Below are 112,596 nucleotides of genomic sequence, written 5' to 3' on the forward strand. Positions count from 1 at the left end.
TTCGTGCAACGATTTGACTGAGCATTTTTGAAACGTGCCGGTGATTTGCTTTCCCTGCACGATCAAGCCGCCTGCGTGGAGATCAGCATCCCGCTTGAACGCAAGCTTGTTGTTCTCCTTGGTGAATATCTCATTGCAGGCCGCGGCGTCCATGGTCCAGGCTCCGTCCAAACTCCCAGCCTGTGTCGATGTCGATTGCGCAACTACAAGTACGAATAGCACCCCAATGAAGATTTTCATGAATCTCTCCAGTTAAAGGGGCGATGGGCCTCTGCCAACCGGACGTGGAATTGTCGCCACATCATCTATTTGAAGGGAGCGGGATAACACCCCCGACGCGGGCCCTCGCTTTGAACATCATAGAAAGGTATGAGACCGCGGCTCTTTCGTTGATCCAAATCAATAGTCCTGCGGGGCACCAGGTGTCTCCGCCGCAGCGCTAAGCTTCGGCCTTGAGCCGGTAGTCGTTCTGATCGATCCCGTATGATCCACATGCACAACTAGCTCATCGCGCTTCCAAAACAAAAAGACCGGGCGATAGCCCGGCCTTCTCGTTCTGGATGGATGCCCGGGTCAAGCCCGGGCATGACGCTCGGTGAGGGCGAATGCGGGTCACAACACCCGATTGCTCTCCTTCACCTTGTCCGCGTCGAGATAGAGGTTCTCGCCCATCTCCTTGAACTTGGCGCTCATCGTCGCCATGCCGTCTTCGATGGTGCCTGACATCGACGCCCCGACGCCGGTCGGGTCGTTGAGTGTCGCGGCGTAGTCGCGGACGTCCTGGGTGATCTTCATCGAGCAGAATTTCGGGCCGCACATCGAGCAGAAATGTGCGACCTTGTGGGCTTCCTTCGGCAGGGTCTCGTCGTGGAAGTTCTTCGCGGTCTCGGGGTCGAGGCCGAGGTTGAACTGGTCCTGCCAGCGGAAGTCGAAGCGGGCGCGGGACAGCGCGTCGTCGCGGAGCTGCGCGGCGGGATGGCCCTTGGCGAGGTCGGAGGCGTGGGCGGCGATCTTGTAGGTGATGACGCCGACCTTGACGTCGTTGCGGTCGGGCAGGCCGAGATGCTCCTTCGGCGTGACGTAGCAGAGCATCGCGCAGCCGAACCAGCCGATCATCGCCGCACCAATGCCCGAGGTGATGTGGTCATAGCCCGGCGCGATGTCGGTGGTCAGCGGCCCGAGGGTGTAGAACGGCGCCTCGCCGCATTCCTTGAGCTGCTTGTCCATGTTGATCTTGATCTTGTGCATCGGCACGTGGCCGGGGCCCTCGATCATGACCTGGCAGCCCTTGTCCCACGCGATCTTGGTCAGCTCGCCGAGCGTCTCCAGCTCCGCGAACTGCGCGCGGTCGTTGGCGTCCGCGATCGAGCCCGGGCGCAGGCCGTCGCCGAGCGAGAACGAGACGTCATACTTGCGCATGAGGTCGCAGATCTCGTCGAAATGGGTGTAGAGGAAGCTCTCCTTGTGATGCGCCAGGCACCACTTCGCCATGATCGAGCCGCCGCGCGAGACGATGCCGGTGACACGGTTGGCGGTGAGGTGGATGTAGGACAGCCGCACGCCGGCGTGGATCGTGAAATAGTCGACGCCCTGTTCGCACTGCTCGATCAGGGTGTCCTTGTAGAGCTCCCAGGTCAGCTTGACGGGATCGCCTTCGCATTTCTCCAGCGCCTGGTAGATCGGCACGGTGCCGATCGGCACCGGCGAGTTGCGCAGGATCCATTCGCGGGTGGTGTGGATGTTGCGGCCCGTGGAGAGGTCCATCACGGTGTCGGCGCCCCAGCGGATCGCCCACACCATCTTGTCGACCTCTTCCTCGACCGACGAGGTCACCGCCGAGTTGCCGATATTGGCGTTGATCTTGGTCAGGAAGTTGCGGCCGATGATCATCGGCTCGAGCTCGGCATGGTTGATGTTGGAGGGGATGATGGCGCGGCCGCGCGCGATCTCGCTGCGGACGAACTCCGGGGTGATGAAGGCCGGCACCGCGGCGCCGAAGCTCTCGCCGTCGGCAAGTGCTGCCTCGGCGCGCGCGAGCTGCTGCTTGCGGCCGAGATTCTCGCGCTCGGCGACGTAGATCATCTCCTTGGTGATGATGCCGGCGCGGGCGAATTCGAGCTGGGTGATCTTGTGGCCGTCGAGGCCGCGCAGCGGCGTGTGGTGCGCGGTGAACGCCTTGGCGGCATGGGATGCGCCGACATTGCCGTTGTCCTCCGGCTTGATGTCGCGGCCCTGATATTCCTCGACGCCGCCGCGTTCTTTGACCCAGGCGAGGCGATTGCGCGGCAGGCCGTTGTTGACGTCGATCGTGACGTCGGGATCGGTGTAGGGACCGGAGGTGTCATAGACCGGCAGGTTGGGCTCGCCGGCGCCTTCCGACAGGATGATCTCGCGCAGCGGCACGCGGAGATCGGGCGCGCTCGCGGGCGTCGCGAAGATCTTGCGCGAGGCGGGCAACGAGCCGGTGGTGACGGCGGGACGGGTGGTGTCGGGGTTGGAGCGGATGTTCATGAGGATTCCTCCGTTTTAATCTCTTGCGAAAGCGTTGTTCTCGTCACCCTGAGGTGCGCGCACTTGCGCGCCTCGAAGGGTCGACGAGCCGGGCCGTCGCCCTTCGAGGGCCGCTGCAGAAGCGGCCACCTCCAGCGACAAAGGCGAAGCCTTTGCGCGGGGGTGACGGGATGGATAATTTGCGTTGTCTGCCATCACGCGGCCTCCGCGCTGAGGCCGAGCCATTGCCGCACCCGCGCGTCGGGGTCGGCGTTTTGGGTGACGTCACTGACGACGGCAATCGAATCGGCGCCGGCGGCGAAGATCTCGGCGGCGTGCTCGAACTTGATGCCGCCGATCGCGACAAGCGGGATCTTGCCGACCCGCTTCTTCCATTCGGTGATCTTCGGAACGCCCTGCGGCTCGAACCGCATCGATTTGAGCGTGGTGAAGAAGATCGGGCCGAGCGCGACATAGTCCGGCTTGGCGGCGAGCGCGGTGGCGAGCTCGGCATCGTCATGGGTGGAGACGCCGAGCGTGAGTTTCGCTTTGCGGATTTCAGCAAGATCCGCGTCCGCGAGGTCTTCCTGGCCGAGATGCAGGTGCTCGGCGCCGGCGACGATCGCCGCGCGCCAGTAATCGTTGACGACGAGTTTTGTCGGCGTGCCCTTGGTGATCGCCAGCGCGTCGGTGACGATCTGCAACGCCCCGGAATCGTCGAGCTCCTTCGCGCGCAGCTGGATGGTGCCGACGCCGAGCTTTGTCAGGCGCTCGACCCACTGGACGCTGTCGACGACGGGATAGAACGGATCAGGATACGGCATGCCAGAACGGGGTCCCAACGACAGGGGTGGAGGGGGAGGCGAAGTCGCGGGCTTGCATCAGCCCGGCTTCGTAAGCAGTGCGGCCGGCCTCGACGCCGAGGCGGAAGGCGTTGGCCATCGCCACGGGATCGTCGGCCTTGGCGATCGCGGTGTTGAGCAGCACGGCGTCATAGCCGAGCTCGAGCGCTTCGGCGGCATGCGACGGCGCGCCAAGGCCGGCGTCGACCACCAGCGTGATGTCGGGCAGCCGGTCGCGCAGCAGTTTCAGCGCATCGCGGTTGGTGATGCCCTTGGCGCTGCCGATCGGCGCGGCCCACGGCATCACCACCTTGCAGCCGGCGTCGACGAGGCGCGAGGCGACCGAGAAATCCTCGGTGCAATAGGGGAACACCTCAAAACCGTCCTTGATCAGGATGGTGGCGGCTTCGACCAGACCGACCACATCGGGTTGCAGCGTGTCGTTGTCGGCGATCACTTCCAGCTTGATCCAGGGTGTGCCGAACAATTCACGCGCGAGCTTTGCGGTGGTCACCGCCTCCTTGACGCTGCGGCAGCCTGCGGTGTTCGGCAGCACGGTGACGCCGAGCTCGCGGATCAGCGCCCAGAACGCATCGCCGGTCTTGCCGCCCGCCGCCTCACGCCGCAGCGACACCGTGACGATGCTGGCGCCGGAGGCGCGGATCGCGTTCTGCATGATCGCAGGCGACGGATACAGCGCGGTGCCGATCAGCAGGCGGGAGGGGAAGGATTTGCCGTAGAAGGTGACCATGGTCTGTGCTGTCTCCCTGCTCTCAGCCCACACTCAACTCGTCGTCCCGGCGAAAGCCGGGACCCATACGCCGCGGCCCTTCAATGGGGCGCGCGGGGCGTTGTTCATTTCGCCAATAACCGGTCGTGGTTATGGGTCCCGGCTTTCGCCGGGACGACGTGGAGAGAGTGGGGGCACGCATCACATCACCCTCCCTGCCGCGGCGTGATGATCTCGATCTCGTCGCCGGCTTGAAGCCGCGTCTCGGCCCAGCGGCTCTTCGGCACCACGTCGAAGTTCAGCGCGATCGCGAAATGGCTGCCCTCGTAGTCGAGCTCGGCCAAGAGCGCGTCGACGCTGGCTGCGTTGATCTCCCGCTGCTCGCCGTTGACAATTACACGCATTGCACGATCACACGCATTGCATCACCTCATTGTCGATTTCGCCGCGCGCGAGATAGGCGAGCGTCAGCTCGGCCAGCGCGGGCGCCAGCAGGAAGCCGTGACGGTAGAGTCCATTCACCGTGATGCGTTCCTGCTCGATCCTGATTTTCGGCAGATTGTCGGGAAATGCGGGCCTGAGCCCGGCGCCGAATTCGACGATGCGCGCCTCGCCGAAGGCCGGATGCACCACATAGGCCGCGCCCAGCAGCTCCAGCGCCGAGCGTACGCTGACGCCGGTGTCCTCGGCCTCGATCGTGGTCGCGCCCAGCATGAAGCGGCCGTCGCCGCGCGGGATCACATAGAGCGGCCAGCGCGGATGGATCAGCCGCACCGGGCGCAACAGCTCGACCTCAGTGGTCTCGATGATGATCATCTCACCCTTGACGCCGCGCAGGCTCGGCTCGCGGTCGCGCGCCGCAAGCCCGCGGCAGTCGATCACGACGCCGTCGAGATCATCGGCCTCGACGGCGCTGCCGAACTTGATGGTGCCGCCGGCTTTGGCGATCGCGGCATGGAGCTGCGGCAGCACCCGGCGCGGCTCGACATGACCCTCGTCGGGATAGAACAGTCCCTCACGGAAGCGGCCCTCGAGCGACGGCTCGAGCGCATTCACGGCCTGCGCATCCAGCCTGCGGTAGCCGGTGGTGAGCCGGGCGAAGCGCTCGAAATCGGTGCGATCGCGCGGATGCGCCACCACCAGCGAGCCGTTGAACGCGGTTTGCGGAAAATGATCGCGCCACAGCGAGAGCGAGCGGCCGCCGAGCCTGAAGATCACCGGCTCGGCGGACTCGTCCTCGCACCATGGCGCCAGCATGCCGCCGGCCCAATGGCTTGTGGATTCCGTCATCCCGGCGTCACCGCGCTCATGCAGGGTGACCGCACGTCCGGCCTCTGCGAGCAACAACGCATGCCAGGCGCCGGCTATGCCTGCGCCGATGATGGAGACGGGGGAATCCCCCCGCGGTCTTGACGTCTGATACATCCCTGTCCCTTCGCCGGCATGACCCGGATCAGGTTCAAAGGGTCACCGCGGTCCCGAACTGATCGCCAAGATGGCGAAGTCCAAGCTTGCGGTATCTCAGCTCCTCCTTCGGAGCACCCCTCGGAACGGCTCTAATGTAGGCGGATGGGCCTGTGTGTCAACTTGTATGCCAGCAGCGGGCGCGCCGTGGTGCCGCAGCTCCTCACACGAGGTTACAGCCGTAGGAACGCGTGATCTGCAGTGAAGGGTTGCCGCGGGGACGGCCAGAGCCGCGCCAAGCGCTTCGCGCGGCGATAGGCTCTATTTTTCGGCCTGTTCCGGCTTCGGCTCGGTGGTCTCGACCGGCATCTGGTCAGACTTCGCGAGCTCCTTCGGCGGCGCACCGGCGGTGCCATGGATCGCCTCCTTGAGGTGACCGCCGCGCTGCCGCTTTGCGACGTAGTAATACCCGCCCGCGAAATAACGCACGGCTCGGTCGAAATCGCCGTTGGCGGCGCGATAGGCGCCGGCGAGGTATCTGACGCCGTATCGGAGGTTGGTCGCGGCGTCGCGCAGGCCTTCGGCGGTACCGGTGTAGCCGACCCCGCGGGCGGTCGCGAGCTTGATCTGCATCATGCCGATGGCGCCGCCGCGCCCGATCAAATGCGGCTGGTACTTGCTCTCGCGGACGATGACGCGATGCACCAGCTCTTCCGGCACCAGATTGGCCTGCGCCTCGGCCGCCACCATCGCCTCATATTGCGCGCGCGATTGCGCCTGCGCGCCGGCGCAGGACGCAAGCCACGCAACGGCGGCGAGGCAGCTAAGGGTCTGAACGGTCTTCATCTCGGGTCGCTCGGGTGATCAACGCGCGTCGGTTCTGCGGTCTCAATGGTACGGCGAGCAGGCAGGAATGTGGCAAAACCTTCGCATCAGCGAACGATCCGTGCCCGTGATTGTCCGGATGTTGGCGATGCTGACGACGCGATTGCGAGATGCTTCAAATTGTCTGCTTCGATTCTCTCAGCCGAGAATTGTTTTGGTCTCCAGTTTTGCCTTCAGTTTTCTTGGTCGCGTTTTGACGCACGCTATCCACAGCGGTTTGTCGTGCAAACGACTCGATGAAGGTTTACACTTGACTGCAAGGCAGAGCGCGCGTGTTGAGTCAGCACGTCTGTCCATTCCAAAGCACGCAAGAAAAAAGCACGCAAAACAACATTCGGGAGATGCGCCATGAATCGTCAAGATTCAGTCCGTCAGGACGTTGGCTATATGCCTCGCGAAAATCCCTGCGCGCAGTGTGGCAAGCCGATCGCCCGCCCCGATTGGGTCGAGCATAGCGAAGGCCGCACGTCTTATCTGTGGAATTGCCGCGCCTGCAATTACCGCTTCGAGGCGATCGCGATCTATGACGTAGCTCAGCTCACGCCGCTCGCCGCCTGACGCATCGTTGTCTGTCGGTGTGATCTGATCAGGCCGCGGTTCGCTGCCGCGGCTGCAACGGCTGCTGACGCGCCGGCAATTCGATCCGGACCACCAGCCCGTGCGGCGTGCGATCGTGCAGCGACAGCGTACCGGCATGCGCGAGCACGATGGCGTTGGCGATCGACAGGCCAAGGCCGAAGCCTTCGGCTTCATCCATGTTGCGCGCCTGGTCGCCACGCACGAAAGGCTCCAGCACGGTCGACTTGTGCGCGTCCGAGATGCCGGGGCCGTCGTCCTCGATATCGATGACGAGACGCTCCGGCTTGACGTCGAGGCGGACCGTCACTTCGCCGCCGAAGCGCGCGGCATTGTCGACCAGATTGGTGATGCAGCGATGCAGGTCGGCGGGGCGCGCGGTCGCCATCGCGTGCTGCGGACCGTCGTAGTTGACCTTGTGTCCCATGTCGACGAACTGGTCGGTGACGAGGTGCAGCGTGCTCGCGATGTCAACCAGCGTCATCTCCTCGAGCTTGCGGTCGTTGCGCAGGAACGACAGCACCGATTCCAGCATCGAGCGCATCTGGTCGAGGTCGCGCAGCATGCGGTGGCGATTGGTCTCGTCCTCGATGAACTCGGCGCGCAGCCGCATCCGCGTGATCGGCGTGCGCAGATCGTGGCTGATCGCGGCCAGCATCTTGGTGCGGTCGTCGATCAATGCGGTGATCCGCTCGCGCATCCGGTTGAGCGCCTTGGCCAGCGAACGGATCTCCTCCGGGCCGCGCTCGGGCAGGGGAGCCGCAGCGCCGTTCAGGCTGAAGGTCTCGGCGGCCTTGACGAAGGACGACAGCGGTGCGGTCAGCGCCCATGCCGCCCACAGGCCGAGCAGCGTGACGCTGATGACGGCGAACAGCACCGTCATCATCCAGGGGCCGCCCCAGAACGGCCGCATGTGCTGGTCCGGCATCAGGTTGGCGGCGAACATCGTGCCGTCGGGCAGGCGGATCGCGACGCGGCGGATCTCGCCCTCATGCGGTGCGCTGCCCGCCTCGCGCGGCAGCGAGAAGACGTGATAGCCCGCGCCGAGCCGGCGCAGCGCGTGCAGGCTCGGTGCTTCGGTGTCGGTGAGCGCGCCGGCATCGGCGGGCAGGTCGCTGATCGCAAGCTGCGGGAATGCCCTGGTGACATCGGCCTGGAGCCGCGGCCGCTCCGATGCCGGGGCATGCCCCAGCAGTTGCGCGGCGGCGGCGAGCTGGGTGTGCCAGCGATCCGACGGCTCCTGCCGGTCGGGGCGATGGATCAGGAAGGTGGTGGTGATGATCAGGTGCAGCGCGACGATCGAGACGACGACCAGCGCCGCCATCTGGGCGCCGATTCCCCGCAGACTCAGCACGCGCAGCAGCTTCATGGTCAGTTGCTCGTGGCGGCAACCGCCTCCACCCTCGGAGTGAACACATAGCCGCCGGAACGCACCGTCTTGATCATGGTGGCTTCCTGCGGATCGGGCTCGATCTTGCGCCTGATCCGGCTGACCAGCACGTCGATCGAACGCTCGAACGAGCCGGCGCTGCGGCCCTGGGTCAGGTCGAGCAGGCTGTCGCGCGACAGCACGCGGCCGGGCCGTTCGCAGAAGGTCCGCAGCAGGTCGAACTCGGCGCTGGTCATGGCGACCCGCGCGCCTTCGGGGTTGCGCAGCTCGCGCAGGCGGATGTCGATGCGCCAGCCGAGGAAGGTCAGCGTGGTTGCGCCCTCGATCGCGCTGGCGTTGCGCGCAGCGGCCTGCCGGCGCAGCACCGCGTTGATCCGCGCCAGCAGCTCGCGCGGGTTGAACGGTTTTGCCAAATAATCGTCGGCGCCCATCTCGAGGCCGAGGATGCGGTCGACGTCCTCGCCCCGCGCGGTCAGCATGATGATCGGCGTCTGCGACTCCGCACGCACCTTGCGGCACAGGCTGAGACCGTCCTCGCCGGGCAGCATGACGTCGAGCACCAGGAGATCGACGCGGTGGTCGGTCATCGCCTTGGCCATCTCGCGGCCGTCCGAGGCGGTCGTGACGTGGCAGGAATTGGTACGGAGATACTTTGCGATGAGGGACCGCGTCTCGCGGTCATCCTCGACGACTAGGATATTGGGCGCAGCCTGGGTCATACCGATCTTTTGTCCGTGATTCGGGGGAAGCGGCTCAGGAATTTTGTTTCAGTGTATGTCTGACGTCTTGCCCAGCCGATCGAGTTAAACAGGTCCCCGGCGGGGAGAAAAGTTAGCGTTCTGTCATCAAGCTAATGCGTTGAAATTCGGGCCGAACCCCTGCCTGCCGCGACCGGGGGCGGCGGCGGTCGGGGCAGCCGGAAAAGGCAAGGCTCGCTGTCATATCCGGGCCGGAACCCGTTCGCCCGGCGACGCGTTGTTTCTCTTTCAGGCCAAGGTTCAGGCGGGGCGAGGTCGAGGAGGGTGAAATGGCTGTCGAGGTCACGACAAGGCCGCATCAGCTGATTGCAAGCGATCGGGTCGAGGGGACGGCGGTGCGCCGGGCCAATGGCGACATGATCGGCCACATCGAGCGGCTGATGATCGACAAGATCTCGGGCAAGGTATCGTACGCGGTGTTGAGCTTCGGTGGCTTTCTCGGGATCGGTACCAACCTGATTCCGCTGCCCTGGGGCCGGCTGCACTACAGTACGAAGTTCGAGGCCTACGAGCTCGACATCGAGGATGACGAGCTGAAGCGCGCGCCGTCGTTCCGCGCCGACAAGGATTTCGACTGGGGCGATCGCTCGCAGGAAGTCGAGCTGCATCGCTTCTACGGCGTGCCGCCCTATTGGGGCGGTTTCTGATCGCGTGCGTGATCGACGCATGTCGATCGATGATGCGGCCCGCTCGGGCGCGCGCGTGCAGCGCGGTTCGCCGGGACGACTTAGTGAGCCAAACATCGTCACATCTGGGACTGCGCGTCCGGCGCAGTCGTGAGGCTCAACCGCGGCCCAGTTGAGAGGCGGCGATCGCGTTCGTCAAGCGCTGCAACGATTGATGCGTTCCTCAGCATTGGGGCGGCTTTTGAGCGCAGGTCCAATAGGAACGGTCGCGGATATCCCGGGTTTTCCCAGCATCGATTTTGCGAACTGAGGAGAGCGCAACAATGTTGGTCAAATCCATCATCGCCGGCGTCGCCGGCTCCGCCCTGCTTGCAACCTTAGCGATTGCGCAGACACCCACCGACAAGGGCGACAAGATGTCTCCCGCGGCATCGACCTCGGCCACGTCGCCGACCGAGTTCAAGGGCAACTGGCGGGCGTCCAAGGTCGTTGGCCTGAGCGTGTACAACGACAAGAGTGAGAGCGTCGGTTCGATCAATGATCTCCTGATGGACAAGGGCGGTGCCATCAAGGCCGTCGTGATCGGCGTCGGCGGCTTCCTTGGCGTCGGCGAGCATCTGGTCGCCGTGCCGCTCGACAAGGTGAAGTTCGTCAGCGAGCCGATCGCCTACACCGGTGCATCGAATACCGGCGCCGGCAGCACGACCAAGTCGACGACCACCACGGGCGCGGCGCCGGCTGCGGCGGCGTCGAAGCCGAATCCCTGGTATCCGGATCACGCCGTGTTCAGCGCGACCAAGGATGAGCTGAAGGCGATGCCCGAGTTCAAATACGCGACCGACTGACGCCTATCGCGTTACGTGAAAGACACGCGCGCCCGGTGATGCCGGGCGCGCTTTGTTGTGCCTTGCATGAACCCCGGTCTCGGCTGCCTTGCGAGACGACACCACGCTTCATGCGGGACGTTGCACAAACCTCGTCCTGGTTCATACTGTCGCCAATCCCTTCCTCGAGGGGACCTCGACGTGACGATCCAACGGTCGAGGATCAATTTTCTGACGCCTGCAAGAAGGTGACGACCATGGATGTCGACAAGGCCACCGCGGTGATTTCCGCAGCCGGTATTGAGCTGACCGATCGGCGCCGGAACGGCACCGATGATGGCTGGTCCCTCAGTTTCTCCAATGGCGCCGTGCTGGAGATCAGGGACAATGGGGAAGTCTCAGCCTCGGGCAAGGGGGCCGAGGCGGTCAGGGGCCTTCTCGGGTTGCCCAAATAATCTGCCTGAGGTGAAGCCCACGACCCGGCGCAGACGCCGAGTTCGGTGTGAGCCGTCACTTCGTCGGCTGATATCCGTCGGTCAGTGTCCCGAGAAAGGCGACGACATCGTCGATCTCGGCCGCCGTCAGGGCTGGCGCGTCACCAGCCTTGCGGTCAAACGGAGGATCCATGCAGACGTTGGCTCGTGCTCTGTCGGGCAGATCATCATATTTGTCGATGCTGCCGTCGGCCTTACGCGGGTACCAAAGCTCGGGCCGGGTTTCCCGCTCGACATAGAAGCGCACTGCGTCGCGCAGGGAGTGCACCGTGCCGTTGTGAAAGAAGGTCTGGCGTAGCGCGATATTGCGGAGTGTCGGGGTACGGAAGAGGCCGCAATAGTCCTCACGCTTCAGGAAATCCGTGCGCAGGGGTCCACAGAGGCCGAGGTCGAAATAGGCTGGGTCCTTGTTGGCGGGAATGTCAGGATTGCGCGGCACCCCGAGCGCAATCAGCCCGTAATCGGTGAACTGGGGCGGGGTGCCATCATTGCCCCGGCGGCTGATATGGCAGGAGGCGCAATTGCCCTTGTTCGGTGCATTGAACAGGTCGAGCCCCCGCGCTTCCGCGGGCGTGAGTTCGGCCTTGCCGGCCAGCACGGCGTCATATTTGCTCGAATAGGGATAAAAGGTCCGATAGTCCTGTTGGTACACTTCGAGCGCCATGAGGGCAGTCTTGTACACGGTGGCGGGATCGGCGGCTTTCCTGGGCCCGGTGATGGCAGCGATCTTCTTGCCATGGCCTGCGGCAAGCACCCGGCGGGCCACGCTGGCCTCGTCCCGATTGCCCATCTCGAAATCAGAGAGCAGCGGAATCTTAGCCTGGTCGACGCCACGGTCGACCCGCCCGTCCCAGGTGAGGCCCCCCGTCGGGCCGTTGTCGATGCTTTCGTCGGCCTCGTCCTCGGAGTCGTGGAAATGCTCCGTGAAGGGCGGCACCACCTGCAGATATTTCAGGGAGGGGACGGCGCGCACCCCCGGCTGGCGCAGGTCGCCACCTCCGAGTTGCACCGCCAAGGCATTGGCCGGGCCGAAACCGTGGGCGGGATCGTGGCAGGATGAACAGGCAAGCTTGCCGGACGGCGAGAGCGACGGATCGAAAAACAGGGCCTGGCCGAGCGCGCTGAGCCGTTCGGCCAGCCGCCGTGCCTCGGCGCGTGACATGTCCTGCCTCGCCTGGCTGGATCCAACGGTCAAAGCCAGCAGGACGATCGCGGACGCAGAAAGCAAATGCTTAATCCGCATGTTGCAGGCCGGGCCTATGGTAGGACGTCGTCATGTCGATCCGAAGGTGCCTTTGCTGAACGTCTGGGTTATGACGGAGACCGAACGGAACGGCAGCAACAGTCCGGTGAGTGCAGGGGGCTCGAATGCGAACGAAATCGGCGGTTGTCCTTTTTGCATCGGGTTTCTTCATCTGCGGTCCTGCGTTGGCAGCCGGAGACAGTCCAGGCCCCAGGAAGGATGCAGCCGGCGATCTGGCGCTGATCGAAACGGTCGTGGTGATCTATGCGGAGAACCGCAGCTTCGACAATCTCTACGGCAGCTTTCCGCGCGCCAACGGCGTGGCGAAGGCACCCGCCTCGACGCGGCTCCAGCGCGATCGTGACGGCAAGCCGTTCCGTGAGTTGCCGCCGATCTGGGAAGGCTTGACCGCCAAGGGCGTCACGCCGCCGATCACCCAGGCCGAGACCGAGCATCTGCCCAATCGCCCCTTCTATGCTGACGACCCGAAGGGCTTCAGGCTCAGCTACGGCACCATCACGCGCGACCTCTGGCACCGCTTCTACCAGAACCAGATGCAGATCAACGGCGGGCGCAACGACAAATTCGTCGCCCATGCCGACTCGGGCGCCCTGGTGATGAGCCTCTGGGACGGATCGAAATTGGCGATGTGGAAGCTGGCCGAGAAATACGTGCTGGCCGACAATTTCTTCATGGGAGCCTTCGGCGGCTCCTTCCTCAACCATCAATGGCTGGTCTGCGCCTGTGTGCCTTACTATCCAAATGCCGACACCAACCCCGCCAAGCCGTCGATCTCCGTTGTCGAGCGCGACGGCGTGACGTTGAAGGAAGCTGCCAACTCACCGAAATCGGCGATGGACGGCATTCCGAAATATGTCGGCGACGGCAATCTCACGCCGGATTTCTACGCCGTGAACACCATGCAGCCGCCCTATCAGCCGAGTGGCAACGATCCCGCGAAGGACGGCGACAAGGCCTATGCAAATCCGAACAATGCGACGACGCTGCCGCCGCAGATCGAACCGACCATCGGAGATTTGCTCAGCCTCAAGCACGTGACATGGGCCTGGTATAGCGGGGCATGGCAGGATGTGCTCGACCATGGCAACCGGTCGCCGGTGCCGAACTTCCAGTATCACCACCAGCCTCTCAACTACTATGCCAGCTTCGCGCCGGGCACCGCGGCCCGCGCCGAGCATCTGCGCGACGGCGGCCTGGCCGGCAAGGAGTTCATCAAGGCGATCGACGACGGCAAGCTGCCGCAGGTTTCATTCTACAAGCCGCAGGGCGACCTCAACGAACATTCGGGCTATGCCGATATCCAGGCCGGCGATAGCCATATCGCCGACGTGGTCGCGCATCTCGAGAAGAGCCCGCAATGGCCGCATATGCTGGTCGTCATCACCCATGACGAGAATGGCGGCCTGTGGGATCACGTGGCGCCTCCCAAGGGCGACCGTTGGGGCCCTGGCTCACGCATTCCGGCCATCATCGTTTCTCCCTATGCGCGTCGTGGCTATGTCGACCATACGCCGATGGACACGACCTCGATCCTGCGCTTCATCACGCGCCGGTTCGAGCTGCCGACGCTGCACGGCATCACCGTGCGCGATGCCGCGATCGCCGCCCATGGTCAGAAGCCGCTCGGCGACTTGACCAGCGCGCTGGTGCTCAAGGGGCAGTGAGGGGGCTGTGGACCCGAGTCCTTCGCGCTGCGGACGTCACCAGCCAAGTTCACGCAAGTAAACCGCGCGGGCGGCGACGCCGGTGTGGGTGAAATCCGTGAACACGCCGTCGACGCCGAGACGGAAGAACTTCAGGTATTCGAGAGCCGGATCGCCGCGATAGTCGGCGGCCAGATATTTCTTCTCGTTCCGGAACGTGAAGACATGGACGAACAGGCCGAGCTTGTGCGCGTCGGCGATCACGCTGGTTGCGTCCTGCGTCGTGGCGTCCGCCGTCGATCCCTTGTAGGGCTTGCCGTCGGCGCTCTCGTTCTTCCAGGGCGAGATCTTGTACGGCACGATATAGGCCTTCCACGGACCGATGCCGTCGGCATAGGTCTTGATCTCGGCGAGGCCTTCCGGCGTCAGCATCGCATCGAAGGTGCGGCTGTCGCCGGCGACCGTCCAGTCGTAGGGACGGGAATTGGCGATGTTGTTGAGCAGCACCTTGCCGGTCTTGAAGTCGACGCCGTTGCCGTCGATCAGCTGGACCTGCCGCGTTTGCAGTCCGTGGCTGCGCATGTATTTCAGGCTGCCGGGCTCGAAGCTCTGCACGATGATCGGCGCGTCCTTTGAATTGAGGCCGTTCTCCTTGATGGTCTTGATCAAGGCGTCCTCGAGCGGATGGCTGCCGGGCGCGCCGCAGCCATTGGCGATCGCCTGGGCATTGTTCCAGGTCGGGTTCTTGGTTTCCGGATAGACCGAGATCGAACGTCCCGTCGCCTTGCTCTTGGCCTTGGCGATGTCGATGATGTCCTGGAAGCTGATGATCGGAAACTTGCCGTTGAACAGCTTCGGCCGTTCGTTGGCCGCATCATAGGTGGTGCCGGCGATCCAGGTCCTCAGCTCGGCCATGGTGAAATCGGTGATCGACCAGTCGTTGGTATGGTCGTCGCCGTCGACGATCAGCGCCTTCAGCACCGACTTCGGATCGGCCGGATCGACGAGGTCGGTCGGATATTCCGCCGGCCCGCTGGTCGGTGTTTGCGCCCATTTCACCTTGACGGGAACGCCCGGCGTCGTGCGCTTGCGTTTGGCGACTTCCGCATTGGTCTTCGCCACTTCGGCGACGTTGGTGTTGTCGCCGAGCCATGGATTGTGGCGTGCCACCAGCACGCAATCCTTGGTCAGATGCAGATCCTCTTCGAGCGAGTCGGTGCCGAGGTCGGCGGCGAGCTCGTACGAAGCCTCGGTCTCCTCCGGCACCAGGCCCGGCACGCCGCGATGCCCGATCACCAGCGGCTGCTTGCCGTCGACGGTCAGGAAGGGTTTTGCGCCGGCCGGTGCCGGGCCGGTTTGCGCTGATGCCATCGACGGCAGCAGAACCGCCGCACCGAGCAGCATCGCTCCAACATGTATCTTCCGTCGTGAACGAATCTGCTTCACGGCCAAGCCTCCATCTTTCGTATAGCGCGCCAGGCCGAACGCCTTCAGGCCTGACACGACCGACGCTGTTGTGTTCTTGTCTCAATCTCCTGACAAGCGGATGACTGGGACAGGCCGGCAAACGCTGGCGTCGCAGACGAGGCTTGTGAGACGCGCCGCGGCGGCGAGTTCGTCGTTACCCGCGGTCGCCGCCCCGACGCTCGATCCAGACGGTGTTGCCGGAGACCTCCCGGGTCCGTGAGCACACAGACAATTGAAGCCCAGCGCCCGAATAAATCGCATCCGATTAAATCGGGATACTTGAAGACCGGTCGTGCCGCGCCTTTATCAGGCGCGAACGAATAAATCGTATGCGATGTAAATCGCGGGAGCGTGACCATGACTACCAGGAATTTCCACCTCGCAACGGCGTTCAAAACCATTGCGCTCGCGGCAGCGCTATCGGCCGTCGCGGCGACCGCGGCCTCGGCGCAGGCCGCGATCTCGGAGCCGGCCGCCTACCAGGCGCTCTATCCCTATCGCGACGTGCTCAACAACGGTGCGCCGACGCCGGCCGCCAAGCTCGTGCTGGAGCCGCCCGAGGTGTTGCAGAGGCTTCAGGCGCAGGAGAGCGGCATTGGCATCGTTCAGGCGCCGCGCCGCATTTCGCACCGTGCCGGGCGCTGAAGCTGGATGCCGTCGTTGAAATGAAAAGGGGATGCGGATCGATTGACCCGCATCCCCTAATTTCAGTCATCCGTGGTCGCCGCAGGTCAAATCGAGTGCGTCGACGCGCCTGTGGCTAGTTCGACTTCACCAGCGGGCAGCCGCCCTTGTCGAGCGGACGGAAGGCTTCGTCGCCCGGCACGGTGGCGATCAGCTTGTAGAGGTCCCACTCGCCCTTGGATTCTTCGGGCTTCTTGGTTTCGAACAGGTACATGTCGTGCACCATGCGGCCGTCGATCCGGATATGGCCGTTCTTGGCGAAGAAGTCGTTGATCGGCGTCTTGCGCATCTGCTCCATCACCTTTGGCGCCTCGTCGGTGCCGATCGCCTCGATCGCCTTCAGGTAATGCATGGTCGCCGAGTAGAGGCCGGCCTGGATCATGGTCGGCATGTGGCCGACCTTCTCGTTGAAGCGCTTCGAGAAGGCGCGGGTCTCGTCGTTCATGTCCCAGTAGAAGGCGTCGGTGACGATCAGGCCCTGCGTCGCCTTCAGGCCCAGTGCGTGGGTGTCGGTGATTTCCATCAGCAGCGCGATCAGCTTCTGGCCGCCCTGGGTCAGGCCGAACTCGGAGGCCTGCTTCAGCGCGGTAGTGGTGTCGCCGCCGGCATTCGCCAGGGCCACGACCTTGGCCTTGGAGGCCTGGGCCTGCAACAGGAAGGACGAGAAGTCCGACGAGTTGAGCGGATGGCGCACGTCCCCCAGTACCTTGCCGCCGCTCTCCTTGACGACGTTGGCGGCGTCGCGCTCCAGCGCCTGGCCGAAGGCGTAGTCGGCGGTGACGAAGAACCAGGTGTCCTCGCCGCGCTTGACCATCGCCTTGCCGGCGACGTTCGACAGCGCGTAGGTGTCGTAGGTCCAGTGCACGGTGTTGGGCGAGCAGGCGGTGCCGGTGATGTCGGAGGAGCCGCCGCCGGAGTTGATGTGGATCTTGTTCTTCTCGCGCGTCAGCGCCGAGATCGGCAACGCGACCGAGGAGGTCGGCACGTCGAGGATCGCATCGACCTTCTCGTTGTCGTACCAGTTGCGCGCGATGCTGACGCCGACGTCGGGCTTGTTCTGGTGGTCGGCTACCACGACCTGGATCGGCTTGCCCTTAACCTTGCCGCCGTAATCGGCGACCGCCATCTCGACGGCGGCGACCGAGCCCTTGCCGGTGGCGTCCGCATAGAGGCTCGACATGTCGGTGAGCACGCCGAGCTTGACGACGTCGTCGGAGATCTGGGCGTGAGCCGCGGTGCCGGAGGCCGCGAGCGCGAGGCCGGCCGCCGCTGCGGCCAAGAGCGATTTCATCGTGTTTCTCTCCCTGACTTTTCGTTGGTTGCTTCCACGGGGCACGTTCTATCCGGTGCGGCAAGCTGTCGCAAAGACGACTTTTTGGGCATATGGCGATCCGGATCGGACGCCGGGATGATGTCAAGTTGGATCGGTCGGAGCAGCAGACTTGTTGCACCTCTCCCGCTTGCGGGGGAGGTCGGCGCGACGAGCAACGCAAAGCGTTGTCCGGAGCGTGCCGGGTGGGGGCTCTATCCCCACCCTGACTCGTGGAGAGAGCCCCACCCCAGCCCTCCCTCGCAAGCGGGAGAGGGAGCCCAACCGCTTCGCGGCTGTTATTCAGCTGCTCTCATGAAGATCTGACTACAGCGCCGGCAGCGCTGACACGGCGGCCTTGATGGTGCCGTCGGTTTCCACGATCACCCGCAGCGTCTTCGAATCGAACGCGATGTCGGCCAGGCGGATGCTGTTGACGTCGGCGTCGACGCGGATGCCTTCCTCGTTCTTCTGAAGGTCGGCGATCGCGGCGGAGATCTTGCGCTGGGCGTTGGCCGCGAACGGCTTCAGGTCGACGACCAGCCGGTCGGCCAGCGCCTGCTGCATATGCGGCATCGCGGCGCGTGCGGCCGCGCCGAGCAGGCCGAACGCCGCCTCGGATTCCACCGCCAGCTCGACATCGGCGAGCCGCAGCGTCTGCGCCTGCTGGTCGAGCCGCGGCCGGCCCCAGATGTGCACGGTTGCCTCGGCGCCGAAGCCGAAGAAGCTCTTCTTCTCCTTGGCGTGCACCAGTAGCGAAATCAAAAGCCGGTCGCCGGAGGCGGCGATGCTCGCGCTCTTGACGGTGACGTCGACCGGGCCGGAACCGTCCTCGGGGAAGGTCTTGCCCTTGAGCTGCGCCTCGACCAGCTGTGTCAGCGTGGTGAAGGACATGTCGACCGGCAGGCCGATCGCGATCTGGCTCGACATCGGCGGCACGATCGAGAGCTTGTCGGGGAACGGGCAGTTCGGGGTGGTCTGCGTCTCGGTGATCCGCGTCTCGGCCTCGATTCCCATCGTCAGGATCACCGAGGACGCATCAACCTTGGGCTGCGCCGCGATCGCCCGGATCGGCCGTAGCTCGAGCCACATCGGCGGCATCGACGCGGTGCCGCCGGTGCCCTGCAGCGGGATCGAGCGGCAGGCCTTGGCCCATTGCGCGCGGGCATTGTTCTGGAACACCGGGTCGTTGCGCAACCGCGCCTCGACCGCGGAAATCTGGTCGGCCACCGCCTTGTCGATCACCGGCTTGACCTGGGCCGGCACGTTGATGCGGACGCCGGCGGCCGACAGGCTGGTGTCGCCGAGATTGACCTGCGCCTGCAGGTTCGGCTCGATCCGCCAGGACGCGCCGAGCTTCGGCCGTGCGGTCAGGGTGACGTTGCCCTTGATGTCGGCATTGGCGTCGATGTTCTTGATGTTCACCGCGCCGATCTGCTTGGCGACGTTGCCGCCGAGCAGGCTGCCGAGTGCGTTACTGACGGCGCCGGTCGCCTTCGCCGACAGCGAGCCGGTGACCTTGAGCGTACCGTTGATCGGGGTCGTCAGCGTCAGCACGTCCTGTGCGCCGGTGGCCGCGATCGGCCCGCGCGACGCGGTCCAGCCGATGTCGGCATTTTCCAGGATCTGTTGCACCGGGTTGTCGGCCTTGCCGCCGAAGGTCTTCGGCGCGCCGCGTTCGGCGGCGTCGCGGATCGCCGACAGCGCGACCGAGACCTGCGCCACGACCGTCGAGGACCGCGGCGCCTGCGGCAGCGGCGGCAGCTCGGCGAGCTTCGGCTTCTGCAACGTGGCGCTCGGCGAGAGCCAGTCCATAGCCTTAAGGCTGATTGCGAACGAGATCAGCACTACCGTGATGCCCAGTGCGATCGTTCTTGGATGCATCGGTAGACGCATCATTCCCCCGGATGAAAATCAACTTTGACGGGTTGTACAGGCCCCCCGACGAGGGCGCCAGTGTGGCGGGATCAAGCTGCTTCAGGGGCGGAAGCAGGCCGCATCTCCAAGGTCACCTGGACGTTAACGATTGTGAACGCGACAACGGCCCCGGTGGGGAGCCGGAGCCGTTGTCTGGGCCTTTATCTGAGCCTTGGAGGAGGCTTTGGGGTAGGCTTGGGGAAGTCGGTTTTGCTAGCGGACGGCCGAACCAAGGTCAGCGCGGCGGTCGGTCATCGGCAGCACGATCACCTTGGTGCCGACGCTGACCCGCGAATACAGGTCGCTGACGTCCTCATTGGTCAGACGCAGGCAACCGGAGGACACGTGGGTGCCGATCGTCTCCGGCGCGTTGGTGCCGTGGATGCGGTACACGGTGCCGCCGAGATACATGGCGCGGGCGCCGAGCGGGTTGCCGGGGCCGCCGGCCATGTGGCGCGGCAGATAGGGCTGGCGGGCGATCATTTCCGGCGGCGGGGTCCAATCCGGCCACTCCGCCTTCTTGGTGATGGTCTGGGTGCCCGACCAGGTGAAGCCGTCGCGGCCGACGCCGATGCCGTAGCGCATCGCCTGGCCATTGCCGAGCACGAGATAGAGATAGGTGTGCGGGGTATCGATGATGATGGTGCCGGGCGCCTCGCGCGTCGGATAGGCGACGACCTGGCGGCGGAGCCGGGCGGGCAGCTCGACGGAACGGTCTTCTTCCTGCGCCTGCGGCATCGACTGCACCGGCGGCTGCACGGCCTCGGTCGGCGGCGTCAGGATGAAGGGGAAGATCGGCAGCGGCGCGGCCGCGGCGGTGTTCGTGAAAGCGACTGATCCAATCGCCAGCGCACCGAAGGCGGCGGCAGCGAGACGTGCGTTCAGCTTGATGGAATTGAACATTGTCGACCCCTGTTGTTTGCGCCCTGCGCGCCAGTTCCGGCGCGTCGTTGGCTCAAACCAGTACAGGTGAGGCGTTTCAGGACGTTTGCACGAAATCGCCAAAATGGTTTCGTGCCGTTAGGGTTTTGTTTCGTCCGTGTTTCGTCGCAGGGTTAAGGGCTTCTTGCCGGGAGGTGTACCGCATCAGGACAATTATCCTGGCACGGCGCTTGCTGTCCGAAGGCGTGGTTCGGAATGGAGCGGAAATCATGCCAGCGCCTTCGATCGGGAGCATGCTGGATCGGCAGAAAGGCTTCGGTCCCGGGTTCGATTTTCTCCGTGTTGCGCTCGCGATCGCCGTGGTCGCGGGACACACGCCCTATGTTGCGACCGGTAACGGCACCTCCGATCAGGCGTGGATCATCTGGTTTCCGCAATTTGCGATCCTGGTGATGTTCTTCGCACTGAGCGGATTTCTGATCGCCGCGAGCGGGCTGCGGCTCAGCGTTAAGGAATTTCTGATCAATCGCGGCTTGCGGATCATTCCGGCGCTCGCGGTCGAGATCGTGCTGTCGGCGTTGATCCTCGGGCCGATCTTCACAACGCTGCCGCTTGCCGACTATTTCACCAGCGCCGGCACCTGGAAATACTTCACGAACGTCGTCGGCCTGGTGAATTACACACTGCCGGGCGTGTTCACCGGCAATCCCGCACCGGAGGTCAACAGCTCGCTGTGGACCGTGCCGTTCGAATATGGCTGCTACGCGGTGATGGCGGCCATCATGATCCTGGGTCTGCTGCGCAGGCCGGCGCTGATCGTGCTCGGCGTCGTCGTGCTGGTCGGTATCGGATTTGTCGCACAGTTCACCGGGCATACCGCCAATCCGTCGCAACTTCCGCCGGGCGTCGCGGGCACGTTGTACGACAAGATCTTCAGCACGGCGCTGTTTCTCGGACGTGGCGCGAAATTGCCGGTCGCCTGTCTGGTCGCAATCGCGATCTACCTCTACCGCGACCGCATTCCCTATGACGGGCGCATTCTCGCCGCCTGCTGTGCGCTCTGCCTCGGCGCCGCACTGCTTGGACCGGCGGCCTGGATCACCCAGCCCGTCCTCAATGCCTTCGTCGCGCCGGCGCTGGTCTATATCACCGTGTTCCTCGGCGTCTCCAATCTGCCGCGGCTGCCGCTGTTTTCGAAGGGCGACTATTCCTACGGCATCTATCTGTACGGCTTTCCGATGCAGCAGGTGGTGAAGGTGTGGCTACCGAATGCGTCGCTGATCGTTCAGTTCGCGATTGCGATCGTGCTGATCACGACGTTCGCGGCGCTCTCCTGGCACTGGATCGAGAAGCCGGTCCTGAAGCTGCGTCGCCATTTCTCCTTCGTGGCGCGCAAGCGGCTCGAGCCGGACGAGGTGGTCAAACCGCTCGATGGGATCGGGCCGCTTGCCGTCAGCGTGAGCGGCAGCCGGAGCGCGCGATCTTCCTGACGAGAAGCAACAACGCCGCCGCTCGGATGTGGATGTATCAGGCCAGTCCGTCCCACAGCAGCTTGGCCGCGGCGATGACGAGAATGGCGTAGCAGGCCGCAATCCAGACATTGCTCCCGGCGCAACCGGCGTGCGCGCCTAGCCGACGCGCATCCTCGGCAGGCCCGGCTTCTCGCTGTTGATTACCGCGCGGCGGTCGGAGACGGCGTGGTGGAATTGCTCGAGCGTCAGCCCGATTACCGAGAGGTCGCCTTCCTCGATCGCGCCGTCGTCGTAGCAATCGAGCGCCTCGCGCAACAGCGCGTCCGCAGCGCCCTGCATAGCCGCGAGCTCCTCCGCCGTCTCGGCGCGGCGCACCCGTGAGATCAGCTTCAGCAGATTGTCGCGATGGGCGATGTAGTGCTCGCGCTCGTTGCGCTTCATGTAGTGCCGCAGCCAGGCGCCGGCCGAACCGAAGCCGGAGATCAGCAGGATGCCGCCCCAGATGTAGTCCGAATATTTTTCCAGGAAGGTGCGCTCGGTGCCGTCGATATAGGCGGCCGCGCCCTGATGCGCCGGCAGTGCGGCGTCCTTGTCGGTGTCGGGCTTCTCGATCTTGGCCGCCGCCGGCAGGTCGCGCGCGACCTGGAGCCGCTGCGTGAACAATTGCCGGTCGAGCGCGCCGACGGTCGATTCTTCCAGCGCGTGTTGCGCAATGATCAGGTGATTGACGCCGACGGTCTCGACCTTGTCCTCGGGCCGCGCCGGCGACGACGAGAAGATGCTGCCGGCGATCTCCTCGGATTCATAGCGCGGATGTTTCTGCGCGATCGCTTCCGAGACGTCGATCGGGAGGAATACTGGTTCGCCGCGCGCGGCCGCCGTCGCCGCGATCGCTTCCGTCGTCACCTTGCTGCCGAGCGGGCCGACGGTCATGTAGGCGTCGAGCGAGGGATCGCGCGCGAGGTCGGCGACCTTGTTGACGGCGAACTGGCTGATCGTGACCTTGTCGGGATTGACGCCGGACTCGCTCAGGATCACGCGCAGCAGCGTGACGTTGGCCTGGGTGCTGCCGACCACGCCGACCTTGTGGCCGGCGAGATCGTCGATGCTCTTGATCTTGGCGGATCGCCGCTTGCCCTTCGCTCCCGAGGGCGCCCACAGCACGACGACATTCTTGCGCAGGATCGCAACCGACTCGGCGCTCGCCGGCAGATCGAGATCGCCGCGCACCACCGCGAGGTCGACCTTGTTCGCGGTGAACAGCGCGATGCTTTCGGCTGCGCCCTGCGTCGTCACCGGCTTCAGCCGCACCGAGCTGCCGCCATGCGCAAACGCCTGGGCGAAGCCCTGGATCAGCTTGACGTCCTCGCTGCCGGTCGGGCCGACCGCGATCAAGAGCGTCACGGGACGCAGCGCGTAGTACAGCGTGCCGGCGGCGATCGCGAACACGAGCATGCCGGTCGCGAGGATCAAGAGCGACGAGTTTCGCCGTCTGAGCCTGCGGCGCGCGGTGCCGGGATTTTCACTCTGCTCTGACATCTGATTGTCATCTTACACGAAAAACCGGCAGCTAGCCGTGAAAAACAACCTAACATTTCGATGACGTCATACGTTTGAAACATCCATGTCAGAACGTCGTGCGAGCAGAATCAAGATTAACGATTTGGATCTCGTGCAATGCGCATACTCGTTGCGACCGATGCCTGGCATCCGCAAGTCAACGGCGTGGTCCGGACGCTGACCTCGCTTGCGCGCAGCGCCGAGACGCTCGGCGCCGAGATCGAATTCCTAACTCCCGACGGCTTCCGCTCAGTCGGCGTGCCGACCTATCCCGGCCTGCGGATGGCGCTGCCGAACCGCCGCGAGATTGCGCGCCGGATCGAGGAGGCCGCTCCCGAGGCAATCCATATCGCGACCGAAGGACCGATCGGCTGGTCGGTGCGCGGCTATTGCCAGCGCAACAAGCTCGCTTTCACCACATCCTATACAACGCGATTTCCGGAATATGTTTCCGTGCGCACCGGCATTCCGGACAGCGTCGGCTACGCGGTGCTGCGGCACTTCCATGCCGCCGGCTCGATGACGATGGTCGCGACCGACTCGCTGCGGTCAGAGCTTTCCGAGCGCGGCTTTCGCAAGCTCGGCTACTGGACCCGCGGCGTCGACACCAGGATCTTCAATCCCGACCAGCCGGCGCTGCTCGACCTGCCGCGGCCGATCTTCATGACGATGGGCCGCGTCGCGGTGGAGAAGAATCTCGACGCCTTCCTGTCGCTTGACCTGCCGGGCTCCAAGGTCGTGGTCGGCGACGGCCCGCAACGGGCGGCCTTGCAGCAGAAATATCCCGACGCGATTTTCCTCGGAGAGAAGAAGGGCCAGGATCTGACCTCGCACCTCGCCGCCGCCGATGTCTTCGTGTTCCCGAGCCTGACCGACACGTTCGGCGTCGTGCAGCTCGAGGCGCTGGCTTGCGGCACGCCGGTCGCGGCGTTCCCAGTCACCGGCCCGAAGGACGTCATCGCAGATCATCCGATCGGCGCGATCGACAATGACCTGCGCGCCGCCTGCCTGCGCGCGCTCAACATGTCACGCGCCGACTGCCGCAATTTCGCGTTGGAGCGTTCCTGGGAGAACAGTGCGCGTCAGTTCATCGGCAATCTGGCTACGTTGCAGCCGAGCCGCGCGCCGCGGCCCGCACGCCGCGTTGCCGGCCGCAGTGCGGTTCCGAATTAACAGCTCAATCGAACGAAAGACGAGAGACTATCTATGGCTGAAATCATCAAGCTGGGCGCCGACCGTTCCATGGACTTCGACCGCGAGACGGTCGAGCAGGCCTATGACCGCTGGGCGCCGATTTACGACCTCGTGTTCGGCGGCGTGTTCAGCAAGGGCCGGCAGGCTGCGATCCAGGCCACCAACAAGATCGGCGGCCGCGTGCTCGAGGTCGGCGTCGGCACCGGCATCTCGCTGCCGCTCTACGGCCAAAATGTCCGCATCTTCGGTACCGACATCTCGGAAGCGATGCTCGAGAAGGCCAAGAAGCGGGTTGCCGAGCAGGGCCTGAAGAATGTTGAGGGTCTCGCGGTGATGGACGCCGAGAAGCTCGAATTCCCGGACAATTCGTTCGACGTGGTGATGGCGCAGTACGTGCTGTCGGCAGTGCCGAACCCGGAAGCCGCGATGGACGAGTTCGCGCGCGTGGTGAAGCCCGGCGGCGAAATGATCATCCTGACCCGCGTCAGCGCCGATGCCGGCGTCCGCCGCTTCATCGAGCAGACGCTGCAGCCGGTGGTGCGCCCGCTCGGGTTCCGGACCGCCGAATTCGCCTGGTCGCGCTACACCAAGTGGCTGGCCGGCGCTGGTGGCATGGAGCTCGCGGAACGCCGCCTGATCCCGCCGCTCGGTCACTTCTCGCTGGTCCGCTTCCGCAAGGCGGATGTCGCCAAGGCCGCCTGAGCGGCAGCCAAGGCCGGCGGCCCAGCCCGCCGGTCCTCCCCGGGTAACGTCGCGCACAGCGCGCCGCAAAACCGGGAGGCTACGATCCTCTCCGCCTTGTCCCCCGCAAGTTTCGCCGGGATGAGGCGAAACTCTGCTCCGGTTGCGTCAAGGCGTCGCTCCGCATTGTCATATGTCATTATGATGATGTCACACGCGATACATCGAATCCCTGTAAATCCTGTCCCGAAAGATGTTGGGGGAACCAATGATCAAGAACTTCCTGCAAGAGCTGCGTACCCAGCGTTGGGATGACCATCGCTTCTACCATCACAGCCGGATCAACCAGAGCCTGCACTTCGTCAGCGCGCTGAGCTTCGTGTTCGCCTATGTGATGCTGTTCTTCGATCCGGTCGTGTCGGCGCTGGTCGGCTGGCTGGTCTCGATGACCTCGCGCCAGGCCGGTCACTTCTTCTTCGAGCCGAAGGGGTATGACCACGTCAACCAGGCGACCCACGAGCACAAGGAAGACATCAAGGTCGGCTACAATCTGCAGCGCAAGGTCGTGCTGATGGCGATCTGGGCGCTGTCGCCGATGGTGCTGTACTTCGATCCGACGCTGTTCGGCCTGGTCAAGCCCTGGGTGACGATGACCGACTTCGCCCGTCAGGTTGCCAAGATCTGGCTCGTGGTCGGCATCGGCGGCCTGCTGTTCCGCACCATCCACCTGTTCTTCATCCGCGACATCGAGACCGGTCTCGTCTGGATGACCAAGATCATCACCGATCCGTTCAACGACCTGAAGCTCTACCACAAGGCGCCGCTGTTCCTGATGAAGGGCGAGCTGATCGATCCGGGTCTCGAGAAGCACGTCAAGCACGCCTGATCGTTGCTCCCAGCGTCTGCAAACTTGCGTCATGCCCGGGCTTGTCCCGGGCATCACCGTCTTAGGGCTCCTGTGAAGAGACTCGGCCGAGCTGTTCGCCACAACGGGACTGTGCTCCCTCTCCCGCTTGCGCGGGAGGGCCGGGGTGGGGGTGTCGCCGCTTGCGATGCTCTTTATGTGGAGAAAGCCTCCACCCGCGTCGCATCTGGCGATGCGATGCGACTTCTCCTGCACGCGGGAGAGGTGAAGGAAGGCCGTGGACGCGTCAGGGCCGATAAGGTCTCAGCGCCCGAACCTCACAGCGACCATCTCCTTCAGGATCTGCCGCTTGATGTTCTTGTTGGTGAGGCCTTCCTTGTGCCACCACCAGCCGTCGCGCTTCATCTTCTCGGACGCGGCGACGAAACGGTCGGCAACCTCGCTGAAGTCGGCGTCGGTGTAGTTCAGGGTGAAGATCAGGCGGCCGGTGCCGACCCAGCTCAGCGCCAGCCCCTCGGCGCGCAGATAGTATTGCAGCATCCAGTTGTAGCGGGACGGCTCGGTGTAATAGACGGTCCAGATCGACGAGATGTTGCCGACGCGAACCGGCAAGCCCGCAGCCGCGAGGCGGTCGTTGAGCGCCTTGGCGCGGCCGTTCCAGGTCTCGTCGAGGCCGTTGTAGATCGAGCGGAAGTTCGGGCTGGCGAGCCGGCTCAGAAACTCGTCCATCGCCGTCATCACATAGGGATGCGAGTTGAAGGTGCCGCGGGCGAAGCAGATGTCGGCCGGACGGTCGTCGCGGAAGCGCCGCATCAAATCCTTGCGGCCGCACACCACGCCGATCGGCAGTCCGCCGGCCAGGCTCTTGCCGTAGGTCGCCATGTCGGCCTTGACGCCGAAATATTCCTGGGCGCCGCCGGCGGCGAGGCGGAAGCCGACGAACACCTCGTCGAAGATCAGGACGATGCCGCGCTCGGTGCAGACCTCGCGCAGCTGCTTCAGCCATTCGGTGTAGGCGGCGCGGTCGTATTTCGACGAACGCGAGGAGTCGACCAGTGCGGAATCGCCGGGCGCGTTGGCGTTCGGATGCAGCGCCTGCAGCGGATTGACCAGCACGCAGGCGATGTCCTTGCGCGTGCGCAGCACGTGCAGCGTCTTCTCCGACATGTCGGCGAGCGTGTAGGTCTCGTGCGGCGACACCGGATTGCCGACGCCGGGCTGCACCTCGCCCCACCAGCCGTGATAGCTGCCGGCGAAGCGAACCAGATGCGTCCGCTTGGTGTGGTAGCGCGCGAGCCGCACCGCCTGCATCACGGCCTCGGTGCCGGACATGTGGAACGAGACCTCGTCGAGGCCGGAGAGCTCGCAGAGCCGCTTCACATTGTCGGCAATGATCGGGTGGTAAGGGCCGAGCACCGGGCCGAGCGCCTGCGCGCGCTTCTCACCCTCGGCGATGCACTCCTTGTAGAAGTCGTTGCCGAAGATGTTGACGCCATAGGAGCCGGTCAGGTCGTAGGACACATTGCCGTCGAGATCGGTGACGGTGACGCCGCTGGAGGCCTCGACGAAGGCCGAGGTGCCGAGATGCTCGCGCACCAGGCGGCTGTACTGGAACGGCACCCGATAGGTTTCGGTGAATTGCAGGTCCGAGATCCGCTCTGTCACCTCGGTGGTGAGCGCGCGGCCCTTGGGGTAGCGGTCCTGGTAGAGGCCGGCGAGGCGGAAGAAGCCATCCTGCCGCTGCATCGCGATGTCCTTCGGCGCTCCGTCGGAGCAGAAGAACGCGTCGATGTCGAATTCGTAGTGCGGCACCATGCGCGCGACCATCTTGGACATTTTGGAATGTCCGGTCAGCGAGCGGTGCTTGGCACGCGACAGCGCGAGGCGGGCCTGAATTTTGGGGAAAGCTGCGGCGGCGCCGGCAAGGGCGGCGGCGGACAGCGAGAGAATCGGAAGGGATGTTTCCATGACAGAAGCGCTAGCCTCGGCACCTAACAGATTCATGACAGTCAAGGGCCTGATCTCGGCATTCACCCAGCAGGAAGACCTCAATTTCCTGCTCACCAACCGGATTCCGCGGGCGGCGCTGACCCGCTTCATGGGCTGGTTCTCCAAGGTCGAGAACCCCCTGGTGCGCGACGCCTCGATCGCCTGCTGGAAGCTGTTCTCCGACCTCGATCTGTCGGAAGCGAAGAAGACCGAGTTCAGGAGCCTGCACGATTGCTTCACCCGCGAGCTCAAGCCCGGCCTGCGCCCGGCGGTGGCCGATCCCGCCATCATCGCGAGCCCGTCGGATGCGATCATCGGCGCGCATGGCCGGATCGAGGACGGGCAATTGTTCCAGGTCAAGGGCGCGCCGTATTCGCTGCTCGATCTGCTCGGCGATCCCGCGCTGGTGGAGCAGCACAGGAACGGGCGCTTCGTCACGCTGCGGCTGACCTCGAGCATGTATCATCGCTTCCACGCGCCGTATGACCTTGCGATCGACAAGGTGACGTTCATTCATGGCGACGTCTGGAACGTCAATCCGATCGCGCTGAAGCGGATCGAGCGGCTGTTCTGCAAGAATGAGCGCGCGGTGCTGCGCGCGAAACTGCCGACCGGCGAGGCGCTGACGCTAGTTCCGGTGGCGGCGATCCTGGTCGCCAGCCTCCGCCTGCACTTCCTCGACATCACGCTGAACGCGCAGTCGCGCGGTCCGGTGGATTTCCCCTGTGACGCGCATGTGAAGAAGGGCGACGAACTCGGCTGGTTCGAGCACGGTTCGACCATCATCGTGCTGGCGCCCGATCATTTCGAGTTCTGCGACAATGTTGCGGAGGGAACACGGATCAAATGCGGCGAAGCATTGTTGCGCAAGCCAGTCGGCACACGGGGTTAGGGCTATTTCGATCGGGTGGGCGGCGTTAGCGCCGTCACCGCCTTCGACAGGCGCCAGCGCAGCGGTAGCGTTACGGCGATGACCCCGAGTACGATCAAGGTCATTCCAGCGATCGTTGATCGGGTGAAGTCTTCACCAAGAAGGAGAATGCCGAGGGCAACGGCAAATCCCGCCCGCAGGTAGCTGCCGCTGGTGGTGCCGAGTGGTCCGAGGGTGCGTACCAGACGAAAATAAATCACCATCGCGATGGCGGTGCATAGGACCGCAAGGATGGCTACAGCCAGGACGGATTTGGGTGTTACGACCAGCGTCCAGGGCTGTTCGATGATGATCGCTGCCGGGAGTATGGTGATTGCAGCGCAGCTCATTGCTCCCGCTGCTGTCACGATCGCGGGCAGGGTTGAAAAGCGCTGTCCCCACATGGGAGCCAACGCGTAACAAAGGCTCGCAGCCAGCACGGCGATCTGCGCCATCGGAGCCGTATTGATATCATGGAGCGATTGGAAGCCGAGCGCGACCACCACGCCGGCTAAACCCATTCCGACGCCGATGATTTTTTGCACGGTGATCAGCTGGCCGCGATATCCCGTCGCCATCGTGATCAGCAGCACGAATATCGGTGGCGTTGCATTGAGCACGCCGGCAAGGCCGCTTGCGATATGCTTTTCGCCCCAGCTGATGAGCGTGAACGGTAGCGCGCTCTGCAGCTGGCCCTGGACGAGAAAGGCCGCCCAAATCCCGCGCTCGCGAGGGAGCGAAAGCCCTCGCGCTCTTGCGATCAAGACTAAAATGAGTGCCGCGATGGTCACCCGCGCAGCCGTCATAGTGAGGGGAGGGATTGCTTCGACCGCCACCCTGATCAAGGTGAACGAACTGCCCCAGATCAACGAGAGCAGAACCAGCAGGCCGACTTCCAACGCAAGATTGAGTTGGCCTCGGTCGCGTGGAGCGGCTTTGAAGCTGGTTGCGGGTATCTGCATTTTCACGGCGGCACCTCTCGAATCGACCTCAAGATCGCTCGGAACAAGGTGTCTTGCTCGCCGGATTCGGACGTCATCCCCCGATCGCGTCCGATTCCAGCTACTCAGTGCGGCGGCCTGAAGCTAGGCTTCCTGCATGGCCGCGGCTTCACTCCATCTGCAGACGCTTCCCCCACATCTCGACCGTGGGACCTGCGACCGCGCACGGCTTGCCCGTGACGGTCGTTTCGACGGGCTATTCTTTTCAGGCGTTCGCTCAACACGGATCTATTGCCGTCCGGTCTGTCCGGTGCGCCCCGCCCGGTCCGAGAATGTCACGTTCTACGCAACCGCTGCGGCAGCGGAACGGGCCGGTTTTCGTCCCTGCTTGCGCTGTCGGCCGGAAACTGCGCCGGGATCGCCGGCCTGGATGGGAACAGCAACGACCGTCGCGCGCGGGATGCGGATGATTGATGAGGGCTATCTGGATCGGGCCTCTGTCGCGGACCTGGCAAAAGCGCTTGGTGTGGGGCCACGCCATCTTCTTCGCCTGTTTATGCGGCATGCCGGAGCGAGTCCGAGCGAATTGGCCGCGACGAAGCGGGTGCAGAAGGCAAAACGGTTGATCGATGGTACCGATTTGCCACTGGCCGAGATCGCATTCTCAGCCGGTTTCACCAGTGTGCGCCGCTTCAATGACGAGTTTCGAGCGATCTACAAGCGCGCACCATCCTCATTTCGTCGATCGACCGGGAACGGAACGTCAAAGCGGCGTCAGCCTTCGCGGCTATAGGAACATGCTCGCGCGATCTCGCTTTTTCGGTCGCATGCCGCTACTATGGAGCGTCTCGTCACGAGACGATCCTAAATCGCAAACCTGATGGACACGAGATGGCGCGGACGCCTGTTCTGGCGGCGGGAGGCATTGTGCTGCGGCGGGAGACACCGCCGCGCTTTGCCGTCGTGCGCCTGCGCAAGCGCAATGAATGGGTGTTGCCGAAGGGCAAGCTCGACGACGGCGAAACCGCGCGCGCCGCGGCCGAACGCGAGGTGCTGGAGGAAATCGGCCACGCCGTCGACGTGCATGAATTTTTGGGCACGCTCGTCTACGAGTCCGGCGGGCGCTCCAAGGTGGTGCATTACTGGCGCATGGATGCCGGCGGCAAGCCGGTGCGCGCGTTGATGAGCGATATCAGGGAGGTCGATTGGCTCCCGCTCGACGCGGCGCTCGATCGCCTCTCGCGCGGCTATGAGCGCGTGTTCCTCGAAAATGTCGGCCCGATCGCCTTGCAGGCCGCGGCGAACGCCGAGCGCGATCGGCGCGCGCGGTTGCGGGTTGCGGCCGCGGAGCGACGGCGTGCGCGCCTTTCCGCTGACGAGCCGGTCGTTGACGCGCCCGAGGTCGTCGGGACGCCTGCGATCGCCGAAGTTGCCGCGGAAGTGCCCATAGACGCCGAAGCGCCAGCGCCTGCAGAGCTGCCGGTCATGGCGGATACCTCCGATCTCGTGGAGATGCCGGCGGAGGATGCCGCACCGGATCAGCCTGACATGGTGCCGGAGCACACCGCTGCCGAGGCCGGCAAGGCAGTCGAGGCCACGCCTGTCGTGGAGCCGACGGCATCGGAAGCGCCGCCATCCGCGCGCGCGATCGCAGCCGCCACCACGGTCCAACCGATCCCGCGCAAGAACTTGATCGAGCGCGTGCGCGACTGGCTGCGCCGCGCGGCGTGATCACCCGCACATCTGACGCCGTGCGGCTGGCCGCCACGCGTCAATGTCACGCTGCAAGGCCGCGCAGTCGGCAACGCGTTTGGGCGATCCCAATTCACCGGCCAGAAGCCGTGCCGCATGAACCTCGGCCATGGCGCCTCGCGTATCGCCACGCTCCAGCTGGAGCCTGGAAATCTGCAATCTCAGCCGTACGATCTGAACCCGCCCCTCGGTGCTGGACCACAATTGGCGGGCGAGATGCAGGTGCCGCATCGCCGCTTCATGATCCTGCCGGGACAGCGCGAGGATCGCCTGCGCTTCGTTGGTGAGCGCGCGGATCGAGGGCATCGGCCAGCGATCGGGATTTCCCGAAAGCTCGCAGATCAATGCCTTTGCCCGACCGCTCCGATTGGTGTGTGCCGCAACCAGCGCCAGGTGCGCGAGCAGGATTCCCCGCCGTTGCAATGTCCACCAGGTCTTGCCGATCAAACTCCGTTCGAGGCTTGCATAGGCGGCTTCTGCTTCGCCTCTTGCGAGCAGGAGCATGGCGCGGCCCGGCTCCGGACACCAGCCCAGCGTGTAGCTTCGGTCGTAGGCTTCAAGCGCCGCGTCGTCATCGCCGATCGCAGCCAGGATATCGCCCAGCACCCGATTGGCATCGCCCATCGACCACGGTGCATCGCTGGTCAGGCGCACGAGCGCGTCCTGGATGCGCGCCAGCGCTTCGTCGAGCGAGCCCCTGATGCCGAGCACCTCGGAGCGATGCAACTGGCACGACCCCGTCAATTCCATGCCGCTGCCCGAGCAGAAATTCTGATAGCTCCGCGTCCACTGGTCGGCCCGTGCCCAATCTCCGAACATCCGGGCGGCCCAGAGAATATTGCAGTACAGGCTGCCGCCCATGATCGGGTCCAGATTGGTGCTGGACAGCGCAACGGCCGCGGCATGATCCTGATCGGCCAGTCCGCCATGCGTGTCGCCGAGGCAGAGCCGATAGAAGCCGCGATAGGCCAGGCTCAGCGCCTCGATGTTGAGCGCATCCTTGTATTTGACGCAGGTGTAGGCAGCGTCGGCCAACGCGAGCGCCTGTTCCGGCTCGCCGTCGAACGCAGCCAGTTTCGACTTCATCCATAACAGCAGGGCCGTCGTCGAGGGATCATCGATCCGCGAGGCCCAATCTTCGGCGCGCGCGAGCCAGCCTTTTCCGATCGCGGCCTGACCGCTCTCGAAATGCAGGCCCGAGAGCGCGATCGCGTCAACCGCGGCGCCGGCCGCATCGCCGGCCTCGCTGCGCGCGGCGACCGCGCGAACCAGAATTGGAATGGCCGCCGTCGTCTTGCCCAGGCATTGCAAGGCAAGCGCCCAATTGTGCAAATCTTCAGCGTTCAGCTCGCCGTTTTCGTCTGCGCTCGCGAACAGGGTTGCTGCTTGTAGCCACAATTGTCCGGCGGCTGCGCGGCGGGCAAGGCCGATTGTACCGATTGCACCGACAGCGGCATCGACGCGCATGTGGTCGATGCGTTCCGGCTGCCTGATCTCGGACTCGAGAAAGAACCGATAGCCTTTGCCTGGCAGGTTCCGGATCGCGCCGTCCATGCCACCCCTGCGCAGCGCGGCGCGCAACGAACTCACTGCACGCTGCAGCGAGTTGTCGGTGACCGTCACATCGGGCCACACGGCTTCGAGGAGTTCGTCTTTGGAGATGACGCGGTCGCGGTGTCGAACGAGATAGACCAGCAGGTCGAACACACGTGGCTGCAAAGCGACTTCTTGGCGCGCGCACAGCAGCACGCGTCCAGCTTCATCAAGCTCGAACAGTCCAAATGAGAATGCCATGTGTATAGGTCCGGGGTTGCCGGAAAAGGTTCAGGCAAAGATCAGACAATGATCAGTCCGCGGTAAGGACAGTTGGCGCTGACGGCGCCTATAGCTGAGCATGGCCGCGATCACCGCTGCCTGCTGTTCAACCGTCCCAACCGAGGAGATTTCGATGGAACTCTATGTCATTCGCCGTCCGAGCGCGTGGGCGAACATGAGCGAGCTCGAGCGCGCCGGCGCAACGTCCGCCAGGATCGGCGACGAGCAGATGCCGGACCGCGTCCGCTGGATCCGCAGCTATGTGGTGCATGAGGCAGATGGTCGCATCGGCACATTCTGCATATACGAGGCGCGCGACGGCGACTCGATCCGGGACCATGCGCGCTGCGTCGGCATGCCGGGCGAGGAATTCTACAAGGTCGCGGCAACCGTCGTGGTGCGTGGTGATCCGGTCGAACCGCCCATTGCAGCCGAATGACGCCCGCGGGGGCGTCGCATGGTGCATCCCGGCCAAACCATGATCCGGGGCGCCATCACACTTCGATCAAGGAAACGATAATGTCGATTTCATTCATGGAGTCCGTTTCAAGTCCGGTGCGAAAGCATTTTTTCTTGCTGCTCTTGCGCATCCGCCGGTTCGTCAATCAATCGGTCGCAGGCATGCTCGAACATCGCGAGCGGCAAGCCAGCCGCTTGATGCCGCGCGAGCGCGGCGGCCGACGGTCGAAGGCCGCAGGCAACCGCTGTGCCCGGCCGATCATTCGAAGCGCGGTGCTCGGGCTGATGATCGCGGGTCTGTCATCACCCGTGTTCACACGAGCAGAGGAGCCTGTCGTTCGGAAGAGCAGTCCGACTCCGGCGCAGCAGGCTGTTTGGTCTGAGCGGCGCAAGCATGGCTGCAGGCATCGTTCGGATTGGACCATGGTCGCCGCATCCAAAATCCCGGTCCTGCTCGACCGTCGCACCTAGCTCGTAGCACTTTGAAGTCATTGCACTGACACGACGCTTTTCAACGCAACTCGCGGGCTTTCGGCGAAGCCGTGAGCCCCACGACATTTTCAAAGGAGATGCACAATGAACGTTCAAACCGAATTCCCCGTCGTCGATCTCGCCGCGGTCAAGGCGCGCCAGCAGGCCACCTGGAGTTCAGGGGACTACGCGATCGTCGGCACCACGCTTCAGATCGTGGGCGAGACGCTCTGCGAGGCCGTCGACCTGCGCAGCAATCAGATGGTGCTCGACGTCGCCGCCGGCAACGGCAATGCGACGCTGGCCGCGGCGCGGCGCTTTGCCGACGTGATCTCGACCGACTACGTCGGCGCGCTGCTCGAGCGCGGCCGAGAGCGGGCGGCTGCGGAGCGTCTGCCCGTTACGTTTCAGGAGGCGGATGCGGAGAAGCTGCCGTTTGCCGATGCAAGCTTCGACGTCGTGCTGTCGACCTTCGGCATCATGTTCACCGCCGATCAGCACCAGGCGGCGAATGAATTGCGTCGGGTCTGCCGCATCGGCGGCAAGATCGGCCTTGCGAGCTGGACGCCGGAGGGGTTCATCGGCCAGGTGTTCAGGACCATCGGCAAATATGTGCCGCCGGCGCCGGGCGTGAAATCTCCGGCGTTGTGGGGCACCGAGGCGCATCTCGGCGTGCTGTTCGGATCACAGGCGGCGGTCGATGCCAAGCGCAGGCATTTCAACTTCCGTTACAGGTCGCGCGAGCATTTCCTCGAGATCTTCCGCACCTATTACGGTCCGGTGCTGAAGGCTTTCGGCGCGATCGATGCGGTCAAGCAGCAGTTGCTCGCCACCGACATGTTCGCCCTGATGGATCAGTTCAATGTCGCCAAGGACGGGACGCTGGTCATCCCGGGCGAATATCTGGAGGCGGTGATCACCAAGCGGGGCTGACCTGCCGCTGTTCGTCGATCGGAGCGTGGCGCCGGCGTTCTCGCCGGCGCCACATTCGTTCGCTGATGCGATCGCTCAGTAATGTCGCTTGTCCTTGGGCGGCGGCTTCGCTGCGCGCGGCGGCGGTGCGCGCCGTTGCGTAAAGCTGGGGCGTGCCTGCACTGCGGGCCGCTGCATTCCCGGACGGGCGCCCGGTGCGGCCTGCTGGATGCGGGGCCGCACCTCACCGGGTGCCTGCGGCGCCGGCTGCGCTGCGCCCTGTCGCGGCACGCCCGGCTGCGCCGCAGGTTGTCCTGGCTGGCGCACGCCGCCCGGCACCTGCGTGCGTTCGGGCTGCAGACCGCCTTGACGTGCGGGCTGCTGCTGCCCGCCGGGCTGCGTCGCGCCGCCCTGTCGTGCAGGCTGCTGTTGCTGTCCCGCGGGCTGTTGTCCGGCCGGCGTCTGAACACCGGGTGCGTGCGGCAAGGTCGTGCCGCCGGGCTGGCCGGGCAGCGCGTGTTGTGCGCCGCCTTGCTGCTGCGGGCCCGGCTGTTGCGAGCCCTGCCGTCCGGGTGTGCCCGGTTGCTGCGGCTGGCCGGGACGGTTTTGCTGACCGGGTTGCTGCTGGCCCGGACGGTTCTGCTGGCCCGGCTGCTGCGGGGCATTGCGGTTCTGGCCTGGCAGGCCGTTCTGGCGCTGCGGGTTCGGTTGCACCGGCTGGCCGCGGTTCGGATAGGGCGCCGCCGGATTGGCCCTGCGGAAATCCGGATTGGCGCGGCGGAAGTCGCGCTGCTCGGTCACGACCTGGCGGCCCAGCGTCTGCGCTGAATGCACCGCGCGCACAAAACCCTGGTCGCGCGCCATCTGTTGCGGCGAGATCGTCAGCGGCACCGCGGCGAAGCGCGCGCCGCCGGTACCGGGGCGAATCGCAAAGCCGCTCGCGCCGCGCGTCAGCACGCCAAGCGAGGCGCCGCTGCGATCATTGACCTCGATGCGGCCGACATGTCCGTCGGCATCGGGATAGAGCTTGATGCCCACATTGTTGCTGGTCGCGGTGGCGCCTTCGGGCACTTCGACAAGGCCGGTGGTGCCGCGGATGCCGAGGGTTGCGGTCGGCGTCGAGATCTTCATGTTGCCGGTCTTGGCGACGGCGGCGGCGACGAACGCCGCCGTTCCCTTGGCGACGTTGAACAGCGCGCTGTTCTGCTGGCCGCCATCCTCGTAGACATAATTGTCGATCGTGATCCTGGCGTTGGCGCGCAGGTTGAAGGTGGTGCCGTCGTTGAAGGTGATGCCGAGCGAGGAGGTCGCTGACGTCGCGACGTCGTCATTGGCGAAGATGTCGTCGCGGATCTGTAGCGGCGTCGTGGTGTTGTTGCGCGTGACGGTCGCGGTTCCGGTCAGCGTTGCGACGTTGCCGATCGGTTCGGGTGCGCTGGCCTGTGGCGCGGCGGCCGGGGCTGCAGGCGCAGGCGTTGATGTTGCAGGCGGTGCCGGTGTCGCGCTCGGCGCCGGGGCGGGCGAGGGCGCAGTCTGCGCTTGCGCGAGCTGGGTCAGGCCCGGCGCGGCATTGGCCGTTGTATGCCAACCCATCGTGACGCCGGCACTCAGCAGGAGCGCAAAGAGGAAGGCGCGGCGCATCACCATCGATTCCCGGGAGACATTGGGGACCGGCAATTGAGCCGCGTCAGGCTGAATGCCGAATGAACGGTCCTGCCTTGTTGTCATGGCCGGCGGATACAAGCAAGCACCGCACCCCCGTTACCGGAAGCGCGGTGCTTGGTCGCTATCGGGGTTTTGTCAGCCGCGCTTGTGAGGGGTGATGTTGAGCGGTTTCGCCGGCTTGGCCGCGGGCGCATAGCTCGCCGGCTGCGGAGCCGTTGCCGGCGGCACGTAGTGGAACACTGCCTTGCAGCCGTCGCTGAGCAGGGCGCGCTGCCGGACCATGCAGGCGGTGACGCGATCGACGTCGGGGATTTCCGAGCTGCACAGCCGCATCGCATCGCCGGTGCACATCTGCTGCTGCTCGTCGGTGTAGGCATAGGATGCCGAGGTCAACAGACCGAGCGTCAACGCGGTGGCGGCCAGCAGTTTGCCATGACGAAATGCGGAAGCGGTGAAAGCCATGATGTCCCCCTTGCGATGATCGCGCCGAAGCAGCGCGTTGTCACAGGCATCACTAGGGGGGCTTGGTTTCGCCAATTCTTCGTCGGAACGGCAAAATGGTTTCGTCGCGCGCCGGTTTGTTTCATTAACCACTCGCGGACGATACCCCCTGCGTCGCGGCCAACGCCGCCGGACCGCCCTCCAGCGCGAGCACGGCGGCGCGCTGGGCCTCGGGCATGGCGCGGATGCGGCGCCTCGCGGTGAGGCGCATCGCAACAAAGCCGCCGACGAACACCAAGATCTTGCTGACGATGCCGAAGATCGGCATCACGACGGCCCATGTCGTGATCTCGCAGGTCAGCGCGACGAAGGCGTTGACGGCGGCGGAGATGAACATCAGCGCTGACCAGGCGTAGCCGACCTTGATGGCGACATCCGGCACCACGGTCTGCGCGATCTCGGGCAAATAGCGGTTCAGCCAGCCCGGCTTCAGCATCACGACGCCGACGATGGCGTAGATCACGCTCGGCTTGAACAGCACGAAGCGCGGGTCATTCGTGAGCAGCGTCGCGGTGCCGGCGGTGACGACCAAGAACAGGCTGAGCCATTCCATGGTGTCGATCCGCTTTCCCCGCACGATCTGGAGACCGATCTGCGCGACGCCGAACGCGATACCGAGGCCGACCGAGAGCGCGGTGTTGTGCGTCAGCAGGAACAGACCGAGAAAGACCAGGGTCGACGCCAGGTCGAGGGCCAATAGCCTTGCCGCGGTGAGGAAACTCTTCATCGGTCGTTGTGCTCCGCTTGCCATCTCAGGCGCGACCAGCGCCTGCATCGGCACAACTAGGCAGGTTGCACCGGCGCCGGCCTGTCGAATTTCGAAATCGAGGAGCAAATTCTCAGCTCGGATGGGTGATTTCCACATCGTTCGCCGCATTTTGCCCGGCCATCGCCCTGCGGCGAAATTCGCTCGGCGTCAATCCGGTGTCCGCCTTGAAGGCGCGGTTGAACGGCGCCAGCGACTGGAACCCGGCATCGAGCGCTATCGTCAGCACCGGCACCTCGGCCTGATCGGCATCGGCGAGTGCCGCCTTGGCCTCGTCGAGCCGATAGCGGTTGACGAAGGCATTGAAGTTGCGGTGGCCGAGCCCGTCATTGATCAGCGTGCGCAGGCGGTACTCCGGCATACCGAGCCTGACCGCCAGCACGCCGATGGTCAGCCCCTCCTGTCGGTAGGTCCGCTCGGTCGCCATCAGGTGCTTGAGGCGGTGGAGCACGGCGCGGTCCGGAGCCGAACGGTCGGCCGGGGCAAGCGAGGCGGACACCCGGCTGCCCGGGCCGGCTACGGCCGGCTGGCTCTCGGGCGGATCGAACAGCATCATCCAGGTCGACAGCAGCCCGAATGCGACAAGGGCGAGCGCGATGCTCAGGCTGATGGACCGGGCCGGAATCGCGGCAAGTCCCGCGGTCGCGGCAAGCATCATCTGCAAGCCGATGCCGATCACCAGCGCAATCAGGATCCGGCCGCGCGGCGTGGTCACGGCGCTGCGCCATCCCTTTGCAATTTGCGCAATCCCGAGCACAGCGAAGGTGATCGTCGTCAGCGCAAGCGCGCGGCCGCAGATCCCGGCGGCGTCAGGCCAGATCGCCCAGCAATTGTGGCTCACGACGCCAAGACCGGCGAGCAGCGTCCACACCGCCGCATGCCACGGCCGCAGGGCAAACCGCTCGTCGAACACCGCGCTCGCCCATAGCCAGAAAATCACCGGCGAGCCCATCGCGAAGGCGATGAATGGAGAACTCCAGCCGAAGGACGATGCGGGAAAGAACGGCGCGGTCGAAATCGCATAGGCCGCACCGGCGACGCCCATCGCGGCACCGAGATGCGCGGCGCGATGCACCGCCGCATAGCGCAGCAGCAGCACCGCGCAGACCACCAGGAATAGCGCGACCACCGCGCCGCGCAGACCGAGTTCAAGAGCCGTCATCGCCATCGCCAGCCGCCCGCAGGTTCGATTCAACCTCGACACGGCTGCCCTTATAGCGTGTCCGGCGATCCACATGAAGCGAGCGCCCGGATGGCAATCAACCGGACACCGCCCATACACAAACTCGGTGTCGTCCCTGCCTCGTGCGCAATTACGCACCAGGGACGACAGTTGTGATGAGGTACGCTAATCGGTTCATTCCCGGGGATCGATGGCCTAGCTGATCCGCTTCCAGGTCTGGCCGCCGCAGAACATGCCGCCGAAGGCGCAGCCCTGCACACGCATCGCATTCGGGCCCTTCATCGCGATCGTCGAGTCGTAGTTGCGGCCGGAGTCGGGATCGTGGATGCGGCCGCTCCATTTGCTGCCGTCGGGCTTCATGTTGATCAGGATGCGCTCGTTGCTCTTCTCCGAATAGCCGCAGAGATTGGTGCCGCAGGCTTCGACGCGGACATTGCCCTTGTTCTCCTCGGTGGCCCAGACGCCGATCGGTCCGGTCGCCGGCGCCGGTGCGGCGGCAATTGGCGCCGCTTGCGGCTGTGGCGCAGGCTGTGCGGCGACCGGAGCCGGTGCAGGCACAACGGGCGCGGCGTCAACCGGTGAGGGTGCCACGGTCGCAACACTCGTCGGGGGTGCAGGGGGCGGAGGAGGCGGCGGGACGGCGGCAGCGACCGGCGCGGCCGGCTGCGGCGCGGCGGCCTGAATCGGCGCGGGGACGGAAGCGGGCGGCGGGGGCGATGCAGTCGTTGAGGCGACATCGTCGTCATCGTCGGACTTCGGGCCGAGATTCTTGCTGATGCCGCCGATCGTGCCGCTATAGCCCGGCGCCGAGACGCGGATGCAGGACAGCGCGCTGCAGTTGCGCGGCGCCTCGACATGGATACGCTGGCCATCGATCTCGAAGGTGATGCCGGTGCCGCCCGCATGCGCCGATGTGGTGGCCATCAGCAGCGCGGCGATTGCAACAAGCTTCTTCATGTGAGGTCTCCCTGGCATTGAGCGGGGTGCAGCGATGGATCCGGACGGTACGCCGCTTGGAGGACCAGTTCGGTGACCTACGTCACGTTGACGGAGCGGGCGGATGGCCTGCCACGGTGACCGAGGTCACTGCGCTGTGAGCATCGCGGCCTTAAGCCTCATCTGATGTTTTGGAGGCTTCGATGAAGCGCTGCTGCTTGCTCGTCGCGCTGTTGCTGTTCACGTCGCTCGCCCACGCCGGCGAGGGCATCTCGTTTTCGATCGGCGGTCACCGCGTCCATCTGGATTCGGCGCGATGCCGCACGCTGTCCTGCGTCTCGGTGACCGGCACGTCGAGGCGCGACGATGGCACTGGCAGCGGCCGCGCGATGAAGCCGTTGCCGGCGCCAGCGACGACGGCAGCGATTCCCGCCGCAACACCTGCAATTGCGCCGCCGGCGCCGGTCGCTCCCACGCCGCCGCCGATCATTGCAGCCGCGCCGTCGCCAACTGCCGTACCAACACCGTCAGCACCGCCGCCGCGCGTGATGACGCCGCCGCCGGCGCCGGTCGTCGCAGCTCCGCCTCCGTCACCCGCGCCGTCGGCGGTGGTGCCCGCGCGCCCGAGGCCGCTGACGCAGGTCTCGCGCGAGCCCGACGAAGCCGACGACGGTCCGATTGGCGACTGGCAGACCGAAACCAGCAGCCTGGTCCGGGTTCGTCTCTGCGGCAACGCGCTGTGCGGCTATGCGCTCGACAGGACCACGCGCGATCTCGGCGAAGCCGTGCTGATCAACATGAAGCCGAACACGGATGCGCGCTGGAGTGGCAACGTCTACAGCGAGGACAGCGGCCGCATCCGTTACGGCACGATCGAATTGAAGGGCGCGGACAGCATGCGGGTCGAGGCCTGCGCGATCGGTCGTTTCTACTGCAGCGGTGTCGATTGGGTCCGCATCTCGCATTCGCGGGCGCGCGTCACACAGGGGCAGCGCCGGGACGGGCCGCGCTCATAGCACTCATGTCCAATTTGTAACCGAACGCCTTCGAACCCGACGCTTCGTGGCGCGCGACCGATGGAGGTTAACGCTGTTCGCAAGCGATGGAGGCCAACATGAAGCGCCTGAGCCTGGTCGCGCTGCTGCTCGCCGGCAGCGTCGCCGCTGCCCATGCCGACAACGATATCTACACTAACATGTTCAAGCAGAAGCGCGGCGACGACGCGCTGCATGTCGACGCCGCGTTCTGCGATGGGCAGTTCGGCGCGCCGCAGAACGGCACACCGACGTCGCGCCAATACAAGGCCTGCATGCGTGCCCGCGGCTGGCGCTTCAGCCATACCATCCGCGAGCCGCGCCGTCGCGACGACGGCTATCCCGATCCCGACAATCCCGGCCTCGTCTGCCACGACTTCACCATCGGCGGCATCACCGGGTCGAGCTGTTCGAATTTCTGAGTAGTCTCCGTCATTGCGAACGAAGCGAAGCAATCCACTGCTCCGCATACGCGGGCATATGGATTGCTTCGTCGCTCTCGCTCCTCGCAATGACGTGGATAAGAGTGGCGGCCCTTCCAACAGCAAAGCGCCCGGCGGGGGCGGTCGCCGGGCGCTGAACTCATTGCCTGTCGATTGGGCTAGAACACGCCGAGAATGATGGCGCCGACGAAGGCTAACGCGATGTACGCGGCCACAATGCTCAGCTTGCTCAGCAGAGGACTCGCGAAATCCATTGGGAAACTCCCTCGGTTCACAACGCTGCCCGCATTAACGGCAAAGCTAGCAACTGGTTCCCGGACGAAAAAGTCAGTCTTGCTGCCGGGCTCGAGGTTCCCATGTCATGCCGCGTTGCGGTGGGCGGCTCAAACCGGCGCCGAATCAAGGCTTTGAAGCGCTCGCAAATTTATTCGCCGGCGGCGCGCATGGGTATGCGCCGCTGGTCCGGCATTCCGTTCGATAAGCCACAACTACGATTGCGCCGTTCATTGGTACGATCTGAAGTTGATTGGTGTGTCGTATGCGAGATGTCGAAACACCAGGGCATTCTCAATCACGACGAGACCGATGCGATGATGGATCACCTCGCTCCGTTACGAGCGGTGGAGCATTCGCTCGTGTCGGTGACACATTAAGTGTTACCCGGAAGCGCGCGCGGCCCTTCCAGGTTCCAACGCATGGTAAAAAATACCTGAAACGAAACAGTCGAATTGCGTTGAAGAGTCTTTAATCAAATTCGCAGAACCTCCGCGCCATGACGCGTGGAGTTCGTTTGTATCTCGTCGGCTCCCTTGTCCTTGTGTCGCTTGCTGGTTGCGGTCGCGGTCTGTTTCAGACCGCCGAGCGCGAACCGTGGCGGGCCGAGGCCGAGGCCGCATGCCTGAAATCCGGCGCGGTCAAAGAAGGACCGGATCTGGTCCGCATCGATCCGATCACCGGCCCCGGTGTCTGCGGCGCCGAGTTCCCGCTCAAGGTCGCAGCCCTCGGCGAAGCCAGCTCGGCTTACGGATTTGCCGACGACAGCCTGCGTCCGCCGGCCTCGGTCGGCAACCAGCCGCGCTGGCCGATCAATCGTCAGCCGCAGCCCGCGCAAGCGCCGTATTCCGATCAAGCCGTCGGCCAGCCGAACTATGGCAGCCAGCCCAGTGGACCGGTGTCGCTGTCGGCGCCCGGCGTTCCGCCGCAGCAGGGCGAGATCGACCTGCCGCCGGAAGGCTCGCCTCAGGCGAGCGGCGAGCGACCTTATTATCCGGGCCTGTCCAACAATCCGCAGCGCGAGGGCGCGGCCGCGCCCTATTCACCGGCGCCGTATTCGCAGCAGCCGCCCGGCGCGCCACCGCCGCCGCGGCTCGGACCGTCGAGCGGCAATCCGGTGGGGACGGTCGGCCCGGTCGCGGTGAAGCCGGCGGCCACGCTGGCGTGCCCGATCGTCTCGGTGCTCGAGCGCTGGCTCGCGGATTCCGTGCAGCCGGCGGCGCAGCGCTGGTTCGGCGCGCGCGTGGTCGAGATCAAGCAGATCTCGGCCTATTCCTGCCGCGGCATGAACGGCAATTCGCACGCGCATATTTCCGAGCACGCTTTCGGCAATGCGCTCGATATCGCAGCCTTCACGCTCTCTGACGGCCGCCGCATCTCGGTGAAGGATGGCTGGAAGGGCCTGCCGGAAGAGCAGGGCTTCCTGCGCGATGTCCAGGCCGCCGCCTGCCAGCAGTTCACCACGGTGCTGGCACCGGGTTCCAACGTCTATCACTACGACCACATCCATGTGGACCTGATGCGCCGGGCCACCCGACGCCTGATCTGCCAGCCTGCCGCCGTCTCCGGCGAAGAGGTCGCGGCGCGTGCCGGCGGCCGTAACCCCTATGCAACGCGCGAACCTTATGTCACAGGATCGCTCGGCGGCAGAAAGCCGGCCCCGCGGGGTAAAGCGGGGGTCAACGAAGAAGACGAATTCGCCGACGAATAGGGACGCGTCTGATACCCGTATTATTACTGGGTGACACCGTGCAAATGGTGGCCACTTTTATGTTGCATATGCTTCGGAGCCGGGGGCGCACCCGGCTGATTTCTGGGGGATAGGTTTTGCAAGAAGCGCCGATCATTCTCGTCATCGAAGACGATCGTGATCTTCAGATGATGGTAGAGGACGCCCTGAGGGACGGCGGCTACGAGCCGGCGATCGCAGGCTCGGGCGAAGAAGCACTGACGCTGCTCAAGGCGTTCCGCACCAAATACTCGGCACTGGTCACCGATATCCGCCTGCTCGGCCGGCTCGACGGCTGGCGTGTGGCGCGCGGCGCGCGCGAGATCGATCCGTCGTTCCCGGTGCTCTACATCACCGGCGGTGGCGGTGATGAATGGCCGACCAGGGGCGTGCCCGACAGCGTGCTGCTGAACAAGCCGTTCTCGCCCGACGAGCTGGTTGCGGCGGTGGCGAAGCTACTCAAGAACGGCGCGCCGGCGTGAGCGTTTGATCGGCCCGCGCGCGGGTAGTCGACACGCGGCAGGTGCTTATTCCGCGCTTATAAGATCCCGCCTGAGTCCTTCTCGAATTCATACGCCCTCGCGCCCATCTTCACCGCAGCCATCCCTGCGAAAGCACTTCGCAGCAGCGGAGACCGAAGATGACGACCTATCGCGCATATATCGTCGGACCGCACAGCCGACCGATCGGCGTGGTCAACGTGGATTGCACCGACGACGATCAGGCCATCACATCGGCCAGCCGTCTGGTCGACCACCATGACATCGAGCTGTGGCAGATGGACCGGCCCGTTGCGAGGTTCGACGCCAGCTCGAAGCAGATGTTCAGGAAGTAGTGCGACATCGCGCTGCAGGCGGGGTGTCGCGCTGCGCGATCCCTGGTGATAGACCTTGCATCAGGTCAATCATCAACAGGGATATCAAGTCATGGCAGCAGCGAAGGTCGCACTCGTCACCGCCGGCGGCAGCGGCATGGGCGCAGCGGCGGCGCGCAAGCTTGCCGCCGATGGCTTTCACGTCGCGATCCTGTCGTCGTCGGGCAAGGGCGAAGCACTGGCTGCCGAGCTCGGCGGCCTCGGTTTCACCGGCTCGAACCGGTCGAACGAGGATCTGAAGCGCGCCGTCGACGGCGTGATGGCGCGCTGGGGCCGCATCGATGCGCTGGTCAACAGCGCCGGCCACGGCCCGCGTGCCGGCGTGCTCGAATTGACTGACGAGCAGTGGCACACCGGCCTCGACGTCTATCTGATGAACGTGATCCGCCCGACGCGGCTGGTCGCGCCTCACATGCAGGCGCAGAAGTCGGGCGCGATCGTCAACATCTCCACCGCCTGGGCGTTCGAGCCGAGCGCGATGTTTCCGACCTCGGCGGTGTTCCGCGCCGGGCTCGCCGCGTTCACCAAGCTTTTCACCGACAGCTACGCCGCCGACAATGTTCGCATGAACAACGTGCTGCCGGGTTGGATCGACAGCCTGCCGGCCACCGACGCGCGCCGCGACAGCGTACCGATGAAGCGCTACGGCAAGGCCGAGGAGATCGCAGCAACTATCGCCTTCCTGGTCTCCGACGGCGCGGGCTACATCACCGGCCAGAACATCCGCGTCGATGGCGGACTGATGCGGTCGGTTTGAGGCGTGGTGCCAAACCCGTCATCCTCAACGCAAGTGAGTTTGTGATTCATGAGGCAACCGAATACTCGGTGTCGTCCCGGCGAAAGCCGGGACCCATAACCACCGATGGTCATTGTTGCGCGTCGGTGGAACGACGAGTCCTGTCGATAACATCCGCTGCGGAGTATGGGTCCTGGCTCCCGTGCGCAATTGCGCACTAGGTCGGGACGACATTGAATATGTGGCGCCCTTCGTTGTGTCGCCGCAACTTGCATCGCCACTTGCGTCCACACGCTGCGCATCCTGCTCCAGCCCGCGCACGTCATAATTGCGGCGACCTCAGATTGCGTTTGTCGTGATGACAAACTGAAAGGGCAGGGCTAGCCTTCCGTCAAATCAAAACAACCGGGAGGATTGGCATGCCAGACGCAGCAGTTGCAGCACGCGCTTCGGACTCCACGCACAGCGGAACCACGCAGCAAGTCGACGTCGCGGTGGTCGGCGCCGGTTTCGCCGGTCTCTATCTGCTGCATCGGTTGCGCAAGGCGGGCTTCTCGGCGGTGGCGCTCGAAGAGGGCGGCGACGTCGGCGGCACCTGGTACTGGAACCGGTATCCCGGCGCGCGCTGCGACATCCAGACCATCGACTACAGCTACACCTTCGATCCCGAGCTCGACCAGGCGTGGACCTGGTCGGAGAAATACGCCACCCAGCCGGAGATCCTGCGCTATCTCGGCTTCGTCGCCGATCGCTACGACCTGCGCCGCGATATCCGCTTCGGCACCAAGGTCACGCAGGCGACCTGGGACGATGCGACCTCGCGCTGGCTGATCTCGACCAATAACGGCGCCAATGTCTCGTGCCGCTACTACATCATGGCGACCGGCTGCCTGTCGTCGCCGAAGCCGCCGGAGATCGACGGCGTCAAGGATTTCAAGGGCGACATCTATTTCACCGGCCGCTGGCCGCATCAGGGCGTCGATCTCAAGGGCAAGCGCGTTGCCGTGATCGGCACCGGATCGTCTGGCATCCAGTCGATCCCGTTGATCGCCGAGCAGGCCGCGCAGCTCACCGTGTTCCAGCGCACGCCGAACTTCGCCCTGCCGGCCGGCAACGGTCCGGCGCCGGAGGATCGCAAAACCTATTTCGAAACCGACCGCGCGGCCTATCGCGAGCAGGCGCGCTGGTCGATGGCCGGCGTGCCATATCCGCAGCAGACCGTGGTGAGCTGGCAGTTGAGCGACGCCGAACGCCGCGAGCGGTTCGAGAAGGCGTGGGCAGCGGGCGACCTCGTCCACATCCTGACCCAACTCTGGGCCGACCAGGCGGTCGATGTCGACGGCAACAAGGTGGTCGCCGATTTGATCCGCGAAAAAATCGGCGCCGTGGTCAAGGATCCGGAGATCGCGGCCGCCCTGGCGCCGCATGATCATCCGTTCGGCGCCAAGCGTCCCTGCCTCGATACCAATTACTACGCGACCTACAATCGTCCGAACGTGACGCTGGTCAATCTGCGGCAGGAGCCGATCAAGGCGATCACCGCCGGCGGCATCTCGACCGACACGCGCAGCTTCGATGTCGACGTCATCGTGTTCGCCACCGGCTTCGATGCGATGACCGGCGCGATCATGGCGGTGCATCCGATCTCCGGCCGCGGCGGCAAGTCGCTGTCGGATGTCTGGGCCCACGGACCGCAGACCTATCTCGGCGTCACCGTCGCGGGTTTCCCCAATCTGTTCATGATCACCGGTCCCGGCAGCCCGTCGGTGCTGTCGAACATGGCTGTTTCGATCGAGCAACATGTCGACTGGGTGGTCGAGCGCATCGCTGCGTTACGCGACGCCGGCTTCACCACGATGGAAGCAACCGAGAGCGCGCAGGCTGGCTGGGAACGCCACATGGCCGACTGCGCGACGCTGACGCTGCATCGGCTCGCCAACACATGGTACACGGGCGCCAACGTGCCCGGCAAGCCGCAGGGCGTGATGCCTTACACCGGCGGCGTCGGTCCGTATCGCAGCATCTGCAACGAGGTGGTCGGGCGCGGCATGCTCGGCTTCAAGCTCACGGGTCCCGGCGTTGCCGAGCAGTGCAATGACGGCGAGGTGGTGCGGCTGCAGCCGGATGTGCGGCTGGTGCTCGGCATGCTGGCGGAGATGAACCTGCCGCCGATCGAGACGATGGGCGCGCAGGGCGCGCGCGACTTCCTGAACGAGTTCAACAAGGGCCGTCCTTTCGGACGGCCGGTCGGCGAGGTCGGCACCGGCATGCTGCAAGGCGCGGATGGTCCGCTGCCCTACAAGCTGTATCGGCCGGCGACGCCGGGGCCGCATCCGATCGTGGTGTATTTCCACGGCGGCGGCTGGGTGCTCGGCGACGAACTGTCCGACGATCCGTTCTGCCGCGATCTGTGCCGGCGCACCGGCATGATCATCGTCAGCGTCGGCTATCGCCACGCGCCCGAGTATCGCTTCCCGGCAGCGGCCGAGGACGGCTATGCGGCGACGCGCTGGATCGCCGCCCATACCGCCGAGCTCGGCGGCAGGGCAGGGCCGGTGCTGGTCGCCGGCTGGAGCGCGGGCGGCAACATCGCAGCCGTCACCTGCCAGCTTGCGCGCGATCGCGGCGGGCCGGAGATCGCAGGCCAGCTGCTGATCTGCCCGGTCACCGACTCCTCGTTCGACCGGCAGTCCTATGTCGACAACGCGGCCGGCTACTTCCTGACCCGCGGGCTGATGTTCTGGTTCTGGGACCTGTACTGCTCGCCGGCCGATCGCACCGATCCGCGCGTCGCGCCGCTGCGCGGCAAGCTCGAAGGCCTGCCGCCGGCGTTCATCGCGACCGCGGAGTTCGATCCGCTGCGCGACGAGGGGAATGCCTATGGCGACGCGCTCGCCAAGGCCGGCGTCAAGGTCGAACAGCTCAAGGGCAACGGCCACTTCCACTCGTCGTTCGTGATGGTCGACGTCATCATCACCGGCGTTGCCGGCCGGGTGAAGATGGCGAAAGCGCTGCGTCGCTTTGCCGGGCTGCCCGAGGAGCTGGAGCAGGACAACGTCGCGGCGCCGCAGGTCAACGCCGCGGCGAACTAGGGGCGGGGGTTTGGCGGCGCTACGGTTCGATCAGAACCGCGGCGCTAGCCGAGCTCGAACGTCGTGACGCCGAACACGCGATCGGTCCGCAGCGGCGGGATCGCGCCGGTATACATCCGCGCGGTCTCGAACACCGGTGACAGCCCGAGGCCTTCCGCCAATGCGATGGCGTCGCGGTTGACCGCGGGGACATCGAGGAAGATGGCGCCGCTGCCGGTGCTCGCGATCAGTGCCGACAGGATGATCTCGGCGTCGGCGCGGTCGTCAGCGACAAGCGGACCGATCTTGCTGCCGCTGCGGCACGGGCGGACCACGCCCCAGCCGGCCAGCCTGCCGTCGCGCATGAGCGCGCGTCCGACATGTCCCGGCGTGTTGATCCACGCGCGCAGGAAAGCCGGGCGCGGTGCGGGAAACACCGTGGCGTCGTCAGCCTCGATCAGCGCCATGGGCAGATCGGTCAGCCCGACGATGCCGGGGCTCGCTGCGGACGGAGCCGTGACCGTGCCGCCGTAACGCACATTGGCGTAGGCCAGCGTGAAGCCTGACTTCCGGTAGTTGCCCTGCTGCGCCACCACGCCGTCGAGGCCGATTACGCGCGGGCGCGCATGCGCGATGGCGGCGTTCCATATCTTCAGGCCATGGCCGCGGCCGCGCAGATCAGGGCGCACGATGTAGAAGCCGAGGAAGGAAAACTGCGCGCCGTAATTGACGCAGGAGATCACCGCGGCCGGCTCGCCGTCGAGCTCGCCGATCAAGAAGCCCCGCGGGTCTTCGGCGGCAAAGCAGGTCGCATCGGCGAGACCGGGATTCCAGCCCTCCGCCGCGGCCCAGTCGACCGCCAGCGCGATCTCGTCAGGTCGCATATGCCGGATGGTGAGGTCGCTCATGGCGGATGATCTCGTCGCGCTGGAGCTTTCGATCGTGCACATCGACAGCGGGAGAACAAGAGCACTGCGAGGAAACCGTCAGCCGGGCCGCGCATGCTTCGAGGCTCGCTACGCGAGCACCTCAGCATGACAAGACTGAGTGCGGTGTTCCGCGAAAAAGCGTCGATCTCAACCAGCCTTCGGCCGATACGCCGCGAAGAACACCCGCGTCGCGCTGTCGACGACGGTTGCGATCCGCTCCGGCGAGGGCGACGGATTGGCCTGGAAGATGAAAGCCTGGAACAGCGTGGCCTGGCACATCTGCATGAATTGCCAGGCTGCGAGCTGAGTGTCGTCCATCACGAGTTCACCGAGCGCGGCGCGCGCCTCAAGGTAGGCGGCGAAGCGGTCGACGGTGTGGGCGATCACATGGGTGTAGAACCGGCTGCCGAGCTCGGGCATCCGCTCGGCGATCGCCATCACGGTGCGGATCGCCGAGCCGCCGCCGGGCCGGCACAGCAGCGCGACATAGGCGCGGCCGAATTCGGGGAGGGTGGTGTCGATGTCGCGCGCCGGATCGAAGTTGAAGGCGACCTTGCCCTGTTCGAGCTTCTCTTCCTCGACGATCGCCGCGAACAGACCGGCCTTGTCGGGGAAATACACGTAGAGCGTGCCCTTGGAGACGGCAGCGGCGCGGGCGATCTCGCCCATGCTGGCGCCGTCAAAGCCCAGTTCCATGAATACCTTGCGGGCGCCGTCCAGGATCTGGCGGCGTTTCGAGGATTCCTCCTCGCCGACGGACTGGAGGGCGGTACGGGGGGCTGCAACCATTGATTTAGCTTCTCGCGAAAGAACTCAACCCAAAATGCGCACGGGGAGAATTGAAGCCTTATAATCCACTCGGCGGGAATATAGATTGACCGAACCGTTCGGTCAATGGTATTGGTGGGAGTGACGATGCGCCGCACGGCCCTTATTCCGCCATTGCGGGCGTCGAGTTTTTTGGTGGGGAGCCTCGGCTATGGCCGCAGCACGAGATCAGGCTGCACGCATTGTTCGTTCCGAGCCTGAGATGGCTGAGGACGCGATGGCGCGCGACGCATCCGCCGATCTCGGCGAGCAGGGCCGCGGTGACGAAGTCAAGCGTCCCACCGAGGCGCCGCCCGCTGCTGCGCCCGCACAGCCGACAGCTCCGCCCGCCGCCGCGGCACCGAAATCCGGCAAGCGCAGATTCGTGATGATGGGCGTGGTCGGCCTGCTCGCGCTCGCCGCCGCAAGCTATGCCGCCTACTACCTGATGGTCGGGCGCTTCTACATCTCGACCGACGACGCCTATGTCCGCGCCAACAACACCATGCTCGGCGCGCGCGTCGCGGGCCATATCGCGGCGATCCTGCCCGGCGACAACGCGCTGGTGCGCGCCGGCGATGTGATCTTCCGGATCGATGACGGCGACTATCAGATCGCGGTCGACGCCGCCCGGACCCGGATCGCGACCCAGCAGGCGACCATCGAGCGCATCGGCCGCCAGGTTGCTGCCGCCGCCACCGCCGTCGAGCAGGCGCAGGCCCAGCTGGTCTCCGCCCAGGCCGGCCTGAAGCGCGCCGATCTCGATTACGATCGCCAGCAGGCGTTGAGCACCAAGGGCTTTGCCTCGCGCGCCACTTTTGAAGTCTCGGAAGCCGGTCGCGACCAGGGCGCCGCCAGCGTGCGGTCCGCGCAAGCGGCCTATGATGCCGCCAAGGACAATGTCGAGGTGACCAAGGCGCAGCAGGCCGAGGCCCGCGCCCAGCTCGCCGAATTGCAGACCCAGCTCGCCAAGGCCGAGCGCGATCTCGACTTCACCAAGGTGCGCGCGCCGGTCGACGGCACCTTCTCCAACCGCCTGGTCAACACCGGCGACTACATCAATGTCGGCCAGCGGCTCGGCAATGTGGTGCCGCTCGACGGCGTCTTCATCGACGCCAACTACAAAGAGACCCAGCTCAAGCGCATCCGCACCGGCCAGCGGGTGACGATCAAGGTCGACGCCTACGGCTTCCGCAAGTTCACCGGCATCGTCGACAGCATCTCGCCGGCGGCGGGCTCGGTGTTCACGCTGCTGCCGCCCGACAATGCCACCGGCAACTTCACCAAGATCGTGCAGCGCCTGCCGGTCCGCATCCGCGTGCCCGCCAGCGTCGCCAAGCAGGGCCTGCTGCGCGCCGGCATGTCGGTTTACACCACGGTCGATACCCGTGAAGGCGCGGCCGATGCCGACGCCGAGACCGACCTCGACGCGCCGATGATGATCCATCCGCAGTGATGCCTTGCAGCTTCGGACGCAGTCCGAAGCTCGGAGCCTGATGAGCCCATGGCCGACGCGACCACTGCTTCGCCCTCGACGATGACCGGCGCTTCCGAGTCCGAGCGACTCCAGCCCAAGCGGGTGGTTGCCTTCATCATCATGGTGTTCGGCATGTTCATGTCGATCCTGGACATCCAGATCGTCTCGGCGTCGCTCACCGAGATTCAGGCCGGCCTGTCGGCGTCGTCGACCGAAGTGTCGTGGGTGCAGACCGCCTATCTGATCGCCGAGGTGATCGCGATTCCGCTGTCCGGGTTCCTGTCGCGCGCGCTCGGCACCAGGCTGTTGTTTGCGATCTCGGCGTTCGGCTTTACCGTGTCGAGCCTGCTGTGCGGCTTCGCCTCCTCGATCGAGCAGATGATCCTGTGGCGCGCGCTGCAGGGCTTCCTCGGCGCCGGCATGATCCCGACGGTGTTCGCGTCGGCCTACACCATCTTCCCGCGCTCAAAGTTCTACATCGTGGCGCCGATCATCGGCCTCGTGGCTACGCTGGCACCGACCGTCGGGCCGACGGTCGGCGGCTACATCACCGATTTGATGTCGTGGCACTGGCTGTTCTTCATCAACATCGTGCCTGGCGTCATCATCACGACCGGCGTGCTGATCCTGGTCGATTTCGACCAGCCGAATTTCGCGCTGCTCGAGCGCTTCGACTGGTGGGGCCTGATCTTCATGGGCGGCTTCCTCGGCTCGCTTGAATATGTCCTGGAAGAAGGCCCCCAGTATGAGTGGCTGCAGGACACTTCGGTCGCGGTCTGCGCCGCGATCTGCTTCGTCTCGGCGATCGCCTTCTTCTGGCGGGTCTTGACCGCGGAGGAGCCGATCGTCGATCTCTACGCCTTTTCCAACCGCAACTTCGCGGTCGGTTGCGTGCTGCAGTTCTGCATCGGCATCGGTCTCTACGGCCTGACCTACGTCTATCCGCGCTACCTCGCCGAGATCCGCGGCTACAGCGCGCTGATGATCGGCGAGACCATGTTCATCTCCGGCATGACGATGTTCTTCATGGCGCCGGTGGTCGGTCGGCTGATGCAGAAGGTCGATCTGCGCTACATCATCGCCTTCGGCCTCGTCACCTTCGCGCTCGGCTCCTGGCAGATGACCTGGATCACCCGCGAGTACGATTTCTACGAGCTGCTGCTGCCTCAGGTGCTGCGCGGCATCGGCATGATGTGCGCGATGGTGCCGACCAACAATATCGCGCTCGCCACGCTGCCGCAGGATCGCGTCAAGAACGCCTCCGGCTTGTTCAACCTGATGCGCAATCTCGGCGGCGCGGTCGGGCTCGCCGTCATCAACGAGGTGCTCAACGATCGCACCGATCTGCACATCTCGCGACTGCAGGACCGCGTGACCTGGGGCAACGCGACGGCGGTCGAGACCCTCAACAACTTCGCCCAGCGCCTGCAGGGCATGGGCGACTCCACCCTGATGGCGATGAAGCAGCTCTCGCAGATCGTGCACCGCCAGGCCCAGGTGATGAGCTATGGCGACGCCTTCTTCATGCTGTCGCTGTTCTATGTCGCGCTCAGCCTGCTGGTGCTGTTCGTCAACAAGCCGCCCTCGATGACCGCCGGCGGTGGCGACGCGCATTGATGCGCATCGCCGTGTTGTGCGCCCGGTCGCGTGAACAGCGTTGCATGATCGACACATTGACGCACTCACGCGGATGTCATCTTGCCATTCGTGCGTGATGCATTTATAAGCAGCGCATCGTTTCACGAACCGGGGAGATGCACATGATGTCGTTTATTTCGCAGACCGTGCGCCCGCGTTCGTTGCTGCTGGGCGCCCTCGCGCACTAGGTCGCAGCGCTGATCGGGACTGATCCCCGATCAACCAAACTTCCCAACACCTTATCGACAATTTCAAGCGACGCCCGCGGCCGGATTCCGCCCGCACGTCGCCCCAGATGGAGCCGGCCGGCGCGACATTCGCGTGGCCGGGATGTGCCATGACCATGCAAACCACCAAGCGGCCGGCCGCGATCCGGATCGTCTTGCCATTCGTGTTCCGCCATTGGCTGGAGCAACCGTTGCGCGCTTCCGCCGTGACCGCCGGATTCCTCGGCGCGACCGCGGCCGACTTGTTCATGCCGGTGTTCTCCGGCCATCTCGTCGATGCGCTGACCGCGGGGCCGACCGACGCCGCCGCGCGCCAGGCGGCGATGCTGGCGTTCGGCGCCATTGTCGGGCTCGGCGCGCTGTCGCTGCTGCTGCGGTTGGTCGGCATTCAGACCATCGTGCCGTTCACGCTGAAGACGATGTCCGATGTCGGGCAGCAAGCCTTCATGCGCGTGCAGCGCTTCTCGACCGACTGGCACGCCAATTCGTTCGCCGGCTCCACCGTGCGTAAGATCACACGCGGCATGTGGGCGCTCGACCTGCTGAACGACACCATCCTGATGGCGCTGTTGCCGTCGGTCGTGGTGCTGCTCGGCTCGATGATCCTGCTCGGCGTGCATTGGCCGCAGCTCGGCGCGGTGATCGCGGTCGGCTCGGTGATCTATGTCGCGATGACCATGGTGTTCCAGGTGCGATACGTCGCGCCGGCCGCGCGGGTCTCCAATGCGTGGGACACCAAGGTCGGCGGCACGCTGGCCGATGCCTTGACCTGCAACGCGGTGGTGAAGTCGTTCGGTGCCGAGACGCGCGAAGACATGCGGCTCGACGGCGTCATCAGCCGCTGGCGCCGCCGGGTGCGCCGGACGTGGTTGCGCTACAACCACACCTCGACGGCGCAGCTCGTGGTGCTGCTGTGCTTCCGCGCCTCGGTGATCGGCGGCGCCATCCTGCTGTGGGCGGCCGGCCGCGCTACGCCGGGCGACGTCACCTATGTGCTGACCAGCTACTACATCATCCACGCCTATCTGCGGGATGTCGGCATGCACATCAACAACCTGCAGCGTTCGGTGAACGACATGGAAGAGCTGGTGCAGATCCATGGCGAGCCGCTCGGCATTGTCGATGCCGTCGATGCCGGGCCGATCGACATCCAGGGCGGTCGGATCGTGTTCGATGACGTCACCTTCCACTATGGCGGCCATCGCCGGCCGCTTTATGACGGGTTGTCGGTCGACATCGATGCGGGCGAGCGCGTCGGCCTGGTCGGGCGCTCTGGCTCCGGCAAGACGACCTTCGTCAAGCTGGTGCAGCGGCTCTACGACGTCACCAGTGGCAAAATCCTGATCGACGGTCAGGACATCGCCGAGGCGACGCAGCAATCGCTGCGCAGCCAGATCGCGATCGTGCAGCAGGAGCCGATCCTGTTCCACCGCACGCTGGCGGAAAACATCGCCTATGGCCGGCCCGGTGCCAGCATGGAGGCGATCGAGCAGGCGGCGCGGCTTGCCAATGCGCACGACTTCATCATGCGGCTGCCGAAGGATTACGGCACGCTGGTGGGCGAGCGCGGCGTCAAGCTGTCGGGTGGCGAACGGCAGCGCGTGGCGCTGGCGCGCGCCTTCCTGGCGGATGCGCCGATCCTGATCCTGGACGAGGCGACCTCGAGCCTTGACTCGGAGTCCGAGGCGCTGATCCAGCAGGCGATGGAGCGGCTGATGAAGGGCCGCACATCGATCGTGATCGCGCACCGGCTGTCGACCGTGCGCAGCATGGATCGCATCCTGGTGTTCGATCGCGGCGAGATCGTCGAGCAGGGCACGCACGAGGTGCTGGCCGCACGTGCCGGCGGCATTTACCGCGGCCTGTTCGAGCGTCAGGCGACCGAGTTCGGTCAGGCCGCAGCGGAGTGAACGATGGTGCGTGGTTGACGGGCGATGTCCCGCCAGCCACGCACCGGAATAGATACGACAATCGATTTCGAGAATGGAATTGAGATGAAAGACCTGACGCGCGGCTCCATCGTGAGCCATATATTGGTCATGGCTCCACCGATCGTGGTCGGCATGATCACGATCATGATCTGCCAGCTGGTCGACCTGTATTTTGTCGCCGGTCTCGGCGAGGCCGCCGTTGCGGGCGTGGCCGCGGCCGGCAACGCCGGTTTCCTCGTCAACGCGCTGATGCAGGTGCTGGGCGTCGGCACCGTCGCGCTGATCTCGCATGCCGCGGGACGTAAGGACCGCGATGATGCCAACCTTGTGTTCAATCAGTCGATCGTGCTGTCGGTGCTGTGCGGGCTGTTGACGCTGGGCGCGGGCGTCGTGCTGTCGCGTCTTTACATGCGTTCGGTCGCGGCCGACCCGGCCACCATCGACGCCGGCACCACCTATCTGTTGTGGTTCATGCCGGCGCTGGCGCTGCAATTCCTCATTCAGGTGATGGCGTCCGCGCTGCGGGCGACCGGCATCGTGCGGCCCAGCATGCTGGTGCAGGCGGTCGCGGTCATCATCAACATCGCACTGGCGCCGGTGCTAATCGCAGGCTGGGGCATCGGTCATGCGTTCGGCGTCGCCGGTGCAGGCCTGGCGAGCTCGATCGCCGTTCTGATCGGCGTGCTGATGCTGTTCGTGTATTTCCGCAAGCTGGAGCGCTATGTCGGGTTCGATCCCGCGCAATGGCGTCCACAACTGCGGCAATGGACGCGGATCCTCAATGTCGGCTTGCCCGCCGGCGGCGAGTTCGCGCTGATCTTCGCCTGGATGGGCGTGATCTACTACGTGCTGCGCGATTTCGGCCCGGCGGCCCAGGCCGGGTTCGGCATCGGCACGCGCGTGCTCGGCCTGATCCAGATGCCGGCATTGGCGGTCGCGCTCGCCGCCGGGCCGATCGCCGGTCAGAATTTCGGTGCAGGCAATGGCGCGCGGGTGCGGGAGACCTTCATCAAGGCGGTGTCGATCGGTACCGTCGTGATGATCGTCTTCACCGTTCTCGCGCATTGGAAGCCCGGGCTGTTGCTCGACGGCTTCTCGAATGATCGCGAGACCATGGCGGTCGCCGCCCAATTCCTGCACTTCGTCTCCATGAACCTCGTCGCGCAGGGGCTGGTCTTTACCTGCAACAGCATGTTCCAGGGCCTCGGCAACACCAGGCCGGTGCTGCTGAGTTCGATCGTGCGGCTCGTCACCTATGCGGTGCCGGTGATCTGGCTCTCGACGCGGCCCGGCTTCCGGATCGAGCATGTGTGGTATCTGTCGATCGCGACGACGACGCTGCAGGCCGGCTTGAGCCTGTGGCTGCTGCGTCGCGAGTTCAGGAAACGTCTCGCGCCATTGGCGCGCGACATCACGCCGGAACGCGTTGGTCTCGAGCCGGTCGGCTGACCGGCTCAGCCAATTGGCGGCCGTTCATCATTTCGGCGCCAGCCCGTTCCACACCAGCGCCACGCCGGACAGGAACAGCAGCACCAGCACGACGTCGGAAAAATTGCGGTCGCTGAGCGCGTGGTAGAGGCGCGAGCCGATCCAGGCGCCGAGCAGTGTCCCCGGAAACGCGCAGGCCACCAGCCAGATCAGTTTTGTTGTCACCAGCCCGCTTGCGATCTGGACCAGCAGTGCGGCCGCCAGGATGGTGAAGTTGAAGATCTGGAACACGCCGCGGCGCTGCTGCTTGCCCCAGCCGCGCACGCTCGCCCACAGGATCGGCAGCGGGCCGGACAGGCCGGCGAGGCCGCCGAGGATGCCACCGGCGAATCCGATCGCGCCGTCGGCCCATTTGCCACCGAACGAAATCGACATCGGCTTGCGCTGCAGGAACAGCAGGGTCGGAAACACCAGCAGGAAGACGCCGATCGTCAGCTTGAAGACCTCGGGGTCGGCACGGGCGATCAGCCGGATGCCGATCGGCACGCCGGCGAGACCGCAGATCACGAACGGCCAGACCAGGCGGAAATCGATGCTCTTCCAGATCGACGGCAGCGTCGAGACCTGCGCGATCACCGAGCAGACCAGCACCAGCGGCACCGCGAGCGTCGGCGGCAGCACATAGAGCCAGATGCCGAGCGCCATCAGCGCGGTACCGAAGCCGGCAAGGCCGGAGACGAAACCGCCGGCAAGCGCGCCGAAGAACAGGACCGCGTAGCTTGCCGGGGTCATCCTCATCTCGTTCTTATGATCGTTGCCGGGACGTTTACACGACGACGGCCATGGGTACACTTCAAAATCGCGGCTCATCAACGATAATCGAAATGGAAGCATCCTCATGACGGCGCATTCGCCCAAAACGTTTCTGGTCTGTCACGGCGCCTGGTCGGCGGGCTGGGCGTGGAAGAAGATGCATCCCTTGATGCAGGCTGCGGGACACCGGCTGATCACGCCGAGCTACACCGGGCTCGGCGAGCGCGCGCATCTCGCGCATCAGGGGCTCGACCTCGACGCGCATATCCAGGACATGCTCAACGTCATCTCCTACGAAGATCTGCGCGACATCGTGCTGGTCGGCCATTCCTATGGCGGCATGGTCGCGACCGGCGTCGCCGATCGCGTTCGCGAGCGCATCGCGCAGATGATCTATATTGATGCCTTCGTGCCGCGTGACGGCCAGTCGCTGTTCGATCTCAACGAGGTGGCGATCGCCAACATGCGGGAGGCGGCGCGCAACAACGACGGCTGGCGCATCCCGCCGATGCCGACGCCGCCGGATACATCCGCCGCGGACGTCGAATGGCTGACCGCGCGCCGTGTCGAGATGCCGATCAAATGCTTCGAGCAGAAACTGAAATTGAAGCACGGCGAGACCATCCTGCCTCGCAGCTACATCTACGCCACCCGCATCACGCCGGCGGATACGTTCGGGCAGTTCGCAAAACGCACGAAGGACGAAGCCGGCTGGCGCTATCTCGAAATCGACGCCAGCCACTCGCCGAACGTCACCGCGCCGCAGGCGCTGATGACGTTGTTGCAGGAGATCGTGGCTTAACGCGCCGTCGTTCGCCCGGCGTCATGCACCGCGTGCGTCGCGCACGGCCTGCGCGACTTTCGTCGCCTGCGATATTCGTCCGATCTTCGCGCCGGCGATGATCTTTCTTCGCCGTTCGCTTGGCTTCGATGCCATGCCGTCGCTGGCGGTCGGCCCCGCCGCGGGACGCGTCGCGAAGTCCGCGGCCCGGTGCAGCGCGAGGGCCTTTCGGGCGGCTTCGACATGCGCGGTCCGGGCCGCCAGATTGTGCTGACGCTTCAACTCCGTGTTCACCCGCTTCAGCGCCGCGGCGAACACCTGCTTGCGTTCCGAGGCGTGCGCGGCGGTCCCCGGAAAGCTTGCCCCGCGAGGCTCGGCCTTTCCGCGGCTCTCGCGCTGCTTGTGCCGGCTGACCGTGCGTTCCTTCGCGCGCATCTGGCGCAGGCGGGGGCGCATCGCCTCGAGCTCGGCCACCTCGACATCGTAGATCGCCGGGTGATGCGTCAGGCGGATCGTCTCATATTCTTCGTGGCTGAGAATGCTGCGTTCGAACTTGCAGGCCACCGACATGACCATTCCTCCTCTTTCAATCTCTGGCAGAGGGTTCAGCTCCTGATGATCATAGCGCGAATGCCGCCGAATGGCCAATCGGTCAGCTACGGCCCTGATGATCCGGATTCGTACTCGTGCACGGAAATCCAGGTTTCGCGGACGAGATTCACGAGCCCTGCGGTGAAAAATCCGAGGGCGACAATGAACAACACGGCGACGCCGTATTCGTGCCGCAGCTGGAAATATGCGCTGATGAACGCCACGATCACGAGCAGGCAGGTCAGGATGGCGCTTGTCGTGGAGTACAGGATAGAACGATTCAGCAATTCGGCACGGCGCCTCAATTGCGGCATGTCCCTCTTGAACCTTGCCTTGGCGTGATCGCCGTCCGGGACCGCTTCACCCGCTTGTATCCGGTCAGTCACCCGGTTCATGCGGGAGATCAGCAGGGACACGAACCCGGCAACTGCTCCGAGGAGGAACGACGGCGCGGTAACCTGAACGATCACCTGCGATATCTGTTCGACGGACGGAGTGTCGGGAACCTGCATCACACCTGCCTCTGTCCACGGACGCCGGGATAACGCAAAAATTCCCTAGCTGCTTGTCACCTTGCGAACGGGTGGAGGCTTCCAGGTCCCGTTGATGATCGACGGCGACTTCTCGTTCGGCCAGTACATGCGCAGCATCAGGACAAACTTGCCCGCCGGCGCGGGCAGCCAGTTGCTCTCCCTGTCGGGGCCTGGACTGTCCTTCTGGATGTAGAGATCGACCGAACCATCCGAATTGGATTTGAGGTTCTGGCGGGCGCTGATCGACTGGCGGTTAATCGGATTGGCGACGAAGAAGAAATTTTCGTCATACATCGTGATCGACCAGAATCCTGCGACCGGAGGAAGCTGCCCCTTCGGAAAGTGCAGGACGTATTTGTTGCTGCCGAGGTAGTCCTTGCCGTCGGCATCCTTCTGCGACGTCGGATAGCACGCATCCTGAATGCGATTGGCGCCAAGGCCGATTGCCGTGACAAGGGCGCGGTTGAAATAGTTGGTGCCGTAGATGCCAGCCTCGCTATCGAACGCCCAGCCGTTTACGTTCCGGATCGCCTTGTTGACCTTGAACTGCAGCATGATGCGGTCGAATGCCACTTGCGGGACCCGCTTGGCAAACGCGGCATCGAACTTGCTCGCATCGAACTCCTTGCCGGGGACGAGGCCGATCTTCGCGAACTTGGCAACTTCAGCCGCGTCGGCGGGCGCTGGCGGATTACGCTTCATCAGTTGCGCGAGAAGGGTGAAATACGCTGCTGCGTCCATCCGGTTGACCTGATCGCGAACCGGCGTCTTCATGTCGATTGACGCATCGACCTTGCCTGACGGAGGCGCATACGACTTGCCGTAGGCGCTGAGTGGCACGAGCTTGTACTCGTCCTGAGCGGCGTGCACCGCCGCGTAGTCTTCCGGCGTGCCGGTGCAGTAGATGCGGCCCAGGATCCAGACGAGGCTCGTGGGAGACTTGTACTCCTTGACTCCTGCGGGAAGCGTTCCCTTCCAGCCCGGTCCGGTGATCGCGTAGGTCTGGGCCTTGGTGCCGGTCGTGCGCTTGCCCGGGACCTGGAAGACATTGGTCCAGCCATCCAGCATCGGAAACAGGAAGTAGCGGTCTTTCATGTCCGGCATGCTCAGGACCCAGGGCTCGTCTCCCACGTCGATCCAGGCCGTGGTGTAGAGGGTGTCGGCATTGGGCGCCGTCACATCCTTGAAGCTGGCATCCGGGTACTTGCGGAGCTTGACGAATTGCCCCATCGGCCCACGGGTGCCTTCCACCTGGGCGACGTTTGTCATGACCCTGCGGGTCATCTCCATCGTCACCAGCGGATATCCATAGATATAGGCATCCTGGGCGAGCCAGAATTCTTCGCCGCCCTCCAGAGCCCGGACAACCGGGCCATCAAAATCGGCGCGTGCGGCGAGTGAAATTGCGAGCGGCGAAACCCCAGCGCACAGCGCTGCAAGTGCCTGACGACGCGTGATCGACATGGTGAGCCCTCCTGGTTTGATCCGGAGGGTCAGCGAAGCGAGTTCCAGGTACCTTGATTTGCGTCAATGTTGGTCGCGCGCACGTTGTCGCACCCGGAGCCCGACGCCGTGCTGCACGTGCGATTACGATTGCACTGCACCCACTCGGCGAGAGCCCTTGCTCAGGCAACCGCTTCTACGATTCTGCCTCGTCGTCCTTGAGTTGAATTCCCTCGGCGTTGAGAGCCCTGAAGAGAGCCGTGATGTCCTCGGACTCCATGTTGTTGGGGCACAAGCCGTTGAGTTGCTCGAAGGTGATCGTGCCGCTGTTCTTGGCGAGATCTCGTGCCTTCGCCATGATCTTCTGAAGGTCCATCTGCGATCCTCCGCGAGGAGCATTCTAGCAAACGGGACGCGGTCGTGGTGACGGATATGGCGAGGGGCCCGGCGTGTTGCGCCGAGCCCCTCATACTCCAAAATATCAGCCGGCCTGTAAGCCGGGTTCTGTAGGGCACCAATCTTGCGAATGGTACGCGACGGCCATTCCTCTGGGACAAGGCTTGCACCTTGCCTCGGGCAACCTACCCGGACAGCGGGCCTGACATCGCCCTGCGGTGTTATCGCGCGTGCGCGAACTAACCGCGTTGCCGTCCCTATTCGGTTTTGCTCCCGGTGTGGTTTGCCATGCCGTCTCCGTTGCCGGAAACGCGGTGCGCTCTTACCGCACCTTTTCACCCTTACTTCCTCCGGAGAGGGAGCGGTTTGTTCTCTGTGGCACTTTCCCTGGGGTCACCCCCGCCGGATGTTATCCGGCACCGCATGTCGATGGAGCCCGGACTTTCCTCCCCCGCGGCCTTTCGGCACTTGCGGGAGCGGCCGTCCGGCCGACTGACAGCCATGGCATGGGCGTTTAGGCCGGTCCCGTCAAGCGGATAACACCCGCCAAGGCGGCCAAAATAAATTATCCTGAAGATGTCGTTTGGCCTGTCGCCCGTTCGACTGGGTGTCGGCGATCCAGCCGATCAAGAGGAGAGATGAGATGCAATATTTGCTGCTGATCTACCGGAGCGACGCGGAATATGGCCGCATGAGCGCCGACGACCGCAAGGCCGTGACGACCGAATATGGGGCGTACACCCAGTCGATCATCCAGAGCGGCCACTTCAAGGCCGGCGACGGGCTGCAGCCGGTGTCGACCGCGACCACCGTGCGGGTCCGCGACGGCAAGACAATGACGACGGACGGGCCGTTCGCGGAAACCCGCGAGCAACTCGGCGGCTACTATCTGGTCGAGGCCAAGGATCTCGATACCGCGCTCGGTCTGGCGGCACGGATTCCCGGCGCCAAGACCGGCTCGATCGAAGTCCGGCCTGTTATGATCTACGATAACCCGCGCTAGCACCGTCATCTCCGATGAACACAGCGGTCGCGTCGCCGGGCGCGGCCGCTGAGCAACGATCGATGGTCATGACCCCGAGCCAAATCGAAAAGGTGTTTCGCGACGAGGCGGGCCGGGCGCTCGCGACGCTGATCCGCCTCGTCGGCGATTTCGATCTGGCCGAGGATGCGCTGCAGGATGCCTTCGCGGTGGCGCTGCAGCGCTGGCCGATCGGCGAATTCCCGACCAATCCGCGGGCCTGGCTGGTCAATGTCGGGCGCAACAAGGCGATCGACCGGGTCCGTCGCGCCGTCAGCTTTCGCGGCAAGCAGCAGGAACTGACGCATCAGCTGCTGCTCGATGCGGAGACCTCGCCCGAGCCGGTGGACGCGACGCTCGACGACGACATGCTGAGGCTGATCTTCACCTGCTGTCATCCGTCCTTTGCGCCCGAGGTGCAGGTCGCGCTGACCTTGCGCACGGTGTGCGGCCTGACCACCGTCGAGGTCGCGCGCGCATTCCTGGTCAGCGAGGACGCCATGGCGCAGCGCCTGTTGCGCGCCAAGCAGAAGATCAAGCTCGCCGGCATTCCCTATCAGGTGCCCGAGCGCGAGGCGCTGGAGCCGCGGCTGTCAGGCGTGCTCGCGGTGATCTACCTCGTCTTCACCGAAGGCTATGCCGCGACCGCGGGCGACGATCTGATGCGGCCCGATCTCGCGCGCGAGGCGATCCGGCTGGCGCGGCTGCTCGATGCGCTGATGCCGGCGCGCGGCGAGATCAAGGGCCTGCTGGCGCTGATGCTGCTGCATGATGCACGCCGCGCCGGCCGCCAGACCGCAGACGGCGACATCGTGCTGCTGGAGGAGCAGGACCGTTCGCTGTGGGATGTCAGGCAGATCGCCGAAGGCGTGCAGCTGGTCGAGGAGGCGTTGCGGATGCCGGGCCGGCCGCAATCCTATGCGGTGCAGGCCGCGATCGCCGCGCTGCATGCGCGGGCGCCGAGCTTTGCGGAGACCGACTGGCCGCAGATCGCCGGTCTCTACGAGGTGCTGCTGCGCATCAGCCCATCGCCGGTGATCGAGCTCAACCACGCCGCCGCGGTGTCGATGGTCGACGGCCCGGCGCGTGCGCTCGATCTGATCGACGCACTGGTCGCGCGCGGCACATTGAAGGGATACGACCAGCTGCCCGCGGTGCGCGCCGATCTGCTGCGCCGCCTCGGCCGCAAAGACGAAGCGCGGCAGGCGTATCTCGCTGCCACCGCCGCGACCCAGCTCGAGCCGTTGCGGCGGCTCTATGCGCGAAGGGTCGCGGAGCTGGGGTGAGATCACCTCATCTCGTGCGAGGTCGGTGAGGGCACGCAGCTTGGATCAGAGATCGTCAGCGTGCCCCGCAGCATTGCTCGTGCTCAGTACCCGGTCTTTGCCTTGGCGCCGCCGGTCGCTTGCCCGGTCGTCGTTCCGCTCGACATGCCGGTCGTGGTGCCGGGCGCCATCTTCTTCTGCGCATGCTGGACCTTGTGGGTCTTGTGCATGGTCGACGTGGTCTTGCCCTGGGTCGACATAGCGGCTGCCGGCGCGACGATGAGGCCGATGGCGGCAGCTCCCGCGATGAGTGCTTTGAACATGGACGAATCTCCACTCAGACCGCCCCAATGAAAAAGACGGCAGGTGGTGAAAGGTTCCAGTTTGCGCGTGCGCATTCAGGAAAAAGCGGCGCTACTTCGATGCGACCGCGGGAGCCTTCGCCGCATCCGGCGGCAGGCTCTCGAGCAGCGCGTACAGCGTCGCCATGGTGGAGCGGTCGGCGATCCCATCGACACGCTCGGGACGGAAGTGGCGCTGGAACGCGGTGACGACCTCCATGGTTGGGCCGTCGAATTTGCCGTTGGTCGGGATGTTGTAGCCGTAGCGGCGGAACGCGGCCTGCATATTGGAGACGGCATCGCTGATCGCGCCGAGCTGCAGCGCATCGCCGCGCACGATCGGTGCCGGCTGCACCCAGTGCCCGACGCCGGAATTGGCCAGCGAGTGCCAGGGGAATTTCTCGCCGGGATCCTTCTTGCGGCCCGGCGCGACGTCGGAATGGCCGAGCACGCGATGCGCGACCACCTTGCGGCGAAGCATGATGCCGCGGCACAGCGCGATCACGGCCGCGATCTGGCGCAGCGGAAAATCCGGATAGCCCCAATCGTGACCGCGATTGACGATCTCGACGCCGATCGAGCAGGAGTTGATGTCGTCTTCGTCGGCCCAGGCCGAGACGCCGGCGTGCCAGGCGCGCTTGCTCTCCGGCACGCATTGCACGATGCGGCCGTCCTCGAGCACGATGTAATGCGCCGAGACCTCGGTGCCGGCGGTGCAGAGCTGGGCGATCGCACCCTCGACGTCGGGCATGCCGGTGTAGTGCAGCACGATCATATCGGGTTGCCGGCCGTTGGCGCGATCGCCGAAATTCACCGACGGGATCACGTCGGAGGCGACAGAGGAATCCGGCGTGAACGTCTTCACGTCGGCCACGCCCTTCGGAACGGGAAGGACGCGCTGACGCTTCGAATCAGCGTTGCCGGATGAAGACGAACCAGAAGCCATACGAATCACTCAAACCCGAACCAGGAGAACGCATTTTGACATATGGATAAACAAATAGGCGTTTACTATTCCTTTACCGTGCGGGCGGCGCAATCGACCCCGCCGGTTCCACGGGCCGCAATGATGCCCGGAGTGAAGGCCGAGGGTATCACTCGAATGCGGACTAAAGTCGCGCGATTCCGCTAACCCTTCATCAACGTTTTCTTAACGTTAAGTGCCGTTACTGAGAGGTGAAGTGCCGAACCGGTTTCGGGGGACGGCCCACGGACGCTGAGCCCCGCTGTTGCGCGAAATCCCATGGAAACCCTCCCAATTCCGGTCGGATATCAGGATTTGCGGCCGAGGACGGGAGTTGGCGCTGGTATCGCGCAGCGGCTTCTTCATCGGAACGGTCGGGCAAGGCGCGAGGATTCGAGACGCAATGAGTCGGCGCGCAGCCAGCTTGCATGCCAGTTACGTGGCCCTGCCCGGGGACCGCGCATGAGCGAGCGTGCGCCGCGTCACATTTCGGTGCTGGGCCGCGAGGCGGTCGCCTATCTCGCGCCGCGCGCCGGCGGCGTCTATGTCGACGCGACGTTCGGCGCCGGCGGCTACAGCCGCATGATCCTCGACGTTGCCGACACGCGCGTCATCGGCATCGACCGCGACCGCACCGCGATTGCGGGCGGCTTCGACCTGGTCGACGGCGCAGGCGGCCGGCTGACGCTGGTCGAGAGCCGTTTCTCCGATCTCGCCGAGGTCTGCGCATCACAGGGCGTGGATCAGGTCGACGGCGTCGTGATGGATGTCGGCGTCTCCTCGATGCAGCTCGACCAGGCCGAGCGCGGCTTTTCGTTTCGCCTCGGCGGCCCGCTCGACATGCGGATGGCCCAGAGCGGGATGACTGCGGCCGATGTGGTCGCCACCGCCTCCGAGAAGCAGCTCGCCGACATCATCTATATCTTCGGCGAGGAGCGCCATTCGCGCGGCGTTGCGCGCGCCATCGTCGCCGCGCGCAAGGACGCACCAATCGAGACAACCGACGCGCTCGCCAACATCGTCGCGAAGGTCGTGCGCGCCAAGCCGAACGAGATTCATCCGGCGACGCGGACCTTTCAGGCGCTGCGCATCTTCGTCAATGAAGAGCTCGATGAGCTGCATCAGGCGCTGGCTGCGGCCGAGCGCGTGTTGAAGCCGGGCGGACGGCTTGCAGTGGTCTCGTTCCATTCGCTGGAAGACCGCATCGTCAAGAATTTCCTGAGCGAGCGGGGCAAGGTCTCCAGTGGCTCGCGGCATCTGCCCGAAGTGGCGCAGGCTGCGCCGAGCTTTCAGATCCTGACCAAGCGCCCGGTTGTGCCGTCCGATGCGGAGATCGCGGCGAATCCGCGCGCGCGTTCCGCAAAACTGCGTGCGGCCGAGCGTACCTCGGCGGCGGTGCACGCGGACGACGATCTGCCGTCCTGGCCGCGTCTTGCCGACCTGAAGCGGGGAGGCTGACGATGCGCCTTCTCCACCTCCTCGTCATCGGCATGCTGATCTTCGCGGCGTCCTATGTCTACCGCATCAAGATGGAATCGACCGCGCGCGTCGAACGCGTGCTGCAGCTCAACGCGGAGATCCGCGAGCAGCGCAACGCGATCGCCACCTTGCGCGCCGAATGGGCCAAGCTCGATGCGCCGCTCAGGCTGCAGGGGCTTGCCGAGCGGCATCTGCCGCTGAAGCCGATCAACGCCAACCAGTACGATTCCCTGAAGAACCTGCCGGAGCGGCCGCCGAGCTTCACGCGGCCCGGTTCGCGCGATCCGATCGGCGCGATGATCGACACCATCGAGGCGGCCGCTGCGCCCGACAGCACGACCGGATCGATCGACAAGCCGGTGACTGACCAGCCGACCGCCGACCAGCCCGCGCCCGCCGAGGACACTGAGCAGGGCGGGGGAAACCAGCAATGACGGGACCAGCCATGACCGATCCGGCACCCGCCAGCAATCCCGCCGCGAAATCCGCTGAGCCCTGGAGCCAGCGGCTGATCCGCACGCTGCTGTACGGCAAGAATGTCGACCGTGCCGCCAAGGCACGCGCGCGCGTCGGCCTTGCCATCGTCGCCTTTGCGGCTGTCTATTGCGTGCTGGCCGGGCGGCTCGTGCTGTTCGCCGTCGGCGCCGACAGCCATAGCGCGCGGCGCGCCGCCTCGCAGGACGCGATCGCGACCGCGCGGCCCGACATCACCGACCGCAACGGCGCCATTCTCGCAACCGACGTCAAGGCGCCGAGCCTGTTCGCTGAGCCGCGTCGCCTGATCGACAAGGATGAGGCGATCGAGCTTTTGACAGGGGCGCTGCCTGATCTCGACACCGGCGAAGTGCGCGACCGTCTGTCGTCGCGCAAGGGCTTCGTCTGGCTGAAGCGCGAGATCACGCCGAAGCAGCAGCTCGACATCCATCGCCTCGGCCTTCCCGGCGTCGGCTTCCTGCGCGAGAACAAGCGCGTCTATCCGACCGGCAACGAGGTCGCCCATCTGATCGGCCTGGTCAACATCGACAACCAGGGCATCGCCGGCATGGAGAAGTGGCTGGACAACAACGGTCTGGCCGATCTGCATCGCGCGGGCTTTGCCACCGACCGGCTGCAGAAGCCGGTTGAGCTGTCGGTCGATTTGCGGGTCGAGCACGCGCTGCGCGACGAATTGATCAAGGCGAAGGAGAAGTTCAAGGCCAAGGCTGCCTCCGGTCTGGTGTCGAACGTGCGCACCGGTGAGATCGTGGCGATGGTGTCGCTGCCGGATTTCGATCCGAACAATCCGAAGGAAGCGCACGATCCCGACCGCATCAACCGCCTGACCACGGGCGTCTACGAGATGGGCTCGACCTTCAAGGCGTTCACGCTGGCGATGGCGCTGGATAGTGGCCGGTTCGACCTCAATTCGATGTGGGATGCGCGCGGGCCGCTGCACTATGGCAAGTTCGCGATCCATGACGATCACAATCTGGGCCGCATGATCAACATGAAGGAGGTGTTCTATTATTCCTCCAACATCGGCGCCGGCCGCATTGCGCTGGCGATGGGCGTCGACGCGCACAAGGCCTTCCTGCGCAAGATGGGGCAGCTCGATCGGCTGCGCACCGAACTGCCGGAGAGCGCCTCGCCGATCGTGCCGAAGAAGTGGGGCGAACTGAACACCGTCACGATCTCGTTCGGTCACGGCATCGCGGTGGCGCCGCTGCAGGCGGTGATGGGCATCGATGCGCTGGTCAATGGCGGCTATCTGATCCCGCCGACGTTCCTGAAACGGACCGAGCAGGAGGCGATGGCGATGGCCAAGCGCGTCATCAAGCCCGAGACCTCGGACAAGATGCGCTATTTGATGCGGCTCAACGCCGAGGTCGGCACCGCCAAGAAGGCCGACGTCAAGGGCTACTATATCGGCGGCAAGACCGGCACCGCGGAGAAGGTGATCAACGGTCGCTACGCCAAGAAGCGCGTGCTCAACGCCTTCACCGCGATCCTGCCCGCCGACAATCCGAAATACCAGCTGCTGATCATGCTCGACGAGCCGCAGCCCCTGAAGGAGACCTACGGTTTCATCACCTCGGGCTGGAATGCGGTGCCGACCGGCGGCAACGTGATCGCCCGAATTGCGCCGCTTTTGGGCGTCGAACCGCGATTCGACCTGCCGCCGTCCGACCGCCTTATTCTTGCGGCATCCAGAGCAACCCAGTAAGGCGTATAGTCACAGCATGATCCGGACCGGAACGGCCGCGTTAGCGCAAAGTGCGAAGCGGTTTTCCGGATAGATCATGCTCAAGCGAAGGCGCCAGAACGGTGCCGGCCAGACTGGAAGATCATGAGACTTCGCGACCTCTTCAGCGCCGATGCCACGATCGATCCAAAGGGCGATCCAAGTGCCGATGCTGTTGTCGTCGGCGGGCTTGCGGTCGACAGCCGTGCGGTGAAGCCGGGCGACCTGTTCTTCGCGCTGGCCGGCAGCAAGACCGACGGCGCGCGCTTCGTCGATGCGGCGATTGTCGCGGGCGCAGTCGCGGTCGCCGGCGATCATCCGCCACAGATGGCGCTGCGCGTGCCGTTTGTGACGACGCCCAATCCGCGCCGTGCACTGGCGCTCGCCGCCGCCACATTCTATCCGCGCCAGCCCGCGACGATTGCGGCGGTGACCGGAACCAGCGGCAAGACCTCGGTCGCGGCGTTCACCCGCCAGATCTGGCAGCGGCTTGGCTATTCCTCCGCGAGCATCGGCACCATCGGCCTCGTCTCCGACAAGCGCACCGTCTACGGCTCGCTGACCACGCCGGATCCGATCGCGTTGCATCGCCAGCTCGATGAGATCACCGGCGACGGCGTCACGCATCTCGCCTTCGAGGCCTCCTCGCACGGCCTCGACCAGTATCGCCTCGACGGCGTGCGGATCGCCGCCGGCGGCTTCACCAATCTGTCGCGCGACCACATGGATTATCATCCCGATGTCGCGCACTACCTGAACGCTAAGCTCCGGCTGTTCCGCGATCTCGTCGCTCCCGGCGGCGCCGCCGTGATCTCGGCCGACCATGATTGCTCGCTAGAGGTGATCGATGCGGCGCGCGCGCGCGGCCTGCGCATCATCGCAGTCGGCCGCAATGCGGATGCAGGCGAAGGCATCAAGCTCACCGACGCCGCGATCGAGGGTTTTGCGCAGAAGCTCGTGATCGAGCATCGCGGCCGCAAGCACGCGATCCGGCTGCCGCTGGTCGGCGAATTCCAGATCGAGAACGCGCTGGTCGCGGCGGGCCTTGCGATCGGCACCGGCAGCGCGGCGGAAGACGTGTTCGGCTGCCTCGAACATCTTGAAGGCGCAAAAGGCCGACTGGAATTCGTCGGCGAGCACAATGGCGCGCCGATCTTTGTCGATTATGCCCACAAGCCCGATGCGCTGGCCAAGGCGCTGCAGGCGCTGCGGCCCTATGCCAAGCGCAGGCTGGTCGTGATCTTCGGCGCCGGCGGTGACCGCGACGCGGGCAAGCGCCCGATCATGGGCGCGATCGCGACCGAGAACGCCGATCACATCATCGTCACCGACGACAATCCGCGCAGCGAGAAGCCCGAGGCGATCCGCGCCGCGATCATGGCGACCGCAAAGGGCGCGCAAGAGATCGGCGACCGCGCTGCTGCGATCCGCACCGGCATTGCCGGCCTCGAGCCGGGCGATGCGCTGGTCGTCGCCGGCAAGGGCCATGAGGTCGGGCAGATCGTCGGCGGCACGACGCTGCCGTTCAGCGATCATGAGGCGGTGGCGAAAGCATTGGCCGAGGAGGGCGCATGAGCACGCTGTTGTGGACCTCGGATGCGATGGCGAAGGCGATGCGCGCCGCCACGCAAGGCACGCTTCCGAACGGCGTCAATGGCCTTTCGATCGACAGCCGCACCATCGCGCCGGGCGATGCGTATTTCGCGATCAAGGGCGATGTCCATGACGGCCATGCCTTCGTCGAGGCAGCGCTGAAGGCCGGTGCCGGGCTCGCCGTGGTCGAGACCGCGCAACGCGCAAAATTTCCGGCCGATGCGCCGCTGCTGGTGGTCGACGAGGTGCTCGCGGGCCTGGTCGAGCTTGCTCACGCGTCGCGTGCGCGGCTCAACGCGCAGATCATCGCGGTGACCGGTTCGGTCGGCAAGACCTCGACCAAGGAGGCGCTGCGGCGGGTACTGTCGGCGCAGGGCGAGACCCATGCATCGGTGGCGTCGTTCAACAATCATTGGGGCGTGCCGCTGTCGCTGGCGCGCTGCCCGGCGAGCACGCGCTTTGCGGTGTTCGAGATCGGCATGAACCATGCCGGCGAGATCACGCCGTTGGTGCAGATGGTGCGGCCGCATGTCGCAATCATCACCACGGTCGAGCCCGTGCATTTGGAGTTCTTCGCCGGCATCGAGGCGATCGCCGACGCCAAGGCAGAGATCTTTTCCGGCGTCGAGCCTGGCGGCGCCGTCGTGCTTAACCGCGACAACGGGCAGTTCGCGCGGTTGCAGAAGCAGGCCAAGAAGGCTGGTATCTCCCGCATCGTCTCGTTCGGCGCTGACAAGCGCGCCGAAGCCCGGCTGATCGATCTCTCGCTGCATGCGGCCTGCTCGGCGGTGCATGCCGATATCCTGGACCACGACATCACCTACAAGATCGGCATGCCCGGTCGCCACATGGCGATGAATTCGCTCGCGGTGCTGGCCGGGGCCTCGCTGCTCGGCGCCGACATCGCGCGCGCGGCGCTGTCGCTGTCGCAGCTCGAGGCGCCGACCGGCCGCGGCCTCCGCCGTACGCTCGAGGTAGGCCATGGCGAGGCGACGCTGATCGACGAGAGCTACAACGCCAACCCGGCCTCGATGGGCGCAGCCCTCAACGTGCTCGGCCAGGCCAAGGTCGGGCCGCACGGCCGCCGCATCGCCGTGCTCGGCGACATGCTCGAACTCGGGCCGACCGGGCCCGAATTGCACCGCGGCCTCAACGAGGCCGTGACCGCCAACCGCATCGACCTCGTATATTGTTGTGGTCCGCTGATGCGGAATCTGTGGGATGCCCTTTCCACAGGCAAGCGGGGAGGCTATGCCGAGAGCTCGGCGGCGCTCGAAGCGCAGGCGGTCGCCGCGGTCCGTGCCGGTGACGTGATCATGGTGAAGGGCTCGCTGGGATCGAAGATGAAGCTCATTGTCAGCGCGCTGGAAAAACGCTTCCCCGACAAGGCCGCACACGAAGAAGCGGTATAGGACCCTTTGAATGTTCTACTGGTTGATCGAACTGTCCAACACCGTTCCGGGGTTTGGGCCATTCCGCAGCGCACTGAACGTGTTCCGCTACATCACCTTCCGTACCGGCGGCGCGATGGTGACCGGTGCACTGTTCGTGTTTCTGTTCGGGCCGTGGATCATCGATCATCTGCGGTTGCGGCAGGGCAAGGGCCAGCCGATCCGCACCGACGGGCCGCAATCGCATCTGATCTCCAAGAAGGGCACGCCCACCATGGGCGGGCTGATGATCCTGTCCGGGCTGGTAGTGTCGACGCTGCTCTGGGCCAACCCGCTCAATCCCTATGTCTGGATCGTGCTCGCGGTGACGCTCGGCTTCGGCTTCGTCGGCTTCTATGACGATTATTTGAAGGTCACAAAGCAGTCACACTCAGGCTTCGCCGGCAAGCTCCGGCTCCTGATCGAGGCCGTGATCGGGATTGCCGCCACCTATGCGCTGGTCCGGCTCGGGCGAGACGTATCCTCGACCTCGCTGGTGATTCCGTTCTTCAAGGACCTCGTGATCAATTTCGGCTGGTTCTTCGTGATCTTCGGCGCCTTCGTGATGGTCGGTGCCGGCAATGCGGTCAACCTCACCGACGGCCTCGATGGCCTTGCCATCGTGCCGGTCATGATCGCCGCCGCGAGCTTCGGCATGATCTCGTACCTCACCGGCAACGCGGTGTTCTCGGATTACCTGCAAATCAATTACGTCGCCGGCACCGGCGAACTGGCGGTGCTGTGCGGCGCGGTGCTTGGCGCCGGCCTCGGCTTCCTCTGGTTCAACGCGCCGCCGGCTTCGATCTTCATGGGCGACACCGGCTCGCTCGCGCTTGGCGGCATGCTCGGCGCAACCGCGGTTGCGGTGAAGCACGAGATCGTGCTCGCCGTGATCGGCGGCCTGTTCGTGCTGGAAGCGGTCTCGGTCATCGTCCAGGTCACCTCGTTCAAGCTGACGGGCAAGCGCGTGTTCCGGATGGCGCCGCTGCACCATCATTTCGAGCAGAAGGGCTGGACCGAGCCGCAGATCGTGATCCGGTTCTGGATCATCTCGGTGATGCTGGCGCTCGCCGGCCTCTCCACCCTCAAGCTGCGCTGAGCGCCACACCATGATCCCGGTCACCTCCTTCTCGGGCAAGACGGTCGCAGTGTTCGGGCTCGGCGGCTCCGGCCTTGCGAGCTGCCAGGCGCTGAAGGCCGGCGGCGCGGAGGTGATCGCGGCCGACGACAACGCCGATAATGTCGCCAAGGCGGCGCAGGCCGGGTTCACCACCGCGGATCTGCGCACCGTGTCATGGGCGAATTTCGCCGCGTTGATCCTGACTCCCGGTGCACCGCTCACTCATCCGGCGCCGCACTGGAGCGTGCTGAAGGCGCGCGATGCCGGCATTGAGGTCATCGGCGACGTCGAACTGTTCTGCCGCGAGCGGCGCCGTCATGCGCCGAATGCGCCGTTCGTCGCCATCACCGGCACCAACGGCAAGTCGACCACGACGGCGCTGATCGCGCATCTGATGAAGGTTGCCGGCTACGACACCCAGATGGGCGGCAATATCGGCACCGCGATCCTGTCGCTGGAGCCGCCGCGGATGGGCCGCGTTCATGTGATCGAGATGTCATCCTACCAGATCGACCTCGCGCCGTCGCTCGATCCCTCGGTCGGCATCCTGATCAACATCAGCGAGGATCATATCGATCGGCACGGCACGCTGGAGCATTACGCGGCGGTCAAGGAGCGGCTGGTCGCCGGGGTGCAACAAGGCGGCACCGCGATCGTCGGTGTTGATGACGGATGGTGCCGAAACATCGCCGACCGGCTCGATCGCGCCGGCAAGCGCGTGGTGCGCATCTCGGTGAAGAACCCGCTGCCCGACGGTCTCTATGTCGAGCACGAGACCATCGTGCGCGCACAGGGCGCAGCGCGTACCGAGATCGCGCGTCTCGGCGGCATCGGCTCGTTGCGCGGCCTGCACAATGCGCAGAACGCGGCCTGCGCCTCGGCCTGCGCGCTGGCGATGGGCATCGCCACCGATGTGCTGCAGAACGGGCTGCGCAGCTTCCCGGGTCTGGCGCATCGCATGGAGCAGGTCGGCCGCCGCGGCCATGTGCTGTTCGTCAACGACTCCAAGGGCACGAATGCGGATGCTGCTGCGCATGCGCTGTCGTCATTCGCCGACATCTATTGGATCGCCGGCGGCAAGCCGAAGGCCGGTGGCATCACCAGCCTGACCGAATATTTCCCGCGCATCCGCAAGGCCTATCTGATCGGCGAGGCGGCAGCCGAATTCGCCGGCACGCTCAGTGACCGCGTCCCGCACGACATGTCCGGCACGCTCGACGTCGCCATCGCCAGCGCCGCGCGCGATGCTGAGGCGTCGGGGCTGAGCGAAGCCGTCGTGCTGTTGTCGCCGGCCTGCGCCTCTTTCGACCAGTACCGCAATTTCGAAATCCGCGGCACCGCGTTCCGCGACATTGTCCAGGCGTTGCCCGGTGTGAAGCCGGTGGTGTGACGACACGCGGCAGACCGTAGTAGGGTGGGTAGAGCGCAGCGAAACCGATCATGACGCGGTGGCCCAAGAGATGGGTTTCGCTGCGCTCTACCCTTCTATGAAGCTGGTCTTTCATTAACCGCGTTGCTGCCGGCGCTTGAACGCGGATGCGATGCCGCCCGACCTATCCTGTATGTTGGATGGCGCCTGCGACCACCCGCGCAACGAGGTCTGCCTTGGGCGATGCATCAGAGGTCACGACTGTTCTGATCCCCGGCGCGCTTCAGCTGAGCAACCCGGTACCGCCGCCGATCACCGTGTCGTTACCGATTGTGGCTTGGCCGAGCGGGGGCAAGAATGTCGCGTACGGTCTGCTAGCGCTTTTCGCCGGCTTGACGTTCCTGCCGGTCGGTCTGTTCAGCGGCTTTGCGCTGCTTTTTGCGCCGTGGAGGACGGTGTTTGAGCCATCGCTGTGGATGGGGATTTTCAGCGTCGCCGCGCTGGCCTTGGTCGCGGGCTGGGGCGTTTGGTTCGGTGGCAGCTGTTTTGGTGCGGCCTTCACTTGCTTCCGGGACGCGATCCGGGGCGATCCCGCTCTCGAGATCGGAGCCGATGGATTGCGTGACCGCCGCTCCGGATTGTCGATACCCTGGTCCTCGGTGCGATCAGTCAGGTTCCTCAATTCTACGCTGAGTCTTGACCTCGAGCTGCGGGAGGCTGTTGCCCGTTGGCAGAATCCGTTCCGGGTCGGCGTTGTCTTCCATCGCTATCGCCAGAGTCCAAATCACGTCGTCGTCTCCGTTGCCTTTCTCGATGTATCCGCCCACGTCGCGGCCTACACGATCCTTGCGCTGGTGCAGTCAAACGGCGGTGAGGTGATCACCAAATCGCAGCACGGTCCCGAAATGTACCCCCGACTGATTGCGCAAAACGTGTTGCGATAATGCGGATGTTTGACTGACCGCTAGAGCAACAAACTCGGCGTCGTCCCTGCGAAAGCAGGGATCCATAACCACGAACGGTTGTTGGTGAGCGATGCCGGAACGTCGAGTCCCTTCAACAATATCCGCCGCGGAGTATGGGTCCCTGCTTTCGCAGGGACGACAGCTGTGGGTGGGGTCCGCAGCAGTGAGCGGGCTCCCCCCAACCACTTCCCTCAAAAGTTACCCAACCCGTTAACCCCTTGGAAACCATCCTGCGCCACGAATGGACGTTATCTCTGCCATCTGGGGACATCCATGCTCGCCCGTGACCAACGCACCCCGTTCTCGGACTGGTGGTGGACCGTCGACAAGTTGCTGCTTGTGGCGATCGCCGCGTTGATGCTGGCCGGGGTCATCCTGTCGCTGGCGGCAAGCCCGCCGGTGGCGACCCGGATCGGGCTCGATCCGTTCCACTTCTTCAACCGTCACGTCATGTTCCTGGTGCCGTCGCTGATCGTGCTGATCGGGGTGTCGTTCATGACGCCGCGGCAGATCCGGCGCACCGCGCTGATCGTGTTCGCGGTCTCGATCGCGCTGATCGTGCTGACGCTGCTGGTCGGGCCCGAGGTTAAGGGCTCGCGGCGCTGGATCACGCTGCTGGGCGTCAACATCCAGGCCTCCGAAGCCGCAAAGCCCTCTTTCGTGATCGTCGCCGCCTGGCTGTTCGCGGAATCGACCAAGCGGCCGGAGATGCCGGCGACCTCGATGGCGCTGGTGCTCCTGATGATGCTGGTCACGCTCTTGGTCATGGAGCCCGACTTCGGCCAGACCATGCTGATCCTCACCGTGTGGGGCGCGCTGTTCTTCATCGCGGGCATGCGGATGATCTGGGTGTTCGGGCTCGCCGGCGCGGCGGGCGCGGGCCTGTTCGGCGCCTATCTGCTGGTGCCGCACGTCGCCGGCCGCATCAAGCGCTTCATGAATCCGGCCTCCGGCGACACCTTCCAGGTCGACACCGCGATGGAAGCATTCTGGAACGGCGGCTGGTTCGGGCTCGGGCCGGGTGAGGGAATCGCAAAACGCAGCCTGCCGGACAGTCACACCGACTTCGTGTTTGCGGTCGCGGCGGAGGAATTCGGCATCATCCTCTGCCTGATGCTGGTCGCGCTGTTCGGCTTCATCGTGATCCGCACGCTGACCCGCGCCTATGCCACCGAGGACATGTTCTCGCGCTTTGCGGCGTCGGGGCTTGCGATCCTGTTCGGTGTGCAGGCGACCATCAACATGGCGGTCAATCTGCAATTGATCCCGGCCAAGGGCATGACGCTGCCGTTCATCTCCTATGGCGGCTCCTCCTTTGTTTCACTCGCCTATGGCGTCGGCATGATGCTGGCGCTGACGCGGCAGCGGCCGCGCACCGAGATCGAATCGATGGAAGGCGCCAGCGCCCAGCGCGCCTACGCGTAGGTGACTGTGACGGCGGTGTCGGTTATCTGAATACCATGGACAACGCGCCCCTGATTCTGCTGGCGGCCGGCGGCACCGGCGGCCACCTGTTCCCGGCCGAAGCGCTCGCCGTGGAATTGATCCGGCGTGGCCTGCGGGTCCGGCTTGCCACCGACGGCCGCGCGCTGCGCTATTCCGGCCTGTTCGGCCGCGAGAGCATCGACCTGGTGCCGAGCGCCACCGTGCGCAGCCGCAATCCCATCTCGCTGGCGCAGACCGTGCTGATGCTCGGCTACGGTACTCTGGTTGCGGCCAATCTGGTGCGCCGGCTGAAGCCCGCGGCCGTGGTCGGCTTCGGCGGCTACCCGACCTTGCCGCCGCTGGTGGCGGCGCGGATGCTCGGCGTTCCCGGCATCATCCATGATGCCAATGCGGTGCTCGGCCGCGCCAACCGTTTCCTCTCCGGCCGCGTCAACGCGATCGCGACCTCGCTGCCCGGCGTGCTCGATCGCGATCCCGCGCTGGCCGGCAAGGCGACCACCGTCGGCACGCCGATGCGCCCGGCGATCCTTGCCGCCGCAGCCGTGAAATACACGCCGCTCGAAGTGAACGGGCCGCTGCGCCTGCTCGTCGTCGGCGGCAGCCAGGGCGCGCGGGTGATGAGCGATATCGTGCCGCCTGCGATCGAGAAGCTCGCGCCCGAACTGTGGAGCCGCCTGATCATCACCCAGCAGGTGCGCGACGAGGACATGACGCGGGTGCGCGCGGTCTATGACCGGCTCGAGATCAATGCCGAGCTGGCGCCGTTCTTCGCCGACCTGCCGGCACGCCTCGCCTCGAGCCAGCTGGTGATCTCGCGTTCCGGTGCCGGCACGGTCGCCGAGCTTGCCGCGATCGGGCGGCCCTCGATCCTGGTGCCGCTACCGGGCGCGATCGACCAGGACCAGTTCGCCAATGCCGGCGTGCTGTCGCAGGCGAACGGCGCGCTGCGCGTCGCGCAGAGCGATTTCACGCCGGAACGGCTCGCCGCCGAGATCTCGGCCTTCGCCGCCGAGCCCTCGAGGCTGACCGCGATGGCAGAGGCCGCGCGCGGCGTCGGCCGGCTCGATGCCGCCGAGCGGCTCGCCGATCTGGTTGCCAAAGTGGCCGGGATTTGATGCGGCAATCCGGCAGGACGCCGGGGGAGATTTAGATCATGACGGATCTGCTGATCCACTCCGTGTCGGAATTCTCGGACCTGATCCTCGAAGCGCTGCGCCTGGCGGATGCACGCAATATCGTCGAGATCGGCGCGGAGTATGGCGGCATGTCGGCACTGCTCGCCGATCATTGCAAGGCGCGCGGCGGTCAGCTCACCAGCATCGATCCGGCGCCGAAGCGCGAATTCCTCGATTGGGTGGCTGCCAATCCGGATGTGCGCCACGTGGCAAAGCCAAGCCTCGATGCGTTCGGCGAGATTGATGCGGCCGATGCCTGGATCGTCGATGGCGACCACAACTGGTACACCGTCTATCACGAGCTCCGGCTGATCGAGGCGATCAGCCGCCGCGCCGGCCGACCGGTGCTGGTCTTCCTGCACGATGTCGGCTGGCCCTGCGGACGGCGTGATATGTACTATGCGCCCGAGCAGATTCCGGCTGCGTATCGCCATCCGCACAGTTTCAATGCAGGTGCCACGCTGGATAGGCCTGTGCTGGTCGAGGGCCGTGGATTTCGCGGCGCGGGCCTCGCCGCCTTCGCAAACGTCTCAGGTGGCGCGCGCAACGGCGTGATGACCGCGATCGATGATTTCCTTGGCGAGGAGCTGGCGCAGGGCAGGGAGTTCGGCTTCGCCGAGATCCCCGCCGTGTTCGGCCTTGGCGTGCTGTTCGATATGAACGCCGCCTGGAGCGCACAGCTTGCCGAGTTCGTGCTGCCTTATCACCAGAACAAGCTGCTGCGCGTGCTCGAGACCAATCGCCTGCGCAATTATCTTCGCGTCATCGAGATGCAGGATGAATTCGCCGCGCGTGCTGTGCGGCCGGGAGCGGCGTAGCCGCCGGGATGACGATGTCCGTGATGCCAGATCTCAAGCACTGGCCGATGGCCGATAACAGCGGCATTTCCGCGGCCGCGGGGCGGAAAAAGCCCTTGTCACGCAGGGGAAAAGCGGGGCATCCAGTAGTCGGCGCCGTCGCCAAGACGCGCATAGAGAAGCCAAATCGTCCGCTCCGCAGCGAAGCCCGCACCGGGCGGATGATGATGTCAGGAACCGGATCATGAGACTGCCGCGCGAGATCGGACCCATTCACTTCGTCGGGATCGGCGGCATCGGCATGAGCGGCATCGCCGAGGTGCTGATCAATCTCGGCTACACCGTGCAGGGCTCCGACGCGTCGGACAATTACAATCTCGACCGGCTGCGCAAGAAGGGCGCCAAGGTCTCGGTCGGCCACACCGCCGAGAATGTCGACGGCGCCGACGTCGTCGTGGTCTCGACCGCGATCAAGCGCGACAATCCCGAGCTGATGGCGGCGCGCGAGCGGCGCATTCCGGTGGTGCGTCGCGCCGAAATGCTGGCGGAATTGATGCGGCTGAAGAGCTGCGTCGCGATCGCCGGCACCCATGGCAAGACCACGACGACCACGATGGTCGCGACCTTGCTCGATGCCGGCGGGCTCGATCCGACCGTGATCAATGGCGGCATCATCAATGCCTATGGTTCCAACGCGCGGCTCGGCGCCGGCGACTGGATGGTGGTCGAAGCCGACGAGAGCGACGGCACCTTCCTGAAGCTACCGTCCGACGTCGTCATCGTCACCAATATCGATCCCGAGCATCTCGATCACTTCAAGACCTTCGAAGCGATCCAGGACGCGTTCCGCAATTTCGTCGAGAACGTTCCGTTCTACGGCTTCGCCGTGATGTGCACCGATCATCCAGTGGTGCAAACCTTGGTCGGCAAGATCGAGGACCGCCGCATCATCACCTACGGACAGAATCCGCAGGCCGATGCGCAGCTCATGGATCTGACGCCGATGGGCGGCGGCTCGAAATTCACGGTCGCGATCCGCGATCGCAAATCGGGCGCGACGCACGAGATCAAGGACATCATGCTGCCGATGCCGGGACGCCACAATGCGTCGAATGCGACGGCGGCGATCGCGGTCGCGCATCAGCTCGGCGTGTCCGCCGACGTGATCCGCCAGGCGATGGCCGGCTTCGGCGGCGTCAAGCGGCGCTTCACCAAGACCGGCGAGACCAACGGCATCACCGTGATCGACGATTACGGTCATCATCCGGTGGAGATCGCAGCCGTCTTGAAGGCGGCGCGGGAATCCACCAATGGCAAGATCGTCGCCGTGGTGCAGCCGCATCGCTACACCCGCCTGCAGTCGCTGTTCGAGGAATTCTGCACCTGCTTCAACGACGCCGATGCGGTCGTGGTCGCTGAGGTCTATCCGGCGGGCGAGGCACCAATCGCAGGTATCGACCGCGATCACTTCGCCGCCGGCCTGCGCGCCCACGGTCATCGCAACGTGGTGCCGCTGCCGAACGCCGGCGAGCTCGCCAAGATCGTTCACGGCCTCGCCAAGTCCGGCGACCTCGTGGTCTGTCTCGGCGCCGGCAACATCACGCAATGGGCCTACGCACTGCCCGGCGAATTGAAGGCGCTGGGGTGATCGTGACCTTCTCCGACATTACGTCCGACCTGAAAGCCGCGATGCCGGAGCTGCGCGGGCGGCTGCTGGCCAACCAGTCGCTGGCCGAGCTGACCTGGTTTCGCGTCGGTGGCCCGGCGCAGGTGCTGTTCACGCCGGCGGATGAAGACGATCTCGCCTACTTCTTGAAGCGTCTGCCGCGGGAGCTGCCGGTCTATGTCGTCGGCGTCGGCTCCAATCTGATCGTGCGCGATGGCGGCATGCCCGGCGTCGTGATCCGGCTCGCGCCGCGGGCGTTCGGCGAAACCAGCGCGGCCGGCGATGTCGTCACCGCGGGCGCGGCCGCGCTCGACAAGCGCGTCGCCGAGACGGCTGCTGCTGCAAATATCGGCGGCATGGAATTCTTGTTCGGCATTCCCGGCACGGTCGGCGGCGCGCTGCGCATGAATGCCGGCGCCAATGGCGGCGAGACCAAGGACGTGCTGATCGAGGCAACCGGCATCGGCCGCGACGGCACGAAGCATGTGTTCGGCAATGCCGACATGAAGTTCGTCTATCGCAATTCGGGCGTCGATCCGTCCATCGTGTTCACCTCGGCGCGCTTTCGCGGCACGATCACCGATGCCGATGCGATCCGCGCCCGCATGAATGAGGTGCGGACCCATCGCGAGACCGCGCAGCCGATCCGCGAGAAGACTGGGGGCTCGACCTTCAAGAATCCACCCGGCAACAGCGCCTGGAAGCTGATCGACGCCGCCGGTTGCCGCGGCCTCAAGGTCGGCGGCGCGCAGGTGTCGGAAATGCACTGTAATTTCCTGATCAACACCGGTAACGCCACCGGGCAAGACATCGAGACGCTCGGCGAGACGGTGCGCGAGCGGGTCAGGCAAACCAGCGGGATTGAGCTGCACTGGGAAATCAAGCGGATCGGAAAAAGCTGATGCAGGTGACCATTCTGTTCGGCGGCACCAACAAGGAGCGGCTCGTCTCGGTGGCGAGCACGCAGGCGCTGCATCGCGCGCTGCCCGATGCGGAGCTCTGGTTCTGGGATGTCGACGACACCGTGCATGCGGTGACGTCCGAGAAGCTGCTTGGTCACACACGGCCCTTCGAAGTCGATTTCAAGCCCGACGGTCGCGGCATCGCGCTCGATCAGGCACTCGACAAGGCAAGCGCCGAGCGGCGTGTGCTGGTGTTCGGCCTGCACGGCGGCCGCGCCGAGAATGGCGAATTGCAGGCGATGTGCGAGATGCGCGGCGTCGCGTTCACAGGCTCCGGGTCGGCGTCGTCGCATCTGGCGTTCGACAAGCCGTCGGCGAAGCGCTTCGCTGCGATCGCGGGCATCAATGCGCCGCAGGGTATCGCCGTCGAGGAGATCGATGAGGCATTCGCGAAATACGGCAGACTGATCGCAAAGCCTGCGAAGGACGGATCGAGCTACGGGCTGATCTTCGTCAACGCGCAGCAGGATCTCGTGGCGGTCCGCAATGCGGCGAAACATGAAGACTATCTGATCGAGCCGTTCGTTTCGGGCGTCGAGGCGACCTGCGGCGTGCTCGAGCAGTCCGACGGCACGGTGTTCCCGCTGCCGCCGATCGAGATCGTGCCCGGGGAAGGGACCTTCGACTACACCGCCAAATACCTTCTGAAGTCGACCCAGGAGATCTGTCCCGGCCGCTTCGCGCCGGACGTGACCGCCGCGATCATGGACCACGCGCTGCGGGCGCACCGTGCATTGTCCTGCGCCGGCTACTCGCGCAGCGATTTCATCGTGTCGGCCAATGGCCCGGTCTACCTCGAGACCAACACGCTGCCTGGCCTCACCGCGGCATCGCTTTACCCTAAGGCCTTGAAAGCGCAGGGGATCGCGTTTGCCGACTTCCTCAACGACCAGATCGAGCTCGCCCGCCGCCGCGCCAGAAGTTAAGGCCGGCCGGGCGGGAACCCGCTCGACTCGACCGGATGGAACCCGGGTCCTGTTGCTAAAATGCTAACAGGTTCGCGCCAAACTACTCACAGCGTTGATCAAAATACGCTCCAGGCCGAACTCATTTACCGTTTGTTTACCAGGAAGCCCGAAGGTTAACGCTGGCGGCGCATCTAGCGCTTGGCTGCCGGGGCGTGAGCTGTCGCGGATTACCGCTTCGAGGATCGCAACCAGGGAACAGGGGGCCACTCTAATCCCACCGGTCTAGCCGAGACGTGATTTGTGCCGGGACCCGCGGGGTTTGCGGGCACAACACGTGACGAGTTCGTGCAATGGATGGTGCAGGACGCCTCACCCGATCGCTGCGATCGCTGGGGCCTCAAGCTGACCTGAGAGCAGCCGCTATTGGAGCGGCAGTGCTGCTGCGCGAGTATGTCGGCGCCCATCTCGCGCGCCGCCGTCGCGCACGGCCCGCCAAGCGGCCGCAGGTGATCGATCGCGAGCCGCCGAATCGCTACATCCAGATGGTCGAACGCTATCTGCCGCGCCGCATCGGTCTGGTCGCGACGCTCGCGATCCTGTTCGGCAGCCTGGGCTTCGGCATCGTCCGCGGCGGCCATCTCGAGGAATTCACCACCGCGCTCAGCGACACCCGCAACGCGCTGGCCAATTCAGCGGGCTTCCGCATCACCACCGTCGGCATCAACGGTCGCAAGCAGTTGAGTCAGGACGAGGTGCTTGCGATCGGCGGCGTCAACGGCCGCTCCTCGCTGCTGTTTCTCGACGCCGATACCGTGCGCGCCAAGCTGAAGGCCAATCCCTGGATCGCGGACGCCACGATCCTGAAACTCTATCCGGGTCGGCTGCAGATCGACATCGTCGAGCGCACCGCCTTCGCGCTGTGGCAGCAGAATGGCCGCCTGTCGGTGATCGCCTCCGACGGCGCGGTGCTGGAGCCCTACGTCACGCGCCGCTTCCTCAATCTGCCGCTGGTGGTGGGCAAGGGCGCCGACACCCGCGCCCAGGACTTCCTGGCGCTGCTCGACCGTTACCCGCAGGTGCGCGCGGTGACCAAGGCCGCGATCTTCGTCGGCGAACGGCGCTGGAACCTGCGGCTGAAGGACGGCCTCGACGTCCGCCTGCCGGAGAACGACGTCGGCAACGCGCTCGCCGCGCTGTCCAAGCTCGACAAGGACGAGAAGCTGTTCTCGCGCGACATCGTCGCCGTCGACATGCGGCTGCCCGATCGGCTGATCGTGCAATTGTCCGAGGAAGCCGGCAAGGCGCGCGACGAATTGTTCAAGGACAAGAAGTCCAAGAAGAAGGCCGGTGACTCCGCATGACCGGTCTCGATCGCAATCTGACCCCGAAGACCCGCCCGATGCAGAAGCGCACCGCGATGGTGGCTTCGCTCGACGTCGGCTCCAGCAAGATCGCCTGCATGATCGCGCGGCTCAAGCCGTCGCCGCCGAACGAAGCGCTGCGCGGCCGCACCCATGCGGTCGAGCTGATCGGCTACAGCCAGATCCAGTCGCGCGGCGTCAAGGCCGGCTCCGTGGTCGATCTCGCCGAATGCGAGAAGGCGGTGCGCCATGCCGTGGCGCTGGCCGAGCGCATGGCCAAGGTCCGTGTCGAATCCGTGCTGCTCTCGGTCTCCGGGGGCAGGCTGCATGGCCAGCTGGTCGAAGCCGCGGCCGATATCCGTGGCGGCTCGGTCACCTCCGACGATATCAGCCGCGTCACCTCGGCCGGCATGCGGCATGCCGCAGGCGCCGGCCGCACCGTGCTGCATGCGCTGCCGGTCGGCTACGCGCTCGACGGCGTCAAGGGTATCCGCGATCCCAGGGGCATGGTGGCGCGCCAGTTCGGCGTCGACATGAATGTGGTGACGTCGGACGCAACGGTCGCCAAGAACCTGATGCTGGTGGTCGAGCGCTGCCATCTCAACGTCGAGGCGATGGCCTCGAGCCCCTATGTCGCGGGCCTCTCGGTGCTGACCGACGACGAAGCCGATCTCGGCGCGGCCGTCGTCGAGATGGGCGCGGGCTCGACCACGATCGCGACCTATTCCGGCGGCCGTCTCGTGCATGCATCCGGATTTGCGCTCGGCGGGCAACACATCACGATGGATCTTGCGCGCGGCATCGGCGCGTGCATTGCGGATGCCGAGCGAATCAAGACTTTATACGGCACAGTGCTGACCGGCGGTTCGGACTCGCGCGAGCTGATGTCCGTGCCCACTGCAGGCGATGATCGGGAGACACCGCAAATCGTGTCCCGCGCCACGATCGCGAACATTGTCCGGCATCGCGCCGAGGAGATTTTCGAAATGATCCGTGACCGGCTCGCGGATTCCCCCTTTGCGGCAGAGCCGAGGGCGCGCGTCGTGCTGAGCGGCGGTGCGTCGCAGCTCACCGGCACGGTCGAGCTCGCCACCCGCATCCTGAACCGCCAGGTCCGCATCGGCCGCCCGCTCGGCTTCGGCCGGCTGCCGAACGAGGCGAAGGGCGCCTCGTTCTCGGTGCCGACGGGCCTCTTGGTCTATCCGCAATACGCACATCTTGAACATGTCGAACCGCGGCGCACGCGGCAGCTTCGGACAGGGACAGACGGTTACTTCGGAAAGGTCGGACGATGGCTTCGCGAGGGCTTCTGATGACCGCACCCCGGCTCATTGCATTTTCACCAGCTCCTGCGGCCAGCGGCCGGGGCGAACCAACGCGCGCATAATCGAGAGAGGCAACCATGGCACTCAATCTGACACCCCCTGACATCAGCGAGCTGAAACCGCGGATCACCGTCTTCGGCGTTGGCGGCGCGGGTGGTAATGCCGTCAACAACATGATCACTGCCGGGTTGCAGGGTGTCGACTTCGTCGTCGCCAACACCGACGCGCAGGCGCTGACCATGTCGAAGGCGCAGCGCATCGTGCAGATGGGCACCCAGGTCACCCAGGGCCTCGGCGCCGGCTCGCAGCCCGATGTCGGCGCTGCGGCCGCGCAGGAAGTCATGGACGAGCTGCGCGATCATCTCACCGGCGCCAACATGGTGTTCGTCACCGCCGGCATGGGCGGCGGCACCGGCACGGGCGCTGCGCCCGTGATCGCCAAGGCCGCTCGTGAGATGGGGATCCTCACCGTCGGCGTGGTGACGAAGCCGTTCCACTTCGAAGGCCAGCGCCGCATGCGCACCGCCGAGCACGGCATTTCCGAGCTCCACAAGGTGGTCGACACGCTGCTGATCATCCCGAACCAGAACCTGTTCCGGGTCGCCAACGAAAAGACCACCTTCGCCGACGCGTTCGCGATGGCCGACCAGGTGCTGTATTCGGGCGTTGCCTGCATCACCGACCTGATGGTCAAGGAAGGCCTGATCAACCTCGACTTCGCCGACGTCCGCGCCGTGATGCGTGAGATGGGCAAGGCGATGATGGGCACCGGCGAGGCCACCGGCGAGAAGCGCGCGCTGACCGCCGCGGAAGCCGCGATCGCCAACCCGCTGATCGACGACAGCTCGATGAAGGGCGCCCGCGGCCTGTTGATCTCGATCACGGGCGGCAAGGACCTCACGTTGTTCGAGGTCGACGAAGCCGCGACCCGCATCCGCGAAGAGGTCGATGCCGACGCCAACATCATTGTCGGCGCCACCTTCGACGAATCGCTCGACGGCATCATTCGCGTCTCGGTGGTTGCCACCGGCATCGAGCAGGCTGCGATCGCCTCCCGTGCCCAGGCTCCCGCCCAGCAGACGGGCGGCTCGCCCGAGAGCCGGCTGGCTGATCTGACTGCCCGCCTGCGTGCCGACAATCAGCGTATGGCTGAGCGCGCCCAGAAGCTGGAACCGCCAACCGGCGTGACCGTTGCGCCGATTGCAGCTCCGGCCGCTGCCCAGCAGCGTCCGGCCGTCGAGCGCGCCGCACTCGCGGCGATCGCCGCCGCGGTTGCCCCGGACAGCGGGGCTGCCCAGGCGCCGATGCAACCGGCGTCCTATGGTGACGTGACGGTGCGTCCGATTGCCCAGAAGCCCTCATTGTTCCCGGACCACGAGGCGGCCCGGGCCGAGCAGCACGAGCCGATGCCGCCCGAGACCTTCATTCCGCAGGCGGCGGAGCGGTCGCCGGTCCGTGCCCCGCGGATGCCGAAGTTCGAGGATCTGCCGATGCCGGCGCAGGCGGAAATCCGCCAGGCCAGCGCTGACGGCGAGGCGGAACACCCGCAGAAGACCCGGCTGTCGCTGCTGCAGCGGCTGGCCAATGTCGGCCTCGGCCGCCGCGACGAAGAGACCGAGCCGCCGATCGCGGCCCGTGCCTCCGGTCCGGCGATGCCTGCAATGCCGGCGCTGCCCGAGCGCAAGCCGGCCCGCAGCGTCGCCCAACAGATCTCGGCGAACGAATCACCGGTGTCTGAGTATGCTAAGCGGCCCGCGCCGCAGGGGCTGGATGCCCATGGCCGCCAGGCCCCTGTTGCCCCGACGCCACAGGGCGACGACCATCTTGATATCCCGGCCTTCCTGCGCCGGCAGGCCAACTGAAGTTTGTTACAATCTTGGCGACAAAGAAGGCCTCGGCGGGGAACCGCCGGGGCCTTTTCCTTGAGGCGGGCAGGTGGTTCGGCTCGATAAACAAGCAACTGATTTTAAATGATTAATTATTCTTTGGGTGATTGGATGGGGGCTCTCCGCCGGCCGCTTTCGCTGCCGCAATTTGGTTAAGCGTGGGCACGAATGCGGCAGAGATGGGGTAACAATCGGTAAACAAGCGTGAGTTGGCGCGGTTTAGGGCAATCACTATGGTCTGCCGGGACTTGGGGAGCTCAAGCGAGTCGGCCTGGGGAAGTTTGGCCACTTGTATTGAGTGAAGTCGGGTAGTGGGCATTATCGAATGAAGTTCAGCCGTCAAACAACGCTTCGGTCGCAAGCCACCGTGACTGGCGTAGGCGTTCATTCCGGTCTTCCTGTTAGTCTCACGTTGGGACCTGCACCTGTTGATGCAGGTTATATTTTTGTCCGCGCCGGTATCGACGGCGCCGACCGCGAAGTGACCGCCACCGCCGACGCTGTGATCGCAACCGAGTTTGCGACGGTGCTCGGTGACCGCGAGGGGCCGCTGGTCTCGACCGCTGAGCATGTGCTCGCGGCGCTGCGCGGCATGGGCGTCGACAACGCCACCATCGAAATCGACGGGTCGGAAGTTCCGATCATGGATGGCAGCGCTGCCGCGTTTGTCGCAGCCATCGATCAGGCCGGCATCGTGACCCAGGCCGGCGTCCGCCGCTTCATCCAGGTGCTGAAGCCGGTGCAGGTCAAGATCGGCGATGCGATGGGCGAGCTGCGTCCGTTCGCCGGCAGCTTCCGCGCCGAAGTCGAGATTGATTTCACCAACAAGGTGATCGGCCACCAGACCTTCTCCTTCGACCTTTCGCCGGAAGGCTTCCGCCGCGAGGTCGCGCGTGCCCGCACCTTCGGCTGCATGAACGACGTGGCGCGGCTGTGGGGCGCGGGCTTCGCGCTCGGCGCCTCCTTCGACAACACCGTGGTGTTCGACGAAGCCCGCCTGCTCAACACCGAGGGCCTGCGCTACGCCAACGAATGCGCCCGCCACAAGGTGCTCGACGTGATCGGCGATCTGGCGCTGGCCGGCCTGCCGCTGCTCGGCAGCTACCGTTCGGTCCGGGGCGGTCACAAGCTCAACAACGCGGTGCTGAAGGCGCTGCTCGCCGACCGCAGCGCGTGGCGCGTGGTCGAATCGGAGACCGCCCGGCGGCCGGTCCGTGGCCATGTCGAAGCCGGTGCAGGCACCGTGGGCGGCCTCGTTGCCCCGGCCTACGGCCCGGACGTGTCCTGATCGCCCAAGTCCTGATCGCCTAGCCGGTCGGGCCCGATTTCCGTAATAACCACAGCAGGGTGTGTGCTTTATCAGGCCGCCTTATTCCCGGCGGATTGGCTCCCTATTCGGTTGGTCCACGGTCATTTTTCGGTTAAGCAGGCCCGCGGTTGCCTGATACGGCGCCAACGGCACGAGAGATATTGCATCCATGACCGCGGTTCATGGGTGGAGTGGGGTCGCCGTTAACCGCATCACAGGCGTCAGGTTTTACAATTCATGTCGGCAATGCGTATGGCGCTCGAACCACGCTCCTCTTCTGACGTCTCCGGCCTGACAAGGGCCGCGCGCGCGCTGCGTTTTGCGGCGGGCCTGATCGTGCTGGCATTGCCGCTCTCAGGCTGCGGCACCGGCGCGCTGTGGGACAAGTTCATGGCCAAGGACGACACGTTCGTCGATGAGCCCGCGGACAAGCTCTACAATGAGGGCTTGTACATGATGAACGAGAAGAAGGACCTGAAGGCCGCGTCGAAGAAGTTCGAGGAAGTCGACCGTCAGCACCCCTATTCTGACTGGGCGCGCAAGTCGCTGCTGATGTCGGCCTATTCGTACTATCAGGCCGGCGATTACGACAGCTGCATCGGCTCCGCGACCCGCTACGTCACGCTGCATCCCGGCAGCCCGGACGCTTCCTACGCCCAGTACCTGATCGCGGCATCGCATTTCGATCAGATCCCGGACATCTCGCGCGACCAGGGCCGCACCGAGAAGGCGATCGCAGCGCTCGAAGAGGTGGTGCGCAAGTATCCGACCTCGGAATACGCCACCCAGGCCAAGAACAAGATCCAGGCCGCGCGCGACCAGCTCGCCGGCAAGGAAATGGCGGTCGGGCGCTACTACGTCGAGAAGCGCGACTACACGGCCGCGATCAACCGCTTCAAGACCGTGGTCACCCAGTACCAGACCACGCGCCATGTCGAAGAGGCACTCTACCGCCTCACCGAGGCCTACATGGCGATCGGCATCGTCGGCGAGGCGCAGACTGCCGCCGCCGTGCTCGGCCACAATTTTCCGGACAGCCGCTGGTACAAGGACGCCTATAATCTAGTAAAGTCCGGCGGTCTCGAGCCGAGCGAGAATCAGGGATCCTGGATCAGCAGGACCTTCAAAAAGATGGGTCTCGGCTAGGAATTGTCCTCGCATGCTGGCCCGTCTGTCGATCCGTGACATCGTCCTGATCGAACGGCTTGATATCGAATTTTCCCGTGGTCTGGCGGTGCTGACCGGCGAAACCGGCGCCGGCAAATCCATCCTGCTTGATGCCTTTGCGCTGGCGCTTGGCGGCCGCGGCGATGCCGGCCTGGTGCGCCATGGCGCCGAGCAGGGGCAGGTTACTGCCATGTTCGATGTCCCGAAGGGACATCCGGCGGCCAGGATCCTGGCCGAGAACGGCCTCGACGACACCGGTGAAATGATCCTGCGCCGCGTGCAGCTCGCCGACGGCCGCACCCGTGCCTTCATCAACGACCAGGCGATCAGCGTGCAGACCCTGAAGGCGGTCGGCGCGGTTCTGGTCGAGATCCACGGCCAGCACGACGAGCGCGCGCTGGTCGACGCCTCCACCCATCGCCAGCTGCTCGACGCCTTCGCCGGCCACGAGAAGGACGTCGCTGCGCTGGAAGCGCTGTGGGACATCAGGCGAACCGCCGGTAGCGCGCTCGACGAGCATCGCGCCGGCATGGAGCGTGCGGCGCGCGAGGCCGACTATCTGCGCCATGCCTCGCAGGAGCTGAAGACACTCGCTCCGAAGGACGGCGAGGAGACCGAGCTCGCCAACCGCCGCACCACCATGATGCAGGGCGAGAAGGTCGCGACCGATCTGCGCGAGGCGCAGGAGGCGATCGGCGGCTCGCATTCGCCGGTGTCGGCGCTGTCGGCCGCGGTGCGGCGGCTGGAGCGCCGTGCCGCCAATGCGCCGGCGCTGATCGAGCCGGCGGTGAAGGCGATCGACATCGCGATCAATGCGCTGGAGGAGGCCGACCAGCATCTCCATGCCGCGCTGGCGGCGACCGATTTCGATCCGGCCGAGCTCGAGCGCATCGAGGAACGGCTGTTCGCGCTGCGCGCCGCCTCGCGCAAATATTCGACGCCGGTCGATCTACTGGCCGCGCTCGCTGCGCAATACGCCAATGACGTCGCGCTGATCGATGCCGGCGCCGACCAGCTGAAGAAGCTGGAAGCCGCCGCCGCCGAGGCCGACAAGCGCTACGCGGCTGCGGCCGCGAAACTGTCGGCGGTGCGCAGCAAGGCGGCCGAGAAGCTCAACAAGGCCGTCAATGCCGAGCTCGCGCCGCTCAAGCTCGAGCGCGCGAAGTTCATGACCCAGGTCGAAAGCAATGCGGCCGCGCCGGGTCCGCAAGGCATCGACCGCGTCGAGTTCTGGGTCCAGACCAATCCGGGCACCAAGCCGGGCCCGATGATGAAGGTCGCCTCCGGCGGCGAGCTGTCGCGCTTCCTGCTGGCGCTGAAGGTGGTGCTGGCCGATCGCGGCTCGGCGCCGACCTTGGTGTTCGACGAAATCGATACCGGCGTCGGTGGCGCCGTGGCAGACGCCATCGGCTCGCGGTTGGCGCGTCTCGCCGGCAAGGTGCAGGTGATGGCGGTGACGCATGCGCCGCAGGTCGCGGCCCGCGCCAGCCAGCATCTTCTGATCTCCAAGGACGCGCTCGACAAGGGCAAGCGCGTCGCGACCCGCGTCAACGCGCTCGCCGCCGACCATCGCCGCGAGGAAATCGCACGCATGCTGGCCGGCGCCGAGATCACCGCGGAGGCGAGGGCGGCTGCGGAACGGCTGCTCCGGGCGGCGAGCTAGTTCGCCTATGGCCACCAAAGCGAAGAAAGCGCTGGTCGACGTCGACAAGCTCACCAAGGCCCAGGCCAAGGTCGAGCACATGCGGCTTTCGCTCGAGATCGAAGCGCACAACGAGCGCTACTACCAGAAGGACGCGCCGACCGTATCCGATGCGGCCTACGACGCCCTGCGGCACCGATTGGAAGCGATCGAGGCGAAGTTTCCCGATCTCGTCACCAAGGATTCGCCGACCCAGACGGTTGGCGCCGCGCCGGCCCGCGGCTTTGCCAAGGTGCAGCATGCCGTTCCGATGCTGTCACTCGGCAACGCATTCAGTGACGAGGATGTCACCGAGTTCGTCGAACGCATCAGGCGCTTTCTCAAGCTGGACGCCGACCACATTCCGGCGCTGGTCGCCGAGCCGAAGATCGACGGCCTGTCGCTCTCGCTGCGCTATGAAAACGGCGAGCTGGTCCGCGCCGCGACCCGTGGCGACGGCTTCACCGGCGAGGATGTCACCGCCAACGTCAGGACCATCAAGGACATTCCGCACGCCCTGAAGGGCCGCAACGTTCCCGCGGCCTGCGAAATGCGCGGCGAAGTCTACATGCTCAAGAAGGACTTCCTCGAGCTGAACAAGAAGCAGGCCGCGGCCGACGACACGATCTTCGCCAATCCGCGCAATTCGGCGGCGGGTTCGCTGCGCCAGAAGGATGTCTCGATCACCGCGTCACGGCCGCTGAAATTCTTCGCCTACACATGGGGCGAGATGAGCGAGCCGCCCGCCGACACCCAGCACGGCATGCTGGAGTGGATGGATAAAGCGGGCTTTGTGGTCAATCCGCTGATCACGCTCTGCAACAGCGTCGACGACGTCCTGAAATTCTACAACAAGATCGGCGAGGAGCGCGCGTCGCTCGGCTACGACATCGACGGCGTGGTCTACAAGGTCGACCGCCTCGACTGGCAGGAACGCCTCGGCTTCGTGTCGCGCAGTCCGCGCTGGGCCATCGCGCACAAATTCGCCGCCGAACAGGCCACGACGATACTCAAAGGTATCGATATCCAGGTGGGACGCACCGGCGCGATGACGCCGGTCGCGCGGCTCGAGCCGGTCACGGTCGGCGGCGTCGTGGTGTCGAATGCCACGCTGCATAACGAGGACTACATCAAGGGCATTGGCAACGACGGAAGTCCGATCCGCGATGGCGTCGATCTGCGCGTCGACGACACCGTCGTGGTGCAGCGCGCCGGCGACGTCATCCCGCAGGTCGTCAGCGTCGTGCTCGACAAGCGGCCGAGCAGCGCGAAACCCTACAAGTTTCCCGACACCTGCCCGGTGTGCGGCAGCCATGCGATCCGCGAGGAAGGCGAGGCGGTGCGCCGCTGCACCGGCGCGCTGATCTGCCCAGCGCAGGCGGTCGAGCGGCTGAAGCATTTCGTGTCGCGGCTCGCGTTCGATATCGACGGTCTGGGCGAGAAGCAGATCCAGGAGTTCTACGAGGACGGGCTGGTGAAGACGCCGGTCGATATCTTCACCCTGCGCGAGCGGGACGGGCGTTCGACCTCGAAATTGATGGAGCGCGAGGGCTACGGCGAAACCTCGGTGCGCAACCTGTTCGACGCGATCGACGCCCGCCGCAATATCGAGCTGCACCGATTGATCTTCGCGCTCGGCATTCGTCATGTCGGCGAAGGCAATGCCAAGCTGCTGGCACGGCACTATCACACGATCGATAATTTTCGCGAAGCGATGCTGGCGGCGGCCAAGGGTAGTGGGGACGAAGAGAACACCACCGAAGCCTACCAGGATCTCAACGATATCGATGGCATCGGCGAGATCGTTGCGGACGCGGTGGTCGAGTTCTTCGCCGAGCCCCGCAACGTCAAGGCGCTCGGCGAATTGTTGCGCCAGATCGAAGTGAAGCCCGCCGAGCAGCCGCGCAAGAGCTCGCCGGTCTCGGACAAGACCGTGGTGTTCACCGGTTCCCTGACCAAATTCACCCGTGACGAAGCCAAGGCGATGGCAGAGCGTCTCGGTGCCAAGGTCGCCGGCTCGGTGTCGAAAAAGACCGACTACGTTGTCGCAGGCGAAGAAGCCGGGTCGAAGCTGACCAAGGCGCGCGAGCTTGGCGTTGCGGTGCTGACCGAAGACGAGTGGCTGAAGCTGATCGAGGAGTAGGGCGAGGCGTCGCCGCACTCACCGCTGTCGTCCTCCGCGAAAGCGGGGGATGACGAGTTAGGGCGCGAGTGCCGCCCCTCACATCATCCCCTGCTCATCCTCCTCGGCCTGCGCGATCAACTCCTCGCTCACCACCACGTTTCGCCGCGGCACGATGAAGATCATGGTGCAGACGCAGGCGATCGAGATCGCGAAGATCGCCGAGGTCAGCGGCAGCGTGGTGGTGGAGTGGCCGCCGAGATAGGCGCCGAATTGCGAGATCAGCGAGCCGATGCCCTGCTGCAAAAAGCCCATGGCACCGGAAGCAGTGCCGGCCGCCTCGGGACGGATGCTGATGGCGCCGGCCGCGGAATTGGCCATCACGAAGGCATTGGCGACCATCACGATCATCTGGGTGCCGAACAGCCAGAGCGGCGCCTGGTTTGCTCCAGTGAAACTCCAGATCAGGTTCAACAGGCTGCCGCCGAGCTGCAACGCGAGGCCGAACCAGATCAGCTTCTCCAGCGAGTGCCGCGGCGCGAACCGCACGCAGAGCAGATTGCCGATGAAATAGCCGAACCCGGTCATCGCGAACCATGCGCCATACTCGGCGCTGCTGCGGCCCATCTGGGTCACTACGATGTAGGGGCCGCCGCCGGCGAAGGCGAAGATGATCTGCGACGCCAGCACCTGGCACAGGAGATAGCCGACGAAGGCGCGGCTGCGCAGCAGCTTGCCGAGGTCGCCGCGGAAGCTCGAACTGTCGGTGCGGTCACGGCGGGTCTCGGGCAGCGCCAGCGCGATGAAGATCGTGACGGCCAGCGACGCCGCGGTGATGAAATAGAGGATCGCGCGCCAGCCGAACGTGGTCTCCAGCAGGCCGCCGGTCAGCGGGCTCACCATCTGCGCGATCATCAGCGCGGCGACGACGAGGCTGATCATGGCGCCGACCCGCTCGCGCGGATAGAGGTCGCGGATGATGGCGCGGCTGATCACCATGCCGCTGGCGCCGCCGAGCGCCTGGAAGAAGCGCGCCGCGATCAATTGCGGCAAGGTCTCGGCGAACACCGAGCCGATGCCGGCCACCACCATCAGGCCGAGGCCCGCGAGCAGCACCGGCCGGCGGCCGAACTTGTCGGACAGCGGTCCCATGATCAGCTGCGACAGCGCGATGCCGACCATGTAGAGCGACACGGTCATCTGCGCGATGGAAATATCGCGGCCAAAGGTGGTGGCCAGCACCGGCAGCGCCGGGACCAGCATGTAGAGCGAGATCGGCGCGACGCCCGTCATCACGACGAGCATCAGCAGCATGACCTTCGATGTCGCGATGTTGTCTTGAGCCGCGCCGGGCGGCTTGCCCATCACGCCGTGCATTCAGGTCCGATCCAGCATTGTGCAACGACTGTAGCGTGCCCGTTCGCGCGGAATACCGGTGTTTCGGCATACGCCCATGCGATTTCGGGAGACGCAGCGGTGATGTTTCGCCTCGCGCAATTAGCGCCGGCTGTGCCGGCAAATTCCGCTCTCGTCCCGGCCTTCGCCGGGACGACACTGAGTATGTGCAGGGATGCTTGCGTCGCTACTTCAGCGCCGCCGTCGCCTCGTCGAGCCACAGCTTCGTCGCGTTGTCGTCGAGATGCGGGCGCACGACGCGCGCGACGCGGGCGTGGTAGTCGTTGAGCCAGGTCAGCTCACTTGAGCTCAGCATGTCGACCTCGATCAGGCGGCGATCGATCGGCGCCAGGGTCAGCGTCTCGAAGGCGTTGACCGGCTTTTCGGCGCCGACGATGTCGGTGCCGATCACGAGCTCGAGGTTCTCGATCCGGATGCCATAGGCGTCGGTCTTGTAGTAGCCGGGCTCGTTCGACAGGATCATGCCGCGCTTCAGCGGCGTGGTGCCGAGCTTGGAGATCCGCGCCGGCCCTTCATGGACGCTGAGATAGCTGCCGACGCCGTGGCCCGTGCCGTGCTCGAAATCGATCCCGGCCTGCCAGAGATATTGCCGCGCCAGGGTGTCGAGCTGCGCGCCGGTGGTGCCGTCGGGGAAGACCGCGCGGGCGATCGCGATGTGGCCGCGCAGCACCCGGGTGAAGCGATCGCGCATCTCGTCGGTCGGCTGGCCGATCGCGATGGTGCGGGTGACGTCGGTGGTGCCGTCCTGATATTGCGCGCCGGAATCGATCAGCAAGAGATCGCCGGGCGCAATGCGGCGGTTGCTCTTGCGTGTCACGCGGTAATGCACGATGGCGCCGTTCGGCCCGGTGCCGGCGATGGTCGGGAATGACACATCCTTCAGCGCGCCGGTCTGGCGGCGGAAGGTCTCCAGCGCCTCGACGGTGTCGATCTCGGTGAGGTGGCCGGAGGGCGCCTCGCGATCGATCCAGGCAAGGAAGCGCACAAGCGCCACCGCGTCGCGCTGGTGCGCCGTGCGCGTGCCCTCGATCTCGGTAATGTTCTTGACCGCCTTGAGCAGGCTGACCGGATCGTTGCCGCGCACCGGCTTGCCGCCGGCACCCGCGATCAGGCGGCTCAGGGCGTCGGCGGCGGTCGCGCTGTCGAGCGCGATCGAGGCGCCGCGTTTGGCGAGCTCGGTGAGCTTTGGCGCCAGCGCCGCCGGCTCCTCGACATCGGCGGATTGTTCGAGATGGTCGCGGGTCGCGTTGGACAGCTTGCGGTGATCGATGAATACCAGCGGCCGGCCGTCCTTCGGGACCAGCGCGTAGGACAAGGGCAGCGGCGTATGCGAGACGTCGGCGCCGCGGATGTTGAAGGCCCAGGCCACCGCGTGGCTGTCGGACAGCACCAGCGCATCGACGCCGAGCTTGTTGATCTCGAGCCGGATGCGCTTGAGCTTCTCGGCCTCGATCTCGCCGGAGAACTGTGTGCCATGGATCGCGACCGGGCCGAGCGGCGGTGCCGGCCGCTCGCTCCAGACCGTATCGACCGGGTTGCTGTCGACGGCGACCAGTTCGGCGCCGGCCTTGGCGCAGGCCGCCGCCAGCCGCTCGGCTGCCGCAGAAGTGTGCAGCCACGGGTCAAATCCTAGGCGGTCGCCTGCCGTCAGGTGCCGGGTCAGCCAGTGTTCCGGCGGCGGCTCGACCAGAGGCTCGACCTGCCAGGCCTTGCGGTCGACCTGTTTGCCGGCCTGCAGCGTGTAGCGGCCGTCGACGAACAGGGCCGCTTCCTTGGCGAGCACGATCGCGAGCCCGGCCGACCCGGTGAAGCCGGTCAGCCAGGCGAGCCGCTCTTCAGACGCCGCAACATACTCATTCTGCTGCTGGTCGGCGCGCGGAACCACGAATCCCATCAGCTTGCGCCGCGCCAGTTCCTCGCGCAGCGCGCTTAAGCGTGCGGTCAGCGCCACGCCGCCTTCGGGCTCTTCGAACGTCTGGAAATGGGCTTCGAACATCGCTGTCGCACTCTTTTCGGGTCGAGCTTGAGCTTCGCGCAAACGCAGTCAAGCTGACCACATTTTTGGCATAACTTCTGCTTGAAACATGGCATAGTAGAACTGACCGGACGATGTCCACCATCGCCGGCAAAGCGTACGGGGAGTGTCCAGGAGTGTCTCAACTCAACGGTGAGGAGATGCACGATGCCTGCATTCACGTTTGAGAAGATCTCGCCGCCGATCCCGCCCGGCCCGATCGCGCCGGTCGACCAGAAGCCGCGTGGCGTCATCGTCCAGATGCTGGATCGTTTTGTCGAGGCGCGTGCCTGGCGCGCTGCCAGCCAGGACAAGGTCGAGACGAGCGGTCGCGATTCCACAGCGCCCAAATAACCAGCCCGCAGATCGCATCTATTGCTCGAGGTCGGACGCCTTCGCCACGGTCGCATTGACGACCCTGGTGCCTTCGAGTTCGCGCACGATCCGCTCGTCGGGACCGACGATGCCGAGATCGAATTCGCGCTCAGGCGTCAGCAGCGTCATGCGCTGGCCGACGATGACGACGACGGTCATGTCGAGGGGCTCGCCGGAGATCGCCCATTGCCTGAGCTCGCTGCGAAACGGCTCCCGGCGCCAGGCGTCGGGGAAGCCCGGATCGCATCGGACCTCGAGGCCGTCGTCCGATGTGGTCAACACAAGCTTCGATCTCGAGGGCTTCCAGTGCTCGTCCAGCAACTCATTGACCAGCCAGACGCAGCTGAACGTGCGGCATTCCGCGGGCCGGTCCGGGTAGATCCGGCAGCCGCGCCCCGGCTTGCAATGCGGGCACCATGCGTTGGCGGGCTTCGCCAGTTCCTCGATCGCCATCACCTTGCAGCAGAGCGTGCAGTCGCCGCACTGTCTGCCGGCGGTGGTCATTCACCTCACCGACCGTAGCAGCAGGCTGCTCCAGCCCTCGATCCTCAGATGCCGCAGCGGCACCAGCCCGCGGGCGCGGTAGGCGGCGATGACGGCCGGCGCCTGGTGGGTCAGGAGGCCCGAGAGAATGACCTGCGCCGACGAGGCGAGCTGCCGCGCCATCGGCCCGGCCAGCTGTCGCAGCGGATTGGCCAGGATGTTGGCGAGCACGAGATCGAATGGTCCGTCCTCGGCAAACCGCGGCGATGCAAAGCCGGTGGCGCGGATCGCGTCGACCAGATGGCCGGCGCCGTTCAGCCGGGCATTCTCCTCCGCCACCCGCACCGAGGGCGGGTCGATGTCGCTGGCCAGCACCTTGCCGTGCAGCGCCTTGGCCGCGGCGATCCCCAGCACGCCGGTCCCGGTGCCGAGATCGAGCACCCGGCGGGGCTGGTACGCTTTCAACACGTGATCGAGCAGCAGGAGGCAGCCACGCGTGGTGCCATGATGGCCGGTGCCGAAAGCGAGCGCCGCCTCGATCTCGATCCCGAGCTTGTTGGACGGTATCCTGTGGCGGTCGTGCTGGCCGTGGACGACAAAGCGGCCGGCGGCGACCGGGACAAGGTCCTCAAGGCTGGCCTTGACCCAGTCCTTGGCCTCCACGGTGTCAAAGACCAAAGTTGATGTGACATCCTGCCGCACAACCTGGCCGACCAGCTCGCGCAGCAAGCTTTGGTCCGGCGGCTCGGCAAAATGGATGGTGACGTCCCAGCGGCCGTCCGGCCGCTCGAAGGCCGCAAAAGCTGCCTGATCCTCGAAAAACAGCTCGGAAAGCGCGTCCACCACACGCTTTGCGGTCGTTTCGTCAGGAAGGGTGATGCTGGCGCGATGCGTGGCTGGGGTCATCGGAGGCCCGTAGCGCGGATTTTGTTAAAATTTCAAGCATGATTCACTCGAATATCGCGAGAATTGCGAGGTTCCCGGTTTAGACAACTTTAGATTTCACCGTAGTAGTACTGTTCCCGGAACCGGAACCTCCTGTTCCAAAGGCATCACAACTTCAAGGGCAGGGCTGCTATGAAGGCTTTTATCATTAGGTTTTTGCAGAACGAATCCGGCGCGACCGCCATCGAATACGGACTGATTGCGACCGGCATCGCGATCGCCATCATCGCTGCGGTGAATGGCGTCGGCTCGTCGCTGAGCGGGACCTTCAACTCGATCAGCGGTTCGCTGAAGTAATTTTCGCAGACGGCGTTCTCAAGGCAAGCACCGGGCAACGACGCCCGGTGTTTTCTTTTTTGCCCGGTTGTCCACAGAGCTCTGTACCGCGCGTCAACAAGTCATCAACCGCGTTGTCCCGGGGTTATCGACATCAACTGCACAGCCGGTCCACCGCGATGTCCACCGGCTCTCCCGTCAGGGCGAGCAGATCTGTCCACAGCAGACCCACAGGTTCCCAACAAGCCTGTCCACAGCTTGCCACGCCATGCGCGCATCGCGTCGTTAGGCAAACAGCGCGCGATGGTCGGCCAGGATCGCGCGCGCGGCGTTGTGGCCGGGGGCGCCGGTGACGCCGCCGCCGGGATGGGCGCCGGAACCGCAATGGTAGAGACCGCGGAGCGGCCCGCGGTAGTCGGCATGGCCGAGCATCGGCCGCGCCGAGAACAGCTGGTTCAGCGTCAGCGCGCCGTGGAAGATGTCGCCGCCGAGCAGGCCGAACTGCCGCTCGAGGTCGAGCGGCGACAGGATCTGGCGGCCGATCACGGTGCCGGCGAAGCCGGGTGCGTAGGCGTCGACGGTGGCGATCATCAGGTCGGCGACCTCGTCGCGATGATCGTCCCACGATTTGCCGTCGGGCAGTTGCGGTGCGACGTGCTGGCAGAACAGGCTCGCAACGTGCTGGCCCTGTGGGCTCAGGCTGTCGTCGAGCGTCGAGGGGATCAGCATCTCGACCACCGGCGCACGGCTCCAGCCGAATTCGCGCGCGTCGCGCCAGGCGCGATCCATGTAGCCGAGACTTGGCGCGATGATGATTCCAGCGGTGAGGTGATCGCCGGCGCCCGGCAGCGCGGTGAACGCGGGCAGGGCGCTGAGCGCCACGTTCATCCGGAACGTGCCGGAACCGTTCTGCCATCGCGAGATGCGGCCGCGGAACTCGGCCGCCAGCGCACCTTCCGGCACCAGGCGGGTGTACAGCAGCTTCGGATTGACGTTCGAGACGACATATTTGGCGCGGATCGTCTCGCCATTGTCGAGGATCACGCCGATGGCACGATCCTTCTCGACGATCACCTCGCGGACACCAGCATCGGTTTCGATCTCGACGCCGTGGCTGCGCGCGGCGCTCGCCATTGCCTGGGTGATCGCGCCCATGCCGCCGATCGCGTGACCCCAGACGCCCTTCTTGCCGTTCACCTCGCCAAACGCATGATGCAGCATCACATAGGCCGAGCCGGCCGCGTAGGGGCTGGCGTAATTGCCGACGATGGCGTCGAAGCCGAACAGCGCCTTGACGAGGTCGTTCTCGAAACGCTCGTCGAGCATCTCGCCGGCCGAGCGCGTGAACAGGTCGAGCAGATTGCGCTGCTGCTCCAGCGTTAGCCGCCGCAGGATGTTGGCGGTGCCAAGCGCGTTGAAGGCCTCGCTTATTGCGCCGATGCCAAAACCCTCGACGAGGTTCGGCGGCGCGCGCAGCACGAACTGGCGCAACACGTCGGCGATGGCTTCGAGTTCCGCCGAGAACACGCCAATGGTAGCTGCGTCGCGCTGGCTGAGTTTCGCGACCGACTGCTGGGTGCGGCCTTCGCCGGTCAGGAGATAGCTGCCGTCGGGCGCGGGAAGGAAATTCTGCGCGCGGCGCTCGACAATTCTGAGGCCGTGATCGGCAAGTTTCAGATCAGAAATGATTTGCGGATTGAGCAGGCTCACCGTGTAGGCGGCGACTGAATTGCGGAAGCCCGGATGAAACTCTTCGGTGACCGCGGCGCCGCCGACCACCTTGCGGCGTTCCACGACCTTCACCCGCAGCCCGGCCATCGCAAGATAGGCTGCGCAGGTGAGGCCGTTATGCCCCGCACCAATGATGACGACGTCCGTCTCGTTCATGTCCGCTTCAAGAAGCAGTGATTAAAGCATGATCCGGAAAAGTGGAAACCGGCTTTCCGAAAAGATCATGCTCAGGAAAGGATCCAACGTGCTGTGGCGCCGCAGCGCCGCGTCGTCAAGTCCACGTGACCGCGGTTTCTTGCCCGTGATACTGCCGTATGATCAATTCAAGTCCTCCGGTGCGCTGCCGCCGGACCGTCCGCCTCCGGCGCCCGCCGGGTCCATGCCGGAGCCTTCATGACGTCTGAGCCGTCCGCCTCGCGAAACCGGCTGGTGCTGGTTGTCTACACCGCCGCGATCTTCGTCAGCGCGTTATTGCTGTTCTCGGTGCAGCCGCTGTTCACCAAGATGGTGCTGCCGCGGCTCGGCGGCTCGCCGGCGGTGTGGTCGGTGGCGATGGTGTTTTTTCAGTCGTTGCTGCTGGGCGGCTACGCCTATGCGCATCTCCTGATGAAGCTGAACAGCCGCATCGTGCCGATCGCTGTGCATCTGGTGCTGCTGGTCATAGCGTTGCTGACCTTGCCGCTGTCGATCAGGAGCGGCTGGGGCGAGCCGCCGAATTCGGGCTATGCGATCTGGCTGCTCGGCCTGTTCGCGGTCTCGATCGGGCTGCCGTTCTTCGCGCTCGCCGCCAACAATCCGCTGCTGCAGGCGTGGTTCGTGCGCACCGGTCACCCCAACGGCCCCGACCCGTATTTCCTCTATGCGTCTTCGAACATCGGCAGCTTCCTGGCGCTCTTGTCCTATCCGGTGTTGCTGGAGCCGATGTTCACATTGCGCACCCAGAATCTGATCTGGACCGGTGGCTATGGTCTGCTGATCCTGCTGATCGCAGGGTGCGGCGTGCTGCTGCTGCGGTCGCCGGCCACTGCCGCCGTGCTCAACATGCGAGTCGATGATGCCAACGCGCCGGCGCCGTCCTGGCTGCTGCGGGCACGCTGGATCTTCCTCGCTGCCGTACCGTCCGGTCTGCTGATCGCCGTCACGGCGCATATCTCGACCGACGTCGCCGCGGCGCCGCTGCTCTGGGTGCTGCCGCTGTCGCTGTATCTGTTGACCTGGGTGCTGGTGTTCCAGTCGCGGCCGCTGCCGCACAAATGGATGCTGCTGGCGCAGCCGCTGGCGATCGCCGGCGTCGTGATCCTGCTCGCGGTTGGCGGCGAGCAGAACCTGCTGCTGACGCTCGGCGGCCATCAGTTCTGCTTCTTCATCATCGCGATGGCCTGTCATGGCGAGCTCGCGCGCACCCGCCCGGCCGCGAGATATCTCACCGGCTTCTATGTTGCGCTGTCGTTCGGCGGCATGGTCGGCGGATTGTTCGCGGGGTTGATTGCGCCCTTTACGTTCTCGTGGATCGCCGAATATCCGATCCTGCTCGCGCTCGCGGCGCTGTGCCGGCCTTCTGGCGCCGAGCGGCTGCCGCGCTGGGCCGCCTGGTACTGGCCGTTGCTCGCGGTGCTGGCAGTGGCGCTGATCGCGCCATCCTATTCGACCGGCGACATCTTCAACTGGTTCGACGACCACCGGGTCTGGGTGATCGGTGGGGTCGGCGTGCTCTCGGCGCTGCTCGCGCTGGCGCTGAACGCCAATCGCTGGAAGATCTTCGCCACCGCCGTCGTCGCGCTGGTGGTGCTGCGCGCCTATCCGTCCGACGACGGCCGCGTCGAAACCGTGCGCAGCTTCTTCGGTGTGCACAAGATCGTGGTGACGCCGAACGGGCAGTATCACGTGCTGATGCACGGCACCACGATCCACGGTGCGGAGAAGTTCAAGAACGACGACGGCACGCCGGTCACCGGCAGGCCCGAAGCGATCAGCTACTACCACAAGGACGGCGGCATCGGACGGGCGATCACGGCAATCCGGGAGCGCAAGGGCGCACCGCTGAAGGTGGCGGTGATCGGGCTCGGCTCCGGCACGCTGACATGTGCATCGCAGCCCGGAGAGGACTGGCGATTCTTCGAGATCGACCAGTCGATGGTCGATACCGCGCGCGACCCGAAATACTTCACCTACATCCAGAACTGCGAGCCGAATCTGAAGCCGGTGATCGGTGACGCGCGGCTGACCTTCGCCAAGGAGCCGGACGGCGTCTACGATCTCATCATCGTCGACGCCTATTCGTCGGACGCGATCCCGATCCATCTCGCGACCGAGGAGGCGATGGCGATCTACAAGGAGAAGCTGGCACCGCAGGGCGCGGTCGTGATGCACGTCTCCAACCGCCATCTCGAACTGGCCAGCGTCGTGGTCGGCATTGCCGACGCCAACGATATGAAGAGCTGGGTCTATAGCGAGGATTCCGGACGCGACAACGAGTATATCTTCTCGACCTCGGTCGTGGTTTCCGCGCGCGAGGAGGCCGATGTCGGCAAGCTCGCATCATCGAATGTCTGGACCGAGACCGACGCCGACGAGAAGCAGCGAGTCTGGACCGACGATTATTCGAACGTGCTTGGCGCCGTCTACCGTCGCCTGCGCGACGGCGAGCAGTAGGTTCGAGCGGTCCTGCTCTAGCGGTCCGCCATCAGCAGCTTCGCGATCTCTGTGTTGACGATTGCGGCAAACAGTGCGGGATCGTTGAAGGCCCGCGCAGAGAGCATCGCGCCGTGAACCGACGCCATCAGCCTTTGCGCCTCATCTTCCGGCTGCCTGTCCAACCGGAACGCGCGCTGCTCTGCGCCTGCTCGCAGCACCGACGTCAGCCATCCCGCGAGATGATGGAAATGTCCGCGGACGCGCGATGCGACCTCGTCAGGCAATATCGGCATCTCGCCGGCAAGCATCGCGCAGACGCAGAACGGCAGCGAAGCATCCCCAATGCACGCCTTCCAGAAGTCCACGTAAGACTGCAGTTGGTCGGCCGGGCTCGCGGACTGCTCCTGAAGAGACTTCAGGCCGAGCTCGGTCTGCTGCCGGTAGCGATCGACTAGCCCCGAAACCAGCTCGGCCTTGGTCGCGAAGTGATGATGGATGCTGGCCTTCCTGATACCGATCGCATCGGCGATGTCGGCGTAGCTGAACCCGTTATAGCCCCCCGCGACGATGAGGGACTGCGCGACGTCGAGGATCTGTTCTGAGGTTGAAGCCACTGGTTTCATGTCGGCTCGCCTACCTTCTGGTAGGTAGCTTGTCAAGCCAGCTCGGCGCCCCGGTTCGACACAACAAGGTGTCCGAGCGCCCAATTGACCCGATATGTTTATCTACCTACTAGTAGGTAGATAAACATGGGAGTTCATCGATGCAAAGCCGACTTTCGGCCCAATCCAGCTGGCTGCAATCCTACTATTTCGGGCGCGCGATCTTCTCGATCGCCTGGGTTGCCGCCGCCGTTCTCTTCAGCGGGCAAGCGGGCCCGGCCGCGTTCCTGCTCGTGATCTACCCGGCGTGGGACGCCATCGCCAATCTGGCCGACGCCCGGGTCAATGGCGGGCTGATAGCCAATCCATCGCAAACATTGAACGTCGTGGTCAGCGCGGTAACGGCGCTTGCCGTGATCGTGGCGAGCAGCCACAGCAGCTACGCGGTTCTCGCGGTGTTCGGGGGGTGGGCGATCCTCGCGGGTGTGCTGCAATTGTCCACCGGCGTCAGGCGCTGGCGCGAGTTCGGCGCGCAATGGGCGATGATCCTGAGCGGCGCGCAGTCGGCGCTCGCCGGCGGCTACATGATCAGCCGAGCCATCGGCCCCGTGGCGCCGACGATCCTAGACATCGCTCCCTATGCGGGATTCGGCGCGTTCTATTTCCTGCTTTCGGCGATCTGGCTCGTTGCCAGGGGCCATCGCAGCGTGCGCGCGTAGGCGCGGCCTGGCGGCACCGGGGCGCGCGCGTCGACATCAACGCGCTCGCTATTTCTTCTCCGGTGCAGTCGTCTCGGGCCCTGTCGTCGCGGAGGCGGGTGACGATGCCGCGAGCAGCGGCATCGTCGGCGTACTCTCGCCGGCATCCTCGTCGAGGAATTGCTCAACGCCAGCCTGGATCGACGATTTCGCGCTGTCCGGGCCGCGATCACTGAGGTCGTTGTGATGGAATTCGGTTCGGACCACCTTGATGCCGAGCCGTGCGCAGGTTTCGTCGTCGGGCACGACGCCCGGATCGGCCTTGAACACCGGGTCGTGGGAGCGGAATGAGAGGATCTTGATCCTGCCGTCGGTGATGAAGGGGACGCGCAGATTGTCCAGCGTCACGATCTTCTTGACCAGGTCGGGGTGCTGCTTGGCGAAGAACATCGAAATGTCGCCGCCGTTGGAGTGGCCGATCAAAGTCAGCTGGCGATAGTTAGCGTTCGGGTAGAGCTTCTTGAGCTCGTCGATCGCGTACATGATGTTGAAGACGCCGCGATTGTACTGCATGCGGCGGCCGACATATTCCTCGCCGACCTTGGTGACCATCGGCACATCGGTGTCGAGATCGTGCTGAATGCTCACCACGAGGTAGCCGCGCGATGCGAATAAATTGGTGAGGAACGAGTACTCGGTGTTCTTGACGGTGTTGCCGTGGCTCAGGATCGCGACCGGCAGCTCGATCATCTCGGCCATCGCCTGCATTTGCCGGTCGCGCCGCACCGCGACCTCGACCGTGACGTTGCGATCGTCGCGCAGCACGTCGTGGAACGTCAGCGTGGTGTGACTGATGGCCCATCTGTCCGTGGTGAAGTAGCCGGCCATCGCCACGATGCACAGGCAAAGGACAATGATGCCCCGTTTCATGTCGACCTCTGATCTTGCCCTAACTGATCCGCGCTCTGGCCCTGATCTCGTCGGGCATTCCGCGTGAATCGGCCTCCAGAGGCCAGGCGGGCGCTTTTGCCGCCGAATATCGGGCTAGTTTTACAATGAGATGACGGCAGGACGACCAGCCACGGCGCGCGGCGGCGTGGGCCCTTGGCGACGGTCACAAGCGGGTGAGGGACGTGTGAACTGACGGCACGCTGCCTGTGGCGCCGTCAGCGGGGCAGGCGAGCGCTCGACTTTTGCTTGACGCTTTTCTTGACGCGAAGCGGTGTCGAGTTCGCTCGAAAACGCTCTAGTTCTAATAGTTGTTGCCGTAGGGGCCGCGCTCGTAATAGGGCCGCGGCTGGTAATAGCCCTGCGGCGCCGGCGCGTAGCCCTGGTTGCCGTAGTATTGCTGCTGGCCATAGGCCTGCGCGTCGTAGACGCGGCGGCTTGACGGCGGAGCCGGGTAGCGCCGGTCGGTCGAGCTGCCGTCGGCCGGATAGATGTAGCCGTCGTCGGCACGGGCCTGCGCCGGATATTCGCGCGGCTGCGGTGTCAGGACGACAGGGTCGCCGGCGGCGGCGGTGCCGTATTGTCCGTCAACTTGCTGCGGAGCGGAGCGAGCGACGGCGGTGCCATTGCGCCCGCGCGGATTGCGCGCCAGCGCGACTCGCGCCGAACCGGTCAGCGTCACCGTGGTGTTGAGCACGCCTTCCTTCTGGACCAGCGCGTAGAGTGTCGACGCGTTGTCGCGCGACAGCCGCACGCAGCCATGCGAGGCCGGGGTACCGAGGCGGCTCACCGAGTCGGTGCCGTGGATCGCGTGCCCGATCTTGGTGAAGAAGATCGAATGCGGCATCGGCGCGTCGTCGAATTCCTTGGAGTAGTGATCCTCTTCCATGCGGAAGGCGCGGAAGGTGCCGTTCGGCGTCTCGCGCGAGGGAATGCCACTCGAGACCGGCCAGTGATAGCGCGCGACGCCATCAACGGCGACGGTCATCTGCTGGTTGTCCTTGTCGATGGTGATATCGACCTTGGCCTGCGCGGCACCGGCCGTAAGAAGCACCGCGGACGTGAACGCAATGAGGAACGAACGCATTTTACCTTTGGCCTCCAGGCCTGATCGCAAAGCCGCGGCTCTCCGTCCCCGGCAACCAATATGCACGGAATCCGAACTTGGTTCCAGTGGCGGACCCGCGCCATCGTTAATCCTGCGCGCGGCGCAAACAAGGCCGAAGCCGGGCCGGCCTGTCGCGGCGGGCTGACATTTTCGCGAGCAGACCGCGACATGGCCCCCCGATTGGCCGCCGCCGCGCAACCATTTGGCCGCATGAGCGTTTCATACTCCCGCCCCGGCGACGCATTCGCGCCGCGCAGCAAGGAACCCAGATGAACATCACCAAGGTTAAGACCGCGGCCGTCATCCCAGCCGGCCTCTCCGCGCGGCTCCTGCTTGCGGCCGCAGCCCTCGCTTTGGCGCTGGCCGCAGTTCCCCATGCCGGCCATGCCCAGGGCATCGTCCGCGGCGCCCATGAAGGCGCCTATGAGGGCAATCGGATCGGCGGGCCGGTGGGTGGCGTGGTTGGCGGTGCCGTCGGCGCCGGTGTCGGCGGTGCCATGGGCGCGGTCAAGGGCGTGTTCGGCATTCCGGATCGGGGCTATCGCCGTGGTCACCGCTGCCGCGGCTATTACCGCCACGGCCATTTCCATTGCTACTGATCGGGATCGTCATTCCGGGCTCGCGCTTAAGGCGCCTCGGAATGACTTGCTTCGCGAGTCAGTTCTTCAGCCGGTAGCCGGTCCTGAAGATCCAGGCCACGATCATCATGCAGGTGATCAGAAAACCGGCGGTCATGCCGAGGCTGAGCCCGACGCTGACATCGGCGATCTCGTAGAAGCTCCAGCGGAAGCCCGAGATCAGGTAGACCACCGGATTGAACAGCGTGATGGTGCGCCAGCCCGACGGCAGCATGTTCACGGAGTAGAAGCTGCCGCCGAGGAAGGTCAGCGGCGTCACCACCAGCATCGGGATCATCTGCAGCTTCTCGAAGCCGTCGGCCCAGATGCCGATGATGAAGCCGAACAGGCTGAAGGTGACGGCGGTCAGCACCAGGAAGGTCAGCATCCACACCGGATGCTGGATGTGCAAAGGCACAAACAGTCCGGCGGTCGCCAGGATGATCAGGCCGAGAATGATCGACTTGGTGGCGGCGGCGCCGACATAGCCGATCACGATCTCGAAATAGGAGATCGGCGCCGACAGGATCTCGTAGATCGTGCCGGCGAATTTCGGAAAGTAGATGCCGAACGAGGCATTGGAGATACTCTGGGTCAGCACCGACAGCATCACGAGCCCCGGCACGATGAAGGTGCCGTAGCTGACGCCCTCTACCTCGGTGATGCGCGAGCCGATCGCGGCGCCGAACACCACGAAATACAGCGAAGTCGAGACCACGGGCGAGACGATGCTCTGCAGCAGCGTGCGCCAGGTGCGCGCCATTTCGAACAGATAGATCGCCCGGATTGCGCGGTAGTTCATGGCGCCCTCACGATGCTGACAAAGATGTCTTCGAGAGAGCTCTGCTTCGTATCGAGGTCCGAGATCCGGATGCCGGCGTTGCGGAGATCGTTGAGCAGGCTGGTGATGCCGGTGCGGTCACCCTTGGTGTCGTAGTCGTAGGTCACGGCGTGGCCATCGTCGGATAGTTCGAGATTGTAGGCTGCCAGCGCAGTGGGAATGGCATCGAGCCTGTTCTGCAATTGCAGCGTCAACTCCTTCTTGCCGAGCTTCTGCATCAAGGTTGCTTTGTCCTCGATCAGGATGATCTCGCCCTTGTTGATGACGCCGATACGGTCGGCCATCTCCTCGGCTTCCTCGATGTAGTGCGTAGTCAGGATGATGGTGACGCCGGACGCCTGCAGCGTGCGCACCACCTCCCACATGCCCTTGCGTAGTTCGACGTCGACGCCGGCGGTCGGCTCGTCGAGGAACAGGATCTGCGGCTCATGCGACAGCGCCTTGGCGATCATCACGCGGCGCTTCATGCCGCCGGACAGCGTGATGATCTTGTTGTCCTTCTTGTCCCACAGCGAGAGGTCCTTCAGCACCTTCTCGATGTGGGCCGGGTTCTTCGGCTTGCCGAACAGGCCGCGGCTGAAGCTGACGGTCGCCCACACCGATTCGAAAGCGTCGGTGTGCAGTTCCTGCGGAACCAGCCCGATCATCGACCGTGCCGCGCGATAATCCCTGATGATGTCGTGGCCGCCGATCGCAATGCGGCCCTCGCTCGGATTGGCGATGCCGCAGATGATGCTGATCAGCGTGGTCTTGCCGGCGCCGTTCGGCCCGAGCAGCGCGAAGATCTCGCCGCGATTGATGTCCAGATTGACGCCCTTCAGCGCCTTGAAGCCGGAGCCATAGGTCTTCGAAAGATTGGATACGGAAATGATCGGCGACATGGAGGATCGGAAGCGTGAGGAATGGGTGCGCGCGGATTTGGAGCCCGGGCGGGGGGCGTGATGCGGGTTCAGCCCAGATAGGGACGCATATTCCGTTCTGCAATCACCCGCCGGAGCAGAAAATTCATTCTGCGGTGTGGCGGAAGGGCCGCGCTAATGCCTCTTCGCGGGTTTCGCCGGCTTCTTGGCCGCCGCCGCCGGGGCAGGGTGCGCGGGCGGCGCGGTGTCGGCGAGCTTGCCGACCAGCATGATCTGCACCTGGTTGTTGACCGGCGCATTGGGGCGGGCGGGGTCGAGCAATTGCTCTTCGCCGAGCCCGACCGACTGCAGACGCTTCGGCGTGATCTTGAAGGTGTTGACCAGGATGTCGCGGATCGCGTCGGCGCGCCGCTGGCTCAGCAGGACGTTGTTTTCGCGCCGCCCGGTCGATTCGATGTGGCCGACGATCAGGAAGGTGTAGGGCAGCAGCGACGACTGCGTCAGCGCATCGGCGATGCGCCCGACAGTCTGGTAGGAGTCCGGCAGCACGATCGGCGTGTCGACGTCGAATGCGATATCGGCATTGAACGTCGGCAGCTTGGTCAGATCAGGCGCGATCGGCGGGCGCTTCTGCGGCGGCGGCTCGTTCTTCGAGCGCGACTTCGATCGTTCGGCGACCTGTTGGCGCAGCGCCGGGACATCGATCTCGGTGTCCGTCTCGTAATGATTCAGCTTGGTGATGATGTCGTCGCGCGTGACGGCGGTCTGCGCGTGCGCGGACGGCACCGCCAGCAAGACGAGCGCGCTCAACAGGCCCAAAGGGCCAATGCCGCGCAGGCTCCGCGTCGACGGGCGCATCATTGATACCCCGCGTCATTGATCGCCTGGGTGCAATTGCGGCTGAGGCCCTTGGCGCCGACCAGGCATGGGACCGATTTGCTGGTCTCCTTGGTCGAGCCGCCGCAGACCTTGACGATCTCGCGGGTACAGGCGTTGGCGACGGTGACGCGCGCCGCGATCCGCTTCTGGATCGCATCGAGGGTGGAGAAGTAGCTCTCCTTGCACTGCGGCGAGATCACGTCGCGGTTGCGCGACAGGCATTCCTTGAGGCGGGAGGAGTCGAGATTGACGCCGCGGCAGTTCGCGGTGATATCAGCGCCGCAGGCCTTGGCCAGCTGCGCTGCGGAATCGCCAAAGCTCATCGTCTCCGCGACCGCCAGCGACGGCGCGGTGAGCGCGATGACGAAAAGGAAAAACCCACCCCGGACCATGCGACCATCTCAACCCGTGAAATCAACTGGGGTCAAGGGCTACGAACAGGCAAGGCGTCTCTGTCACACCCGCTCCACAAAGCTGTCGACCACCTTCTTCTCGCCGGCCTTTTCGAAGGCGATGGTCAGCTTGTTGCCGTCGATCTTCACCACATGGCCGTAGCCGAATTTCTGGTGAAACACCCGATCGTCCAGCGAAAATTCCGACGTCGTGCCCGTGGACTTCGCCACCAGCTCGCCCTCGATCACCATGGGGCCGCGCTTGGTGCGATTGAAGTTATCAGAGGAAAAAGAGGACTGCCGCTCCTCGAAGCCGCCGCTACGCCCGCCGCCGCCGCGATTGCGGTTGGCCTGGGCGCGCTGCCAGCCCGGGGTCGAGTAGCTCGAGCCGAATGATTCGAGGTTGTCGAAGCGCGAGGCGCCATAGCCGCCGCTGCCGCCCCAGCCGGAGCCGCCCTTGGATTCGGTGATCTCGACATTGTGCGCCGGCAGCTCGTCGAGGAAGCGCGACGGGATCGTGGTCGACCAGGTGCCATGGATGCGGCGATTGGTGGCGAAATAGATCTTTGCGCGGCGGCGCGCGCGGGTCAGGCCGACATGGGCGAGGCGGCGCTCTTCCTCGAGGCCGGCGCGGCCCTGTTCGTCCAGCGTGCGCTGGCTCGGGAACAGGCCTTCCTCCCAGCCCGGCAGGAACACGTTGTCGAATTCGAGGCCCTTCGCCGAATGCAGCGTCATCAGCGACACCGCCTCGTCGCCGGCCTCGCCGTCGCGGTCCATCACCAGCGAGATATGTTCGAGAAACCCTTGCAGGTTCTCGAATTCCTCCATCGAACGCACCAGTTCCTTGAGGTTGTCCAGCCGGCCTGCGGCGTCGGCCGAGCGGTCCTTCTGCCACATCTCGGTATAGCCGCTCTCGTCGAGCACGATCTCGGCGAGCTCGGTGTGCGAGGTGACCTCGCGCTGGGCACGCCAGCGGTCGAACTGCATCACGAGGTCGCGCAGGGAGCCGCGTGCCTTCGGTTTCAATTCGTCGGTCTCGACGATGGCGCGCGCCGCCTCGAACAGCGGAATGCGGCGCTTGCGGGCATGGTCGTGCAGCAGCTGCACGGTGGCATCGCCGAGCCCCCGTTTGGGCACGTTGACGATCCGCTCGAAGGCGAGATCGTCGGCCGGCGAATTGATGGTGCGTAAATAGGCCAGCGCATCGCGAATTTCAGCGCGCTCGTAGAATCGGGGACCACCGATCACGCGGTAGGGCAGGCCGAGCGTGACGAAGCGATCTTCGAACTCGCGCATCTGGAATGAGGCGCGGACCAGGATGGCCACATCGTTGAGGTTCTCGCCGGATCGCTGCAGCTCCTCGAGCTCCTCGCCGATCGCGCGCGCTTCCTCCTCCGAGTCCCAGGAGCCGGTGACGGTGACCTTCTCGCCGTCGACATCCTCGGTGCGCAGCGTCTTGCCGAGTCGGCCCTCATTGTGCGCGATCAGATGCGAGGCCGCGGCCAGGATGTGGCCGGTGGAGCGATAGTTGCGCTCGAGGCGGATCACCTTGGCACCAGGAAAATCGTGATCGAAGCGCAGGATGTTGTCGACCTCGGCACCGCGCCAGCCATAGATCGACTGATCGTCGTCGCCGACGCAGCAGATGTTTCGCGGCGGCGCGGACGGCGGAGCTAGCGCCGGTTGCGCGGTGGCGTCTTCCTGCGCCGGCTCAGCGTCGGTTGCTCCGGGAATGATTGCCGAGATCGGAAGACCCTGTCGCGCCGGCGCCTGCGACAGCAGCCGCAGCCACAGATATTGTGCGACGTTGGTGTCCTGATATTCGTCGACCAGGATGAACTTGAAGCGATTCTGGTACTGCCGCAGCACGTCGGGATTTTCGCGGAACAGGCGGATGTTCTCGAGCAGCAGGTCGCCGAAATCGGCGGCGTTGAGGATCTTCAGTCGCTCCTGATAGGTCGCGTAGATCTTGCCGCCCTTGCCGTTGCCGAACGAGGCAGCCTCGGCCGCCGGCACCTGCGACGGCAGCAGTCCGCGGTTCTTCCAGCTGTCGATCAGGCCGGCCAGCATCCGCGCCGGCCAGCGCTTGTCGTCGATGTTCTCGGCCTGCAACAGCTGCTTCAAGAGCCGCACCTGGTCGTCGACGTCGAGCACCGTGAAATTGGATTTGAGCTGCACCAGCTCGGCATGAAAGCGAAGGATGCGGCCGCCGATCGAATGGAAGGTGCCGAGCCACGGCATGCCCTCGACCGCCTGGCCCAGCATCTGGCCGAGCCGCAGCTTCATCTCGCGCGCCGCCTTGTTGGTGAAGGTCACCGACAGGATTTCCTGCGGCCGTGCGCGGCCCTGGCTCAGGATATGCGCGATGCGCGTGGTCAAGACCCGCGTCTTGCCGGTGCCGGCGCCGGCGAGCACCAGCACGGGGCCGTCGAGCGTCTCGACCGCGTCGCGCTGCTCCGGATTGAGGCCCTGGAGATATTGCGGACCCGCGGCTGCCCGCGCACGCGCGGCGATGCCGCCAGCCACCGGCTGGTGCTCGGGAACGCCGTGATGGGGCAATTTGCTCGGCTCGGTCATTGGCGAATCGTCTCAGCCCCACGATGGCACCGCGGGACGGTGAAGGGGAGCCTTCTTAACAGGGATTGAGGGGCATATAGGGCCTGATCGGCCGTTTTGACAGGTTTTATCGCGGCCGACAGGAACGGTTTTGGCAGCAGTGCACAGCAGGTCCGGTTCCTGGAATCGGCGAAAATTTCGCGGTTTCGCGCTCAGGAACCAGCGTTTCCCCGCTGG

The 112,596-nt window shown here is 65.0% G+C and carries 103 protein-coding genes, 1 other RNA gene, 1 pseudogene and 1 riboswitch (1 of these 106 cut by a window edge); of the genes and pseudogenes, 59 read left to right on the forward strand and 46 right to left on the reverse strand.

What is annotated here, in order from left to right; genetic code table 11:
• The 7 genes from JQ616_RS32695 to JQ616_RS32725 all read right to left on the reverse strand — a co-directional run.
• Window positions 1-240: the 5' portion of a hypothetical protein gene (locus tag JQ616_RS32695; RefSeq protein WP_212021975.1), read on the reverse strand. 156 nt of this gene lie to the left of the window's left edge; only the first 240 of its 396 coding nucleotides appear in the window; its start codon is at window positions 238-240; its stop codon lies beyond the left edge, outside the window.
• Between the two features lie 372 nt (window positions 241-612).
• Window positions 613-2,511 carry a phosphomethylpyrimidine synthase ThiC gene (thiC, locus tag JQ616_RS32700; RefSeq protein ID WP_212021977.1) on the reverse strand — a complete coding sequence of 633 codons (1,899 nt, stop codon included), beginning with the start codon at window positions 2,509-2,511 and terminating at the stop codon, window positions 613-615.
• A gap of 194 nt (window positions 2,512-2,705) precedes the next feature.
• Entirely contained in the window at window positions 2,706-3,314 is a 609-nt protein-coding gene (locus JQ616_RS32705) for a thiamine phosphate synthase (RefSeq protein WP_212021979.1), read from the reverse strand.
• Window positions 3,301-4,083, reverse strand: a complete 783-nt coding sequence (locus JQ616_RS32710; protein ID WP_212021981.1) for a thiazole synthase — start codon at window positions 4,081-4,083, stop codon at window positions 3,301-3,303. Before JQ616_RS32710 ends, JQ616_RS32705 begins: the two co-directional genes overlap by 14 nt.
• 185 nt (window positions 4,084-4,268) lie before the next feature.
• The gene (thiS, locus tag JQ616_RS32715; protein ID WP_212021983.1) at window positions 4,269-4,466 is read right to left on the reverse strand and encodes a sulfur carrier protein ThiS; all 198 of its coding nucleotides are present in this window, start codon (window positions 4,464-4,466) and stop codon (window positions 4,269-4,271) included.
• A gap of 7 nt (window positions 4,467-4,473) precedes the next feature.
• A complete protein-coding gene (locus tag JQ616_RS32720) occupies window positions 4,474-5,487 on the reverse strand; it encodes an FAD-dependent oxidoreductase (protein ID WP_212021985.1) in 1,014 nt (337 codons plus the stop codon).
• A riboswitch (TPP riboswitch) is annotated at window positions 5,475-5,618 on the reverse strand. Its footprint overlaps the gene before it by 13 nt.
• Window positions 5,619-5,787: 169 nt before the next feature.
• On the reverse strand, window positions 5,788-6,312 hold the full coding sequence (locus tag JQ616_RS32725) for a lytic transglycosylase domain-containing protein (protein WP_212021987.1): 525 nt from the start codon (window positions 6,310-6,312) through the stop codon (window positions 5,788-5,790).
• Window positions 6,313-6,699: 387 nt separating this feature from the next.
• Here JQ616_RS32725 and JQ616_RS32730 point away from each other — a divergent pair, with 387 nt between their 5' ends.
• Window positions 6,700-6,909 (forward strand): hypothetical protein, encoded by a 210-nt coding sequence (locus tag JQ616_RS32730; RefSeq protein WP_212021989.1) that lies wholly within the window; start codon window positions 6,700-6,702, stop codon window positions 6,907-6,909.
• 28 nt (window positions 6,910-6,937) lie between these two features.
• On the opposite strand, the gene JQ616_RS32735 is transcribed toward JQ616_RS32730, so the two are convergent.
• Together JQ616_RS32735 and JQ616_RS32740 are read right to left on the reverse strand one after the other, a co-directional pair.
• Window positions 6,938-8,296: an ATP-binding protein gene (locus tag JQ616_RS32735; RefSeq protein WP_212021990.1), complete on the reverse strand. Its 1,359-nt coding sequence runs from the start codon at window positions 8,294-8,296 to the stop codon at window positions 6,938-6,940.
• Between the two features lie 2 nt (window positions 8,297-8,298).
• Window positions 8,299-9,036, reverse strand: coding sequence for a response regulator (locus tag JQ616_RS32740; protein WP_021079973.1), 738 nt, complete (start codon window positions 9,034-9,036; stop codon window positions 8,299-8,301).
• Between the two features lie 308 nt (window positions 9,037-9,344).
• Here JQ616_RS32740 and JQ616_RS32745 point away from each other — a divergent pair, with 308 nt between their 5' ends.
• The 3 genes from JQ616_RS32745 (at window position 9,345) to JQ616_RS32755 (ending at window position 10,980) form a co-directional block, all read left to right on the forward strand.
• The gene (locus tag JQ616_RS32745; RefSeq protein WP_212021991.1) at window positions 9,345-9,722 is read left to right on the forward strand and encodes a PRC-barrel domain-containing protein; all 378 of its coding nucleotides are present in this window, start codon (window positions 9,345-9,347) and stop codon (window positions 9,720-9,722) included.
• A gap of 302 nt (window positions 9,723-10,024) precedes the next feature.
• Window positions 10,025-10,546 (forward strand): PRC-barrel domain-containing protein, encoded by a 522-nt coding sequence (locus tag JQ616_RS32750; protein WP_212021992.1) that lies wholly within the window; start codon window positions 10,025-10,027, stop codon window positions 10,544-10,546.
• A gap of 236 nt (window positions 10,547-10,782) precedes the next feature.
• A complete protein-coding gene (locus tag JQ616_RS32755; protein ID WP_212021993.1) occupies window positions 10,783-10,980 on the forward strand; it encodes a hypothetical protein in 198 nt (65 codons plus the stop codon).
• Between the two features lie 55 nt (window positions 10,981-11,035).
• On the opposite strand, the gene JQ616_RS32760 is transcribed toward JQ616_RS32755, so the two are convergent.
• Window positions 11,036-12,181 (reverse strand): cytochrome-c peroxidase, encoded by a 1,146-nt coding sequence (locus JQ616_RS32760; RefSeq protein WP_249137554.1) that lies wholly within the window; start codon window positions 12,179-12,181, stop codon window positions 11,036-11,038.
• A gap of 206 nt (window positions 12,182-12,387) precedes the next feature.
• Here JQ616_RS32760 and JQ616_RS32765 point away from each other — a divergent pair, with 206 nt between their 5' ends.
• Entirely contained in the window at window positions 12,388-13,947 is a 1,560-nt protein-coding gene (locus JQ616_RS32765; RefSeq protein WP_212021995.1) for an acid phosphatase, read from the forward strand.
• A 36-nt stretch (window positions 13,948-13,983) separates the two neighbouring features.
• Here the strand turns inward: JQ616_RS32765 and JQ616_RS32770 are convergent, their stop codons facing one another.
• Entirely contained in the window at window positions 13,984-15,372 is a 1,389-nt protein-coding gene (locus JQ616_RS32770; RefSeq protein WP_349630078.1) for a glycerophosphodiester phosphodiesterase family protein, read from the reverse strand.
• Between the two features lie 378 nt (window positions 15,373-15,750).
• Between JQ616_RS32770 and JQ616_RS32775 the strand changes: the two genes are divergently transcribed.
• Entirely contained in the window at window positions 15,751-16,038 is a 288-nt protein-coding gene (locus JQ616_RS32775; RefSeq protein ID WP_212021997.1) for a hypothetical protein, read from the forward strand.
• Window positions 16,039-16,153: 115 nt separating this feature from the next.
• Here the strand turns inward: JQ616_RS32775 and JQ616_RS32780 are convergent, their stop codons facing one another.
• The 3 genes from JQ616_RS32780 to JQ616_RS32790 all read right to left on the reverse strand — a co-directional run bounded on the left by JQ616_RS32780 (window position 16,154) and on the right by JQ616_RS32790 (window position 20,206).
• Window positions 16,154-17,368, reverse strand: coding sequence for an ABC transporter substrate-binding protein (locus JQ616_RS32780; protein ID WP_212021999.1), 1,215 nt, complete (start codon window positions 17,366-17,368; stop codon window positions 16,154-16,156).
• A gap of 345 nt (window positions 17,369-17,713) precedes the next feature.
• Entirely contained in the window at window positions 17,714-19,282 is a 1,569-nt protein-coding gene (locus tag JQ616_RS32785) for a DUF4403 family protein (protein ID WP_212022001.1), read from the reverse strand.
• A 234-nt stretch (window positions 19,283-19,516) separates the two neighbouring features.
• Complete coding sequence (locus tag JQ616_RS32790; RefSeq protein ID WP_212022003.1) at window positions 19,517-20,206, reverse strand: L,D-transpeptidase; 690 nt, start codon at window positions 20,204-20,206, stop codon at window positions 19,517-19,519.
• Window positions 20,207-20,454: 248 nt separating this feature from the next.
• On the opposite strand from JQ616_RS32790, the gene JQ616_RS32795 reads away from it, so the two are divergent.
• Complete coding sequence (locus JQ616_RS32795; protein ID WP_249137556.1) at window positions 20,455-21,675, forward strand: acyltransferase family protein; 1,221 nt, start codon at window positions 20,455-20,457, stop codon at window positions 21,673-21,675.
• Window positions 21,676-21,813: 138 nt separating this feature from the next.
• Here the strand turns inward: JQ616_RS32795 and JQ616_RS32800 are convergent, their stop codons facing one another.
• Window positions 21,814-23,196: a TAXI family TRAP transporter solute-binding subunit gene (locus JQ616_RS32800; protein ID WP_212022005.1), complete on the reverse strand. Its 1,383-nt coding sequence runs from the start codon at window positions 23,194-23,196 to the stop codon at window positions 21,814-21,816.
• A gap of 138 nt (window positions 23,197-23,334) precedes the next feature.
• On the opposite strand from JQ616_RS32800, the gene JQ616_RS32805 reads away from it, so the two are divergent.
• The 3 genes from JQ616_RS32805 to JQ616_RS32815 all read left to right on the forward strand — a co-directional run bounded on the left by JQ616_RS32805 (window position 23,335) and on the right by JQ616_RS32815 (window position 25,978).
• Window positions 23,335-24,390: a glycosyltransferase family 4 protein gene (locus JQ616_RS32805; protein ID WP_212022007.1), complete on the forward strand. Its 1,056-nt coding sequence runs from the start codon at window positions 23,335-23,337 to the stop codon at window positions 24,388-24,390.
• Window positions 24,391-24,423: 33 nt separating this feature from the next.
• Window positions 24,424-25,113 carry a class I SAM-dependent methyltransferase gene (locus JQ616_RS32810; RefSeq protein WP_212022009.1) on the forward strand — a complete coding sequence of 230 codons (690 nt, stop codon included), beginning with the start codon at window positions 24,424-24,426 and terminating at the stop codon, window positions 25,111-25,113.
• Window positions 25,114-25,360: 247 nt separating this feature from the next.
• On the forward strand, window positions 25,361-25,978 hold the full coding sequence (locus JQ616_RS32815) for a hypothetical protein (protein ID WP_212022019.1): 618 nt from the start codon (window positions 25,361-25,363) through the stop codon (window positions 25,976-25,978).
• 282 nt (window positions 25,979-26,260) lie between these two features.
• Here the strand turns inward: JQ616_RS32815 and JQ616_RS32820 are convergent, their stop codons facing one another.
• The gene (locus JQ616_RS32820; protein WP_212022021.1) at window positions 26,261-27,925 is read right to left on the reverse strand and encodes an aminotransferase class III-fold pyridoxal phosphate-dependent enzyme; all 1,665 of its coding nucleotides are present in this window, start codon (window positions 27,923-27,925) and stop codon (window positions 26,261-26,263) included.
• Between the two features lie 34 nt (window positions 27,926-27,959).
• Between JQ616_RS32820 and asd the strand changes: the two genes are divergently transcribed.
• Window positions 27,960-28,838: an archaetidylserine decarboxylase gene (asd, locus tag JQ616_RS32825; RefSeq protein WP_212022399.1), complete on the forward strand. Its 879-nt coding sequence runs from the start codon at window positions 27,960-27,962 to the stop codon at window positions 28,836-28,838.
• 2 nt (window positions 28,839-28,840) lie between these two features.
• Here asd and JQ616_RS32830 read toward each other — a convergent pair whose 3' ends face one another.
• The gene (locus JQ616_RS32830) at window positions 28,841-29,818 is read right to left on the reverse strand and encodes a DMT family transporter (protein WP_212022401.1); all 978 of its coding nucleotides are present in this window, start codon (window positions 29,816-29,818) and stop codon (window positions 28,841-28,843) included.
• 136 nt (window positions 29,819-29,954) lie between these two features.
• On the opposite strand from JQ616_RS32830, the gene JQ616_RS32835 reads away from it, so the two are divergent.
• Both JQ616_RS32835 and JQ616_RS32840 read left to right on the forward strand, forming a co-directional pair.
• The gene (locus JQ616_RS32835) at window positions 29,955-30,590 is read left to right on the forward strand and encodes a bifunctional transcriptional activator/DNA repair enzyme AdaA (protein WP_212022023.1); all 636 of its coding nucleotides are present in this window, start codon (window positions 29,955-29,957) and stop codon (window positions 30,588-30,590) included.
• Window positions 30,591-30,688: 98 nt separating this feature from the next.
• Window positions 30,689-31,528 (forward strand): NUDIX hydrolase, encoded by an 840-nt coding sequence (locus tag JQ616_RS32840; RefSeq protein WP_212022026.1) that lies wholly within the window; start codon window positions 30,689-30,691, stop codon window positions 31,526-31,528.
• Here the strand turns inward: JQ616_RS32840 and JQ616_RS32845 are convergent, their stop codons facing one another.
• Window positions 31,529-33,343 (reverse strand): winged helix-turn-helix domain-containing protein, encoded by a 1,815-nt coding sequence (locus JQ616_RS32845; RefSeq protein ID WP_212022028.1) that lies wholly within the window; start codon window positions 33,341-33,343, stop codon window positions 31,529-31,531.
• A gap of 100 nt (window positions 33,344-33,443) precedes the next feature.
• Between JQ616_RS32845 and JQ616_RS32850 the strand changes: the two genes are divergently transcribed.
• From JQ616_RS32850 to JQ616_RS32860, 3 genes are all read left to right on the forward strand, one after another.
• Window positions 33,444-33,803: a nickel-binding protein gene (locus JQ616_RS32850; RefSeq protein ID WP_249137558.1), complete on the forward strand. Its 360-nt coding sequence runs from the start codon at window positions 33,444-33,446 to the stop codon at window positions 33,801-33,803.
• 80 nt (window positions 33,804-33,883) lie between these two features.
• Window positions 33,884-34,294 carry a hypothetical protein gene (locus tag JQ616_RS32855; protein ID WP_212022029.1) on the forward strand — a complete coding sequence of 137 codons (411 nt, stop codon included), beginning with the start codon at window positions 33,884-33,886 and terminating at the stop codon, window positions 34,292-34,294.
• 105 nt (window positions 34,295-34,399) lie between these two features.
• The gene (locus JQ616_RS32860) at window positions 34,400-35,227 is read left to right on the forward strand and encodes a class I SAM-dependent methyltransferase (protein ID WP_212022030.1); all 828 of its coding nucleotides are present in this window, start codon (window positions 34,400-34,402) and stop codon (window positions 35,225-35,227) included.
• Window positions 35,228-35,302: 75 nt separating this feature from the next.
• Here JQ616_RS32860 and JQ616_RS32865 read toward each other — a convergent pair whose 3' ends face one another.
• The 5 genes from JQ616_RS32865 to JQ616_RS32885 all read right to left on the reverse strand — a co-directional run bounded on the left by JQ616_RS32865 (window position 35,303) and on the right by JQ616_RS32885 (window position 40,278).
• Complete coding sequence (locus JQ616_RS32865; RefSeq protein ID WP_349630079.1) at window positions 35,303-36,847, reverse strand: FecR domain-containing protein; 1,545 nt, start codon at window positions 36,845-36,847, stop codon at window positions 35,303-35,305.
• Window positions 36,848-37,006: 159 nt separating this feature from the next.
• Complete coding sequence (locus tag JQ616_RS32870) at window positions 37,007-37,333, reverse strand: hypothetical protein (RefSeq protein WP_249137559.1); 327 nt, start codon at window positions 37,331-37,333, stop codon at window positions 37,007-37,009.
• Between the two features lie 124 nt (window positions 37,334-37,457).
• Complete coding sequence (locus JQ616_RS32875) at window positions 37,458-38,099, reverse strand: inner membrane-spanning protein YciB (RefSeq protein WP_212022032.1); 642 nt, start codon at window positions 38,097-38,099, stop codon at window positions 37,458-37,460.
• 112 nt (window positions 38,100-38,211) lie between these two features.
• A complete protein-coding gene (locus JQ616_RS32880) occupies window positions 38,212-39,300 on the reverse strand; it encodes an AraC family transcriptional regulator (RefSeq protein WP_212022033.1) in 1,089 nt (362 codons plus the stop codon).
• A 216-nt stretch (window positions 39,301-39,516) separates the two neighbouring features.
• On the reverse strand, window positions 39,517-40,278 hold the full coding sequence (locus JQ616_RS32885; protein ID WP_212022034.1) for a DUF2147 domain-containing protein: 762 nt from the start codon (window positions 40,276-40,278) through the stop codon (window positions 39,517-39,519).
• A gap of 182 nt (window positions 40,279-40,460) precedes the next feature.
• Between JQ616_RS32885 and JQ616_RS32890 the strand changes: the two genes are divergently transcribed.
• The 8 genes from JQ616_RS32890 to JQ616_RS32925 all read left to right on the forward strand — a co-directional run bounded on the left by JQ616_RS32890 (window position 40,461) and on the right by JQ616_RS32925 (window position 48,438).
• Window positions 40,461-41,273 (forward strand): DUF2147 domain-containing protein, encoded by an 813-nt coding sequence (locus JQ616_RS32890; protein ID WP_212022035.1) that lies wholly within the window; start codon window positions 40,461-40,463, stop codon window positions 41,271-41,273.
• A gap of 98 nt (window positions 41,274-41,371) precedes the next feature.
• Window positions 41,372-41,713 (forward strand): hypothetical protein, encoded by a 342-nt coding sequence (locus tag JQ616_RS32895; protein ID WP_212022036.1) that lies wholly within the window; start codon window positions 41,372-41,374, stop codon window positions 41,711-41,713.
• 377 nt (window positions 41,714-42,090) lie between these two features.
• Entirely contained in the window at window positions 42,091-42,387 is a 297-nt protein-coding gene (locus JQ616_RS32900) for a hypothetical protein (RefSeq protein WP_212022038.1), read from the forward strand.
• Between the two features lie 119 nt (window positions 42,388-42,506).
• A complete protein-coding gene (locus JQ616_RS32905) occupies window positions 42,507-43,718 on the forward strand; it encodes an extensin-like domain-containing protein (protein WP_212022039.1) in 1,212 nt (403 codons plus the stop codon).
• A 116-nt stretch (window positions 43,719-43,834) separates the two neighbouring features.
• Window positions 43,835-44,218, forward strand: a complete 384-nt coding sequence (locus JQ616_RS32910) for a response regulator (RefSeq protein WP_212022040.1) — start codon at window positions 43,835-43,837, stop codon at window positions 44,216-44,218.
• A 158-nt stretch (window positions 44,219-44,376) separates the two neighbouring features.
• A complete protein-coding gene (locus JQ616_RS32915; protein WP_212022041.1) occupies window positions 44,377-44,571 on the forward strand; it encodes a hypothetical protein in 195 nt (64 codons plus the stop codon).
• 91 nt (window positions 44,572-44,662) lie between these two features.
• Window positions 44,663-45,367 (forward strand): SDR family oxidoreductase, encoded by a 705-nt coding sequence (locus JQ616_RS32920; protein ID WP_212022042.1) that lies wholly within the window; start codon window positions 44,663-44,665, stop codon window positions 45,365-45,367.
• Between the two features lie 398 nt (window positions 45,368-45,765).
• Window positions 45,766-48,438, forward strand: coding sequence for a flavin-containing monooxygenase (locus JQ616_RS32925; RefSeq protein WP_212022043.1), 2,673 nt, complete (start codon window positions 45,766-45,768; stop codon window positions 48,436-48,438).
• 44 nt (window positions 48,439-48,482) lie between these two features.
• Here JQ616_RS32925 and JQ616_RS32930 read toward each other — a convergent pair whose 3' ends face one another.
• On the reverse strand, window positions 48,483-49,325 hold the full coding sequence (locus JQ616_RS32930; protein ID WP_212022044.1) for a GNAT family N-acetyltransferase: 843 nt from the start codon (window positions 49,323-49,325) through the stop codon (window positions 48,483-48,485).
• A 168-nt stretch (window positions 49,326-49,493) separates the two neighbouring features.
• Window positions 49,494-50,135, reverse strand: coding sequence for a TetR/AcrR family transcriptional regulator (locus tag JQ616_RS32935; protein WP_212022046.1), 642 nt, complete (start codon window positions 50,133-50,135; stop codon window positions 49,494-49,496).
• 190 nt (window positions 50,136-50,325) lie between these two features.
• Between JQ616_RS32935 and JQ616_RS32940 the strand changes: the two genes are divergently transcribed.
• The 4 genes from JQ616_RS32940 (at window position 50,326) to JQ616_RS32955 (ending at window position 56,875) form a co-directional block, all read left to right on the forward strand.
• On the forward strand, window positions 50,326-51,609 hold the full coding sequence (locus JQ616_RS32940) for an HlyD family secretion protein (protein ID WP_212022048.1): 1,284 nt from the start codon (window positions 50,326-50,328) through the stop codon (window positions 51,607-51,609).
• A 48-nt stretch (window positions 51,610-51,657) separates the two neighbouring features.
• The gene (locus JQ616_RS32945) at window positions 51,658-53,247 is read left to right on the forward strand and encodes a DHA2 family efflux MFS transporter permease subunit (protein WP_212022050.1); all 1,590 of its coding nucleotides are present in this window, start codon (window positions 51,658-51,660) and stop codon (window positions 53,245-53,247) included.
• Between the two features lie 358 nt (window positions 53,248-53,605).
• A complete protein-coding gene (locus tag JQ616_RS32950) occupies window positions 53,606-55,405 on the forward strand; it encodes an ABC transporter ATP-binding protein (RefSeq protein WP_212022052.1) in 1,800 nt (599 codons plus the stop codon).
• An 84-nt stretch (window positions 55,406-55,489) separates the two neighbouring features.
• Window positions 55,490-56,875, forward strand: coding sequence for an MATE family efflux transporter (locus tag JQ616_RS32955; protein WP_212022055.1), 1,386 nt, complete (start codon window positions 55,490-55,492; stop codon window positions 56,873-56,875).
• 27 nt (window positions 56,876-56,902) lie between these two features.
• Here the strand turns inward: JQ616_RS32955 and JQ616_RS32960 are convergent, their stop codons facing one another.
• Window positions 56,903-57,646, reverse strand: a complete 744-nt coding sequence (locus JQ616_RS32960; protein WP_212022057.1) for a sulfite exporter TauE/SafE family protein — start codon at window positions 57,644-57,646, stop codon at window positions 56,903-56,905.
• 106 nt (window positions 57,647-57,752) lie between these two features.
• Here JQ616_RS32960 and JQ616_RS32965 point away from each other — a divergent pair, with 106 nt between their 5' ends.
• Window positions 57,753-58,469, forward strand: coding sequence for an alpha/beta fold hydrolase (locus JQ616_RS32965; protein ID WP_212022059.1), 717 nt, complete (start codon window positions 57,753-57,755; stop codon window positions 58,467-58,469).
• Between the two features lie 21 nt (window positions 58,470-58,490).
• On the opposite strand, the gene JQ616_RS32970 is transcribed toward JQ616_RS32965, so the two are convergent.
• From JQ616_RS32970 to rnpB, 5 genes are all read right to left on the reverse strand, one after another.
• On the reverse strand, window positions 58,491-59,018 hold the full coding sequence (locus tag JQ616_RS32970; protein ID WP_212022062.1) for a hypothetical protein: 528 nt from the start codon (window positions 59,016-59,018) through the stop codon (window positions 58,491-58,493).
• Between the two features lie 86 nt (window positions 59,019-59,104).
• The gene (locus tag JQ616_RS32975) at window positions 59,105-59,551 is read right to left on the reverse strand and encodes a DUF2721 domain-containing protein (RefSeq protein WP_212022063.1); all 447 of its coding nucleotides are present in this window, start codon (window positions 59,549-59,551) and stop codon (window positions 59,105-59,107) included.
• 45 nt (window positions 59,552-59,596) lie between these two features.
• Window positions 59,597-61,036 carry a DUF1254 domain-containing protein gene (locus tag JQ616_RS32980; protein ID WP_212022064.1) on the reverse strand — a complete coding sequence of 480 codons (1,440 nt, stop codon included), beginning with the start codon at window positions 61,034-61,036 and terminating at the stop codon, window positions 59,597-59,599.
• A 175-nt stretch (window positions 61,037-61,211) separates the two neighbouring features.
• Window positions 61,212-61,391: an RNA polymerase sigma factor region1.1 domain-containing protein gene (locus tag JQ616_RS32985; RefSeq protein WP_212022065.1), complete on the reverse strand. Its 180-nt coding sequence runs from the start codon at window positions 61,389-61,391 to the stop codon at window positions 61,212-61,214.
• Window positions 61,392-61,492: 101 nt separating this feature from the next.
• Window positions 61,493-61,907, reverse strand: an RNA gene (rnpB, locus tag JQ616_RS32990) — RNase P RNA component class A.
• A 147-nt stretch (window positions 61,908-62,054) separates the two neighbouring features.
• Between rnpB and JQ616_RS32995 the strand changes: the two genes are divergently transcribed.
• Window positions 62,055-62,414 (forward strand): YciI family protein, encoded by a 360-nt coding sequence (locus JQ616_RS32995; protein ID WP_212022066.1) that lies wholly within the window; start codon window positions 62,055-62,057, stop codon window positions 62,412-62,414.
• Window positions 62,415-62,482: 68 nt separating this feature from the next.
• A complete protein-coding gene (locus tag JQ616_RS33000) occupies window positions 62,483-63,718 on the forward strand; it encodes an RNA polymerase sigma factor (RefSeq protein ID WP_212022067.1) in 1,236 nt (411 codons plus the stop codon).
• A gap of 83 nt (window positions 63,719-63,801) precedes the next feature.
• Here the strand turns inward: JQ616_RS33000 and JQ616_RS33005 are convergent, their stop codons facing one another.
• Together JQ616_RS33005 and JQ616_RS33010 are read right to left on the reverse strand one after the other, a co-directional pair.
• Complete coding sequence (locus tag JQ616_RS33005) at window positions 63,802-64,020, reverse strand: hypothetical protein (RefSeq protein ID WP_212022068.1); 219 nt, start codon at window positions 64,018-64,020, stop codon at window positions 63,802-63,804.
• 91 nt (window positions 64,021-64,111) lie between these two features.
• Complete coding sequence (locus JQ616_RS33010; protein ID WP_212022069.1) at window positions 64,112-64,984, reverse strand: N-acetylmuramoyl-L-alanine amidase; 873 nt, start codon at window positions 64,982-64,984, stop codon at window positions 64,112-64,114.
• Window positions 64,985-65,464: 480 nt separating this feature from the next.
• Between JQ616_RS33010 and rsmH the strand changes: the two genes are divergently transcribed.
• The 23 genes and pseudogenes from rsmH (at window position 65,465) to ligA (ending at window position 93,005) form a co-directional block, all read left to right on the forward strand.
• Window positions 65,465-66,460 (forward strand): 16S rRNA (cytosine(1402)-N(4))-methyltransferase RsmH, encoded by a 996-nt coding sequence (gene rsmH, locus JQ616_RS33015; RefSeq protein ID WP_212022070.1) that lies wholly within the window; start codon window positions 65,465-65,467, stop codon window positions 66,458-66,460.
• Window positions 66,461-66,462: 2 nt separating this feature from the next.
• A complete protein-coding gene (ftsL, locus tag JQ616_RS33020) occupies window positions 66,463-66,915 on the forward strand; it encodes a cell division protein FtsL (RefSeq protein ID WP_212022071.1) in 453 nt (150 codons plus the stop codon).
• A gap of 11 nt (window positions 66,916-66,926) precedes the next feature.
• Window positions 66,927-68,684, forward strand: coding sequence for a peptidoglycan D,D-transpeptidase FtsI family protein (locus tag JQ616_RS33025; protein ID WP_212022405.1), 1,758 nt, complete (start codon window positions 66,927-66,929; stop codon window positions 68,682-68,684).
• Between the two features lie 123 nt (window positions 68,685-68,807).
• Window positions 68,808-70,277, forward strand: a complete 1,470-nt coding sequence (locus JQ616_RS33030) for a UDP-N-acetylmuramoyl-L-alanyl-D-glutamate--2,6-diaminopimelate ligase (protein WP_212022072.1) — start codon at window positions 68,808-68,810, stop codon at window positions 70,275-70,277.
• On the forward strand, window positions 70,274-71,707 hold the full coding sequence (locus JQ616_RS33035; RefSeq protein WP_212022073.1) for a UDP-N-acetylmuramoylalanyl-D-glutamyl-2,6-diaminopimelate--D-alanyl-D-alanine ligase: 1,434 nt from the start codon (window positions 70,274-70,276) through the stop codon (window positions 71,705-71,707). Before JQ616_RS33030 ends, JQ616_RS33035 begins: the two co-directional genes overlap by 4 nt.
• Before the next feature lie 10 nt (window positions 71,708-71,717).
• Window positions 71,718-72,824: a phospho-N-acetylmuramoyl-pentapeptide-transferase gene (gene mraY, locus JQ616_RS33040; protein WP_212022074.1), complete on the forward strand. Its 1,107-nt coding sequence runs from the start codon at window positions 71,718-71,720 to the stop codon at window positions 72,822-72,824.
• A 10-nt stretch (window positions 72,825-72,834) separates the two neighbouring features.
• Entirely contained in the window at window positions 72,835-74,235 is a 1,401-nt protein-coding gene (gene murD, locus JQ616_RS33045) for a UDP-N-acetylmuramoyl-L-alanine--D-glutamate ligase (RefSeq protein ID WP_212022075.1), read from the forward strand.
• A gap of 215 nt (window positions 74,236-74,450) precedes the next feature.
• The gene (locus JQ616_RS33050) at window positions 74,451-75,158 is read left to right on the forward strand and encodes a hypothetical protein (protein ID WP_212022076.1); all 708 of its coding nucleotides are present in this window, start codon (window positions 74,451-74,453) and stop codon (window positions 75,156-75,158) included.
• 294 nt (window positions 75,159-75,452) lie between these two features.
• A complete protein-coding gene (gene ftsW, locus JQ616_RS33055) occupies window positions 75,453-76,604 on the forward strand; it encodes a putative lipid II flippase FtsW (protein ID WP_212022077.1) in 1,152 nt (383 codons plus the stop codon).
• Between the two features lie 35 nt (window positions 76,605-76,639).
• Window positions 76,640-77,740: an undecaprenyldiphospho-muramoylpentapeptide beta-N-acetylglucosaminyltransferase gene (gene murG, locus JQ616_RS33060; protein WP_212022078.1), complete on the forward strand. Its 1,101-nt coding sequence runs from the start codon at window positions 76,640-76,642 to the stop codon at window positions 77,738-77,740.
• A 38-nt stretch (window positions 77,741-77,778) separates the two neighbouring features.
• A complete protein-coding gene (locus JQ616_RS33065; protein WP_212022079.1) occupies window positions 77,779-78,618 on the forward strand; it encodes a class I SAM-dependent methyltransferase in 840 nt (279 codons plus the stop codon).
• 23 nt (window positions 78,619-78,641) lie between these two features.
• Window positions 78,642-78,845, forward strand: a complete 204-nt coding sequence (locus JQ616_RS33070; protein WP_212022081.1) for a hypothetical protein — start codon at window positions 78,642-78,644, stop codon at window positions 78,843-78,845.
• Window positions 78,842-80,245, forward strand: a complete 1,404-nt coding sequence (gene murC / locus JQ616_RS33075) for a UDP-N-acetylmuramate--L-alanine ligase (protein WP_212022084.1) — start codon at window positions 78,842-78,844, stop codon at window positions 80,243-80,245. The genes JQ616_RS33070 and murC overlap by 4 nt, the downstream gene beginning before the upstream one ends.
• Window positions 80,246-80,247: 2 nt before the next feature.
• Window positions 80,248-81,165, forward strand: a complete 918-nt coding sequence (gene murB / locus JQ616_RS33080; protein WP_212022408.1) for a UDP-N-acetylmuramate dehydrogenase — start codon at window positions 80,248-80,250, stop codon at window positions 81,163-81,165.
• A complete protein-coding gene (locus JQ616_RS33085) occupies window positions 81,165-82,151 on the forward strand; it encodes a D-alanine--D-alanine ligase family protein (RefSeq protein ID WP_212022086.1) in 987 nt (328 codons plus the stop codon). The genes murB and JQ616_RS33085 overlap by 1 nt, the downstream gene beginning before the upstream one ends.
• Window positions 82,152-82,249: 98 nt before the next feature.
• Window positions 82,250-82,544, forward strand: a pseudogene (locus JQ616_RS39510) (D-alanine--D-alanine ligase); the annotation flags it as partial.
• Entirely contained in the window at window positions 82,484-83,494 is a 1,011-nt protein-coding gene (locus JQ616_RS33090; protein ID WP_212022088.1) for a cell division protein FtsQ/DivIB, read from the forward strand. The pseudogene JQ616_RS39510 and the gene JQ616_RS33090, both read left to right, overlap by 61 nt.
• A complete protein-coding gene (gene ftsA / locus JQ616_RS33095) occupies window positions 83,491-84,807 on the forward strand; it encodes a cell division protein FtsA (RefSeq protein WP_212022090.1) in 1,317 nt (438 codons plus the stop codon). The genes JQ616_RS33090 and ftsA overlap by 4 nt, the downstream gene beginning before the upstream one ends.
• Window positions 84,808-84,896: 89 nt before the next feature.
• Entirely contained in the window at window positions 84,897-86,681 is a 1,785-nt protein-coding gene (gene ftsZ / locus JQ616_RS33100) for a cell division protein FtsZ (RefSeq protein ID WP_212022091.1), read from the forward strand.
• Between the two features lie 349 nt (window positions 86,682-87,030).
• Window positions 87,031-87,993 carry a UDP-3-O-acyl-N-acetylglucosamine deacetylase gene (lpxC, locus tag JQ616_RS33105; protein ID WP_212022093.1) on the forward strand — a complete coding sequence of 321 codons (963 nt, stop codon included), beginning with the start codon at window positions 87,031-87,033 and terminating at the stop codon, window positions 87,991-87,993.
• A 258-nt stretch (window positions 87,994-88,251) separates the two neighbouring features.
• Window positions 88,252-89,160 (forward strand): outer membrane protein assembly factor BamD, encoded by a 909-nt coding sequence (locus tag JQ616_RS33110; RefSeq protein ID WP_433996025.1) that lies wholly within the window; start codon window positions 88,252-88,254, stop codon window positions 89,158-89,160.
• 13 nt (window positions 89,161-89,173) lie between these two features.
• A complete protein-coding gene (gene recN / locus JQ616_RS33115) occupies window positions 89,174-90,844 on the forward strand; it encodes a DNA repair protein RecN (protein ID WP_212022095.1) in 1,671 nt (556 codons plus the stop codon).
• 7 nt (window positions 90,845-90,851) lie between these two features.
• The gene (gene ligA, locus JQ616_RS33120; RefSeq protein WP_212022097.1) at window positions 90,852-93,005 is read left to right on the forward strand and encodes an NAD-dependent DNA ligase LigA; all 2,154 of its coding nucleotides are present in this window, start codon (window positions 90,852-90,854) and stop codon (window positions 93,003-93,005) included.
• Between the two features lie 78 nt (window positions 93,006-93,083).
• On the opposite strand, the gene JQ616_RS33125 is transcribed toward ligA, so the two are convergent.
• Together JQ616_RS33125 and JQ616_RS33130 are read right to left on the reverse strand one after the other, a co-directional pair.
• Window positions 93,084-94,361, reverse strand: a complete 1,278-nt coding sequence (locus tag JQ616_RS33125) for a multidrug effflux MFS transporter (protein ID WP_212022099.1) — start codon at window positions 94,359-94,361, stop codon at window positions 93,084-93,086.
• A gap of 205 nt (window positions 94,362-94,566) precedes the next feature.
• Entirely contained in the window at window positions 94,567-96,396 is a 1,830-nt protein-coding gene (locus JQ616_RS33130) for an aminopeptidase P family protein (RefSeq protein ID WP_212022101.1), read from the reverse strand.
• Between the two features lie 186 nt (window positions 96,397-96,582).
• Between JQ616_RS33130 and JQ616_RS33135 the strand changes: the two genes are divergently transcribed.
• Window positions 96,583-96,768 carry a hypothetical protein gene (locus JQ616_RS33135; protein WP_212022103.1) on the forward strand — a complete coding sequence of 62 codons (186 nt, stop codon included), beginning with the start codon at window positions 96,583-96,585 and terminating at the stop codon, window positions 96,766-96,768.
• A gap of 18 nt (window positions 96,769-96,786) precedes the next feature.
• Here JQ616_RS33135 and JQ616_RS33140 read toward each other — a convergent pair whose 3' ends face one another.
• Complete coding sequence (locus JQ616_RS33140) at window positions 96,787-97,293, reverse strand: YkgJ family cysteine cluster protein (RefSeq protein WP_212022105.1); 507 nt, start codon at window positions 97,291-97,293, stop codon at window positions 96,787-96,789.
• Complete coding sequence (locus JQ616_RS33145; RefSeq protein WP_212022107.1) at window positions 97,294-98,178, reverse strand: 50S ribosomal protein L11 methyltransferase; 885 nt, start codon at window positions 98,176-98,178, stop codon at window positions 97,294-97,296. It lies immediately after the preceding gene.
• Between the two features lie 171 nt (window positions 98,179-98,349).
• Between JQ616_RS33145 and JQ616_RS33150 the strand changes: the two genes are divergently transcribed.
• Window positions 98,350-98,514 carry a Flp family type IVb pilin gene (locus JQ616_RS33150; RefSeq protein ID WP_212022109.1) on the forward strand — a complete coding sequence of 55 codons (165 nt, stop codon included), beginning with the start codon at window positions 98,350-98,352 and terminating at the stop codon, window positions 98,512-98,514.
• A 264-nt stretch (window positions 98,515-98,778) separates the two neighbouring features.
• Here JQ616_RS33150 and JQ616_RS33155 read toward each other — a convergent pair whose 3' ends face one another.
• Complete coding sequence (locus tag JQ616_RS33155) at window positions 98,779-100,380, reverse strand: phytoene desaturase family protein (protein ID WP_212022111.1); 1,602 nt, start codon at window positions 100,378-100,380, stop codon at window positions 98,779-98,781.
• 237 nt (window positions 100,381-100,617) lie between these two features.
• On the opposite strand from JQ616_RS33155, the gene JQ616_RS33160 reads away from it, so the two are divergent.
• The gene (locus JQ616_RS33160) at window positions 100,618-102,876 is read left to right on the forward strand and encodes a fused MFS/spermidine synthase (RefSeq protein ID WP_212022113.1); all 2,259 of its coding nucleotides are present in this window, start codon (window positions 100,618-100,620) and stop codon (window positions 102,874-102,876) included.
• 17 nt (window positions 102,877-102,893) lie between these two features.
• On the opposite strand, the gene JQ616_RS33165 is transcribed toward JQ616_RS33160, so the two are convergent.
• A complete protein-coding gene (locus JQ616_RS33165; RefSeq protein WP_212022115.1) occupies window positions 102,894-103,481 on the reverse strand; it encodes a TetR/AcrR family transcriptional regulator in 588 nt (195 codons plus the stop codon).
• 140 nt (window positions 103,482-103,621) lie between these two features.
• On the opposite strand from JQ616_RS33165, the gene JQ616_RS33170 reads away from it, so the two are divergent.
• Window positions 103,622-104,179: a DUF308 domain-containing protein gene (locus JQ616_RS33170; protein WP_212022117.1), complete on the forward strand. Its 558-nt coding sequence runs from the start codon at window positions 103,622-103,624 to the stop codon at window positions 104,177-104,179.
• A gap of 48 nt (window positions 104,180-104,227) precedes the next feature.
• Here JQ616_RS33170 and JQ616_RS33175 read toward each other — a convergent pair whose 3' ends face one another.
• Together JQ616_RS33175 and JQ616_RS33180 are read right to left on the reverse strand one after the other, a co-directional pair.
• Window positions 104,228-105,088, reverse strand: coding sequence for an alpha/beta hydrolase (locus JQ616_RS33175; protein WP_249137563.1), 861 nt, complete (start codon window positions 105,086-105,088; stop codon window positions 104,228-104,230).
• Between the two features lie 322 nt (window positions 105,089-105,410).
• Entirely contained in the window at window positions 105,411-106,193 is a 783-nt protein-coding gene (locus JQ616_RS33180) for a L,D-transpeptidase (protein ID WP_212022118.1), read from the reverse strand.
• A 290-nt stretch (window positions 106,194-106,483) separates the two neighbouring features.
• Here JQ616_RS33180 and JQ616_RS33185 point away from each other — a divergent pair, with 290 nt between their 5' ends.
• Window positions 106,484-106,813 (forward strand): hypothetical protein, encoded by a 330-nt coding sequence (locus JQ616_RS33185; protein WP_212022126.1) that lies wholly within the window; start codon window positions 106,484-106,486, stop codon window positions 106,811-106,813.
• Between the two features lie 58 nt (window positions 106,814-106,871).
• On the opposite strand, the gene JQ616_RS33190 is transcribed toward JQ616_RS33185, so the two are convergent.
• The 5 genes from JQ616_RS33190 to JQ616_RS33210 form a co-directional block, all read right to left on the reverse strand.
• On the reverse strand, window positions 106,872-107,633 hold the full coding sequence (locus tag JQ616_RS33190) for an ABC transporter permease (protein ID WP_212022128.1): 762 nt from the start codon (window positions 107,631-107,633) through the stop codon (window positions 106,872-106,874).
• Window positions 107,630-108,553 (reverse strand): ABC transporter ATP-binding protein, encoded by a 924-nt coding sequence (locus tag JQ616_RS33195; RefSeq protein WP_212022130.1) that lies wholly within the window; start codon window positions 108,551-108,553, stop codon window positions 107,630-107,632. Before JQ616_RS33195 ends, JQ616_RS33190 begins: the two co-directional genes overlap by 4 nt.
• 153 nt (window positions 108,554-108,706) lie before the next feature.
• Window positions 108,707-109,393 carry an OmpA family protein gene (locus JQ616_RS33200; RefSeq protein ID WP_212022132.1) on the reverse strand — a complete coding sequence of 229 codons (687 nt, stop codon included), beginning with the start codon at window positions 109,391-109,393 and terminating at the stop codon, window positions 108,707-108,709.
• Window positions 109,390-109,803 carry a hypothetical protein gene (locus JQ616_RS33205; protein ID WP_212022134.1) on the reverse strand — a complete coding sequence of 138 codons (414 nt, stop codon included), beginning with the start codon at window positions 109,801-109,803 and terminating at the stop codon, window positions 109,390-109,392. Before JQ616_RS33205 ends, JQ616_RS33200 begins: the two co-directional genes overlap by 4 nt.
• 63 nt (window positions 109,804-109,866) lie before the next feature.
• Entirely contained in the window at window positions 109,867-112,380 is a 2,514-nt protein-coding gene (locus JQ616_RS33210) for an ATP-dependent helicase (RefSeq protein WP_212022136.1), read from the reverse strand.
• Between the last annotated feature and the right edge of the window lie 216 nt (window positions 112,381-112,596).

The organism is Bradyrhizobium tropiciagri, from assembly GCF_018130545.1.
In the GTDB taxonomy this organism is placed as follows: domain Bacteria; phylum Pseudomonadota; class Alphaproteobacteria; order Rhizobiales; family Xanthobacteraceae; genus Bradyrhizobium; species Bradyrhizobium tropiciagri_A.

Excerpts from the sequence above, each read along its gene's own strand:
- thiC (WP_212021977.1), bottom strand. The coding sequence starts at position 2,511 with ATGAACATCCGCTCCAACCCCGACACCACCCGTCCCGCCGTCACCACC.
- JQ616_RS32705 (WP_212021979.1), bottom strand. The coding sequence starts at position 3,314 with ATGCCGTATCCTGATCCGTTCTATCCCGTCGTCGACAGCGTCCAGTGG.
- JQ616_RS32710 (WP_212021981.1), bottom strand. The coding sequence starts at position 4,083 with ATGGTCACCTTCTACGGCAAATCCTTCCCCTCCCGCCTGCTGATCGGC.
- thiS (WP_212021983.1), bottom strand. The coding sequence starts at position 4,466 with ATGCGTGTAATTGTCAACGGCGAGCAGCGGGAGATCAACGCAGCCAGC.
- JQ616_RS32720 (WP_212021985.1), bottom strand. The coding sequence starts at position 5,487 with ATGTATCAGACGTCAAGACCGCGGGGGGATTCCCCCGTCTCCATCATC.
- JQ616_RS32725 (WP_212021987.1), bottom strand. The coding sequence starts at position 6,312 with ATGAAGACCGTTCAGACCCTTAGCTGCCTCGCCGCCGTTGCGTGGCTT.
- JQ616_RS32730 (WP_212021989.1), top strand. The coding sequence starts at position 6,700 with ATGAATCGTCAAGATTCAGTCCGTCAGGACGTTGGCTATATGCCTCGC.
- JQ616_RS32735 (WP_212021990.1), bottom strand. The coding sequence starts at position 8,296 with ATGAAGCTGCTGCGCGTGCTGAGTCTGCGGGGAATCGGCGCCCAGATG.
- JQ616_RS32740 (WP_021079973.1), bottom strand. The coding sequence starts at position 9,036 with ATGACCCAGGCTGCGCCCAATATCCTAGTCGTCGAGGATGACCGCGAG.
- JQ616_RS32745 (WP_212021991.1), top strand. The coding sequence starts at position 9,345 with ATGGCTGTCGAGGTCACGACAAGGCCGCATCAGCTGATTGCAAGCGAT.
- JQ616_RS32750 (WP_212021992.1), top strand. The coding sequence starts at position 10,025 with ATGTTGGTCAAATCCATCATCGCCGGCGTCGCCGGCTCCGCCCTGCTT.
- JQ616_RS32755 (WP_212021993.1), top strand. The coding sequence starts at position 10,783 with ATGGATGTCGACAAGGCCACCGCGGTGATTTCCGCAGCCGGTATTGAG.
- JQ616_RS32760 (WP_249137554.1), bottom strand. The coding sequence starts at position 12,181 with ATGTCACGCGCCGAGGCACGGCGGCTGGCCGAACGGCTCAGCGCGCTC.
- JQ616_RS32765 (WP_212021995.1), top strand. The coding sequence starts at position 12,388 with ATGCGAACGAAATCGGCGGTTGTCCTTTTTGCATCGGGTTTCTTCATC.
- JQ616_RS32775 (WP_212021997.1), top strand. The coding sequence starts at position 15,751 with ATGACTACCAGGAATTTCCACCTCGCAACGGCGTTCAAAACCATTGCG.
- JQ616_RS32780 (WP_212021999.1), bottom strand. The coding sequence starts at position 17,368 with ATGAAATCGCTCTTGGCCGCAGCGGCGGCCGGCCTCGCGCTCGCGGCC.
- JQ616_RS32785 (WP_212022001.1), bottom strand. The coding sequence starts at position 19,282 with ATGCGTCTACCGATGCATCCAAGAACGATCGCACTGGGCATCACGGTA.
- JQ616_RS32790 (WP_212022003.1), bottom strand. The coding sequence starts at position 20,206 with ATGTTCAATTCCATCAAGCTGAACGCACGTCTCGCTGCCGCCGCCTTC.
- JQ616_RS32795 (WP_249137556.1), top strand. The coding sequence starts at position 20,455 with ATGCCAGCGCCTTCGATCGGGAGCATGCTGGATCGGCAGAAAGGCTTC.
- JQ616_RS32800 (WP_212022005.1), bottom strand. The coding sequence starts at position 23,196 with ATGTCAGAGCAGAGTGAAAATCCCGGCACCGCGCGCCGCAGGCTCAGA.
- JQ616_RS32805 (WP_212022007.1), top strand. The coding sequence starts at position 23,335 with ATGCGCATACTCGTTGCGACCGATGCCTGGCATCCGCAAGTCAACGGC.
- JQ616_RS32810 (WP_212022009.1), top strand. The coding sequence starts at position 24,424 with ATGGCTGAAATCATCAAGCTGGGCGCCGACCGTTCCATGGACTTCGAC.
- JQ616_RS32815 (WP_212022019.1), top strand. The coding sequence starts at position 25,361 with ATGATCAAGAACTTCCTGCAAGAGCTGCGTACCCAGCGTTGGGATGAC.
- JQ616_RS32820 (WP_212022021.1), bottom strand. The coding sequence starts at position 27,925 with ATGGAAACATCCCTTCCGATTCTCTCGCTGTCCGCCGCCGCCCTTGCC.
- asd (WP_212022399.1), top strand. The coding sequence starts at position 27,960 with ATGACAGTCAAGGGCCTGATCTCGGCATTCACCCAGCAGGAAGACCTC.
- JQ616_RS32830 (WP_212022401.1), bottom strand. The coding sequence starts at position 29,818 with ATGCAGATACCCGCAACCAGCTTCAAAGCCGCTCCACGCGACCGAGGC.
- JQ616_RS32835 (WP_212022023.1), top strand. The coding sequence starts at position 29,955 with ATGGCCGCGGCTTCACTCCATCTGCAGACGCTTCCCCCACATCTCGAC.
- JQ616_RS32840 (WP_212022026.1), top strand. The coding sequence starts at position 30,689 with ATGGCGCGGACGCCTGTTCTGGCGGCGGGAGGCATTGTGCTGCGGCGG.
- JQ616_RS32845 (WP_212022028.1), bottom strand. The coding sequence starts at position 33,343 with ATGGCATTCTCATTTGGACTGTTCGAGCTTGATGAAGCTGGACGCGTG.
- JQ616_RS32850 (WP_249137558.1), top strand. The coding sequence starts at position 33,444 with ATGGCCGCGATCACCGCTGCCTGCTGTTCAACCGTCCCAACCGAGGAG.
- JQ616_RS32855 (WP_212022029.1), top strand. The coding sequence starts at position 33,884 with ATGTCGATTTCATTCATGGAGTCCGTTTCAAGTCCGGTGCGAAAGCAT.
- JQ616_RS32860 (WP_212022030.1), top strand. The coding sequence starts at position 34,400 with ATGAACGTTCAAACCGAATTCCCCGTCGTCGATCTCGCCGCGGTCAAG.
- JQ616_RS32865 (WP_349630079.1), bottom strand. The coding sequence starts at position 36,847 with ATGCGCCGCGCCTTCCTCTTTGCGCTCCTGCTGAGTGCCGGCGTCACG.
- JQ616_RS32870 (WP_249137559.1), bottom strand. The coding sequence starts at position 37,333 with ATGGCTTTCACCGCTTCCGCATTTCGTCATGGCAAACTGCTGGCCGCC.
- JQ616_RS32875 (WP_212022032.1), bottom strand. The coding sequence starts at position 38,099 with ATGAAGAGTTTCCTCACCGCGGCAAGGCTATTGGCCCTCGACCTGGCG.
- JQ616_RS32880 (WP_212022033.1), bottom strand. The coding sequence starts at position 39,300 with ATGACGGCTCTTGAACTCGGTCTGCGCGGCGCGGTGGTCGCGCTATTC.
- JQ616_RS32885 (WP_212022034.1), bottom strand. The coding sequence starts at position 40,278 with ATGAAGAAGCTTGTTGCAATCGCCGCGCTGCTGATGGCCACCACATCG.
- JQ616_RS32890 (WP_212022035.1), top strand. The coding sequence starts at position 40,461 with ATGAAGCGCTGCTGCTTGCTCGTCGCGCTGTTGCTGTTCACGTCGCTC.
- JQ616_RS32895 (WP_212022036.1), top strand. The coding sequence starts at position 41,372 with ATGAAGCGCCTGAGCCTGGTCGCGCTGCTGCTCGCCGGCAGCGTCGCC.
- JQ616_RS32900 (WP_212022038.1), top strand. The coding sequence starts at position 42,091 with ATGTCATGCCGCGTTGCGGTGGGCGGCTCAAACCGGCGCCGAATCAAG.
- JQ616_RS32905 (WP_212022039.1), top strand. The coding sequence starts at position 42,507 with ATGACGCGTGGAGTTCGTTTGTATCTCGTCGGCTCCCTTGTCCTTGTG.
- JQ616_RS32915 (WP_212022041.1), top strand. The coding sequence starts at position 44,377 with ATGACGACCTATCGCGCATATATCGTCGGACCGCACAGCCGACCGATC.
- JQ616_RS32920 (WP_212022042.1), top strand. The coding sequence starts at position 44,663 with ATGGCAGCAGCGAAGGTCGCACTCGTCACCGCCGGCGGCAGCGGCATG.
- JQ616_RS32925 (WP_212022043.1), top strand. The coding sequence starts at position 45,766 with ATGCCAGACGCAGCAGTTGCAGCACGCGCTTCGGACTCCACGCACAGC.
- JQ616_RS32930 (WP_212022044.1), bottom strand. The coding sequence starts at position 49,325 with ATGAGCGACCTCACCATCCGGCATATGCGACCTGACGAGATCGCGCTG.
- JQ616_RS32935 (WP_212022046.1), bottom strand. The coding sequence starts at position 50,135 with ATGGTTGCAGCCCCCCGTACCGCCCTCCAGTCCGTCGGCGAGGAGGAA.
- JQ616_RS32940 (WP_212022048.1), top strand. The coding sequence starts at position 50,326 with ATGGCCGCAGCACGAGATCAGGCTGCACGCATTGTTCGTTCCGAGCCT.
- JQ616_RS32945 (WP_212022050.1), top strand. The coding sequence starts at position 51,658 with ATGGCCGACGCGACCACTGCTTCGCCCTCGACGATGACCGGCGCTTCC.
- JQ616_RS32950 (WP_212022052.1), top strand. The coding sequence starts at position 53,606 with ATGACCATGCAAACCACCAAGCGGCCGGCCGCGATCCGGATCGTCTTG.
- JQ616_RS32955 (WP_212022055.1), top strand. The coding sequence starts at position 55,490 with ATGAAAGACCTGACGCGCGGCTCCATCGTGAGCCATATATTGGTCATG.
- JQ616_RS32960 (WP_212022057.1), bottom strand. The coding sequence starts at position 57,646 with ATGACCCCGGCAAGCTACGCGGTCCTGTTCTTCGGCGCGCTTGCCGGC.
- JQ616_RS32965 (WP_212022059.1), top strand. The coding sequence starts at position 57,753 with ATGACGGCGCATTCGCCCAAAACGTTTCTGGTCTGTCACGGCGCCTGG.
- JQ616_RS32970 (WP_212022062.1), bottom strand. The coding sequence starts at position 59,018 with ATGTCGGTGGCCTGCAAGTTCGAACGCAGCATTCTCAGCCACGAAGAA.
- JQ616_RS32975 (WP_212022063.1), bottom strand. The coding sequence starts at position 59,551 with ATGCAGGTTCCCGACACTCCGTCCGTCGAACAGATATCGCAGGTGATC.
- JQ616_RS32980 (WP_212022064.1), bottom strand. The coding sequence starts at position 61,036 with ATGTCGATCACGCGTCGTCAGGCACTTGCAGCGCTGTGCGCTGGGGTT.
- JQ616_RS32985 (WP_212022065.1), bottom strand. The coding sequence starts at position 61,391 with ATGGACCTTCAGAAGATCATGGCGAAGGCACGAGATCTCGCCAAGAAC.
- JQ616_RS32995 (WP_212022066.1), top strand. The coding sequence starts at position 62,055 with ATGCAATATTTGCTGCTGATCTACCGGAGCGACGCGGAATATGGCCGC.
- JQ616_RS33000 (WP_212022067.1), top strand. The coding sequence starts at position 62,483 with ATGACCCCGAGCCAAATCGAAAAGGTGTTTCGCGACGAGGCGGGCCGG.
- JQ616_RS33005 (WP_212022068.1), bottom strand. The coding sequence starts at position 64,020 with ATGTTCAAAGCACTCATCGCGGGAGCTGCCGCCATCGGCCTCATCGTC.
- JQ616_RS33010 (WP_212022069.1), bottom strand. The coding sequence starts at position 64,984 with ATGGCTTCTGGTTCGTCTTCATCCGGCAACGCTGATTCGAAGCGTCAG.
- rsmH (WP_212022070.1), top strand. The coding sequence starts at position 65,465 with ATGAGCGAGCGTGCGCCGCGTCACATTTCGGTGCTGGGCCGCGAGGCG.
- ftsL (WP_212022071.1), top strand. The coding sequence starts at position 66,463 with ATGCGCCTTCTCCACCTCCTCGTCATCGGCATGCTGATCTTCGCGGCG.
- JQ616_RS33025 (WP_212022405.1), top strand. The coding sequence starts at position 66,927 with ATGACCGATCCGGCACCCGCCAGCAATCCCGCCGCGAAATCCGCTGAG.
- JQ616_RS33030 (WP_212022072.1), top strand. The coding sequence starts at position 68,808 with ATGAGACTTCGCGACCTCTTCAGCGCCGATGCCACGATCGATCCAAAG.
- JQ616_RS33035 (WP_212022073.1), top strand. The coding sequence starts at position 70,274 with ATGAGCACGCTGTTGTGGACCTCGGATGCGATGGCGAAGGCGATGCGC.
- mraY (WP_212022074.1), top strand. The coding sequence starts at position 71,718 with ATGTTCTACTGGTTGATCGAACTGTCCAACACCGTTCCGGGGTTTGGG.
- murD (WP_212022075.1), top strand. The coding sequence starts at position 72,835 with ATGATCCCGGTCACCTCCTTCTCGGGCAAGACGGTCGCAGTGTTCGGG.
- ftsW (WP_212022077.1), top strand. The coding sequence starts at position 75,453 with ATGCTCGCCCGTGACCAACGCACCCCGTTCTCGGACTGGTGGTGGACC.
- murG (WP_212022078.1), top strand. The coding sequence starts at position 76,640 with ATGGACAACGCGCCCCTGATTCTGCTGGCGGCCGGCGGCACCGGCGGC.
- JQ616_RS33065 (WP_212022079.1), top strand. The coding sequence starts at position 77,779 with ATGACGGATCTGCTGATCCACTCCGTGTCGGAATTCTCGGACCTGATC.
- JQ616_RS33070 (WP_212022081.1), top strand. The coding sequence starts at position 78,642 with ATGCCAGATCTCAAGCACTGGCCGATGGCCGATAACAGCGGCATTTCC.
- murC (WP_212022084.1), top strand. The coding sequence starts at position 78,842 with ATGAGACTGCCGCGCGAGATCGGACCCATTCACTTCGTCGGGATCGGC.
- JQ616_RS33085 (WP_212022086.1), top strand. The coding sequence starts at position 81,165 with ATGCAGGTGACCATTCTGTTCGGCGGCACCAACAAGGAGCGGCTCGTC.
- JQ616_RS33090 (WP_212022088.1), top strand. The coding sequence starts at position 82,484 with ATGGATGGTGCAGGACGCCTCACCCGATCGCTGCGATCGCTGGGGCCT.
- ftsA (WP_212022090.1), top strand. The coding sequence starts at position 83,491 with ATGACCGGTCTCGATCGCAATCTGACCCCGAAGACCCGCCCGATGCAG.
- ftsZ (WP_212022091.1), top strand. The coding sequence starts at position 84,897 with ATGGCACTCAATCTGACACCCCCTGACATCAGCGAGCTGAAACCGCGG.
- lpxC (WP_212022093.1), top strand. The coding sequence starts at position 87,031 with ATGAAGTTCAGCCGTCAAACAACGCTTCGGTCGCAAGCCACCGTGACT.
- JQ616_RS33110 (WP_433996025.1), top strand. The coding sequence starts at position 88,252 with ATGTCGGCAATGCGTATGGCGCTCGAACCACGCTCCTCTTCTGACGTC.
- recN (WP_212022095.1), top strand. The coding sequence starts at position 89,174 with ATGCTGGCCCGTCTGTCGATCCGTGACATCGTCCTGATCGAACGGCTT.
- ligA (WP_212022097.1), top strand. The coding sequence starts at position 90,852 with ATGGCCACCAAAGCGAAGAAAGCGCTGGTCGACGTCGACAAGCTCACC.
- JQ616_RS33125 (WP_212022099.1), bottom strand. The coding sequence starts at position 94,361 with ATGCACGGCGTGATGGGCAAGCCGCCCGGCGCGGCTCAAGACAACATC.
- JQ616_RS33130 (WP_212022101.1), bottom strand. The coding sequence starts at position 96,396 with ATGTTCGAAGCCCATTTCCAGACGTTCGAAGAGCCCGAAGGCGGCGTG.
- JQ616_RS33135 (WP_212022103.1), top strand. The coding sequence starts at position 96,583 with ATGCCTGCATTCACGTTTGAGAAGATCTCGCCGCCGATCCCGCCCGGC.
- JQ616_RS33140 (WP_212022105.1), bottom strand. The coding sequence starts at position 97,293 with ATGACCACCGCCGGCAGACAGTGCGGCGACTGCACGCTCTGCTGCAAG.
- JQ616_RS33145 (WP_212022107.1), bottom strand. The coding sequence starts at position 98,178 with ATGACCCCAGCCACGCATCGCGCCAGCATCACCCTTCCTGACGAAACG.
- JQ616_RS33150 (WP_212022109.1), top strand. The coding sequence starts at position 98,350 with ATGAAGGCTTTTATCATTAGGTTTTTGCAGAACGAATCCGGCGCGACC.
- JQ616_RS33155 (WP_212022111.1), bottom strand. The coding sequence starts at position 100,380 with ATGAACGAGACGGACGTCGTCATCATTGGTGCGGGGCATAACGGCCTC.
- JQ616_RS33160 (WP_212022113.1), top strand. The coding sequence starts at position 100,618 with ATGACGTCTGAGCCGTCCGCCTCGCGAAACCGGCTGGTGCTGGTTGTC.
- JQ616_RS33165 (WP_212022115.1), bottom strand. The coding sequence starts at position 103,481 with ATGAAACCAGTGGCTTCAACCTCAGAACAGATCCTCGACGTCGCGCAG.
- JQ616_RS33170 (WP_212022117.1), top strand. The coding sequence starts at position 103,622 with ATGCAAAGCCGACTTTCGGCCCAATCCAGCTGGCTGCAATCCTACTAT.
- JQ616_RS33175 (WP_249137563.1), bottom strand. The coding sequence starts at position 105,088 with ATGAAACGGGGCATCATTGTCCTTTGCCTGTGCATCGTGGCGATGGCC.
- JQ616_RS33180 (WP_212022118.1), bottom strand. The coding sequence starts at position 106,193 with ATGCGTTCGTTCCTCATTGCGTTCACGTCCGCGGTGCTTCTTACGGCC.
- JQ616_RS33185 (WP_212022126.1), top strand. The coding sequence starts at position 106,484 with ATGAACATCACCAAGGTTAAGACCGCGGCCGTCATCCCAGCCGGCCTC.
- JQ616_RS33190 (WP_212022128.1), bottom strand. The coding sequence starts at position 107,633 with ATGAACTACCGCGCAATCCGGGCGATCTATCTGTTCGAAATGGCGCGC.
- JQ616_RS33195 (WP_212022130.1), bottom strand. The coding sequence starts at position 108,553 with ATGTCGCCGATCATTTCCGTATCCAATCTTTCGAAGACCTATGGCTCC.
- JQ616_RS33200 (WP_212022132.1), bottom strand. The coding sequence starts at position 109,393 with ATGATGCGCCCGTCGACGCGGAGCCTGCGCGGCATTGGCCCTTTGGGC.
- JQ616_RS33205 (WP_212022134.1), bottom strand. The coding sequence starts at position 109,803 with ATGGTCCGGGGTGGGTTTTTCCTTTTCGTCATCGCGCTCACCGCGCCG.
- JQ616_RS33210 (WP_212022136.1), bottom strand. The coding sequence starts at position 112,380 with ATGACCGAGCCGAGCAAATTGCCCCATCACGGCGTTCCCGAGCACCAG.